The 115,343-nt window shown below is 36.3% G+C and carries 108 protein-coding genes, 20 tRNA genes, 2 rRNA genes, 2 riboswitches and 3 other annotated features (1 of these 135 running past the window's edge); of the genes, 105 read left to right on the forward strand and 25 right to left on the reverse strand.

The window, feature by feature from the left end; genetic code table 11:
* The 29 genes from TEPIDINF_RS00005 to TEPIDINF_RS00145 form a co-directional block, all read left to right on the forward strand.
* Nucleotides 1-1,535, forward strand: a 23S ribosomal RNA gene (locus TEPIDINF_RS00005); the annotation flags it as partial.
* A 136-nt stretch (nucleotides 1,536-1,671) separates the two neighbouring features.
* Nucleotides 1,672-1,788: ribosomal RNA gene (gene rrf, locus TEPIDINF_RS00010) — 5S ribosomal RNA — on the forward strand.
* A gap of 7 nt (nucleotides 1,789-1,795) precedes the next feature.
* A tRNA-Asn gene (locus tag TEPIDINF_RS00015) sits at nucleotides 1,796-1,871 on the forward strand.
* A 2-nt stretch (nucleotides 1,872-1,873) separates the two neighbouring features.
* A tRNA-Ser gene (locus TEPIDINF_RS00020) sits at nucleotides 1,874-1,966 on the forward strand.
* A 93-nt stretch (nucleotides 1,967-2,059) separates the two neighbouring features.
* A tRNA-Val gene (locus tag TEPIDINF_RS00025) sits at nucleotides 2,060-2,135 on the forward strand.
* A 16-nt stretch (nucleotides 2,136-2,151) separates the two neighbouring features.
* Nucleotides 2,152-2,228, forward strand: a tRNA-Asp gene (locus TEPIDINF_RS00030).
* A gap of 60 nt (nucleotides 2,229-2,288) precedes the next feature.
* Nucleotides 2,289-2,364, forward strand: a tRNA-Phe gene (locus TEPIDINF_RS00035).
* Between the two features lie 8 nt (nucleotides 2,365-2,372).
* A tRNA-Thr gene (locus tag TEPIDINF_RS00040) sits at nucleotides 2,373-2,448 on the forward strand.
* A 48-nt stretch (nucleotides 2,449-2,496) separates the two neighbouring features.
* Nucleotides 2,497-2,580 (forward strand) — tRNA-Tyr (locus TEPIDINF_RS00045).
* A 6-nt stretch (nucleotides 2,581-2,586) separates the two neighbouring features.
* Nucleotides 2,587-2,660, forward strand: a tRNA-Trp gene (locus tag TEPIDINF_RS00050).
* An 11-nt stretch (nucleotides 2,661-2,671) separates the two neighbouring features.
* Nucleotides 2,672-2,747, forward strand: a tRNA-His gene (locus TEPIDINF_RS00055).
* A 5-nt stretch (nucleotides 2,748-2,752) separates the two neighbouring features.
* Nucleotides 2,753-2,827, forward strand: a tRNA-Gln gene (locus TEPIDINF_RS00060).
* An 18-nt stretch (nucleotides 2,828-2,845) separates the two neighbouring features.
* Nucleotides 2,846-2,920 (forward strand) — tRNA-Gly (locus TEPIDINF_RS00065).
* 76 nt (nucleotides 2,921-2,996) lie between these two features.
* Nucleotides 2,997-3,070, forward strand: a tRNA-Cys gene (locus tag TEPIDINF_RS00070).
* Between the two features lie 19 nt (nucleotides 3,071-3,089).
* Nucleotides 3,090-3,178: transfer RNA gene (locus TEPIDINF_RS00075), tRNA-Leu, on the forward strand.
* 63 nt (nucleotides 3,179-3,241) lie between these two features.
* Nucleotides 3,242-3,318, forward strand: a tRNA-Arg gene (locus tag TEPIDINF_RS00080).
* Nucleotides 3,319-3,330: 12 nt separating this feature from the next.
* A tRNA-Leu gene (locus TEPIDINF_RS00085) sits at nucleotides 3,331-3,416 on the forward strand.
* A gap of 225 nt (nucleotides 3,417-3,641) precedes the next feature.
* Nucleotides 3,642-3,727, forward strand: a riboswitch (cyclic di-GMP riboswitch).
* Between the two features lie 77 nt (nucleotides 3,728-3,804).
* Nucleotides 3,805-4,194, forward strand: a complete 390-nt coding sequence (locus TEPIDINF_RS00090; RefSeq protein ID WP_421691108.1) for a hypothetical protein — start codon at nucleotides 3,805-3,807, stop codon at nucleotides 4,192-4,194.
* Between the two features lie 24 nt (nucleotides 4,195-4,218).
* The gene (locus TEPIDINF_RS00095) at nucleotides 4,219-4,488 is read left to right on the forward strand and encodes an HU family DNA-binding protein (RefSeq protein ID WP_068722552.1); all 270 of its coding nucleotides are present in this window, start codon (nucleotides 4,219-4,221) and stop codon (nucleotides 4,486-4,488) included.
* Between the two features lie 620 nt (nucleotides 4,489-5,108).
* Complete coding sequence (locus TEPIDINF_RS00100) at nucleotides 5,109-5,690, forward strand: ribonuclease H family protein (protein WP_069799798.1); 582 nt, start codon at nucleotides 5,109-5,111, stop codon at nucleotides 5,688-5,690.
* Nucleotides 5,691-5,794: 104 nt separating this feature from the next.
* The gene (gene queG, locus TEPIDINF_RS00105; protein WP_069799800.1) at nucleotides 5,795-6,952 is read left to right on the forward strand and encodes a tRNA epoxyqueuosine(34) reductase QueG; all 1,158 of its coding nucleotides are present in this window, start codon (nucleotides 5,795-5,797) and stop codon (nucleotides 6,950-6,952) included.
* A gap of 44 nt (nucleotides 6,953-6,996) precedes the next feature.
* On the forward strand, nucleotides 6,997-7,530 hold the full coding sequence (locus tag TEPIDINF_RS00110; RefSeq protein WP_068722561.1) for a methylated-DNA--[protein]-cysteine S-methyltransferase: 534 nt from the start codon (nucleotides 6,997-6,999) through the stop codon (nucleotides 7,528-7,530).
* Nucleotides 7,531-7,617: 87 nt separating this feature from the next.
* A complete protein-coding gene (locus tag TEPIDINF_RS00115) occupies nucleotides 7,618-8,124 on the forward strand; it encodes an amidase domain-containing protein (RefSeq protein WP_068722563.1) in 507 nt (168 codons plus the stop codon).
* 140 nt (nucleotides 8,125-8,264) lie between these two features.
* Nucleotides 8,265-8,729 (forward strand): tRNA (uridine(34)/cytosine(34)/5-carboxymethylaminomethyluridine(34)-2'-O)-methyltransferase TrmL, encoded by a 465-nt coding sequence (gene trmL, locus TEPIDINF_RS00120; protein WP_068722565.1) that lies wholly within the window; start codon nucleotides 8,265-8,267, stop codon nucleotides 8,727-8,729.
* Between the two features lie 39 nt (nucleotides 8,730-8,768).
* Nucleotides 8,769-9,491: an HAD family hydrolase gene (locus TEPIDINF_RS00125; RefSeq protein ID WP_068722567.1), complete on the forward strand. Its 723-nt coding sequence runs from the start codon at nucleotides 8,769-8,771 to the stop codon at nucleotides 9,489-9,491.
* Nucleotides 9,492-9,618: 127 nt separating this feature from the next.
* The gene (locus TEPIDINF_RS00130; RefSeq protein WP_068722569.1) at nucleotides 9,619-10,107 is read left to right on the forward strand and encodes a metallophosphoesterase; all 489 of its coding nucleotides are present in this window, start codon (nucleotides 9,619-9,621) and stop codon (nucleotides 10,105-10,107) included.
* 219 nt (nucleotides 10,108-10,326) lie between these two features.
* Nucleotides 10,327-12,222 (forward strand): PrkA family serine protein kinase, encoded by a 1,896-nt coding sequence (locus tag TEPIDINF_RS00135; protein ID WP_068722572.1) that lies wholly within the window; start codon nucleotides 10,327-10,329, stop codon nucleotides 12,220-12,222.
* A gap of 16 nt (nucleotides 12,223-12,238) precedes the next feature.
* Nucleotides 12,239-13,390 (forward strand): sporulation protein YhbH, encoded by a 1,152-nt coding sequence (yhbH, locus tag TEPIDINF_RS00140; protein ID WP_421691109.1) that lies wholly within the window; start codon nucleotides 12,239-12,241, stop codon nucleotides 13,388-13,390.
* Between the two features lie 14 nt (nucleotides 13,391-13,404).
* The gene (locus tag TEPIDINF_RS00145) at nucleotides 13,405-14,808 is read left to right on the forward strand and encodes a SpoVR family protein (protein ID WP_069797828.1); all 1,404 of its coding nucleotides are present in this window, start codon (nucleotides 13,405-13,407) and stop codon (nucleotides 14,806-14,808) included.
* 110 nt (nucleotides 14,809-14,918) lie between these two features.
* Here the strand turns inward: TEPIDINF_RS00145 and TEPIDINF_RS00150 are convergent, their stop codons facing one another.
* Nucleotides 14,919-15,062: a hypothetical protein gene (locus tag TEPIDINF_RS00150; RefSeq protein ID WP_421691110.1), complete on the reverse strand. Its 144-nt coding sequence runs from the start codon at nucleotides 15,060-15,062 to the stop codon at nucleotides 14,919-14,921.
* Nucleotides 15,063-15,234: 172 nt separating this feature from the next.
* Between TEPIDINF_RS00150 and TEPIDINF_RS00155 the strand changes: the two genes are divergently transcribed.
* Nucleotides 15,235-16,095 (forward strand): DegV family protein, encoded by an 861-nt coding sequence (locus TEPIDINF_RS00155; protein WP_068722579.1) that lies wholly within the window; start codon nucleotides 15,235-15,237, stop codon nucleotides 16,093-16,095.
* A 458-nt stretch (nucleotides 16,096-16,553) separates the two neighbouring features.
* Entirely contained in the window at nucleotides 16,554-17,051 is a 498-nt protein-coding gene (locus TEPIDINF_RS00160; RefSeq protein WP_068722581.1) for a DoxX family protein, read from the forward strand.
* A 78-nt stretch (nucleotides 17,052-17,129) separates the two neighbouring features.
* Here the strand turns inward: TEPIDINF_RS00160 and TEPIDINF_RS00165 are convergent, their stop codons facing one another.
* Entirely contained in the window at nucleotides 17,130-17,654 is a 525-nt protein-coding gene (locus TEPIDINF_RS00165; RefSeq protein WP_068727335.1) for a gamma carbonic anhydrase, read from the reverse strand.
* A gap of 102 nt (nucleotides 17,655-17,756) precedes the next feature.
* On the opposite strand from TEPIDINF_RS00165, the gene TEPIDINF_RS00170 reads away from it, so the two are divergent.
* Nucleotides 17,757-19,046, forward strand: coding sequence for a BaiN/RdsA family NAD(P)/FAD-dependent oxidoreductase (locus TEPIDINF_RS00170; RefSeq protein WP_421691111.1), 1,290 nt, complete (start codon nucleotides 17,757-17,759; stop codon nucleotides 19,044-19,046).
* Between the two features lie 49 nt (nucleotides 19,047-19,095).
* Here TEPIDINF_RS00170 and map read toward each other — a convergent pair whose 3' ends face one another.
* Nucleotides 19,096-19,848: a type I methionyl aminopeptidase gene (gene map, locus TEPIDINF_RS00175; RefSeq protein ID WP_255421879.1), complete on the reverse strand. Its 753-nt coding sequence runs from the start codon at nucleotides 19,846-19,848 to the stop codon at nucleotides 19,096-19,098.
* A 149-nt stretch (nucleotides 19,849-19,997) separates the two neighbouring features.
* Between map and TEPIDINF_RS00180 the strand changes: the two genes are divergently transcribed.
* Entirely contained in the window at nucleotides 19,998-21,104 is a 1,107-nt protein-coding gene (locus tag TEPIDINF_RS00180) for a GerAB/ArcD/ProY family transporter (protein WP_421691112.1), read from the forward strand.
* Here the strand turns inward: TEPIDINF_RS00180 and TEPIDINF_RS15215 are convergent.
* Nucleotides 21,042-21,278, reverse strand: a complete 237-nt coding sequence (locus TEPIDINF_RS15215) for a YczF family membrane protein (protein WP_153011971.1) — start codon at nucleotides 21,276-21,278, stop codon at nucleotides 21,042-21,044. The two genes, TEPIDINF_RS00180 and TEPIDINF_RS15215, sit on opposite strands and share 63 nt — an antisense overlap.
* A 255-nt stretch (nucleotides 21,279-21,533) precedes the next feature.
* Here TEPIDINF_RS15215 and TEPIDINF_RS00185 point away from each other — a divergent pair, with 255 nt between their 5' ends.
* The 4 genes from TEPIDINF_RS00185 to pflA all read left to right on the forward strand — a co-directional run bounded on the left by TEPIDINF_RS00185 (nucleotide 21,534) and on the right by pflA (nucleotide 29,049).
* Complete coding sequence (locus TEPIDINF_RS00185; RefSeq protein ID WP_068722587.1) at nucleotides 21,534-22,817, forward strand: glycoside hydrolase family 18 protein; 1,284 nt, start codon at nucleotides 21,534-21,536, stop codon at nucleotides 22,815-22,817.
* Nucleotides 22,818-23,398: 581 nt separating this feature from the next.
* Nucleotides 23,399-26,038 carry a bifunctional acetaldehyde-CoA/alcohol dehydrogenase gene (gene adhE / locus TEPIDINF_RS00190; protein ID WP_421691113.1) on the forward strand — a complete coding sequence of 880 codons (2,640 nt, stop codon included), beginning with the start codon at nucleotides 23,399-23,401 and terminating at the stop codon, nucleotides 26,036-26,038.
* A gap of 24 nt (nucleotides 26,039-26,062) precedes the next feature.
* Nucleotides 26,063-28,309, forward strand: a complete 2,247-nt coding sequence (gene pflB / locus TEPIDINF_RS00195; RefSeq protein WP_421691114.1) for a formate C-acetyltransferase — start codon at nucleotides 26,063-26,065, stop codon at nucleotides 28,307-28,309.
* 5 nt (nucleotides 28,310-28,314) lie between these two features.
* Nucleotides 28,315-29,049 (forward strand): pyruvate formate-lyase-activating protein, encoded by a 735-nt coding sequence (gene pflA / locus TEPIDINF_RS00200; RefSeq protein WP_421691115.1) that lies wholly within the window; start codon nucleotides 28,315-28,317, stop codon nucleotides 29,047-29,049.
* Nucleotides 29,050-29,133: 84 nt separating this feature from the next.
* Here pflA and TEPIDINF_RS00205 read toward each other — a convergent pair whose 3' ends face one another.
* The 9 genes from TEPIDINF_RS00205 to TEPIDINF_RS00245 all read right to left on the reverse strand — a co-directional run bounded on the left by TEPIDINF_RS00205 (nucleotide 29,134) and on the right by TEPIDINF_RS00245 (nucleotide 39,166).
* Nucleotides 29,134-30,222 (reverse strand): GerAB/ArcD/ProY family transporter, encoded by a 1,089-nt coding sequence (locus TEPIDINF_RS00205; protein WP_068722593.1) that lies wholly within the window; start codon nucleotides 30,220-30,222, stop codon nucleotides 29,134-29,136.
* Nucleotides 30,223-30,248: 26 nt separating this feature from the next.
* Nucleotides 30,249-30,479, reverse strand: a complete 231-nt coding sequence (locus tag TEPIDINF_RS00210) for a hypothetical protein (protein ID WP_421691116.1) — start codon at nucleotides 30,477-30,479, stop codon at nucleotides 30,249-30,251.
* Nucleotides 30,476-31,702 (reverse strand): Ger(x)C family spore germination protein, encoded by a 1,227-nt coding sequence (locus tag TEPIDINF_RS00215; RefSeq protein WP_421691117.1) that lies wholly within the window; start codon nucleotides 31,700-31,702, stop codon nucleotides 30,476-30,478. Before TEPIDINF_RS00215 ends, TEPIDINF_RS00210 begins: the two co-directional genes overlap by 4 nt.
* Complete coding sequence (locus TEPIDINF_RS00220) at nucleotides 31,699-33,306, reverse strand: spore germination protein (protein WP_068722601.1); 1,608 nt, start codon at nucleotides 33,304-33,306, stop codon at nucleotides 31,699-31,701. The genes TEPIDINF_RS00215 and TEPIDINF_RS00220 overlap by 4 nt, the downstream gene beginning before the upstream one ends.
* Nucleotides 33,307-33,454: 148 nt before the next feature.
* Entirely contained in the window at nucleotides 33,455-33,928 is a 474-nt protein-coding gene (locus TEPIDINF_RS00225; RefSeq protein WP_082732304.1) for a GNAT family N-acetyltransferase, read from the reverse strand.
* Nucleotides 33,925-35,229, reverse strand: a complete 1,305-nt coding sequence (locus tag TEPIDINF_RS00230; RefSeq protein WP_421691118.1) for a YheC/YheD family endospore coat-associated protein — start codon at nucleotides 35,227-35,229, stop codon at nucleotides 33,925-33,927. Before TEPIDINF_RS00230 ends, TEPIDINF_RS00225 begins: the two co-directional genes overlap by 4 nt.
* An 85-nt stretch (nucleotides 35,230-35,314) precedes the next feature.
* Nucleotides 35,315-36,697 (reverse strand): YheC/YheD family endospore coat-associated protein, encoded by a 1,383-nt coding sequence (locus TEPIDINF_RS00235; RefSeq protein WP_421691119.1) that lies wholly within the window; start codon nucleotides 36,695-36,697, stop codon nucleotides 35,315-35,317.
* Nucleotides 36,672-37,769, reverse strand: a complete 1,098-nt coding sequence (locus TEPIDINF_RS00240) for a YheC/YheD family endospore coat-associated protein (protein ID WP_421691120.1) — start codon at nucleotides 37,767-37,769, stop codon at nucleotides 36,672-36,674. Before TEPIDINF_RS00240 ends, TEPIDINF_RS00235 begins: the two co-directional genes overlap by 26 nt.
* Nucleotides 37,766-39,166 carry a YheC/YheD family endospore coat-associated protein gene (locus tag TEPIDINF_RS00245; RefSeq protein WP_421691121.1) on the reverse strand — a complete coding sequence of 467 codons (1,401 nt, stop codon included), beginning with the start codon at nucleotides 39,164-39,166 and terminating at the stop codon, nucleotides 37,766-37,768. The genes TEPIDINF_RS00240 and TEPIDINF_RS00245 overlap by 4 nt, the downstream gene beginning before the upstream one ends.
* Before the next feature lie 112 nt (nucleotides 39,167-39,278).
* On the opposite strand from TEPIDINF_RS00245, the gene TEPIDINF_RS00250 reads away from it, so the two are divergent.
* The 5 genes from TEPIDINF_RS00250 to TEPIDINF_RS00270 all read left to right on the forward strand — a co-directional run bounded on the left by TEPIDINF_RS00250 (nucleotide 39,279) and on the right by TEPIDINF_RS00270 (nucleotide 43,240).
* Entirely contained in the window at nucleotides 39,279-40,382 is a 1,104-nt protein-coding gene (locus tag TEPIDINF_RS00250; protein ID WP_421691122.1) for a DUF445 domain-containing protein, read from the forward strand.
* Between the two features lie 61 nt (nucleotides 40,383-40,443).
* On the forward strand, nucleotides 40,444-40,788 hold the full coding sequence (locus TEPIDINF_RS00255; RefSeq protein WP_421691123.1) for a YlbF family regulator: 345 nt from the start codon (nucleotides 40,444-40,446) through the stop codon (nucleotides 40,786-40,788).
* 14 nt (nucleotides 40,789-40,802) lie between these two features.
* Nucleotides 40,803-41,489 (forward strand): metal-dependent hydrolase, encoded by a 687-nt coding sequence (locus TEPIDINF_RS00260; protein ID WP_421691124.1) that lies wholly within the window; start codon nucleotides 40,803-40,805, stop codon nucleotides 41,487-41,489.
* Between the two features lie 48 nt (nucleotides 41,490-41,537).
* A complete protein-coding gene (locus TEPIDINF_RS00265; RefSeq protein WP_421691125.1) occupies nucleotides 41,538-41,816 on the forward strand; it encodes a hypothetical protein in 279 nt (92 codons plus the stop codon).
* A gap of 110 nt (nucleotides 41,817-41,926) precedes the next feature.
* Nucleotides 41,927-43,240 (forward strand): DRTGG domain-containing protein, encoded by a 1,314-nt coding sequence (locus TEPIDINF_RS00270; RefSeq protein ID WP_068722617.1) that lies wholly within the window; start codon nucleotides 41,927-41,929, stop codon nucleotides 43,238-43,240.
* 63 nt (nucleotides 43,241-43,303) lie between these two features.
* On the opposite strand, the gene TEPIDINF_RS00275 is transcribed toward TEPIDINF_RS00270, so the two are convergent.
* The 3 genes from TEPIDINF_RS00275 to TEPIDINF_RS00285 form a co-directional block, all read right to left on the reverse strand.
* The gene (locus TEPIDINF_RS00275) at nucleotides 43,304-43,492 is read right to left on the reverse strand and encodes a YtzJ family protein (RefSeq protein WP_421691126.1); all 189 of its coding nucleotides are present in this window, start codon (nucleotides 43,490-43,492) and stop codon (nucleotides 43,304-43,306) included.
* Nucleotides 43,493-43,642: 150 nt separating this feature from the next.
* Nucleotides 43,643-44,125 carry a sporulation membrane protein YtrI gene (locus TEPIDINF_RS00280; RefSeq protein ID WP_069797770.1) on the reverse strand — a complete coding sequence of 161 codons (483 nt, stop codon included), beginning with the start codon at nucleotides 44,123-44,125 and terminating at the stop codon, nucleotides 43,643-43,645.
* On the reverse strand, nucleotides 44,122-44,454 hold the full coding sequence (locus TEPIDINF_RS00285) for a YtrH family sporulation protein (protein WP_068722625.1): 333 nt from the start codon (nucleotides 44,452-44,454) through the stop codon (nucleotides 44,122-44,124). Before TEPIDINF_RS00285 ends, TEPIDINF_RS00280 begins: the two co-directional genes overlap by 4 nt.
* 187 nt (nucleotides 44,455-44,641) lie before the next feature.
* Between TEPIDINF_RS00285 and TEPIDINF_RS00290 the strand changes: the two genes are divergently transcribed.
* The 21 genes from TEPIDINF_RS00290 to TEPIDINF_RS00390 all read left to right on the forward strand — a co-directional run bounded on the left by TEPIDINF_RS00290 (nucleotide 44,642) and on the right by TEPIDINF_RS00390 (nucleotide 68,297).
* Nucleotides 44,642-48,061 (forward strand): DNA polymerase III subunit alpha, encoded by a 3,420-nt coding sequence (locus TEPIDINF_RS00290; RefSeq protein WP_421691127.1) that lies wholly within the window; start codon nucleotides 44,642-44,644, stop codon nucleotides 48,059-48,061.
* Between the two features lie 123 nt (nucleotides 48,062-48,184).
* Nucleotides 48,185-49,417 (forward strand): NADP-dependent malic enzyme, encoded by a 1,233-nt coding sequence (gene ystJ / locus TEPIDINF_RS00295; protein ID WP_321164130.1) that lies wholly within the window; start codon nucleotides 48,185-48,187, stop codon nucleotides 49,415-49,417.
* A gap of 48 nt (nucleotides 49,418-49,465) precedes the next feature.
* Nucleotides 49,466-50,143, forward strand: coding sequence for a FadR/GntR family transcriptional regulator (locus TEPIDINF_RS00300; RefSeq protein ID WP_068722627.1), 678 nt, complete (start codon nucleotides 49,466-49,468; stop codon nucleotides 50,141-50,143).
* Between the two features lie 88 nt (nucleotides 50,144-50,231).
* Nucleotides 50,232-50,414 carry a glutamate decarboxylase gene (locus tag TEPIDINF_RS00305; protein ID WP_068722629.1) on the forward strand — a complete coding sequence of 61 codons (183 nt, stop codon included), beginning with the start codon at nucleotides 50,232-50,234 and terminating at the stop codon, nucleotides 50,412-50,414.
* A 24-nt stretch (nucleotides 50,415-50,438) separates the two neighbouring features.
* On the forward strand, nucleotides 50,439-51,305 hold the full coding sequence (gene accD, locus TEPIDINF_RS00310; RefSeq protein WP_421691128.1) for an acetyl-CoA carboxylase, carboxyltransferase subunit beta: 867 nt from the start codon (nucleotides 50,439-50,441) through the stop codon (nucleotides 51,303-51,305).
* A complete protein-coding gene (locus TEPIDINF_RS00315) occupies nucleotides 51,295-52,254 on the forward strand; it encodes an acetyl-CoA carboxylase carboxyltransferase subunit alpha (protein ID WP_068722633.1) in 960 nt (319 codons plus the stop codon). Before accD ends, TEPIDINF_RS00315 begins: the two co-directional genes overlap by 11 nt.
* A 164-nt stretch (nucleotides 52,255-52,418) precedes the next feature.
* On the forward strand, nucleotides 52,419-53,378 hold the full coding sequence (pfkA, locus tag TEPIDINF_RS00320) for a 6-phosphofructokinase (RefSeq protein WP_068722635.1): 960 nt from the start codon (nucleotides 52,419-52,421) through the stop codon (nucleotides 53,376-53,378).
* A 48-nt stretch (nucleotides 53,379-53,426) separates the two neighbouring features.
* A complete protein-coding gene (gene pyk / locus TEPIDINF_RS00325) occupies nucleotides 53,427-55,178 on the forward strand; it encodes a pyruvate kinase (protein WP_068722636.1) in 1,752 nt (583 codons plus the stop codon).
* A gap of 91 nt (nucleotides 55,179-55,269) precedes the next feature.
* Nucleotides 55,270-55,689 carry an acyl-CoA thioesterase gene (locus tag TEPIDINF_RS00330; RefSeq protein WP_268807431.1) on the forward strand — a complete coding sequence of 140 codons (420 nt, stop codon included), beginning with the start codon at nucleotides 55,270-55,272 and terminating at the stop codon, nucleotides 55,687-55,689.
* 12 nt (nucleotides 55,690-55,701) lie between these two features.
* Complete coding sequence (locus TEPIDINF_RS00335) at nucleotides 55,702-56,103, forward strand: FxsA family protein (RefSeq protein WP_421691129.1); 402 nt, start codon at nucleotides 55,702-55,704, stop codon at nucleotides 56,101-56,103.
* A complete protein-coding gene (locus TEPIDINF_RS00340; RefSeq protein ID WP_068722639.1) occupies nucleotides 56,084-56,563 on the forward strand; it encodes a DUF441 domain-containing protein in 480 nt (159 codons plus the stop codon). Before TEPIDINF_RS00335 ends, TEPIDINF_RS00340 begins: the two co-directional genes overlap by 20 nt.
* A gap of 430 nt (nucleotides 56,564-56,993) precedes the next feature.
* The gene (locus TEPIDINF_RS00345) at nucleotides 56,994-58,331 is read left to right on the forward strand and encodes a citrate (Si)-synthase (RefSeq protein WP_068722640.1); all 1,338 of its coding nucleotides are present in this window, start codon (nucleotides 56,994-56,996) and stop codon (nucleotides 58,329-58,331) included.
* 218 nt (nucleotides 58,332-58,549) lie between these two features.
* Complete coding sequence (gene icd, locus TEPIDINF_RS00350; protein WP_153011973.1) at nucleotides 58,550-59,845, forward strand: NADP-dependent isocitrate dehydrogenase; 1,296 nt, start codon at nucleotides 58,550-58,552, stop codon at nucleotides 59,843-59,845.
* 25 nt (nucleotides 59,846-59,870) lie between these two features.
* Nucleotides 59,871-60,809: a malate dehydrogenase gene (gene mdh / locus TEPIDINF_RS00355; RefSeq protein WP_068722641.1), complete on the forward strand. Its 939-nt coding sequence runs from the start codon at nucleotides 59,871-59,873 to the stop codon at nucleotides 60,807-60,809.
* Nucleotides 60,810-60,992: 183 nt separating this feature from the next.
* Nucleotides 60,993-61,835, forward strand: coding sequence for a fumarate hydratase (locus TEPIDINF_RS00360; RefSeq protein ID WP_153011974.1), 843 nt, complete (start codon nucleotides 60,993-60,995; stop codon nucleotides 61,833-61,835).
* Nucleotides 61,836-61,852: 17 nt separating this feature from the next.
* Nucleotides 61,853-62,410: a Fe-S-containing hydro-lyase gene (locus TEPIDINF_RS00365; protein ID WP_068722643.1), complete on the forward strand. Its 558-nt coding sequence runs from the start codon at nucleotides 61,853-61,855 to the stop codon at nucleotides 62,408-62,410.
* 276 nt (nucleotides 62,411-62,686) lie between these two features.
* A complete protein-coding gene (locus TEPIDINF_RS00370; RefSeq protein WP_421691130.1) occupies nucleotides 62,687-64,330 on the forward strand; it encodes a peptide ABC transporter substrate-binding protein in 1,644 nt (547 codons plus the stop codon).
* A 107-nt stretch (nucleotides 64,331-64,437) separates the two neighbouring features.
* Entirely contained in the window at nucleotides 64,438-65,367 is a 930-nt protein-coding gene (locus tag TEPIDINF_RS00375) for an ABC transporter permease (protein WP_421691131.1), read from the forward strand.
* Between the two features lie 2 nt (nucleotides 65,368-65,369).
* Nucleotides 65,370-66,290 carry an ABC transporter permease gene (locus TEPIDINF_RS00380; protein ID WP_068722647.1) on the forward strand — a complete coding sequence of 307 codons (921 nt, stop codon included), beginning with the start codon at nucleotides 65,370-65,372 and terminating at the stop codon, nucleotides 66,288-66,290.
* Nucleotides 66,291-66,304: 14 nt separating this feature from the next.
* On the forward strand, nucleotides 66,305-67,333 hold the full coding sequence (locus tag TEPIDINF_RS00385; RefSeq protein ID WP_421691132.1) for an ABC transporter ATP-binding protein: 1,029 nt from the start codon (nucleotides 66,305-66,307) through the stop codon (nucleotides 67,331-67,333).
* The gene (locus TEPIDINF_RS00390) at nucleotides 67,320-68,297 is read left to right on the forward strand and encodes an ABC transporter ATP-binding protein (RefSeq protein ID WP_068722650.1); all 978 of its coding nucleotides are present in this window, start codon (nucleotides 67,320-67,322) and stop codon (nucleotides 68,295-68,297) included. Before TEPIDINF_RS00385 ends, TEPIDINF_RS00390 begins: the two co-directional genes overlap by 14 nt.
* A 147-nt stretch (nucleotides 68,298-68,444) precedes the next feature.
* Here the strand turns inward: TEPIDINF_RS00390 and TEPIDINF_RS00395 are convergent, their stop codons facing one another.
* Nucleotides 68,445-68,846: a DUF3899 domain-containing protein gene (locus TEPIDINF_RS00395; RefSeq protein WP_421691133.1), complete on the reverse strand. Its 402-nt coding sequence runs from the start codon at nucleotides 68,844-68,846 to the stop codon at nucleotides 68,445-68,447.
* Nucleotides 68,847-69,004: 158 nt separating this feature from the next.
* Here TEPIDINF_RS00395 and TEPIDINF_RS00400 point away from each other — a divergent pair, with 158 nt between their 5' ends.
* The 9 genes from TEPIDINF_RS00400 to TEPIDINF_RS00440 all read left to right on the forward strand — a co-directional run bounded on the left by TEPIDINF_RS00400 (nucleotide 69,005) and on the right by TEPIDINF_RS00440 (nucleotide 79,327).
* A complete protein-coding gene (locus TEPIDINF_RS00400; protein WP_421691134.1) occupies nucleotides 69,005-69,724 on the forward strand; it encodes a response regulator in 720 nt (239 codons plus the stop codon).
* A complete protein-coding gene (pnpS, locus tag TEPIDINF_RS00405; RefSeq protein ID WP_421691135.1) occupies nucleotides 69,711-71,504 on the forward strand; it encodes a two-component system histidine kinase PnpS in 1,794 nt (597 codons plus the stop codon). The genes TEPIDINF_RS00400 and pnpS overlap by 14 nt, the downstream gene beginning before the upstream one ends.
* 93 nt (nucleotides 71,505-71,597) lie before the next feature.
* Nucleotides 71,598-72,437 (forward strand): prohibitin family protein, encoded by an 840-nt coding sequence (locus TEPIDINF_RS00410; RefSeq protein WP_069797738.1) that lies wholly within the window; start codon nucleotides 71,598-71,600, stop codon nucleotides 72,435-72,437.
* Nucleotides 72,438-72,624: 187 nt separating this feature from the next.
* Nucleotides 72,625-75,276, forward strand: a complete 2,652-nt coding sequence (gene polA / locus TEPIDINF_RS00415) for a DNA polymerase I (RefSeq protein WP_421691136.1) — start codon at nucleotides 72,625-72,627, stop codon at nucleotides 75,274-75,276.
* A gap of 19 nt (nucleotides 75,277-75,295) precedes the next feature.
* Nucleotides 75,296-76,132, forward strand: a complete 837-nt coding sequence (mutM, locus tag TEPIDINF_RS00420; RefSeq protein ID WP_421691137.1) for a DNA-formamidopyrimidine glycosylase — start codon at nucleotides 75,296-75,298, stop codon at nucleotides 76,130-76,132.
* 87 nt (nucleotides 76,133-76,219) lie between these two features.
* On the forward strand, nucleotides 76,220-76,867 hold the full coding sequence (ytaF, locus tag TEPIDINF_RS00425; protein ID WP_421692120.1) for a sporulation membrane protein YtaF: 648 nt from the start codon (nucleotides 76,220-76,222) through the stop codon (nucleotides 76,865-76,867).
* Between the two features lie 12 nt (nucleotides 76,868-76,879).
* On the forward strand, nucleotides 76,880-77,476 hold the full coding sequence (coaE, locus tag TEPIDINF_RS00430) for a dephospho-CoA kinase (protein ID WP_068722666.1): 597 nt from the start codon (nucleotides 76,880-76,882) through the stop codon (nucleotides 77,474-77,476).
* Complete coding sequence (locus TEPIDINF_RS00435) at nucleotides 77,443-78,060, forward strand: lytic transglycosylase domain-containing protein (RefSeq protein ID WP_421691138.1); 618 nt, start codon at nucleotides 77,443-77,445, stop codon at nucleotides 78,058-78,060. The genes coaE and TEPIDINF_RS00435 overlap by 34 nt, the downstream gene beginning before the upstream one ends.
* Nucleotides 78,061-78,289: 229 nt before the next feature.
* Nucleotides 78,290-79,327, forward strand: coding sequence for a glyceraldehyde-3-phosphate dehydrogenase (locus TEPIDINF_RS00440; RefSeq protein WP_068722668.1), 1,038 nt, complete (start codon nucleotides 78,290-78,292; stop codon nucleotides 79,325-79,327).
* A 99-nt stretch (nucleotides 79,328-79,426) separates the two neighbouring features.
* Here the strand turns inward: TEPIDINF_RS00440 and TEPIDINF_RS00445 are convergent, their stop codons facing one another.
* Nucleotides 79,427-79,657: an alpha/beta-type small acid-soluble spore protein gene (locus TEPIDINF_RS00445; RefSeq protein ID WP_068722670.1), complete on the reverse strand. Its 231-nt coding sequence runs from the start codon at nucleotides 79,655-79,657 to the stop codon at nucleotides 79,427-79,429.
* A 297-nt stretch (nucleotides 79,658-79,954) separates the two neighbouring features.
* Between TEPIDINF_RS00445 and speD the strand changes: the two genes are divergently transcribed.
* From speD to nrdR, 3 genes are all read left to right on the forward strand, one after another.
* Nucleotides 79,955-80,344, forward strand: a complete 390-nt coding sequence (gene speD, locus TEPIDINF_RS00450; protein ID WP_068722672.1) for an adenosylmethionine decarboxylase — start codon at nucleotides 79,955-79,957, stop codon at nucleotides 80,342-80,344.
* Between the two features lie 109 nt (nucleotides 80,345-80,453).
* A riboswitch (Lysine riboswitch) is annotated at nucleotides 80,454-80,630 on the forward strand.
* A gap of 133 nt (nucleotides 80,631-80,763) precedes the next feature.
* Nucleotides 80,764-82,470, forward strand: coding sequence for a Na+/H+ antiporter NhaC family protein (locus TEPIDINF_RS00455; protein ID WP_421691139.1), 1,707 nt, complete (start codon nucleotides 80,764-80,766; stop codon nucleotides 82,468-82,470).
* Between the two features lie 173 nt (nucleotides 82,471-82,643).
* Nucleotides 82,644-83,099 (forward strand): transcriptional regulator NrdR, encoded by a 456-nt coding sequence (gene nrdR, locus TEPIDINF_RS00460; protein WP_069799178.1) that lies wholly within the window; start codon nucleotides 82,644-82,646, stop codon nucleotides 83,097-83,099.
* Nucleotides 83,100-83,142: 43 nt separating this feature from the next.
* On the opposite strand, the gene TEPIDINF_RS00465 is transcribed toward nrdR, so the two are convergent.
* A complete protein-coding gene (locus tag TEPIDINF_RS00465) occupies nucleotides 83,143-83,436 on the reverse strand; it encodes an IscA/HesB family protein (protein WP_399168555.1) in 294 nt (97 codons plus the stop codon).
* 160 nt (nucleotides 83,437-83,596) lie between these two features.
* On the opposite strand from TEPIDINF_RS00465, the gene TEPIDINF_RS00470 reads away from it, so the two are divergent.
* The 3 genes from TEPIDINF_RS00470 to TEPIDINF_RS00480 all read left to right on the forward strand — a co-directional run bounded on the left by TEPIDINF_RS00470 (nucleotide 83,597) and on the right by TEPIDINF_RS00480 (nucleotide 86,133).
* Nucleotides 83,597-85,033 (forward strand): DnaD domain protein, encoded by a 1,437-nt coding sequence (locus TEPIDINF_RS00470; protein ID WP_068722678.1) that lies wholly within the window; start codon nucleotides 83,597-83,599, stop codon nucleotides 85,031-85,033.
* Between the two features lie 19 nt (nucleotides 85,034-85,052).
* Nucleotides 85,053-85,976, forward strand: a complete 924-nt coding sequence (dnaI, locus tag TEPIDINF_RS00475; RefSeq protein WP_068722680.1) for a primosomal protein DnaI — start codon at nucleotides 85,053-85,055, stop codon at nucleotides 85,974-85,976.
* An 81-nt stretch (nucleotides 85,977-86,057) separates the two neighbouring features.
* A tRNA-Ala gene (locus tag TEPIDINF_RS00480) sits at nucleotides 86,058-86,133 on the forward strand.
* Here the strand turns inward: TEPIDINF_RS00480 and TEPIDINF_RS00485 are convergent.
* The gene (locus TEPIDINF_RS00485; RefSeq protein WP_421691140.1) at nucleotides 86,121-86,417 is read right to left on the reverse strand and encodes a hypothetical protein; all 297 of its coding nucleotides are present in this window, start codon (nucleotides 86,415-86,417) and stop codon (nucleotides 86,121-86,123) included. The two genes, TEPIDINF_RS00480 and TEPIDINF_RS00485, sit on opposite strands and share 13 nt — an antisense overlap.
* Nucleotides 86,418-86,990: 573 nt before the next feature.
* Here TEPIDINF_RS00485 and TEPIDINF_RS00490 point away from each other — a divergent pair.
* Together TEPIDINF_RS00490 and TEPIDINF_RS00495 are read left to right on the forward strand one after the other, a co-directional pair.
* Nucleotides 86,991-87,329 carry a YmaF family protein gene (locus TEPIDINF_RS00490; RefSeq protein WP_068722769.1) on the forward strand — a complete coding sequence of 113 codons (339 nt, stop codon included), beginning with the start codon at nucleotides 86,991-86,993 and terminating at the stop codon, nucleotides 87,327-87,329.
* 50 nt (nucleotides 87,330-87,379) lie between these two features.
* A tRNA-Pro gene (locus TEPIDINF_RS00495) sits at nucleotides 87,380-87,456 on the forward strand.
* A gap of 81 nt (nucleotides 87,457-87,537) precedes the next feature.
* Here the strand turns inward: TEPIDINF_RS00495 and TEPIDINF_RS00500 are convergent.
* Both TEPIDINF_RS00500 and TEPIDINF_RS00505 read right to left on the reverse strand, forming a co-directional pair.
* A complete protein-coding gene (locus tag TEPIDINF_RS00500) occupies nucleotides 87,538-87,954 on the reverse strand; it encodes a DUF1641 domain-containing protein (RefSeq protein WP_068722771.1) in 417 nt (138 codons plus the stop codon).
* A 21-nt stretch (nucleotides 87,955-87,975) separates the two neighbouring features.
* Nucleotides 87,976-89,115, reverse strand: a complete 1,140-nt coding sequence (locus TEPIDINF_RS00505) for an NAD(P)/FAD-dependent oxidoreductase (protein WP_068722773.1) — start codon at nucleotides 89,113-89,115, stop codon at nucleotides 87,976-87,978.
* A gap of 286 nt (nucleotides 89,116-89,401) precedes the next feature.
* Here TEPIDINF_RS00505 and TEPIDINF_RS00510 point away from each other — a divergent pair, with 286 nt between their 5' ends.
* The 15 genes from TEPIDINF_RS00510 (at nucleotide 89,402) to TEPIDINF_RS00580 (ending at nucleotide 101,646) form a co-directional block, all read left to right on the forward strand.
* The gene (locus TEPIDINF_RS00510; RefSeq protein WP_421691141.1) at nucleotides 89,402-89,671 is read left to right on the forward strand and encodes a hypothetical protein; all 270 of its coding nucleotides are present in this window, start codon (nucleotides 89,402-89,404) and stop codon (nucleotides 89,669-89,671) included.
* Nucleotides 89,672-89,714: 43 nt separating this feature from the next.
* A tRNA-Phe gene (locus TEPIDINF_RS00515) sits at nucleotides 89,715-89,790 on the forward strand.
* Between the two features lie 46 nt (nucleotides 89,791-89,836).
* Nucleotides 89,837-89,911 (forward strand) — tRNA-Gly (locus tag TEPIDINF_RS00520).
* A 78-nt stretch (nucleotides 89,912-89,989) separates the two neighbouring features.
* Nucleotides 89,990-90,078: transfer RNA gene (locus tag TEPIDINF_RS00525), tRNA-Leu, on the forward strand.
* Nucleotides 90,079-90,530: 452 nt separating this feature from the next.
* Entirely contained in the window at nucleotides 90,531-91,622 is a 1,092-nt protein-coding gene (pstS, locus tag TEPIDINF_RS00530; RefSeq protein WP_084818690.1) for a phosphate ABC transporter substrate-binding protein PstS, read from the forward strand.
* Between the two features lie 72 nt (nucleotides 91,623-91,694).
* Nucleotides 91,695-92,627 carry a phosphate ABC transporter permease subunit PstC gene (gene pstC / locus TEPIDINF_RS00535; RefSeq protein WP_069797498.1) on the forward strand — a complete coding sequence of 311 codons (933 nt, stop codon included), beginning with the start codon at nucleotides 91,695-91,697 and terminating at the stop codon, nucleotides 92,625-92,627.
* Nucleotides 92,624-93,460 carry a phosphate ABC transporter permease PstA gene (gene pstA / locus TEPIDINF_RS00540; protein WP_069797496.1) on the forward strand — a complete coding sequence of 279 codons (837 nt, stop codon included), beginning with the start codon at nucleotides 92,624-92,626 and terminating at the stop codon, nucleotides 93,458-93,460. Before pstC ends, pstA begins: the two co-directional genes overlap by 4 nt.
* 116 nt (nucleotides 93,461-93,576) lie before the next feature.
* Nucleotides 93,577-94,329, forward strand: a complete 753-nt coding sequence (pstB, locus tag TEPIDINF_RS00545) for a phosphate ABC transporter ATP-binding protein PstB (protein ID WP_068727360.1) — start codon at nucleotides 93,577-93,579, stop codon at nucleotides 94,327-94,329.
* Nucleotides 94,330-94,348: 19 nt separating this feature from the next.
* Entirely contained in the window at nucleotides 94,349-95,005 is a 657-nt protein-coding gene (gene phoU, locus TEPIDINF_RS00550; protein ID WP_082732314.1) for a phosphate signaling complex protein PhoU, read from the forward strand.
* 70 nt (nucleotides 95,006-95,075) lie between these two features.
* Nucleotides 95,076-95,309, forward strand: a binding site (T-box leader).
* 71 nt (nucleotides 95,310-95,380) lie between these two features.
* Nucleotides 95,381-97,297, forward strand: coding sequence for a threonine--tRNA ligase (gene thrS / locus TEPIDINF_RS00555; RefSeq protein ID WP_421691142.1), 1,917 nt, complete (start codon nucleotides 95,381-95,383; stop codon nucleotides 97,295-97,297).
* Between the two features lie 70 nt (nucleotides 97,298-97,367).
* Nucleotides 97,368-97,480: a sequence feature (ribosomal protein L20 leader region), on the forward strand.
* 49 nt (nucleotides 97,481-97,529) lie between these two features.
* The gene (gene infC, locus TEPIDINF_RS00560) at nucleotides 97,530-98,021 is read left to right on the forward strand and encodes a translation initiation factor IF-3 (protein ID WP_068727364.1); all 492 of its coding nucleotides are present in this window, start codon (nucleotides 97,530-97,532) and stop codon (nucleotides 98,019-98,021) included.
* Between the two features lie 28 nt (nucleotides 98,022-98,049).
* Nucleotides 98,050-98,247, forward strand: a complete 198-nt coding sequence (gene rpmI / locus TEPIDINF_RS00565) for a 50S ribosomal protein L35 (protein ID WP_068722782.1) — start codon at nucleotides 98,050-98,052, stop codon at nucleotides 98,245-98,247.
* Between the two features lie 36 nt (nucleotides 98,248-98,283).
* Nucleotides 98,284-98,643, forward strand: a complete 360-nt coding sequence (gene rplT / locus TEPIDINF_RS00570) for a 50S ribosomal protein L20 (protein WP_421691143.1) — start codon at nucleotides 98,284-98,286, stop codon at nucleotides 98,641-98,643.
* A 74-nt stretch (nucleotides 98,644-98,717) separates the two neighbouring features.
* Entirely contained in the window at nucleotides 98,718-100,427 is a 1,710-nt protein-coding gene (locus tag TEPIDINF_RS00575) for a B12-binding domain-containing radical SAM protein (protein WP_421691144.1), read from the forward strand.
* A gap of 52 nt (nucleotides 100,428-100,479) precedes the next feature.
* Nucleotides 100,480-101,646, forward strand: a complete 1,167-nt coding sequence (locus tag TEPIDINF_RS00580) for a Na+/H+ antiporter NhaA (RefSeq protein WP_421691145.1) — start codon at nucleotides 100,480-100,482, stop codon at nucleotides 101,644-101,646.
* A gap of 110 nt (nucleotides 101,647-101,756) precedes the next feature.
* On the opposite strand, the gene TEPIDINF_RS00585 is transcribed toward TEPIDINF_RS00580, so the two are convergent.
* Nucleotides 101,757-103,090 (reverse strand): IS3 family transposase gene (locus tag TEPIDINF_RS00585; protein ID WP_421691146.1). Its coding sequence is split into 2 segments (ribosomal slippage): nucleotides 101,757-102,703 and nucleotides 102,703-103,090, totalling 1,335 coding nucleotides; the frame shifts between segments, so codons are not numbered across the junction.
* Between the two features lie 276 nt (nucleotides 103,091-103,366).
* Between TEPIDINF_RS00585 and TEPIDINF_RS00590 the strand changes: the two genes are divergently transcribed.
* Nucleotides 103,367-104,557, forward strand: a complete 1,191-nt coding sequence (locus TEPIDINF_RS00590) for a Na+/H+ antiporter NhaA (protein ID WP_068722791.1) — start codon at nucleotides 103,367-103,369, stop codon at nucleotides 104,555-104,557.
* Nucleotides 104,558-104,619: 62 nt separating this feature from the next.
* The gene (locus TEPIDINF_RS00595; protein WP_068722794.1) at nucleotides 104,620-105,693 is read left to right on the forward strand and encodes a M42 family metallopeptidase; all 1,074 of its coding nucleotides are present in this window, start codon (nucleotides 104,620-104,622) and stop codon (nucleotides 105,691-105,693) included.
* Between the two features lie 147 nt (nucleotides 105,694-105,840).
* Here the strand turns inward: TEPIDINF_RS00595 and sspI are convergent, their stop codons facing one another.
* Nucleotides 105,841-106,044: a small acid-soluble spore protein SspI gene (gene sspI / locus TEPIDINF_RS00600; protein ID WP_068722796.1), complete on the reverse strand. Its 204-nt coding sequence runs from the start codon at nucleotides 106,042-106,044 to the stop codon at nucleotides 105,841-105,843.
* Between the two features lie 152 nt (nucleotides 106,045-106,196).
* On the opposite strand from sspI, the gene TEPIDINF_RS00605 reads away from it, so the two are divergent.
* The 8 genes from TEPIDINF_RS00605 to TEPIDINF_RS00640 all read left to right on the forward strand — a co-directional run bounded on the left by TEPIDINF_RS00605 (nucleotide 106,197) and on the right by TEPIDINF_RS00640 (nucleotide 113,668).
* Nucleotides 106,197-106,862: a potassium channel family protein gene (locus tag TEPIDINF_RS00605; RefSeq protein ID WP_068722801.1), complete on the forward strand. Its 666-nt coding sequence runs from the start codon at nucleotides 106,197-106,199 to the stop codon at nucleotides 106,860-106,862.
* Between the two features lie 7 nt (nucleotides 106,863-106,869).
* Nucleotides 106,870-107,673: a TrmH family RNA methyltransferase gene (locus tag TEPIDINF_RS00610; protein ID WP_068727367.1), complete on the forward strand. Its 804-nt coding sequence runs from the start codon at nucleotides 106,870-106,872 to the stop codon at nucleotides 107,671-107,673.
* Between the two features lie 57 nt (nucleotides 107,674-107,730).
* Nucleotides 107,731-107,959: a binding site (T-box leader), on the forward strand.
* A gap of 64 nt (nucleotides 107,960-108,023) precedes the next feature.
* Complete coding sequence (gene pheS / locus TEPIDINF_RS00615) at nucleotides 108,024-109,058, forward strand: phenylalanine--tRNA ligase subunit alpha (RefSeq protein ID WP_068722803.1); 1,035 nt, start codon at nucleotides 108,024-108,026, stop codon at nucleotides 109,056-109,058.
* 15 nt (nucleotides 109,059-109,073) lie between these two features.
* Nucleotides 109,074-111,491: a phenylalanine--tRNA ligase subunit beta gene (gene pheT / locus TEPIDINF_RS00620; protein WP_068722805.1), complete on the forward strand. Its 2,418-nt coding sequence runs from the start codon at nucleotides 109,074-109,076 to the stop codon at nucleotides 111,489-111,491.
* Between the two features lie 198 nt (nucleotides 111,492-111,689).
* Entirely contained in the window at nucleotides 111,690-111,947 is a 258-nt protein-coding gene (gene zapA, locus TEPIDINF_RS00625) for a cell division protein ZapA (protein WP_068722807.1), read from the forward strand.
* Between the two features lie 8 nt (nucleotides 111,948-111,955).
* Nucleotides 111,956-112,507 (forward strand): CvpA family protein, encoded by a 552-nt coding sequence (locus tag TEPIDINF_RS00630; RefSeq protein WP_068722809.1) that lies wholly within the window; start codon nucleotides 111,956-111,958, stop codon nucleotides 112,505-112,507.
* Between the two features lie 146 nt (nucleotides 112,508-112,653).
* The gene (locus TEPIDINF_RS00635) at nucleotides 112,654-113,334 is read left to right on the forward strand and encodes a potassium channel family protein (protein ID WP_068722810.1); all 681 of its coding nucleotides are present in this window, start codon (nucleotides 112,654-112,656) and stop codon (nucleotides 113,332-113,334) included.
* Nucleotides 113,335-113,398: 64 nt separating this feature from the next.
* Complete coding sequence (locus TEPIDINF_RS00640) at nucleotides 113,399-113,668, forward strand: metal-sensing transcriptional repressor (RefSeq protein ID WP_068722811.1); 270 nt, start codon at nucleotides 113,399-113,401, stop codon at nucleotides 113,666-113,668.
* A gap of 239 nt (nucleotides 113,669-113,907) precedes the next feature.
* Here the strand turns inward: TEPIDINF_RS00640 and TEPIDINF_RS00645 are convergent, their stop codons facing one another.
* A protein-coding gene (locus TEPIDINF_RS00645; RefSeq protein WP_068722812.1) for an ABC transporter ATP-binding protein crosses the window boundary here: on the reverse strand, nucleotides 113,908-115,343 show its 3' portion. 355 nt of this gene lie beyond the right edge of the window; the window shows 1,436 of its 1,791 coding nt (coding positions 356-1,791); the start codon falls outside the window, past its right edge — the gene reads right to left on this strand; it ends in the stop codon at nucleotides 113,908-113,910.

The raw sequence follows: 115,343 nt of genomic DNA on the forward strand, positions 1-115,343 counted from the left end.
AAAGGCGTAGGCGATGGACAACAGGTTGAAATTCCTGTACTACCTTTCCTCCGTTTGAACGATGGGGGGACGCAGAAGGATAGGGGAAGCGTGCTATTGGAAATGCACGTCCAAGCGGTGAGGCTGAGTCTATAGGCAAATCCGTAGACTCAAGGCTAGGCCGTGATGGCGAGGGAAAAATAAAGTACCGAAGTCCCTGATTTCATACTGCCAAGAAAAGCCTCTAGTGAGGAGGAAGGTACCCGTACCGTAAACCGACACAGGTGGGTGAGGAGAGAATCCTAAGGCGCTCGGGAGAACTCTCGTTAAGGAACTCGGCAAAATGACCCCGTAACTTCGGGAGAAGGGGTGCCTCGATAGGGTGAAAGCCCGAGGAGGCCGCAGTGAATAGGCCCAAGCGACTGTTTAGCAAAAACACAGGTCTCTGCAAAGCCGCAAGGCGAAGTATAGGGGCTGACGCCTGCCCGGTGCTGGAAGGTTAAGGGGAGAGGTTAGTGACATTAAGTGACGAAGCTTTGAACCGAAGCCCCAGTAAACGGCGGCCGTAACTATAACGGTCCTAAGGTAGCGAAATTCCTTGTCAGGTAAGTTCTGACCCGCACGAATGGCGTAACGATTTGGGCACTGTCTCAACGAGAGACCCGGTGAAATTGTAATACCTGTGAAGATGCAGGTTACCCGCGACAAGACGGAAAGACCCCATGGAGCTTTACTGTAGCCTGATATTGGATTTTGGTACGATTTGTACAGGATAGGTGGGAGCCATAGAAGCCGGACCGCCAGGTTCGGTGGAGGCAACGGTGGGATACCACCCTGATCGTATTGAAATTCTAACCTACATCCCTAAACGGGATGAGGGACCGTGTCAGGTGGGCAGTTTGACTGGGGCGGTCGCCTCCTAAAGAGTAACGGAGGCGCCCAAAGGTTCCCTCAGAATGGTTGGAAATCATTCGCAGAGTGTAAAGGCAGAAGGGAGCTTGACTGCGAGACATACAAGTCGAGCAGGGACGAAAGTCGGGCTTAGTGATCCGGTGGTTCCGCATGGAAGGGCCATCGCTCAACGGATAAAAGCTACCCTGGGGATAACAGGCTTATCTCCCCCAAGAGTCCACATCGACGGGGAGGTTTGGCACCTCGATGTCGGCTCATCGCATCCTGGGGCTGAAGTAGGTCCCAAGGGTTGGGCTGTTCGCCCATTAAAGCGGTACGCGAGCTGGGTTCAGAACGTCGTGAGACAGTTCGGTCCCTATCTGTCGCGGGCGTAGGAAATTTGAGAGGAGCTGTCCTTAGTACGAGAGGACCGGGATGGACACACCGCTGGTGTACCAGTTGTGCCGCCAGGCGCATCGCTGGGTAGCTAAGTGTGGAAGGGATAAGCGCTGAAAGCATCTAAGCGTGAAGCCCCCCTCAAGATGAGATTTCCCATGGAGTTAGTCCAGTAAGACCCCTTAAAGATGATAAGGTTGATAGGTCCGGTGTGGAAGTACCGTAAGGTATGGAGCTGACGGATACTAATCGGTCGAGGGCTTAACCTAATTACTTTTCTTGCTGCTAGTTTTGAAGGTACAAAGATTCCTTCAAAATCTTAATATAAAGTAGGCATGTTTAAAGAAGTTCGACTAAAATCCGTCACGTCCATGTGACAACGTCGAACGACTTGCATCCTGCAAGCCTGGTGATGACGGCGGAGGGGATACACTCGTTCCCATCCCGAACACGACCGTTAAGCCCTCCAGCGCCGATGGTACTTGGACCGAAGGGTCCTGGAAGAGTAGGACGTTGCCAGGCATAATGTTCCTCGTTAGCTCAGTTGGTAGAGCACTCGGCTGTTAACCGAGTTGTCGCAGGTTCGAGTCCTGCACGAGGAGCCAGTGGAGAGGTGTCCGAGATGGCCGAAGGAGCACGATTGGAAATCGTGTAGGCGTTAAAAAGCGTCTCGTGGGTTCGAATCCCACCCTCTCCGCCACTTTAGATGTGAGAAGTTAGATATAGTGCTGTTTCGTATTATAATTATTTTTTAATCTAACCTCCAACGAATTAATCTCTAAATTTCTAGTATGGACGATTAGCTCAGCTGGGAGAGCACCTGCCTTACAAGCAGGGGGTCGGCGGTTCGATCCCGTCATCGTCCACCATTTCTTTAAGTATTTTGGAGCTGTGGTGTAGAGGCCTAACATGCCTGCCTGTCACGCAGGAGACCGCGGGTTCGAATCCCGTCAGCTCCGCCATATTTTTCGACATTGACATTGCAACTTGTTTCATGATACTATAATTTTTGTCATGAATTAGGTTCGGTAGCTCAGTCGGTAGAGCAGAGGACTGAAAATCCTCGTGTCGGCGGTTCGATTCCGTCCCGAACCACCACTTGTTTTGCCGGTGTAGCTCAATTGGTAGAGCAACTGACTTGTAATCAGTAGGTTGGGGGTTCAAGTCCTCTCGCCGGCACCATCTATATTGAGTGTGACTACGTTGAAGTGAATATAATTTTTTATATTTGGAGGGGTACCAAAGTGGCCAAATGGGGCGGACTGTAAATCCGTTGCGGAAGCTTCGTAGGTTCGAATCCTACCCCCTCCACCATCCTAAAGGGGTGTAGTTTAACGGTAGAACAGCGGTCTCCAAAACCGTTAGTGTGGGTTCGATTCCTGCCACCCCTGCCATTGTATTTGTGGCGGCCATGGCGAAGTGGTTAACGCACCGGATTGTGGCTCCGGCATCCGTGGGTTCGATTCCCACTGGTCGCCCCATTTAATGGGCTGTAGCCAAGCGGTAAGGCAACGGACTTTGACTCCGTCATTCGCAGGTTCGAATCCTGCCAGCCCAGCCATTTTTTATTATTGGATTGGCGGACGTGGCTCAGTGGTAGAGCATCGCCTTGCCAAGGCGAGGGTCGCGAGTTCGAATCTCGTCGTCCGCTCCATATTAATTCTGAGTAAGACAACGAGTTAACTTCATTGATTGAAGTAAATTGTTGTGTCTGTAGGGTGCTGCATTTTGGCGGCATAGCCAAGTGGTAAGGCAGAGGTCTGCAAAACCTTTACCACCGGTTCGAATCCGGTTGCCGCCTCCATAAATAATAAATTAAATATGCCGGGGTGGCGGAATTGGCAGACGCACAGGACTTAAAATCCTGCGGTAGGTGACTATCGTACCGGTTCAAGTCCGGTCCTCGGCACCACATTAATTTTCTAATACGACTTCAAATAATCATCCTTGTTGGATAAATATTGAATATATATTTGTGCCCTTAGCTCAGCTGGATAGAGTGTCTGACTACGAATCAGAAGGTCGGGAGTTCGAATCTCTCAGGGCACGCCATTGATACAATATGCCGGTGTGGCGGAATTGGCAGACGCGCGCGACTCAAAATCGCGTTCCCTAAAGGAGTGGGGGTTCGAGTCCCTTCACCGGCACCATATCAAAAAGGATTGTTGTACTCTTAGAGTGAGCCATACATAATTAATAAACTTCAAGCCAATGCTTTGGGTAATTCAGAGTATTGGCTTTTTTGTTTTAACGGGTATAGTATATATTTCAACGCCTCCACCGATTTGTAAATAATATACTCGAAAAAGGGAGACCGATTAAAAATTTTAGCGAGATTAGAAGGAATTTGGTAATAAATGTCGAATTGAAAGGAAAAAAGATAATGGCACACCTATTGAAAAATAGGGCCGCAAAGCTAAAGGGGCTAAGGTGTTTTACACTATGCCAGCCAGTTGCCGAAATTTGAAGAATGATCCTCTATTTCGGGGGATTTTTTTGTTTAAAATGTTTTTAAGTAAAGTAGGGGGGTTGTTAAGGTTGGAACATCCCATTATCGCTTATCCTTCAGAGAATAGAATTGAATGGAGTTATCGAAGAGAAGACAGTGTAATGATACTCCTAGAACTTATTGAGAAGAATTTACTTTTACTTCAGGGGAAACCTTTTGTTTTTTTAGTTGACATTCGCTTGATTCGATATATTTTACCTGATGATAAAAAGATCATTTTTCAATTGATTCATCAAATAAAAAGTCATGGATTGGTTGGGTTAGCTTACCTTGTAGATTTTCGCAACTATATACGAATGCAAACCTTAATTTCCTTAAACCAACTTCCATTTAAGGAGGTGGTTTTTAAACGCGAGGATGAGGCAAGAAAGTACTTAAATGATCTTATTACAGACAGTTTAAAAAAATGTATTTTATAATTTAAAAAAGCGGAGGTAAATCAAATGAACAAAACAGAGTTAGTTCAAAAAATTGCTAAGAACACAGGAATCAAAGTGAAAGATGTAGATGCAGTCTATAAGGAACTTGTTGAGGCAATTAGTGAATCATTATCAAAAGGTGAAAAAGTTCAACTTATTGGTTTTGGAACATTCGAAACCCGTAAGCGTAGTGCTCGCAAAGGAAGGAATCCTCAAACTGGCAAAACGATTCAAATAAAAGAAAGAAACGTGCCAGCTTTTAAACCAGGCAAAGCATTAAAAGAGCGTGTATAAAAATAGATAGGGGTTTTCCCCTATCTATTTTTTAAGGCAAAAAAAAGACCCTATTTTTCAAATGAAAAACAGGGCAATAACTCCCAACCAATTCATTGTTTAAATTGGTCTGTTCTTATTTTACAAATTAACAGCGATTTAATCAATGGTTAAATTATGTTTGCTATAGTAACTATAGGAAAGAAATTGGTGATTAAATGAAAACATTAAAGAGAAATAATTAAAATGAAGAAGTTATTAATTTTTTGTGAATTTTTTATTATGAAAAGGTTGCCCTAGGACAAAAGACATGGTATATTATATTTTGTCGTTACAAATGTAGAACTTTGTCGACTTAATCAAGTTACATAAGTATCGCTAGGACTAACGCGGTTTTTCGTTCCTTAAGGACGAAGGGTCGCGTTTTTTTTAAAAAGATAAAAAAATATAACTTTCTTTTCATTATTTTAATGGGGCCCCACAAAAGTACTCGGATTACGCTTCGAAGGTAGTCTTCACTTTTGTGGGCTAATTTACACATTTGGATTTTATCGTTTAAGAGGATTTTTGTAGAACTAAAGCGAAAAAAGAGGGAAACTTAAAAAATAAAGTTAGAAATATGACGTATATAGGAGGAAAAAATGAACATCGAAAAATACGAGGTTTATACAGATGGTGCATGTGCGAACAATCAAGCAGCTGGTGGCCAACCAGGAGGATGGGGAGCTGTTTTTTTGGATGGTAGACAGTTTTCTGGCGGAGAAATCTCTACAACAAATAACCGGATGGAATTAACTGCTGCCATTGAGGCGTTAAAAAATACCCCAAAAGGGAGTAAAGTCAAAATATACTCCGATTCAGCCTATCTAATCAATGCCTTTCAACAAAATTGGTTAAAATCTTGGATAAAAAAAGGCTGGATCACTTCACAAGGAAAACCTGTAGAAAACCAGGATCTATGGAAACGACTTTTACCATTGGTAGAAGAGAGGGTAGTTGAATGGGAAAAAGTAAAGGGACATTCAGGGAATAAGTGGAATGAAATGGCCGATCAGATTGCGGTTGCAGCTATTCCATCCTCCAAAAGTCCTAAATCTGAAAAAATAGATAAAAAGAAGACAATTACGCTTTCCTATCAAAATTACGAACTCTTGGTTGATACTATCCAAAAATTAGCAGATAAAGATGAAAGGTTTCAATATCTATATCAAGAGATCAAATGAAAAATAACCAAGATTTACAGACTTTAATCCAATATGCTGCTTAGGTTATAATAAAAGCCGATCTTATTCAGATTAATTCTAATATATAGAATTGAGTGGTTGTAATGAATGAGAAACTAAAACAAAAAGTGATAGATTATGCACAGCAAATTGGAATAGATAAGATAGGATTTACTTCTGCAGAACCATTTAGGGAACTAGAAAAAATACTACATCGTCATCGTGAATTAGGGTATGAATCAGGTTTTGAAGAAAAAGACATTGATAAGCGTGTAAATCCAAAATTTACACTAAAAAATGCAAAATCAATCATTGCCATTGCTATTGCATATCCTTCTAAGATCCCACAGCCACCAAAGGGAGTAGAAGGGGAATATAGAGGCTTTGTAGCCCGTTCAGCATGGGGAATTGATTACCATCTAATTCTTCAAGAGAAACTAAACCAATTAGGAATATATCTCAAACAAATGGTGCCTGACGCAGAATATGTGGCTATGACAGATACAGGAGTACTGTCTGATCATGCTGTAGCTGAACGAGCAGGAATTGGTTGGATCGGAAAAAACTCTTTGCTCATAACCCCTGAATTCGGATCATATGTCTATCTTGGGGAAATGATAACAAATATTTCTTTTCCTGAAGATCATCCTATGGAAAATCAATGTGGAGACTGTACAAGATGTTTAGATGCATGTCCTACTCAAGCTATTGTTCAGGCTGGCCAAGTAAATGCAAAAAGATGTTTATCCTATATCACACAGAGAAAAGATATGTTAGAAGAAGAACTAATGGAAAAGTTAGGGAATCGATTATATGGATGCGATACATGCCAAATTGTCTGTCCTAAAAATAAAGGGATAAACTTTGGCCACCAAGAAAAGACCTTACCTAATCCTGAATTGGCGAAACCCTTGTTGAAGCCTTTATTAACAATCTCTAATAAAGAATTTAAAGAAACTTGGAGACAGACGGCAGCTGCTTGGAGGGGAAAGAAACCGATTCAAAGAAATGTGATAATTGCCTTAGCTCATTTTAAAGATAAAACAGCATTACCTCTATTAAAGGATCTTTTAATCAATGATGAAAGGCCAGTGATCCGCCAAACCTCAGCGTGGTCTTTAGGGAAAATAGGGGGAAAAGAAGTAGAAGAAATATTGCTTCAAGCGAAAATTAAAGAAAAAGATGACAAAGTACTGCAAGAAATCATAAGATCATTAAATAAGCTTGCAAATGAAGGTATACTAAGTTCGCTAAAAACATAATAAATCGGTATGATAAGGAGAAACAACCTCTTGGAGGGGATAGGATGAAAGAATCATCTAAGATGGTTTATTATAAAGAGATGGATTCACCGATTGGACCTCTAACCATTGCTGCAACAACAAATGGTGTTTGCTGGATTGAATTTGGTATGATTGAGGATAGTTTGTTTTTGCTAAAAAGATGGGTTAAACAATGGATAGGTACAGATCAAATCGTAGAAGCAAAAAATGAGTTAAATACCGTTATCCAACAATTAATAGAATACTTTAGCGGGCAAAGAACGGAATTTAATATTGCTATTGAATTATATGGTACACCCTTCCAGAAAAAAGTTTGGGAAACTTTATTAACGATTCCTTATGGAGAAGTAAGAACCTATAAAGATATTGCAATTCAAATGAATGCCCCAAAAGCGGTTAGAGCAATTGGTGGTGCAAACCACAATAACCCGATTCCTATTATTGTACCTTGTCACCGTGTAATCGGGTCAAACGGTAATTTAGTAGGCTATGGTGGGGGAATAGAGATTAAGCAATATCTGCTTCAGTTAGAAGGTTATCTACCCAAAGATAAATAACTGAAATAAAAGAAAGGAGAGTATCCTTTCTTTTTTGTTCTATTTACATCTTGAACACCATAGAGATGGGCATAGGAGGTGGTAAAAGTGGGGGTTTATAACCGTAAAAAGGCCGCTGAATATGCTGACCGATGGTGGAATAGTTATAATCCTAGATTTCGAACTTTTGAAGTAGACTGTACCAACTATGTTTCCCAGTGTCTTTGGGCAGGAGGAGCGCCTATGACAGGTTTAGGACAAAAGGGAAAAGGATGGTGGTATCAAGGAAATGGGAATAAGTCTGACCGTTGGAGCTATAGCTGGGCTGTTGCTCACAGCTTGCGATGGTACCTACAGACTAGTAGAACAGGGTTAAGAGCGATTGAAGTTAAATCCCCAGAGCAACTAACGATTGGTGATGTCATTTGTTATGATTTTGATGGAGATGGTAAGTGGCAACATAATACCATTGTTACAGCCATAGATCCTATTGGAATGCCATTAGTAAATGCCCATACTGTAAATTCAATCAAACGAAATTGGGCATACAAAGATTCTTATGCTTGGACAGAAAAGACTCAATATAAATATTTTCATATTGTAGATCAATTTTAATTTTTAGTTCAGAGAAAGGCTTGTCTTAGAATAGATGAGCCTATTCTTTTTAAAAGAATATCTTCACTTTTGTGAGCATGATCTTGTTGTAGTATAATGTAAGGTATTGATGGGATAGACTGATTTAGAGGTGAGGAGAATTGGCACTAAATATCGTATTACATGAACCCGAAATTCCAGCCAATACAGGAAATATTGTACGTACTTGTGCTGCTACTGGTACTAGATTACATCTAATTAAACCCCTAGGTTTTTCAACGGATGATAAAATGCTAAAGAGGGCTGGTTTAGATTATTGGCATTTTGTTGATATTAAATACTACGATTCGATTCAAGAGTTATATGATACATACCCTCAAGGACGTTTTTTTTATGCTACAACAAAAACAGAGCGTTTTTATACCGATGTCCAATACCAGGATGAAGACTTTTTGGTTTTTGGAAAGGAAACCGCAGGAATACCTATGGATATTTTGAAAAAAAATTGGGATATGACGATCACCATTCCAATGGGAGAACTGATTCGTTCACTAAATTTGTCTAATTCAGCGGCCATCATTGTTTATGAAGCGCTTAGGCAACTCAATTTTCCTTATTTAAAATAATCTAATAACCAATCAATAAAGAAAATAGTGGAGGTTCATATGGCAAAAGCATTATTATTTGATTTAGATGGCACTTTATTACCGATGAATACCGATCAATTTATAGAACAATATATGAGAGCATTAGCACCAAACGTTGCTTCTTTTCTAGATCCAAAAGCCTTTATAAAAATAATCTGGGAATCAACGAATGATATGATAAAAAATACAGATCATAATCTTACTAATGAGCAAGTATTTATTGACTCTTTTGTAAAAAGGACAGGGATCCAGCAATCAGATATTTGGCCAACATTCGTTCGCTTTTATGAAGAAGAATTTCCTTTGTTAAAAATACATACCAACCCCTCTCCCCTATCAAAAGAAATTGTTGAAATCGCTAAAGAACAAGGAAGAAAAGTAGTGATTGCCACCAATCCTGTTTTCCCAAAAGCAGCTATTTATGAACGTTTAAAATGGCTGGATTTATTAGATTTTCCTTTTGATTTAGTTACGGTGTATGAAGAATCTCATTTCTGTAAACCCCAGCCAAAATACTATTTAGAGATTTTAGAGAAAATTGGAGTGGAACCACAAGAAGCGATGATGATTGGTAATGATATGCAAGAAGATATGATTGCTAGCAAACTAGGGATGCCAACATTTTTAGTAACAGATTATTTAATTGATCGTGGGACCTTAACTTATGAAGTCCATCAAAAAGGATCACTTGAAGAGTTAAAAGAAGATATAAAAGCTAAAAAAGGAGTTTTTGCACTTTAAAGTAAAGCATAGATACATGGACAACGGAGCGCGTTAGAATATACAAACTTATTCTATGTTATAATACTGTAAAATATCTATCTTTTTATGATAGTGGTTTGAATAAAAGCGAAAAGGGGAAGTCGAGATGAAAATAACCGTGATTTCTGATACCCATCTGCCTAGAAAATCTACTTCATTGCCAGATTTTCTTTATGAAGCAATCGAAAAGAGTGACATGGTTATTCATGCCGGGGATTTTACCTCTATAGATATCCTTTATGATTTACAAGCGTTATCTTCTCGTCTTGAAGCAGTTGCAGGAAATAATGATGGTCCGGAAATCTTATTTCGATTAGGAAAAAAGAAAATCATTGACATAGGTAAATATAAAATTGGACTCATTCATGGCGATGGTGTATATGGAACCACCTTACAACGGGCAAAACAAGCATTTGCTAATGAAAAGGCTGATATTGTTATCTTTGGACATAGTCACCAAGCGTTTAAAGAATGGGAAAATGGTGTACTGTATTTTAATCCTGGTTCACCTACAGATAAAAGAAGAAGTCCAAAGTATTCATATGGTGAAATCATTTTAGATGATAAGATTCAAGCCAAGATTCACTACTTTTAAAGAATCCAGATGTATAAATATAAATACATCTGGATTTTTTTTATAGTTTGAGGAGGAAACAAAGCATATCAATAAGCATACATTAAAATTAAACAAGGTTAGCTATGGAAATCCATCATGTTATTTTTTGTTTAGAATATAGTAGTAGAAAAAACAAAATAATTCCCATCTTATGTTTTAGGTTTATTACATTTTGTGTGATGAGGAGAGGAGGCTACTATGGATATATTAAAGCAAATAGCCGATTATCGTGCGAAGGAAAAAGAGTTGGCTTGGGAAGGCACTTTTGTAGATTATTTGCAAATTGTAAAAGAACGTCCTCATGTAGCTCAGACAGCTCATTCTCGAGTTTATCAGATGATTGCAAACAAAGGAAAGAAAATAGTTGATGGTAATAAACAATATGAATTTTTTAGTACAGAACTATTTGGATTAGATAAAGCGATTGAACGATTAGTCGAAGAATATTTGCACTCAGCTGCTAAACGTTTGGATGTGAGAAAAAGAATTTTACTTTTGATGGGACCAGTAAGTGGTGGAAAATCGACAATTGTTACAATGTTAAAACGAGGACTAGAAAAATATACAAGAACAGATGAAGGAGCATTATATGGTATCAAAGGATGTCCCATGCATGAAGATCCTTTGCATTTAATACCAAACGATTTAAGGCCTGAATTTGAAAAAGAATTTGCGATTAAAATTGAAGGGAATTTATGTCCGTTATGTCAACTACAACTTGAAAATGAATATCAAGGAAAAATAGAAAATGTCAAAGTAGAAAGAATCCTATTCTCTGAAGATAAGCGGATAGGAATCGGAACCTTTTCTCCATCTGACCCCAAATCTCAGGATATTGCTGATCTAACGGGTAGCATTGATTTCTCTACGATTGCTGAATATGGATCAGAATCAGACCCAAGAGCTTACCGATTTGATGGTGAATTAAACAAAGCAAATCGCGGTTTAATGGAATTTCAAGAAATGCTAAAGTCTGATGAAAAATTCTTATGGCATTTATTATCTCTTACTCAAGAAGGAAACTTTAAGGCAGGGCGTTTTGCCTTAATTAGTGCAGACGAATTGATCGTGGCCCATACGAATGAGGCAGAATATAAATCCTTTATCAGCAATAAGAAAAATGAAGCTTTGCAATCCAGAATTATCGTAATGCCCATCCCCTATAATTTAAAAGTCACTGAAGAAGAGAAAATATATAAGAAACTAATCTTACAAAGTGAAATCAATGATGTTCATATCGCTCCACATGCTTTAAATACAGCTGCCATATTCTCCATATTAACTCGTCTTAAAGAATCTAAGAAACAAGGAATGGATATTTTAAAGAAACTACGTTTGTACGATGGTCAGGATGTAGAAGGGTTTAATGAGGCGGATCTAGAGGAATTACACAATGAGTATCCTGATGAAGGTATGTCAGGAATCGATCCAAGATACGTGATCAATCGTATTTCTAGTGCTTTAATAAAAGAAGGAGTAAAATGTATCAATGCTCTAGATTTATTAAGGGCATTGAAAGATGGATTGGATCAACATCCTTCTATCACTCGAGAAGAAAGAGAAAAATATTTAAATTATATTTCTATTGCTAGAAAAGAATATGATGAAGCAGCAAAAACTGAAGTACAAAAAGCATTTGTTTACTCTTTTGAAGAATCAGCAAAAACCTTAATGGAAAATTATCTAGATAATGTAGAGGCCTATGTGAATAACTCCAAAATAAAAGATCCAATCACCAATGAGGAACTACCACCTGATGAGCGATTGATGCGATCCATTGAAGAGCAAATTGGGATCTCTGAAAATGCCAAAAAATCCTTTAGAGAAGAGATTTTGATTAGGATTTCTGCTTATGCACGCAAAGGAAAAAGATTTGATTATAAAAGTCATGACCGTTTAAGAGAAGCAATTCAGAAAAAATTATTTGCTGATCTTAAAGATGTTGTAAAGATCACAACTTCAACAAAAACGCCAAACGAAAATCAGTTAAAAAAAATAAACGAAGTGAGTAAAAGCCTAATTGAAAAATATGGGTATTGCCCTGTATGTTCCAATGAATTATTGAAGTATGTGGGTAGCCTCCTAAATCGCTAAAAAAGGAGGGAAACAAATGACAGACCCCCTTTTCATCGTGTCTAAGGAAGATTGGTCACTACACCGCAAAGGTTATGAGGATCAGATGAGGCATAAAGAAAAAGTTCGTGAAGCAATAAAGAAGAACCTTCCTGATCTAGTTAGTGAAGAAAATATTATCTTATCCAATGGGAAAGAAATTGTAAAAATACCCATTCGCTCACTAGACGAATACCGCTTTCGTTATAATTACCATAAACAAAAATTAGGTGGGCAAGGAAAAGGAGATTCTAAAGTCGGTGATGTTTTAGGAAGAGATGCAACTCCAGAACCAGGGAAAGGTCAGGGAGCAGGTGACCAACCAGGTCAAGATATTTATGAGGCAGAAATTACAGTGGAAGAGATTGAAGAAATGTTATTCAAAGACCTTGAACTACCTCATTTAAAGCGAAAGCCAAATCAAGAGATAATCGTAGAGGAAATTCGCTTTAATGATGTACGCAAAAAAGGCCTAATGGGGAATATCGATAAAAGAAGAACGATTCTTGAAAACTTAAAACGAAATAGTTTAAAAGGAGAAGCGAAAATCCATCAAATTTCAAACGATGACTTGCGCTTTAAAACATGGGAAGAAATTATCATCCCCCATTCAAAGGCAGTGGTGATTGCCATGATGGACACAAGTGGTTCAATGGGGATGTTTGAAAAATATATTGCTAGAACCTTTTTCTTTTGGATGGTGCGTTTTCTAAGAACAAAATATGAACATGTTGAAATTGTATTTGTTGCTCATCATACTGAAGCAAAAGAAGTGACAGAAGAGGAATTTTTTACACGGGGTGAAAGTGGAGGAACGATTTGCTCATCTGCTTATCGCAAGGCGATTGAAATTATCGACAAACGATATCCACTTGATCGTTACAATATCTATCCTTTTCATTTTTCCGATGGAGATAATTTAACTTCAGATAATGAAAGAAGCGTTTATTATGTGAAAGAACTGATGAAACGTTCAAATATGTTTGGGTATGGGGAAGTAAATCAGTATAATCGCCATTCTACTCTAATGAACGTTTACAAGAATATAAAAGATGAGAAATTCATCTACGCGGTGATTCGGGAAAAATCTGAGGTTTATCAGGCTTTGAGAACATTTTTTACTAAAAAAGAGCCTCAGGCCGCAGAATAGGAGGTCTGAGTGTGATGATCGATATGAACGAATTAGAAAAGGCAATTGCTGAGATTACGGAAATTGCCAAAGGATTTGGACTTGATCCATTTCCAATGCGCTATGAAATTTGTCCACCGGAGATTATCTATACCTTTGGCGCTTATGGAATGCCAACCCGTTTTTCTCACTGGTCATTTGGTAAAGCCTTTCATCGAATGAAGCTTCAATATGATCTAGGACTAAGCAAAATCTATGAGTTGGTAATCAACAATAATCCAAGTTATGCCTTTTTATTAGAAGGAAATACGTTCACTCAAAATAAGCTGATTGTGGCTCATGTTTTGGCCCATTCGGACTTTTTCAAAAACAATATTCGTTTTATGAACACACCAAGGGATATGGTAGAGAGCATGGCTAGAACAGCAGACAGGATACGCCATTATGAAAAAGAATATGGCAGACAAGAAGTTGAGGAATTTATCGATTCCGTATTGGCCATTCAGGAGCATATAGATCCAAGTTTGTTTAAAAAGAAGGATCGGGAAAGAAAGATTGATGAGAAACCTAAACCGAAAAAAACAAGTGAGTATGATGATTTATGGAAAATCGATAAAACCAATGAAACAGCATTAGTGAAAACCGATGAAGAGCAGAAGTTTCCTCCTTTCCCGGAAAAGGATATTGTTCTCTTTTGTGAAGAATATAGTCGAGTTTTAAAAGATTGGCAGCGAGATATTATGACCATGCTCCGTGAAGAAATGCTATATTTTTGGCCGCAGATTGAAACAAAGATCATGAACGAAGGGTGGGCTTCGTATTGGCATATGCGAATCCTACGTGAACTTGATTTAAATGAAGAAGAAACCATTGAATTTGCTAAGTTAAACGCTGGCGTTGTACAGCCTTCAAGAACATCAATCAATCCCTATTATCTTGGCGTCAAAATCTTTGAAGATATTGAAAAACGGTGGGATCATCCTACAAAAGAGGAACAAGAGCAATTAGGAAGAAAGCCAGGAGAAGGAAGAAAGAAAATCTTTGAAGTAAGGGAAATAGATGCAGATATCTCCTTTTTACGAAATTACCTTACGAAAAAACTTGTGAACGATCTAGATCTATATTTATATCAAAAACGTGGGAATGAATGGGTAATTGTCGAAAAGGATTGGGAGAAAGTTCGTGACCAACTGGTTCAGACCAAAGTAAATGGTGGATTCCCATACATTGTTGTGGAAAATGGAGATTATCTTAAAAATGGGGAGCTTTATTTGAAACACCATTACGAGGGAATAGAACTAGATATCCTGTATTTAGAAAAGACTTTGCCCCATGTTTACAAATTATGGGGACGAACGGTTCACTTGGAAACATTCGTTGAAAACAGACCTGTGTTATTTTCCTATGATGGAAAGAAGACATTTAGGAAGTTTTTATAATGGTAAAAAGGGCAAACTCAAAAGTTAACATTACTTTTGAGTTTGCCCTTTTGTATTCTAAATTAAAAATCAATAAAAACAGGGCCGAAAATGAAAATTCAGCTCTGTTTTTATTTTTTTATTATCAAAAACAATTTCTTAATCATTAAATATTCAATTCTTAAAGTTGCTGCTCTTTTTTTCTTCCCGTAAACCTCCTTTACATGTTCTATATATGCCAATCCCCAATTTGTATTTGTGTTATCCTTGGCCATAGGCTCTCCTTTTAATTTAGGATTTGGACAGGTCTAACAAACCTAATTATAAGGAGTTTTTTTAACGATTCTCAATTCTCTATCCAATCAATTGTATAAACTTACCATTAATGATATAGTTCTATTTAAAAATATGAGTAATAAAAAATTACTCTAAAGGAGTAAGATCGTGATGAATATCAAGATTATTACAGATAGTGCTGCAGATTTATCTAAAAATGTGATAGAGCAATATAATATTGATGTTATACCATTACAAGTATTCTTAAATGATCAACAATTTGAAGATGGGGTTACGATTCAACCAAATGAGTTATTTCAGGGTATGAGGGAAGGAAACGTATATAAGACGTCACAGCCTTTATTAACACGTTTTAAAGATGTTTTTGAAAAATATGCAAAAGAAAAAACTAGCTGTATATATATTGCTTTTTCATCAGGTCTATCTGGTACCTATCAATCTTCTGTCATGATTAAAAATGAGGTGCTCGAAGAATACCCTGATTTTGATTGTGAGATTTTCGATACAAAATGTGCTTCAGTTGGTCTTGGCCTTGTCGTTTTAAAAGCTGCTCAACTGGCTGCTGATGGGAAAAGTAAAGCTGAAATTTTGGAAGCCATCGATTTTTATGCGAAACATATGGAACATGTATTCACGGTTGATAATTTAGAATACCTTTATCGTGGTGGAAGAGTTAGCCGAACAGCAGCGATTATTGGAGGATTATTAAACATAAAACCAGTTCTTAATGTTGAGGATGGAAAGCTGGTACCAATTGAAAAAATACGTGGTAGGAAAAGGGTTTTTAAACGAATGATTGAACTGATGGAAGAGAGGGGTAACAACCTTCGAGAGCAAACCATTGGGATTTGTCATGGGGATGATGAAGAGGGTGCAGAAACACTAAAAATAATGATTAGAGAGAAGTTTGGAACAGATAAATTTTATGTAAATATCATTGGAGCTGTCATTGGAGCTCATGCGGGTCCAGGGACCCTTTCTGTTTTTTTTCTGAATAAAGAGGCAAAATAATACTTAAACGAAATTTAGTTTTTCTTTTGATGAATATTATGACCCAGAAAATCTTAGTGAAAAAGGATATACTCTTTTTTTAAAGATTAAAAAAGTATAACTTTCTTCCATTTGTCATTTTCTCCGTAATCTTTATTCATAGAAGGGCACGGATGACGGAGCGCGATGGAATATACAAACCTTTCTTATTTTGTGAAATATATCACAAACAGGTATTTTACCTTCAAAGAAGAGTTATTTTTTCATTGGGAAAAACATTATTACTATTTTAATTAAATAAAGAACCCCTCACAATTTCATCACAAAATGTGGCTATTTTGTGAATATTTAATCAAACTTATGGTAGAATTGTGATGATAGGTTTATAATCAGAATTGAAAAGAAGTTATTCTAAATTAGAATGACTTCGAAAGTAATAGGACTTATATTTTAAAAAAATTTATAGGAGGGGAAAGAAAATGATTAAATTTTTAAAGGAAAATGTGTATGCTTCTTATGTTTTAACTCTTGTTCGTCTTTATCTAGGGTATGAATGGATTCAAGCAGGGTGGCATAAGCTTACAAGTGCAGAACCATTCAATGCACAAGGATTTTTAATGGGAGCTGTAAAAAAGGCAACAGGTGATCATCCAGTAGTTCAAAGTTGGTGGGCAAATTTCTTAGACGCATTTGCTATTCCAAACGTAGGATTATTCAACTTCTTAGTCCCTTACGGTGAATTTTTAGTAGGTTTAGGACTTATCCTTGGAGCATTAACGACAGCGGCAGCATTCTTTGGTATCTTAATGAATTATGCATTTATGTTTAGTGGTTCTACAAGCACAAACGTACAAATGTCTTTACTCACTATTTTCATTTTGGTTGCAGGATTTAACGCAGGTAAAATTGGCTTAGATCGTTGGATTATTCCTTACATTAAAAAAGCAGTTAAAAAAGATGCAACATTAGAAGCGTAAAAAACATTCATAAATTTCACTTCCATAAAATAACCCTCCTGTTTTTAGGAGGGTTATTTGCGTGATCTTAATGAACAACTATCCTTTCAATCGTGGTGAAATTGATTTGTAATATTGTCCCTTTTCTACATATTCTCTTCGAATTCGTTCCATCTCTTTTATTTCTTCTTCCGTTAATGGTCTTATGATATTAACTGGATGTCCGAAGGCTAAGGTGTATGGAGGAATTTTTTTTCTAGGTGGAACGAGACTTCCAGCACCAATCATTGCACCTTCACCAATGTCAGCCCCATCTAAAATAATGGATCCCATACCAATAAGGGCACCCTTTCTAATCGTTGCACTGTGGAGAAGAACACGGTGTCCTATTGTTACATTATCTTCAATGATGAGCGGCGTATTAGGGCTTTGATGAAGAACAGAGTGATCTTGGATATTAACACGATTACCGATGATCGTAGGTGCTACATCTCCTCGGATCACTGTATGAAACCAAATACTAGATTCTTCACCGATCGTTACATCTCCGGTAACGACTACGGAATCTGCAATAAATGCGCTAGTTGCAATTAATGGACTTTTTCCTTTATAGTTGTATAGTATCATTGATTTATCACACCTTTTGAAATCATTATTCTTGGTTCAACGAAAGTCGATAGAAGTTTTTTTACAATAAGTGTAGCAAAAAATGATAAAGATATACAAATGAAAGTTGGTGAGGCTTGGATGTACGATTGTATTGTGATCGGTGGTGGACCTTCAGGATTAATGGCTTCAATTGCAGCTGCTGAAAAGGGGGCCAAGGTTCTTCTTCTCGATAAGGGAAACAAGTTAGGTCGTAAATTAGGCATATCTGGTGGTGGCCGCTGTAATGTAACTAATCGGATGCCTGTGAATGAGCTTATTCAACATATTCCGGGTAATGGGCGATTTCTACATAGTGCATTTTCAATGTTTAACAATGAAGATATTATTATCTTTTTTGAGAAACTGGGAATAACGCTGAAAGAAGAGGATCATGGGCGAATGTTTCCTGCTACTGATAAGGCTCAAACCGTGGTCAATGCTTTAGTCAATAGGGTAAAAGAGCTAGGGGTAGAGATTCGCACAAATGCTTCAGTTAAGACTGTTCATTATCATGATGGCCGTACAACTGGAATTGAATTAAAAAATAGGGAAGTGATTCTAGCAAAAACAGTGATTATAGCAGTAGGTGGGAAATCTGTCCCCCAAACGGGTTCGACCGGTGATGGGTATGCATGGGTAGAAAAAGCTGGGCACACCATTACAGAGCTGTATCCGACAGAAGTACCAATTACCTCAAGCGAATCATTTATCCAAGAAAAAGTATTACAAGGCTTATCTTTACGAAATGTGGGCCTTTCTGTTTTAAATGAGAAGGGAAAGATTATCGTAACACATCAATTGGATATGATTTTTACCCATTTTGGAATTAGTGGGCCTGCAGCATTACGTTGTAGTCAATTTGTTGTAAAAGAATTGAAAAAGTCAAACGATCGTACTGTTACCATGATGATTGATCTTTTTCCTGATAAAAATGAAGAAGACGTCGTACAAGAGATCACATCAGTTCTGGAAAAGGAGCCAAAAAAGGCAATCAAAAACGCTCTGAAAGGCTATATTCCAGAACGTTATTTGTTATTTTTACTAGGCCATATAGGTATTGAATCTGATATGATTTATGCTTATTTAGCAAAGGAAAAAATAAGATGGTTAGCTAAGACAATCAAAGGTTTTACCTTCAAAGTAAATGGTACTCTCTCGATTGAACAAGCCTTTGTTACCGGTGGTGGAGTATCCATCAAAGAGGTGGATCCAAAACGAATGGCCTCAAAAAAAATGAAAGGTCTTTATTTCTGTGGAGAGATTTTGGATGTACATGGGTATACAGGAGGATTCAACATTACAGCAGCTTTTGTAACAGGTCATGTGGCTGGAAAAAGTGCGGCAGAAGAAGCGATTCAGCAACCATAGTTGAACGGTATTCTGTATATGTTTGCTTAAGCTCAAGTTGCTTGTAACACTAAATTTCCGCTTGTTCAGTTAAGATAAGTGGTCCTTTTTTTGTGATGGCAATGGTATGTTCATACTGTGCAGATAAACTTCCATCTACTGTTTTAGCCGTCCATCCGTTAAGCTCCATTCTTGTTTGGTAAGAACCGATATTTATCATAGGCTCAATTGTAATGACCATTCCTTCTTTTAATCTAGTCCCTTTCCCAGGGGTTCCAAAATGAGGGACATAGGGAGTTTCGTGAATCGTTGGACCTAAACCATGCCCGGTAAAATCTCTAACCACTGAAAATCCCTTCGATTCTACAAAACTTTGAATCTCGTAACCAATATCTCCTAAGCGATTTCCAATCACTGCTTTTTGTATTCCTCGGTATAAAGCTTCTTTTGTCACTTCTAATAATTCCTTAGCTTCTTTGGAGATTTTCCCAACCGGGTAAGACCATGCCGAATCAGCAAGATACCCATTAAAATTAACCACCATATCAATAGTAACAATATCTCCCTCTTTTAATGGGTTTGCATTAGGAAAACCATGACAAATTTCATCATTCACAGATGCACAAGTAGCAAAGGGATAACCTCGATATCCTTTTTGTTCTGGTGTAGCCCCATGTTTTTTTAAATAATCCTCAACAAATAGGTCAATCTCTAAAGTAGTGATTCCTGGTTTGATCATTTTAGCAATTTCTTTATGACAAGAAGCTAATAGTTCCCCTGCTTTTTTCATCATACTGATTTCTTTTTCACTTTTGGTGTTCACAGATAAACCTCCATTTCTAATTTTAAGGTCATATCACTATTTTATGCAGTATCTACTTCTTTCTACATCATTTTTTGACTTTGTGAATGAATAAAAAGGCTAATGTCAAAACTAAAAAAATGGAGATTAAACATAAAGGAGTACAAGCAGTGAATATTAATCCTTATCAATTATTTACATTGATCGTCTTTTTTGAATCGAGTACCGCTATTGCTGTTGGTACCGGTTCTGGTGCGAAGCAGGCAGCTTGGATAGCCATTCTGATAGGAATGTTTGCTGGTATACCATTATTTTTACTTTACCATTATCTATATCAAAAATTTCCTGAAAAACCTTTGATTAGTTATTCGCAAATGATTCTAGGTAAATATTTAGGCTGGCTCATTGGAATCATATACGTTCTATATTTTATTTATATTGCTTCAAGAGACTTAAGGGATTTTGGTAGCTTAGTTGGGGTTACCTTACTAGGTAATACCCCTTTATTGATTGTAAATATGTTTATGATTGTATCTGTAGCTTATGCGATAGGAAAGGGAATAGAAGAATTAGGAAGACTAGCTGAATTTTTCTTTATTCCAACCATTATTCTTTCAACAGTCTTTATCACTGCGTTTCTTTATTTCTCTAAAGTGATTGAATGGAATCGATTATTGCCATTTTTAGGAGATGGGTGGAAATCGGTTCTCACAACAGCATTTCCCTTAACATTTACCTTTCCCTTTGGAGAAATGATCGTATTTACGATGATCCTGCCTAATCTCAGCCAAAAGAAAATGGCATTAAAAACAGGATTGGCAGGAATGGTTTTTAGTGGCCTTCTGATAAGCAGTGTACTTGTTCTAGAAATTATGGTTCTTGGAACCTATGAAATTCAAAACTCTCTATTTCCACTCATCCAAACTGTTGGATTAATACATATTGATTTTTTAACTCGCTTAGATGCGATTGCGGTTATCATATTATTATTCGGCGTTTTTTTTAAAGTTTCGGTTTTTTATTATGCAGCTCTTCTTGGAACAGCAGATTTGTTTAAAATAAAAAACAAGAATCAACTGCTTATTCCAATTGGTTTTATCATTCTTCTTTCTTCAATCCTAATAGCAAGTAATATTTCGGAACACCTAGAAGAAGGTCTAAAAATTGTTCCCTATTATCTTCATCTTCCTCTTCAAGTAGGGATTCCTTTTCTTCTATTCGTTGTGACTTTGATTCGAAATCGTTTGAAAACGAAACATCGAATGAAGAATGGTTAATAAAAACAGGATAATTAGAACAATTAATTCACTTAGATTCATGTGTAAAATAGCCTCGACCATTTGATTGGTAGCCTTTTTCAGTGGTATTCCCATTAATATATCCATCAAGATATCGATGCTTAAAGATGAAATAAGCAAGAGCAAAAAGATTCCTAAACCTTTCACTTTCATTTTTTTCCTCTTTTCTATGTGATGGTTTTATTTTTCCCTTTATTGATGGAAATATTAAAACAAGCCATTTTTGTTGCATTTTTCGTTTAGCAATTAGGTAGATGAGTGACATTTCAGATGGTAAAAAATTTCTCCCCAAAAGTAATAGGAATTTGTTACGAAGTAAGACGTTACTTTTGTGGGTTTTGCTAACACCTTTTAGGCGAATGCAGAATACGATGAGGAGAGGGAATAAAAAAGAAGGAGGGAAAAAGATTGCAGATCCATGTTGTTCGTAGAGGTCAAACATTATTTGGAATTGCTCAAGCATTTAATACGACTGCTCAAGCGATTACTGTGGCCAATGAAATACCCGATCCTAACCGATTAGTCGTAGGGCAAGCATTGGTTATTCCAATTGTTGGAAGATACCATTGGGTTCAACCTGGCGAATCTTTGTATAGTATTGGACGACGTTATAATATTAGTCCTAGTGAGCTGGCAAGAGTTAATCGGATATCACTAACAACAATACTTCCTATTGGTTTTAGGTTATATATTCCCCCAAGACCAAAACCTACGATTGAAGTCAATGCTTACCTTGAACCAAGGGAACGAATTACACCTGCCCAAAGACAAGAAGTAAGAAGGGTAGGGAGGTACTTAACTTATTTAGCACCATTTAGTTTTAGGGCAAATCGAGACGGTTCATTGACTCCGCCTCCACTCGATGATATTCCTAACATTGCCCGCTCTTTAGGGATTACGAATATGTTAGTTGTTACAAATCAAGAAGCAGGACAATTTAGCAAGGAGCTAGCACATATTTTATTTACGAATGAGAGCATATCTAATCGTTTCCTTAGTAATATTATCAATACTGCTAATCGTTTAGGTTTCAGGGATATCCATTTCGATTTTGAATTTATTGATCCGAACGATCGAGAGGCATACAACCAGTTTTTAAGAAGAGCTCAAAGCAGACTAAAACCAGCTGGCTTTTTATTATCTACGGCGTTAGCCCCAAAAACAAGTGCGGCACAAATAGGTGCTTGGTATACTGCACACGATTATAGAGCTCATGGTCAAATCGTTGATTTTTCCGTTCCCATGACGTATGAATGGGGATATACTTATAGTACACCACAGGCAGTTAGCCCTATTGGACCAGTTCGTCAAGTGATCCAATATGCTTTAACAGAAATGCCTGCCAAAAAGATTATGTTAGGGCAGAACTTATATGGTTATGATTGGCGAGCCCCCTTTAGGTATGGTGGAGAAGCAGCAAGAGCATTAAGCCCTCAGCAAGCGATTGAATTGGCTAAGAGGGAAAATGTAGCGATACAATATGATACCCGTGCCCAAGCCCCATTTTTTAAATATGTTGATGATCAAGGACGAGAACATGAAGTATGGTTTGAGGATGCAAGGAGTATTCAAGCTAAATTTGACTTAATCAAACAATTAGGGCTAAGAGGAATTAGTTATTGGAAATTGGGACTTTCCTTCCCGCAAAATTGGCTGCTTCTAGAGGATAATTTCAATATCACCAAAAGATAATCATTACCTTATTTCTTCAGTGAATCCTGAAGCTATAAAAACTTTCTTCCATTTGTCATTTAAGGGTTTGTATATTCCATAAGCTGCGACATAGCGTGACTAGCAGCTTTAGCTGTGTAGCACGACTTGTACACTTTGTGTGCCTTCAGAAGTGCCCTTCTCTCCGTAATCTTTATTCATAGAAGGGCACGGATGACGGAGCGCGATGGAATATACAAACCTTTTCTTATACTATTATGGGCTATATATTGAACAAATGGTGAACAAACATGATCCATCAAAAATAAAAAGAAAACGAGTGTAAACGGTTTAAATAGAAGATAAATTGCTCTAATTTCGTTAAATCAACTTTGTGTATAGAGTTAATACATATTAAGATAAAAACAACAATAACATGTGAAATATTTCACAATAAAACAGAATAATTAAACCTATATAAATTTGAAGGCGCCATTTATAGTTGATAAGTTGTTGTTATAAGTAGGTTTATTTAATATTTTAGAAACAAATGAACATTTTAATTCTTTTGCTTGTTACAATTTATTGTGTATTTATTCACATTAAAAATGGAGGAGAGCATAATGGAAAAAGTGCTTGAGAAAGCAAATCATCAAAATGAAAAGATGCAAGATGAAGGGAAAGAGATGGTTCAGACTACAATTGATGAATTAGTAAAAAACGCTAAAATTGCTTTACAAGAAATGATGAAATTGAATCAAGAACAAATTGATGAGATTGTAAAGCAAATGGCTTTAGCTGGATTAGATCAACATATGCCACTTGCTAAAATGGCAGTTGAGGAAACTAGAAGAGGAATTTATGAAGATAAGATCATTAAAAATCTGTTCGCTACAGAATACATCTACCACAGTATCAAGTATGACAAGACGGTAGGGATCATCGAAGAAAATGAACTAGAAGGCTACTTTAAAGTAGCAGAACCAGTGGGTGTTATCGCAGGGGTTACACCGGTAACCAATCCAACATCTACAACGATGTTTAAAGCAATTATCTCTTTGAAAACAAGAAATCCAATTATCTTTGCTTTTCATCCCTCTGCACAGAAATGTAGCGTAGCAGCTGCAACAGTTGTTCGGGATGCAGCAGTAAAAGCTGGTGCTCCAAAAGATTGTATTCAATGGATCGAAACGCCTTCGATTGAAGCAACACAATTATTAATGAATCATCCAGGCGTTGCGCTTGTATTAGCAACAGGTGGTTCAGGGATGGTCAAATCTGCTTATAGTACAGGAAAACCTGCATTAGGTGTGGGACCAGGTAATGTACCCTGTTATATAGAAAAAACAGCCAATATTAAACAAGCGGTAACCGATTTAATTCTTTCCAAGACCTTTGATAATGGAATGATTTGTGCTTCTGAACAAGCAGTTATTGTAGATCAGGAAATAGCAAAAACGGTTAAACAATATATGATGGAAAATCATTGCTACTTCTTAAACAAAGAAGAAATAAAAAAACTTGAGAAACTTGTAATCAATCCAACCACTTGTGCAGTAAATGCATCGATTGTTGGTCAATCACCTATAAACATTGCAGAGCAAGCAGGCATTCAAGTACCAAAAGAAACCAAGATGTTAGTTGTTCCGCTAGAGGGAGTAGGAGAAGAATACCCCCTTTCTCGAGAAAAGCTTAGCCCAATTCTTGCTTACTATGAAGTAAAAAATGTGGATGAAGGAATTAAGCGAGCTGAAGAAATGGTCTTGTTTGGCGGGATGGGTCACTCTGCTGTGATTCATAGTCAAAATGATGAAGTGATTCAAGCATTTGCTAGTCGAATTAAAACAGGCCGACTCATTGTTAACGCACCATCAACTCATGGAGCGATTGGGGATATCTATAATGTCAATATTCCATCCTTAACCTTAGGGTGTGGCACTTATGGATCGAATTCAACAACAGATAATGTATCCTCTGTCAATTTAATTAATGTTAAAAAGGTAGCTAGGAGAAAAGTAAATATGCAATGGTTCAAAATTCCATCCAAAATCTACTTTGAAAGTGGTTCTGTTCAATATCTAGTAAAAATGCCTGAGATTTCTCGAGCATTAATCGTAACTGACCCCATGATGGTGAAATTAGGTTATGTGGATCGGGTCTTATATTATCTAAGAAAACGACAAAATTACGTGCATAGCGAAATCTTCTCTGAAGTAGAGCCAGATCCATCTGTAGAAACCGTCTTAAAAGGAGCCGAATTGATGCGTCAATTCCAACCAGACGTGATTATTGCTCTAGGTGGTGGCTCAGCAATGGACGCAGCAAAAGGCATGTGGCTATTCTATGAATATCCTGGAGAAAAATTCGAGCATATGAAACAAAAGTTTATGGATATTCGAAAAAGAGTTTATAAGTTCCCTAAACTTGGTGAAAAAGCAAAATTGGTTGCTATTCCAACAACATCAGGTACAGGTTCAGAAGTAACTAGTTTTGCGGTGATCTCAGATAAGAAAAATAATATTAAATACCCACTTGCAGATTATGAATTAACACCAGATGTTGCGATTATTGATCCAGATTTTGTGATGACAGTACCAAAGAGTGTAACAGCCGATACTGGTATGGACGTACTCACTCATGCGATTGAAGCATATGTCTCGGTGATGGCGAATGATTATACGGATGCACTTGCAATGAAAGCAATCCAATTAGTCTTTGAATATTTACCAAAAGCCTACCACAATCCCAATGATAAAGTGGCCAGAGAAAAAATGCATAATGCTTCTTGTATCGCGGGTATGGCGTTTGCTAACGCATTCCTTGGTATCAATCATAGCTTAGCTCACAAATTAGGTGGAGAATTCCATATTGCGCATGGTAAGGCAAATTCAATTCTTCTTCCCTATGTGATTCGCTATAACGCAACAAAGCCAACTAAATTTGTCTCATTTCCTAAATACGATCACTTTATTGCCAATGAAAGATATGCTAAAATTGCTAGAATGCTAGGATTAAAAGCGAGAACAACAGAAGAAGGAGTGCAAAGTTTAATTGAAGCCATTATTCAGTTAGCAAAAGAATTAAATATGCCACTCACCATTAAAGAAGCAGGAATCGATGAGAAAACATTCGAAGCGAAAGTGGAAGAGTTAGCAGAAAAAGCGTTTGAAGATCAATGTACAACAGCAAATCCAAGATATCCACTTGTAAGTGAACTAGCAACGATTTACCGAGAGGCTTTTCAAGGAAAAGGAATTGTATAAGATTTTAAAAGGGGCTGAATACTAATGATCAGTGAAAAAGTAATTCCAGCTTGGGCTGGATTTAAAGCAGGTAAATGGATGGAAGAGGTGAATGTTAGAGACTTTATTCAATTGAACTATACACCATATGATGGGGATGGAAGTTTTCTAGCAGGGCCATCTGATCGTACTAAGAAACTATTAGACAAAGTATTTATTTTAATCGAACAAGAAAGAAAGAATGGGGGAGTACTAGATGTTGATACGGCAACCCCATCTACGATTACCTCCCATGGTCCAGGATTTATCGATAAAGATTTAGAAGTGATTATAGGATTACAAACTGACGAAGCTTTTAAACGTTCTATTCATCCAACGGGCGGTATTCGCATGATTGAGGCTGCTTGTGAAGCCTATGGCTATGAAATGGATGAAAAGGTTCAGGAGATTTTTACGAAGTATCGTAAAACCCATAACCAAGGGGTATTTGATGCATATACAGAAGAAATGAAAAAGGCAAGAAAAACTGGGATTATTACCGGTTTACCAGATGCTTACGGTAGAGGCAGAATTATTGGGGATTATCGTCGTGTGGCATTATATGGAGTCGATTTCTTAATCGAACAGAAAAAACAAGAAAAAGCGGCAACAGAAGATGACTTTATGTCTGAAGATACGATTCGTCTTCGCGAAGAATTAACGGAGCAAATTAGTGCATTAAAAGAATTAAAGGAAATGGCATTATCTTATGGTTATGACATTTCAAAACCTGCAACCAATGCAAAAGAAGCAATACAATGGCTTTATTTTGGTTACTTAGCGGCTATTAAAGAGCAAAACGGGGCAGCTATGAGTATTGGCAGAATTTCAACCTTCTTAGATATTTATCTTGAAAGAGATCTTCAAAATGGGTTGATCACTGAAGAAGAAGCTCAGGAAATGATTGACCAACTTGTTATTAAGCTTCGTATCGTTAAATTTTTCCGTACTCCAGAGTATAATGAACTCTTTAGTGGTGATCCAACTTGGGTAACGGAATCCATCGGTGGAATCGGTGAGGACGGTAGACATTTAGTTACCAAGAACTCTTATCGTATTCTTCATACCTTATATAATTTGGGACCTGCACCAGAACCCAATTTAACGGTATTATGGTCCACTCAGTTACCAGAAAACTTTAAAAAATTCTGTGCTCAAGTCTCGATTGATACTAGTTCCATCCAATATGAAAACGACGATATCATGCGACCAGAATATGGTGATGATTATGGGATTGCTTGCTGTGTATCTGCCATGAGGATAGGAAAGCAAATGCAATTCTTTGGTGCAAGGGCAAATCTTGCAAAGGCATTACTCTATGCGATCAATGGTGGAATCGACGAAAAGAGTGGCGAGAGAGTTGGGCCTTATTTTGAGCCAATTGTCGACGAAGTACTTGATTTTGATACTGTGATGGAACGTTATGACAAAGTATTAGATTGGCTAGCTAATCTTTATATGAAGACTTTAAATGTAATCCACTACATGCATGATAAATATTCTTATGAACGGATTGAGATGGCATTACATGACCGTGATATCTTAAGAACGATGGCATGTGGAATCGCCGGGCTTTCCGTTGTTGCAGACTCTTTATCTGCGATTAAATATGCAAAAGTAAAACCTGTACGTAATGAAAACGGCTTAACGATTTCATATCAAATTGAAGGAGATTATCCTAAATTTGGAAATGACGATGAACGTGTTGACAGCATAGCTTCAGAGCTAGTGGAAAGGTTCATGAATAAATTACGTCAAAATAAAACTTATCGTAACGCATTACCAACCATGTCGATTTTAACCATTACATCCAATGTCGTCTATGGTAAGAAAACAGGGGATACGCCTGATGGAAGAAAAGCAGGAGAACCTTTTGCACCAGGAGCAAATCCAATGCATGGCAGAGATATAAAAGGTGCTGTAGCTTCTTTCAACTCGGTATCCAAGCTACCTTACGAACATTCTCAAGATGGAATTTCTTATACTTTCTCGATCGTGCCAAAAGCACTGGGAAAAGAAGAAGAAAGTCGTAATTCCAATTTAGTTGCGCTCTTAGACGGTTATGCTTATCAAAGAGGGCACCATGTGAATGTAAACGTCTTTGACCGAGAATTATTACTAGATGCAATGGATCATCCAGAAAAATATCCACAATTAACGATTCGTGTATCTGGATATGCGGTCAACTTTACCAAATTAACTAGAGAACAACAATTAGATGTCATTCATCGAACATTTCACGAAAGTATGTGATAGCAATGAAAGGGTATATTCATTCTGTAGAAACCTGTGGGACTGTTGATGGTCCTGGTATCAGATTTGTCGTTTTTATGCAGGGCTGTCCTCTTCGCTGTCAATATTGCCATAATCCTGATACATGGCAGTTGAAAGATGGAAAAGAAACCGAAGTAGAAGAGTTAATGAAAGACATTAGAAAATACATCCCCTATATGAAATTTTCTAATGGAGGGGTTACCATCTCTGGTGGAGAGGCCACCATGCAAAAAGATTTTGTTATCGAATTGCTGAAGCGTTGTAAAGAAGAGGGAATTCATACAGCAATTGATACATCAGGGTTTGTTTGCTTGGAAGATGCCAAAGAAATCCTCGCTTATACCGATTTAGTTTTACTAGATATCAAACATATCTCAGCGGAAAAGCATCTGCAGATTACAGGGGTTTCTAATGAATGGACTCTACAATTAGCAAAGTATTTACATGAGCAAAAAATCCCCTTTTGGATTCGTCATGTGCTTGTACCTGGAATCACCGATAGAATCCAAGATCTTCAAGCTTTAAGAGCATTTATCAATACAATCTCATCCGTAGAAAAGGTAGAAGTATTGCCATATCATACAATGGGAAAATACAAATGGGAAAAACTTGGTTTACCAGAACCATTGCCTGGTGTGAAACCACCAACAGAGGAACAAGTAAAAAGAGCAGAACAAATCCTCGTTCCTCAAGTCACAAATCAATTGGTTGTATCGTAAACAAAAAAACGAAGCATTAGTTGAGGAAACCTGATTTAAACTGGCTTCCTCTTTTTTTCCTTCTTTATCTATTATCTTTTTTTATCATCGTTTCTGTTTAAAATAGCTGATTGCTAACAAGATGGATGGGATTACAAAACCAAACATTAGGGCATAAGGTGTCCATGTCGTTGTAGCAAATTCAAAGGTTTCAACAATATTTTTATTTAGAATGACAGATAAAGCAACCACGATAAAGACTAATGGCATGGCAATAGGACGATAATCAGATAAATGGAACACCTGAGCGATTACTAATATTCCCGCATAAAAGCTGATTGTCATTTTTATAAAGATCGTTAACATATAGGATAAAGCAATAACTGCTTCCACTCTTGTTAAAAATCTTCCAACATCAATCAATCGAGCCATATTAAATGTAGCAAAAAGGGACATTTCGGTTGGGCGAACATTTAAAACAAGGATCGTTCCTAATACCACAAAAAATAAAGATAAGCCACCTACGACTACTCCGCTGATAAAAACAGATTTGATTCGTTTTCGTTGATTCACAAATGGGAGAATCATTAAAAATGCAATCGTTTCTGCAAAGGGAAAACCAAGGGTAGGAACGGTCCCCCTTAATACAGGTTTAAAACCCTCTGCAAAGATGGGATACACATTTTTAAATTTCATTTCAGGAATCAGTAAAAAGAGGGTGATCCAAAATCCTCCTGATGTAAAAAGAGAAAAAAATTCATTGGAACGCCCTATTCCTTCAATTCCTTGATTTATGACCATATAGAGTAATACTCCCGCCATTATGCTGAAGAGAATCATTGGTGTCTCAGGGAAAATAGCTGTTGTGACAAAATCAGTTGCATTCCGCATGACAAGTGCAGAAAGATGGAGAAAGAACCAAGCATAAAGCAAACCAATACCTTTCCCCAACATTGTTCCAAGAAGCGTCTCTGTAATTCCAACTAGGGTTTGATTTGGGAATTGTTCAGCTAAAGAAACCATAATATAAGTTAAACCAATTGCCAAAAGTGTTCCTAAGAACATCGAGATCCAACCATCTTGCTTTGATTTAGCAACGATGGTTGAAGGTATGATCAGCAAAGCACTACCAATGGTAAAATTAACCTCTAATAACCATAGTTGAAACCGATTGATCACTCCATTTTCTAACATAAGTGGTTCCTCCATATAGAAGTAAGTTAGCTTAATAGCTTATCTATCCAATGTTTGATTGGTTGAAAAATTAGTCTTAAGCCATTGGTTGGATTGGGAATGTAGAGATCTAACATTTTACCAATCGATAGATAAGCTGCAATCGCCATTAACCCTAGATATACATAGGCATCCCTCTTTTGTTTTTTCACCAAGAGATTCTTCACTTGTCGGTAAGAGATGATGATGATCAAAAAACCTAATCCTACAACCATCATTTATTTCCTTTCATTTCGATTTGGAATGATTTATTTTTCATTCCTATTTCTCCTATTGTTGTATTCACTTTAACATGAACTGTTAAATCGACAAATTCCTTTTCCCAGTCTTTTTTCAAGGTTTTCCATTCTTTTGAATGCTGGCGTTCAAAGGCTTCACCAAAACCAAAAATATCAACTTTATAGCTCTTTTGCACCTTTTTCAGAACATGCTCTATGTTCTTTTTGACTGTAGCATTGGTAGCCTTCTCTAAGTCTTTAATCACCGATTGTTTCGTTAAATCAATGGGGCCTAGGACAGATCCAACATTGGCATCGATTTTTATTTCTAAGTTAACCTCAGGCTTGCCATGAATCAATGTTGTTTTTATTTTTGTTTTAGAATTTATGATTTCAATCGAATGGTCTTCTCCTTGATAGGGGACAACGATGACAGTCTTATCAATTTCATCGGTTACCCAAAGAACTGCTCTTGCTTCCTCGCTATTTAGATAACCAATCACCTTATCTTGTTTAAAGACAGCAAATCCTTCAGTCTTGATCACTGATTCCTGTTTTGATGCTTGTGTTGCTTCTAAGGTATCCTTTTTTGGATTGATCGGGTTCGAGACAAAGATATAGGGAACAATTGCACTCCTTGTTGGACTTGTCAACATATTGATCAATTCTCTTAACTCCACTTGACGAGTAAAACTACCAGACTTTTGGGTGCTTTCCAGATGCTTTTTAATTGCAATCCCATTAACAGAGTCGATCGGAAATTGGGTAGATAAGACACTTTCTACCTTGCAATTTTTTGTAATTAAAATTGGAATGTCTTCACGAATTTCCGGGTCGCGATATAATAAGTCAAGGAAATCTCTGACACCGCTTTTTTTTGCTAAATTTTCATCGATCACCCATGCTTGGAGATGGGCGAAGTATAATCTCCTAGACATTTCCTTTGTCGCCTTGCGAATTGCCTCAAACTGCGTTCTTCCAGAAGTTTTTAGTGTGATAAACGGAGTCATTGAGCTACTTACCCCTTGCTTTCCTGAGATAGATGAAGGGTTTACAATTTGGTAGACCAAGGTGATTTCCCCTTTTTTGGGGCCAGGATCAATACCAGCAGCTGTCACAATCGCGATTTCATTGAGCTCTCGCCGATTCCAACAGCCAGTCGTCAATAAAGTGAATATAATCATCATGAGAAGAATCATTATTTTCTTTCTCTTTCTCTTCATGATTGATCTTCCTTCCTATTAATACGTTGATGACCTTTAGGTGGTTTAGGCATCTCCGTATCTTCCCTCACTTCATTTGCTTGGCTAAATAAGCGAGGGCGAGTTAACATCATAAACCATGGTACTCGTGCAAAAATATCTTTTTGATCGCTAAGATTAAATGGGGCAATACCATTTAAATAGGGGATACCAAAGGAACGAAGGCCAACTAAATGAATGACAATCACCATTAAACCAAATAAAATGCCAAATAAACCAAAGCTTGCACTTAAAACAAGTAAGACAAAGCGAATGAGCCGTGCAGCGATGGCGATATCTACGACGGGTGTAGTAAAACCAGCAATTGCTGTCATTGAAACAATAATGACCATGGCTGCTGAGACAATACCTGCTTCTACTGCTGCTGTACCTAATACAAGTGCACCAACAATCGAGACCGCTTGTCCCACTGCTCTTGGCATTCTAACTCCAGCTTCCCGTAATATTTCAAAAGTTAATTCCATTAACACGGCCTCAATAAAAGCTGGAAATGGAATTCCTTCCCGTTGGGCAGCAAGGCTGACTAGCAAGGTTGTAGGTAATAGCTCTTGGTGAAAGGTAGTGATCGCAACATAAAGGGAAGGTAAAGTCATTGAAATTAAAAAAGTTATAATCCGTAAGAAACGTAAAAATGAAGCCATTCCTGAACGCATATAATAATCATCGGCAGATTGAAAAAGCATAGCTATGGTTACAGGGACAATTAAAACAAAAGGAGTTCCATCGACGAGGATGGCTATTTTTCCCTCCAATAATTGAGCTGCGACGATATCTGGCCGTTCTGTATTGTAAACTGTTGGGAACACAGACCATGGTGCATCTTGAATAAGTTCTTCAATATAGCCACTTTCTAAAACACCATCGATTTTAATTTTGATAAGTCGTCTTCTTACTTCTTCAACGATTTCAGGGTTTGCATTTCCTTGAATATACATGATGGCAATACTTGTTTCCGTTATGGTTCCAAGACGCATTTGTTCCAGCCTTAACTTAGAACTAGGTATCTTTCTACGGATTAAAGCCGTATTGGTGCGGATATTTTCTGTAAAACCCTCTCGTGGCCCCCGTAAAACCACTTGGTTATCAGGCTCTGTGACCCCCCGATTTTCCCATCCTTTGGTGCTGGCAATCAGCGTCTTATTTTCTCGATCGATTAATATTGCTGTTGAACCCCTAAGAATTTCATTGATGATTTGCGTTTTGTCTTGTGCTATTTTCACATCGCCAATATTTAAGAGGTGTTCTTTTATAAAATTTATAGGAGATAAGGAGATTTGGTCACTTGGATATTGGGTGAATAGGGTTTTTAAAAAGTCATTGATATCGCCGTTACTAACAAGACCGTCTGTATAAATAAGGGCAGCAGAAACCTCTTTTTCTTTTCCTAAAATAAAACGACGAACGATAATATCAGGACTATTCCCTAAATCTGTCGTAATCTCCTGAATGGCTTTTTCAAGATGACTAGGGATAGGTTGAATACTAGATTGAGTTTGAGTATTTGCATCAGGCTTTGAAGTCTTGGGATTTCTGTGTAATTTTTTGATCCATCTCCAGATTGACATCCGACCACTTCCTAAAAATGCTTATTAGTTATAGTGTGGTAAGAATCATGGTAAATTATGCATCGTTTAAAAACTATTATTTGACTGCATGCTGTGTGATTAGATAGATAGAAAGAAAATGAAACAAAAATAAGGAGCAAAATTCTCCTCATTTTTGTTCTTGAGCCCATTCGCTTGCATCCCAGTTTCCAATGCCTAAGACAAAGGTTGGTTTTCCGGTTGGACCCTTTGTTAGGTCAAATGCCTTCATCCCAGCGGCAAAGCATAGTTTCAAGCTTGGTACATTATCATTGGCCACTTTAACATAATATCGGTCAATATCTTCTAACGCTTCTGTTACTAATTGATAGGCTACCCCTCTATTTCGAACTTCAGGGTGAACCACAATGATTGCCTGATCTAGGCCAAAACGAGCAATGGCCAATACACCTACTATTTTTTTTCCCTCTAAGATGACGTGAATCAGATCGCCATTGCTTTGGTTAAGCTTTTGAAAAGGGGTTTTCTTTAACCACTCTATTGCTTTCCTCGTAATATGTCCATCCCCATATTTATTGATAAAACGGATTAAGGGTTGTTTGAAGCGTTCTGGTACAGAGGCATTGATCTTCATCTTTCTCATGATTTCACCTCTTTTGGAACAAATCCAGACAAATATCTAAAATATTGCAACAATCTGAGTAATGAGGTTTGACGAATATTAGGTTCATCAAATTCCATGGGTTTGGCATTTGCCTCAAAAAACCATATATCTCCGTTTTTATCGATGCCTAAATCCATCGACATTTCTCCTAATGAATGTCCTACCTTTTTTTCAATGTGTTGAGCAATTTTTGTCGTTAAAAGAGCAGTTTTATGTTTCCATTTCTCAGTTAATTCGTTGCCAAAGGTTTCGTGAAAAACAGTATCGACAGATTGAATATAACCACCTTGTGGTACATGAGTTGTAATACTTTGCTCTCCAGCAACGCGTATACCCATTCCTGTCATATGCCATTGACCTTTACCATTTTTTTGAACAAGTACCCGGATATCGTAAGGTCTTCCTTGGTATGTGCTTAAATGGATTCCTTGCTGAATAATATATTCTTTGTTATTTGCTAGTTTTTTTACCTTTTTCCATAAGTGATTAAATTCAACAAATTGCTGATGATAGGTAATTTGCTGGGCTTGATACGTTAGATTGAATAAGTTATCTTTTTTTTGAACTTTCATAAATCCAATTCCTGCTTTACCATGAATCGGTTTAAGATATAGCATTTGATACTTTTTTAATAGGTTTTGTAAACGAGTCCTTTCTAAAATCGCTGTATCTGGTAAAATCGGTGCAAGTTCATGTGATTCACCCATCCATTGATAAAGGGACCATTTGTTGAAAAAATGGGGATTAAAAAAGGGAATTCCTTCAGTTTCTAAAAATTGAATCGTTTGTTGAACGATAGGTAAACGTTCTTCTCTTCTTGTGGGAATACGATTATATACTACATCTGGTAGAGGCATTGAGACAGAATCCCATTTTTTTTGTTCAGGATAATAGAGGTGAGCTTTTACTGTTTTTGATCCTTGTTCTATTGATTCAGGAGTGAATACATAAACTAGCACTCCTGTTTTAATCCCTGTTTGGATGATGTCGATAAAATTCTTTCGATTTCCTCTGAAAGTTTTGAAGCCACTTGTAGTTAGAATACCAACGATTGGACCAATTTTATATTGAAGATTTTTTTTGATTACACGTACAGGGAATGCTCCTCTAAGATCGGAGACATTTTTTTTAGAACTGATAATGAAAGATTTACTTTGGTTATTATGGCCGATTGTGTAGGCCATTGACGAAATCTTAGCGGTTTGATTATAGTGAGGAAGGATTAATTTCCAAGGTTTGATAGATGAGACTCGAACCCAAGCATAATGTGATGAATTCATAAATTTATACCCCTCCCTGCTACTTTATTTTTTCATTCAAAAGAAATACATAGATAACGGAGCGCGTTGGAATATACAAACTTATCTAGAAACCAGATAAATAAATCGGATACTCAAGCAAAGATTTAATCGATTCCTCATTTGCCTGTTTTAAACTTGGATGCTTAAAAATAGAACGACCTGGTTTTGAATTGACTTCAAAAAGCCAAACATGATGATTTTTGTCTACACCTACATCTAATCCTAATTCACCAAGGGGTTGGTTTAGGTTTTGTTCTAAATGTTTAGCAATCTGGATACTTTTACTTTTTATTTCTTCAAGCACATAGGAAGTATCCTGTTTAAAGATTTCTTTTATAAATTCCGATGCATTGATCAGTTGGCCACCTGTTCGAATATGGGTAGTTACACTACCTTTTCCTGCAGCTTTTGCACCGATTGCAATCAATTTCCATCGATTCCTTTTATTTTTGTGTAATTGTACCCTAAAATCGACCGGCCTGTGTTGATATTCAACTAAAGTGATTCCTTGCTGAATAATATAACGGTTAAGTCTAATTGGCTGTTTGGTTAGAAAGGTAAAGAGGGCATTTATTTGTTTAAAATCAAATGATTGATTGAACTGTTTATTTCTAAATTGAAGCGTATACGCGTTGTTGGTTTTTGTTATTTTGTAGATTCCTTTGCCTAAACTTCCTCCAGCTGGTTTTAAATAAACGATCGGGTACTTCTTGAGCATATTTTTTAACAAAGGGAGTGAGGGATTGGCATGCGTTTCTGGAATCGAACTTTTTATAGTAGGATCGTTAGTTAAGATCTGATTAATCTCCCATTTATTAAAAAAATTATCGTTAAATAGTTTACCTCCTGATTGAAGATACTGTTTTTTAAATTGTTGCACGGATGGATGTTGTTCACTTCCACGGTTTAAAACCCGATTATATACAACGTCTGGTAAAGAAATGGTAGCATATTCCCATGTTTTATTTTGATTCGCTGTTGGAAATAGAAAAATTCCTTTAACCGTTTTATCTCGCCAATTGACGGTACCTGGTTGAAATACAAAGTAATAGGCTGGATAAGAACCCTCTTTTGTTAATAGGTCAAAAAAGAATTTACTAAAGGGATGTCGAAAGTGTTTCAGTGATTCCAGAAAATCCGCGCCTGAATAAGCAGAAGTTAAAATCCCAATAATTGGCCCAATTTGTAGACCACGGTGATCACGCTTGATCATGAGCTTTTTGTGATAGGGCAGTTTGATTTTCTTTTCGATTAAAGACGAAATGAGAAGTAAATCTTGATTTGATTGGTGTTGAAGAACACGAACCATGATAGGCTCTTTTAAGCCAAAATAAATAGGGATGGTTTGATTAGGTGTTAAATGAAGTTGTTGCAATAAAGATTTTGAAAGCCAGATCGTGTCTTTATGCTGATTTACTGTTTTAATGTGGATTAAAATGGGAACCACCTTCTTTAAATAGAAATTCCATATATTCAATCGGTTGAGTCATTGATTTTCTACTTAACTCAAGCTCGCCTAATAAAGAAAAAACTTGACGACCTGGTTTGGAGTTTGCCTCAATCACCCATACTTTACCTTGACGATTTATACCTAAATCCAGGCCTACTTCAAATAAATGACCATGATTAGATTCGATAAAAGGTGGAATGCTTTCAGACAGTGATGAAATAAGGTTTTGAATTTTATTCGCTTTTGCTACGCCAAACTCTTCAAGAAGCAGTTTATTTACTGGTTGAACTGTACCACCACCATGGAGATTAGAAGTAATATTGGTGGAGTCGCCTATTCTTGCTGCCATTCCTGTGATTTCCCATCTTCCAACATAGTTTTTTTGGACTAAGACTCTAATATCATAGGGCTGTTTTGATTTTGTAGTAAGGTCTAAATATTGCTGAATAATATACTTTTTTCCACTGATAAAATTTAATATCCATTGACTTAATTGGCTACGATTGAGAAATATTTGTTGAATTTTTTGATTGGCTTGATTACGTCCAACCATTTCATATTGATGATGTTTTTTTTGAACCCTGATGATTCCTTTACCATGACTACCACTTATGGGTTTGAGGATGATAGGGAAGTGGTCTAACCACGTAAATGATTGTTGAACTCCTTTAAAAATAGCTGTTTTAGGAAGGTGTTCCTTATAGATTGGATTCGCTGATAGAATTTGATAGAGTTGCCATTTCCCATGTAAAGCTTCACTAAGGAAGGTGATTTGTTTTTCCTTTTTCATTCGCTCAATATAAGGTCTATATTTGCTATAATCCGTAAAAATCCGGTCATAAACAAAATGGGGAATGGGGAACCAACCTTCCACCCATTTTTTTGAAGGTAGATTAAATTGAAATCCTCGTACTCGTTTATTTTTCCAATCGATTTGATCGGGATAAAAGACATAAACCAGTATATTACGTTGTTTTCCTATTAGTTGAAGGTTTTGATAAAAACCCTTTTCGAGGAATAGACGATTTTTTATTTTCCCCACCATAATACCTAATATTGGTTTATTCATTGGTTTCCACCTGACTTCAAGCGTTTTTTCCCTATTTTTGTTTTCAAATGATTTTTAAATCCGGAAACAAAAAGCACATATTTTAATAGTTGCATTACAGATGGCCTTGGTCCATTTAATTGAGATTCTTCCGTTTTTGAAGGTTTTGAATTAACTTCTAAAAGCCACACATTTCCGTTTGTGTCTAAGGCGAGATCAATTCCAAACTCAGCAAAATTTCCTGTGGATGATTCTTCAAGATGTTGTGCAATCGCTAATGCAAGGGTTCTAAATCTCTGCTTAGAGATTTTTTTGTCTTTCACAGAATCAGACAAACGGATCGTTTTCATTACACCACTTTGTGTGCCACCACGAGCCAAATTTGAGACAAAATGTTGATCACTGGCTATTCTAGCAACCATCGAGGTGATCGCCCATTTTCCATATTTGTTTTTTTGAGTGAGAATGCGGAAATCAATGGGTCTTTTTTCAATTTGAATCAGTGGTAAGCCTTGTTGAACCAAGTAAGGCTCTGTATTTAGTCTAGGTTGTAAGTGTTTAAACATTTGCCCGATAGAATGAAAAGTATGGGTAATCGAACCTTGGGAACGGGAATATTGGACGATAAACAAATGATTATTTTGCTTTTCGATTCTGATAATCCCCCGTCCTAATGCACCATTTGTTGGTTTTAAATAAAGGATAGGATATTTGACTAACATCTCTTTTATAGTTAAGATTCCTTTATAATATCTCGTTTCTGGCATCATTGAGTGGATGGGGGTTGGCTTTAATATTTCGTAGACTTGCCATTTATTCAAGAAATGTTCATTAAAGAAATGAAGATGGTATTGTTGTTTTAAGTTTGTAATCGATTCTTTTAAGGATTTCTCAATGTTTCGTGAGGATATTCTGTTGTAAACAACATTGGGAATAGGAAAAATATGTTTTAGCCAATGTTTGTCTTTAAGTACCCACCCTGTCACACTTTGTGTTTGTTTGTTGATATCTTTCATTGTAAAAACATAGGTTAATAATCCTTTGCTTTTTGATACCATGGAAATTTCCTCACAAAAGGTAGTTAATTTTCCAAAGGGTGCTTGTGGGTGTGAGGAGTCGATATGCTGAACGAGAATGCCAAGTATGGGTCCTAATTTAAGGCCTTCTGCTGTATCGTATCGAGCATGGATTTGTAAACCATTTGGTATTAATAATTTTGTAGCGATAGAAGAAGGGATTCTTAACAAATGACCGAAGTTTGAACTTACTCTTACCATCACCTCAGTTTTTTTGTTGCCAAAGGAAATAGAAAATGGTTTTTGAAGTGGAAGGTTTAATTGACTGATCAGTGTTGGATTCACATAGATGATATTGTTTTTGATTTCATGTTCCTCTACTTGAATGGCCAATACTGTCATGTTTTTCATCCCCTTCCTTAGGTTGTGCCAAAGCAAAATAAGCTACTTCATAATATGTTTAGGTGACTAACATGGTGTTAGGCTAAGGTCACATAGAAAGAGGGAATTATTTATGTTTTTCATTATGATATCTATAGGAATAGGCGCGTTGATTGGTGCTTTTACCAATGCATTAGCGATCAAAATGTTATTTCGACCATTCAAATCATGGAAGATTGGAAGCTGGCAAGTTCCTTTTACCCCTGGTTTGATTCCAAAAAGAAGAAGTGAGATTGCAGAACAACTGGGACATATGGTTGAGAACTATTTATTTACCGCAGAAGGGTTAAAACAATTTATTGAAAAATCGGGAATCAGGAACCAATTATTAGAGAAATTACAGCTAAACATACAGGGGTTGGTTCAACAGAATCAAACAGTCAAAGAGATGATGAATCCATTCTTATCTGAGGAATGGGAGGCAAAGATAAAAGGGATGATTCAACAAAAGGCTCTAGATTATTTATCTAGAGATGAGGTAAGGGCAAAATCCTTAGCCGACTTCTTATCTGAACCAGCTTTAATCAAAATTGAAGATCGTTTAGGACAGCTTTCCCAAATGTTTATTCAGGAAATTAAAGACTTTCTACACTCATTTAAGGGAAAAGTTTGGCTTGATTCGATTGTTAAACAATTATTTGAAGGCAAAAGAATGATTGGTTTTTTAGCTGGTATGCTGTTAGAAGGCGAACAAATTCAGCAAAAACTTTTATCCTATTTTGATCAAATACTTGAAAAGCCTGATACACAGCAAGTTTTTCAAACTTTTTTAGTTAATGAGTGGAATCAAATGAAAGAGAAACCGATTGGCGATTGGCTAGATGACTTCGACCCTATCTTACATACGCAATTGGAGGAGATCTTAGATAAAGGATTGGAGAAGGCTCAGAATCTCCCCTTCCAGCAAGTGATTGATCTATTAAATAAACATAACTTTTTAGAAAGAGCCTATCATTGGTTTTTTGAGCTTTTTCAAGAAAAAATGGACAAGATCTTTTCCTATTTATCGATTGCAGAGGTAGTGAAGACCGAAGTTAACGCTTTTTCTTTAGAAGAATTTGAAAAAATGATTTTGGAGATTACCAATCGAGAATTAAAGATGATTACTTATCTTGGAGGAGTATTAGGGGGATTTATCGGGCTTTTCCAAGGGGTTTTGTTTCTTTTCTTTAAATAAAAAAGGTTTTAAGATGGAAAACGATAAATATATATAAAAAGAAAAAAAGGAGGGAAGTATCATGTCAAATCCTTATGACAAGGCCTATGAACTAGCGAGAGTGATTGAAGAAAACGAAAATTATAAGACGGTGAAGGAATTAACAATAAAAGTGATGTCAAATCCGGATCAGATGAAGTTGATTGAAGAATTTCGCAGGAAACAGTTTGGCATGCAAGAAAAACAACTAAAAGGCTTATCCATTGAACAGCATGAGCTTGAAGAGACTAATCAATTATATGAAAACTTAAGTGAAAATCCAGAGATTAAGAAATTACTTGATGCAGAAGAAAGGCTAAGCATGTTATTTGTAGATATCAATCGAATTTTAACTGAACCATTAGAAAAAATTTATAAAAAATCATAGAAAGGGTGGAAAGAATGGAAATTCGTTATCATGGACATAGTTGTCTAGAATTAAGGGGACAAAAAGGCTCTCTAATCATTGATCCTTTTATTACGGGAAATACCCATGCAAAAGTTTCTGTAAGTGAAATTAAGGTAGATTATATTTATCTTACTCATGGGCATGGAGATCATATTGGCGATGCTGTACAAATAGCCAAAAATAATGATGCTACCATTATTGCCCCCTTTGAACTAGCCACTTACATGGGATGGCAAGGTGTGAAGGCCCATCCATTACACATTGGTGGAAGTTTTGCTTTTCCTTTTGGTCGTGTTAAGGCAACCCAAGCATTTCATGGCTCAGGATTTGTGAATGAAGCGAATCAACAAATCGTCTATCTCGGTATGCCAAGTGGTGTGGTTGTGGAGATGGATGGAAAAAAGATCTATCATGCAGGTGATACCGGGCTATTTGGTGATATGAAGTTATTAGAAAACGAACAACTTGATATTGCCTTTCTACCGATTGGAGATAATTTTACGATGGGGCCAGAGGATGCTCTGCTAGCAGCAGAATGGATTAAAGCGAAAAAGGTGGTACCAATTCATTTTAATACATTCCCAGTCATTCAACAGGATCCAGAGCAGTTCGTTGCTCGCCTAAAAGCCAAAGGGATGGATAGCGAAGTCATACCAATGAATCAGTGGATAAAGCTTTAGTTCTTTTTTACCATCTTTGGACATACATTGGATGTGGGAGGGATTAAAATGAAAATATTTAAAACGATTATTTATCTCATTCTCACATTAGCTGTTATTTTTTACGCGATTCCAAGGGTTCCCTTATTTGATTCGTCTAGTTTGGCAAAAGCCTTTAGTATCGTTTGGTTCTTCTTTTCATTACTCATTCTAGGTTCCCATTTAGACCATTTGCTAGGATTAGATGAGGAGAAAAGAATACGCTTAGCACACTTAGAAAAGGTTCGGCTTTGGAGAAAAGAACAACATCTCTTACAATCTTCTAAAAGGCATTACGAAAAAGCGTAATGCCTTTTGTCTTCATTGAATCCAAATCATTCTTTTTGTTATAATTGATTATAACAGAAATGATAGCTGATGTTAGAACAGCTATTTTTAAGAAAGTTTGGGTGAAAAAATTGACGACAAAACATGAACAGATTCTAAGATATATTGAAGAACTTCCAGTAGGGACAAAAATTTCTGTACGACAGATGGCAAAAGAACTAGAAGTTAGTGAAGGAACTGCCTATCGGGCAATTAAAGAGGCAGAAAATCAAGGATATGTAAGTACGATTGAACGGGTTGGGACAGTAAGGATCGAAATGAAACAAAAAGCAAATATAGAAAAGTTAACTTTTGCCGAAGTGGTTAATATTGTGGATGGCCAGATTTTAGGAGGTAGGGGAGGCTTACATAAAACCCTAAATAAGTTTGTGATTGGCGCGATGAAATTAGAGGATATGATGAAATATGTTGATCCTGGCAACCTATTGATTGTAGGTAACCGGGTTCAAGCACATAAACTCACATTAAAACAAGGAGCAGCTGTTCTTATTACTGGCGGATTTGATACAAGCGAAGAGGTTAAAGAGTTGGCAGATGAAATGGAATTACCGATTATTTCATCAAGCTATGATACCTTCACTGTCGCTTCTTTGATCAATCGCGCAATTTATGATCGTTTAATTAAAAAAGAGATTGTCATGGTGGAAGATATTATTCCTGAACAGGCTGAAGTGACTTACTTGAATGATGATCAGACGGTTGGTGATTGGCAACGTTTAGTTGAGAAAACCCATCATAGTCGTTTTCCTGTTGTAGATCATCAATTAAAATTAGTAGGAATTGTCACGCCAAAGGATATTGTGGGGAAGGAATCTTCAGTCCCCATTGATAAAGTGATGACCAAAAACCCAATCTCTGTTACAGCAAAAACCTCTGTTGCTTCAGCAGCCCATATGATGGTTTGGGAAGGTATCGAGTTGCTACCAGTCGTAGATACTTACCGTCGTCTGATTGGAGTGATTAGTCGTCAAGATGTGATTAAGGGTTTACAGTATATTCAAAAACAGCCGCAAATTGGAGAAAAGATTGATGACTTGGTGAATAAACAATTTGAGGAACGTAAAATAGAAGATGGCTCGATTATCTTTGTTGGAGAAGTAAATCCGCAAATGACAAACCAGTTGGGGGCATTATCAAGCGGACCCCTTATTAGCCTGATTACAGAAGCAGCTCATCGTGTGTTAAGGCACCATAAAAAAGGAGATCTTGTCCCTGAAAATTTAATGATCTATTTTGTAAAACCTGTGCAAATCGAAAGTGAGATCGAAATACGACCTAAAGTGATCGAAGTTAGCCGTAAATTTGGGAAGGTCGATGTAGAAGTCTATCATAAGAACCAATTGGTGAGTAAGGCCATGATTACTTCTCAAGTTTTAGAACGTTAACCATCAAGATAACCCGACATTTCATAGGAAGAGATGTCGGGTTATTAGGTAAATTCTTTTTTGCTATTCATCGGCTTTGACGGGAATAAACCAGCAACCTTTTTCTGTTTCATCAATATGAACAGAAATATTTTCTTCTTTTAACATTTTTTTAACTAATGAGATGACCTCTTGTGTTTCAGCAAACGCAGAGAAACCATTTTTAATTTCTGCTACCTTTCCCCTAGCAATCTCTTTGCGATTTATTACCATTTCTTTTCCCTCCTTTTTAATCATTAAAGAAAGTACTACTTTCTTTTCATTATCATAATGGGAACCCACAAAAGAAATCAGAATAACACTTATACCTATTTTACACAAGGTTAAACGTTTTTGCGACCTACAAAGTAAAATTTCACAGGATTATGAATCTTGTTCATGGGCAGATAGCCAGATCTCTGTCGTCGATTGAATATATATAATCTTTACCTTGACTAAAAAAGTTTTATCCTTTGTTTTGAATGATTTATTATTTAGCAGCTGGTAGATAAATTCAGGATTTTTTCCTACCTCTATTACATTCTTACCTACAAGAAAACGAATTTCAGCCGTTAATGTTTCCAACAAGGCGGTTTCGTCGAATGGATCTAACTTATTTTCAATATGGAAAGTAACGATTCTTATCAATTGGTTTTGTTTTCGTTCTTTTTTTTCTTGTTCTAAACTACTGATATATAATTTGTTATCATTCAATTCTTTTTGCAACTGAGCATTTTTAATATGAAGTTGGTCTAATTGGTTGCCATGTAAAAATAATGCAATGAACATACCAAAGTAAATTCCCATCATAAAAAATAACAAAGTGCGGATCAATGGTTTATGAAGGACCCAGGAAATATATCTCATGATGTAATATCCCCTTTTGCTAACAAAACGATGACTAATTTTCCTGAGTAGGCACCTGCTAAACCCATAATAATATAGATGATTTGTTTCATCATCGGTGATAAGTCCCCACCCAGTACACCTGTTTCAAGTATTTTAAATGAATCAAACGTTCCTCCAAGAGCAACAACTAGTGCCCAAATACGCAATTTATCTGACAAGTCTATCATGGTATGGATCGGAGGCTGTTTTGTAAATAATGCGCCTAATCCGCCAAAAAGAGAACCTCCAATCATGACGCCAAAGGCAACAAAATAATTCATAAAGAGATTTCTGATAAATTCTTGCATCTTAATCCCCTCTAACCTATAATCATTTTTTTTTACCGCGTTAGAATATACAAACCTTTTTATACTTAAACTTATGGAAAAAACCTTAAGAACATGAATGAAAAACGTAGTGTATAAAACATAGGCTACCTTGACGAAAAAGGTATAATAGGAATGATTAGAAGTTTTTTATGAAGGAGAAATTACGATGGTAGAAATGGTGGAATTCGTCCATCTTCATGTACATACAGAATACAGCTTATTAAATGGAGCTTGTCGAATTGAGCCGCTAGTAAATAAGGCAAAAGACTTAGGGATGACTTCTTTAGCCATTACCGATCATAGCGGTATGTATGGTGTGATTCCTTTTTATAAAGCATGTCAAACTGCTGGGATAAAACCAATTATCGGTGTAGAAATCTTAGTGAACGGCTTCCCGCTTGTACTTCTTGCTGAAAATAATCTAGGGTACCAGCATTTAATGAAACTTGTTTCTATTTCTCATCTAGAATCTTCATCTTTTCAACCCACGATCGATAAGAAAGCATTGCAACAGTATCATGAAGGAATCATCGCTTTAAGTGGTGGATTAACTAGTGAAATTAGTCAATATTTGGTTCAACAACAATATAAAAAAGCACTGGAAACCGCACTTGAATATCAAAAATTGTTGGGTACCGATCACTTCTACTTAGAAATACAGAATCATGGATTACCTGAACAAAAACAAGTGAATCCTTTATTCATTCAGTTAAGTGAAGAAACGGGTATCCCAATGGTTGCAACAAATAACGTACATTATATTGAGAAAGAAGATGCATTGATACAAGAAGTATTAGAAGCGATTGGAGCAGGTCATACATTAGATCAATCAGATCAGGCAAAACTTCCTACAAAGGAATTTTATTTAAAAGATCAAGAAAAGATGAACCAGCTATTTGCAACTGTAAAAGGTGCGGTTGAAAATACAGTTCATATTGCCAATCGATGTGATGTAACGATCGAATTTCATCAATTGGCTTTACCAAAATTCCCTTTACCATCTTCTATTCGTGCAGAAGAATATTTAAAAGCGTTGGCACAAAAAGGATTACAAAAAAGGTATAAGCAGATTACTGATCAGCTACAAAAACGATTAATGAAAGAATTAGCGGTCATTGAAAAAATGGGATTTGCCGATTATTTTTTAATCGTTTGGGATTATATGAAATTTGCCCATCAACAGGGAATTATGACAGGACCTGGGAGAGGATCAGCTGCAGGAAGCTTGGTTGCGTATGTCCTTGGGATCACAAATGTTGATCCGATAAAGTATGGATTATTATTTGAACGTTTTTTAAACCCTGAACGAGTAAGTATGCCAGATATAGATATTGATTTTAATTATGAGAGACGTGACGAGGTGATCCAATACGTTTCAAAAAAATATGGACATGACCGAGTTGCACAGATTATTACGTTTGGTACATTTGCTGCAAAAGCAGCGATTCGCGATGTGGGTAGGGTATTAAATATTCCTTATATCGAAGTGGATAAAGTGGCCAAATTAATTCCTTCCCAATTGGGGATTACGTTGGAGCAAGCATTGACAGAAGTTGATGAATTAAGAGAGCTTTATCAGAAAAATGAACGAATGAGGGAATTGATCCAGATTGCTATGAAAATTGAGGGAATGCCAAGGCACCATTCTACCCATGCAGCTGGAGTTGTCATTGCTGACCAAACATTAACGGTATATACCCCTTTACAAAAGGGGCAAGAGAAGGTTTCCTTAACCCAATATCCAATGGGAATCTTAGAACAACTAGGCATGTTAAAAATGGACTTTTTGGGATTGAAAAATCTCACGATTATCGAAAAAACATTGGCTTGGATCAAAAAATCAAGAAATAAACAAATTCAATTGCATCATTTAGATGATTCAGATCCATTAACCTATCAATTGTTGAGTCAGGGACATACAAAAGGGGTGTTTCAATTAGAATCACCTGGAGTAACTAAAGTGTTAAAAGAGCTAAAACCTAGCCATTTTGAAGATATTGTAGCGATTTTAGCTTTATACCGCCCTGGCCCAATGGAATCTATTCCAGACTATATTCAGGCAAAACATGGTAAAAAGACCGTTCAATACCCAGACCAAAGTTTAGAGCCGATTTTAAAAGATACCTATGGAATCATCGTCTATCAAGAACAGATCATGCAAATTGCATCGAAAATGGCTGGTTTTAGTCTAGGTGAAGCTGATTTGCTTCGAAGGGCTGTAAGTAAAAAGAAAAGGGAGATTTTATTAGAAGAAAGAAATCACTTTGTTCATGGTGCCATTCAAAACGGAATTGAAGAGAAAAAAGCAAATGAAGTATATGATTTGATCGTTCGCTTTGCAGACTATGGTTTTAATCGATCCCATGCAGTTGCTTATGGTGTGCTTGCTTTTCAAACCGCATATTTAAAGGCACACTATCCAGTAGAATTCATGACAGCCCTTCTCTCTGAATCGATGGGTAATCAAGATAAAATAGCAGAGTATACGGATGAATGCAGGAAAATGGGGATTGAAATTTTGCCTCCAGATCTTTTGCAAAGTGATGCTAGCTTTACTGTCCAGGATGGGAAAATTCGATTTGGTCTAGCAGCCATTAAAAATATTGGTATCCAAGTGATTGAATCGATCATTCTACTACGTCAAAAACATTCGACTTTTTCTTCACTTTTCGATTTTTGTATGAAGGCTGATTCTAAGGTGTGTAATAAAAAAACGTTAGAATCGCTTATTTTAAGCGGTGCATTAGATCGATTTGGGATTCATCGGGCAAAACTGATGGCTAATTTGGATGATTTGATCGAAAGGGTTCAAAAAAAGAAGAAATTACAGGAAGATTTGCAAATTCATTTGTTTGCAGATTTAGAAGTAGGTACAAAAGAAGAGGATTTTGATTGGTTTGAGGTTCCACCCTTTTTAGAACAGGAACAATTACAAAAGGAAAAAGCAGTTTTAGGCATTTACGTATCAGCACATCCTCTTAGTGCCTTTAAAGAGATTCTAAATGAATACACTACACATTCTTACGATATGCTGGTTCAGCTTAGCGAAGGAACCTCTGTTGTAATCGGAGGATTGTTAAATGATCTAAAGCTGATCTTGACAAAAAAGGGGCAACAAATGGCTTTTGGCCAAATAGAGGTTGATTCAAATCTGTTAGAATTAGTGATATTTCCTAAAGTTTATGCTACCTATCGGAACCAATTAGTAAAGGATGAGGGAATTCTTGTTCAAGGAAAAGTTCAACATCAAGAGCATCGAACAAAACTGATTGTAGAAAAAATTACTTTATTGTCCCAAGTAAAAGAAAAAAGAAACATAAAAAAACAGTCAAATCATAAACATAAAACAAGCCCTAGAATGGTGATTAAAATTAGTGAAGCTAATGAAAACAGTAAAACTCTAAACCAATTGAAACAAGTCTTAGCAGACAACTCTGGAACCATACCAGTCATCCTCTTTTATGAAAAAAATAAAAAAACACGACAGCTAGCGAAGGAATACTGGGTAGAGGGAAGACCATCATTATTCCAAACCATTGAAGAAATATTAGGTAAAAACTCTTTTGTTATGCAGGAAAAACTTTAATAAAATTGTGAAAAAATTAGAATTTAGTTTTATATCCTAATATCTTTTGATATAATGGTGGTGGTCAGACCACTTCCTAGTTTTTAGCAACCATCTAAATTATAATCGGGGAGATGAATATCTGTGTCTACATTGAAAGAAGAAGCATTAAAAATGCATCGCGAAAACCAAGGAAAACTTGAAGTGCATGGAAAAGTTGCTTTGGCAAATTCCCATGACTTAAGTTTGGCTTATTCGCCTGGGGTTGCTGAACCATGTATGGCTATTCATGATGACAAAGAAAAAGCTTACGATTACACCATGAAGGGGAATTTTGTTGCTGTTGTATCTGATGGAACAGCAGTATTAGGGCTTGGACATATTGGTCCTGAAGCTGCACTACCAGTAATGGAAGGCAAATCCGTATTGTTTAAAAACTTTGCAGGTGTTGATGCTTTTCCAATCTGTCTTAACACGACAGATGTGGATAAAATTGTAGAAACAGTTAAATTATTAGAACCTACTTTTGGTGGTGTAAACTTAGAGGATATTGCTGCTCCAAATTGTTTTATCATTGAAGAAAGACTAAAAAAGGAATTAAACATTCCTGTTTTTCATGACGATCAGCATGGAACAGCAATTGTAACTTTGGCTGGACTCATCAATGCTCTTAAATTGGTTAACAAAAAAATGGAAGAAATAAAAGTCGTTGCAAATGGAGCAGGGGCTGCAGGTATTGCCATTATCAAATTATTAATGAGTATGGGTGTAAAGAACGTGATTATGTGCGATACCAAAGGAATTATTTATGAAGGTCGCCCTAATGGGATGAATCCTGTGAAAGAACAAATCGCAAAAATTACAAATCATGAGAAAATCCAAGGTTCATTAGTAGATGCGCTTAAGGGGGCAGATGTTTTTATTGGGGTATCTGTCGCAGGTGCAGTTACTCAGGATATGGTAAGATCCATGAATCAAGATGCAATCATTTTCGCTATGGCAAACCCAGTTCCAGAAATTTTCCCAAATGAGGCAAAAGAAGCAGGGGCAAGAATTGTAGGAACTGGTCGATCTGATTTACCAAACCAAGTGAATAATGTATCCGCTTTCCCGGGTATTTTTAGAGGGGCGCTAGATGTTCGAGCTAAAGAGATTAACGAGGAAATGAAGATTGCAGCCGCTTATGCAATTGCTAACTTGATTGAAGAAAATGAACTTCATGACGATTATGTGATTCCAGATGCTTTCGATCCTCGCGTAGCACCAAAAGTTGCAGCTGCTGTTGCTAAAGCAGCGATGGACTCAGGAGTTGCTAGAATCACTGTGGATCCTCAAGAAATTGAAGAAAAAACAAAAAGATTAGCTGTAATTAAATAGTTGTAGGATAAGTTGATGAGATGGTTTTGAGATAGGAGAGGTGGCTTAATGCTCGATGATACTAAAGAGCTTAAATTATATCAGGAAGTTTTACTAAGGATCAACCAAATCATTGAAGCAGACAATCTATCTACAGGAGACCGGTTACCTTCTGAAAGAGAACTTGCTGAGCGATTAGGTGTGGGAAGATCTTCTGTAAGGGAAGCGTTGAGAGCATTAGAGTTATTAGGTTTAATTACTACCCGTCGTGGTGAAGGAACGTTTATCGAAGATTATACTGCCCACCACTTAGTAGAAATTCTAGCTTTTTATATCCTTAGAAATGAAAAATCAAAAAAAGATCTTTTAGAGATAAGAAAAATCATTGAGCTTGATGCCGTACGATTAGCGGCTGAGCGGATGGATGAGAGTAAGATTAGGCAAATAGAAATGGTGATTGAGGAATCCGTCAAAAAACTTGAGTCTGGTATTCTCCCTTTAGAGGAAGACTATTTTTTCCATGAATCAATTGCATTGGCTAGTCGTAATTATCTTCTTTATCGAATTTGGAAACCTGTCTTTGATTATGGGAAAACGATATTGAAAGAATCGTTAGGGCGAAATGGAAGACCTGAAGTATCCATACAAGAGCATCAAAATATTTTAAAAGCATTAAAGGCACGTAATGTAGAAGAAGCAGTAATACAAATGAGATTGCATTTGGAGAAAAGTGAATTTTTTGCTTAAAATATGACATTTTTGAGGCTATTCTTTGAAATCTTGATAAATATCGCTATAATGAAAGTATTGTTAAGGTTTTTGAGGAGGATACTTCATGTGGACTGTCATTTATATTGCACCTAATGAAAAGATAGCTGAAAAAATTCGAGATCAATTAACTACTGAAGGATTTTTAGTCAAAATTAGACAAAGTCATGTTTTGAAACAGTATGAGATCCTAGTACCAGAAGGAGAATTAGATGAAATAAGAGAGGTATTGGCGACGATTCTTCCTTAAAACCATCCTATGTGAGGTGTTGGTGTGTTAAAGGATTTTTTTTATAAACGAAGAAAATATGCAACGATCCCTTCTGAGAAGGCTAGAAAAGATATTCCAGAAGGAATGATTGTCAAATGTGACAAATGTGGCAAAATTACTTTTGCGAAAGAAATACAAAAAAATCTTCATGTATGCCCTCATTGTGATCATCATATGTCTGTTTCTTCTCCTGAACGCCTTATGATGACGCTGGACCAAGGAAACTTTTTTGAATATGATACGGATTTGATCTCTTCTGATCCTCTTCATTTTGAAGGCTATATCGATAAGTTAAAAAAGGATATGGATAAGACGAATTTAAATGAAGCCGTTGTGACTGGTGAAGGAACGATTGGTGGTTTTCCTGTGGTCGTTGGTGTAATGGATTCACGCTTTCGTATGGGAAGTATGGGTTCTGTTGTTGGTGAAAAAATTGCAAGGGCAATTGAGAAAGCAATTGTAAAAAAATATCCCTTTATTTTATTTTCTGCATCCGGTGGAGCAAGAATGCAAGAAGGTATTTTAAGCCTAATGCAGATGGCGAAAACAAGTGCCGCATTAGCAAAATTGCACCAAGAGGGTATTCTATTTATCTCTGTATTAACGAATCCTACGACAGGTGGGGTGTCTGCTAGTTTTGCATCCTTAGGTGATATCAATATTGCAGAACCTAACGCATTGATTGGTTTTGCTGGCCGGAGAATTATTGAACAAACGATCCGCCAAAAACTACCTGATGATTTTCAAACAGCAGAATTTTTATTAAAGCATGGTCAATTAGATATGATTGTTCATCGAAAAGATATGAAACAAACATTAGCGAAACTTTTGGATTTACATATGGTAAGGGGGGAAGCTAATGGCTTTTGAGCTACCTTTTGAAAAACCCCTCATAGAACTACGTAAAAAAATCGAAGAGTTAAAACAATTTACATCTAAAGAAGGTATCGACTTTTCAAAAGAAATTGAAGAGCTAGAAAAGAAAGCAAGAAATCTTGAACAAGAAATTTATGGACAACTTACTCCATGGCAAAAGACGCAAATTGCTAGACATGGACAAAGGCCTACTACATTAGACTATATTGAGCATATTTTTACTGACTTCATTGAGTTCCATGGAGACAGAGTTTTTGGCGACGATCCAGCGATTGTTGGTGGAATCGCAAAATTAAATGGGAAACCGGTTACTGTTATTGGTCACCAGAAAGGAAAAGATACGAAGGATAATATTCTACGTAATTTTGGTATGCCTCATCCGGAAGGCTACCGAAAAGCTCTACGGCTAATGCAGCAGGCTGATAAGTTTCATCGACCTATCATTTGCTTTATTGATACACCTGGTGCATATCCTGGAATTGGTGCTGAGGAAAGGGGGCAAAGTGAGGCCATTGCTAGAAACTTAAGAGATATGGCTTTATTTAAAGTACCGATGATTTGTATCGTAACAGGCGAAGGTGGAAGTGGTGGAGCTCTTGCTTTAGGGGTGGGTAACCATTTATATATGTTAGAAAACGCGATTTATTCTGTCATCTCTCCAGAGGGAGCAGCAGCTTTATTATGGAAAGATGCGACTCAAGCTTCAAAAGCAGCCAATACAATGGGAATTACTGCTCACCATGCCTTTGAGTTTGGAATTTCAGATGGTGTGATTAAAGAGCCTCTAGGCGGGGCACATAAAGACATTAAATTTCAATCGAAGGAAATTAAGAGGTATATTGAAGAATCGCTTGCAACCTTATCTTCGCTAAGTCCAACTCAGTTGGTAGAACAACGTTATCAAAAATTTAGAAAAATCGGTCAATACTCCTCATTGATCTAAATGAAAAGAAAGTCTATAAAAGTCTATAAAAAGTTTGATTTCATGGTATAATAATGTTGATCAAGGTACCCTAAAAAAGGGTACACTCTTTTTTGTCCACTATGGACTTAAAATGTCCCTTATGGACATTTTATGGTATAAAAGTATACAAAGAGGTGAGAAGCATGAAGCGAATTGCAGTACTAACAAGTGGTGGAGATGCACCTGGTATGAATGCAGCGGTTAGAGCCGTTGTTCGAAAAGGTTTTTATCATGAGTTAGAGGTTTTTGGTATTTATCATGGATATAGTGGTCTAATAAACGGGGAAATAGAGAAATTGGATTTAGGCTCTGTAGGTGATATTATTCATCGAGGGGGAACGATCCTTTATACAGCGAGAAGTGATGAATTTAGGACACCAGAAGGCCAAGCAAAGGCAGTAGAACAATTACAAAAGCATGGAATTGAAGGCCTTGTCGTTATTGGTGGAGATGGTTCTTTCCGTGGAGCACAAAAGTTAATTCAACATGGCATTGCTGCCATTGGCGTACCTGGTACGATTGATAATGATATTCCTGGTACAGATTTTACTATCGGTTTTGACACAGCAGTCAACACAGTGATTGATGCGATTGATAAAATAAGGGATACGGCAACATCGCACGAACGTACATATATAATTGAAGTGATGGGTCGCAATGCAGGGGATATTGCCTTGTGGTCAGGTTTAGCAGATGGTGCAGAAAGTATCATTATTCCCGAAGCCTACTACAACATGGATGAAATCATTGAACGCTTAGAACGTGGCCATAAACGGGGTAAAAAGCATAGTATTATTATTGTAGCTGAAGGCGTAGGTAGTGCGGTTGAGTTTGGTAACAAAATTAAAGAACGAACAGGTTTTGAAACGAGAGTAACCGTATTGGGTCATATTCAAAGGGGTGGATCTCCAACAGCTTTTGACCGTGTATTAGCTAGTCGTTTAGGCGCTGAAGCAGTTGAATTGTTATTAAAAGGTCAATCCGGTAGAATGGTTGGTATTCGCTACAATCAAATCATTTCTTTGGACATAGATGAAGCTTTAATGCAAAAACATCAAGTTGACTTAGCGTTGTACCAATTAGCTAGTATTTTAGCTATTTAGAAAAGATAAGAAGAGTTATTAATGTTGTAGAAGGGTGGAAAAAAGAGAATGAGAAAAACAAAAATCGTTTGTACGATTGGCCCTGCGAGTGAAAAGGTAGAAGTATTAAAAAAACTCATTCATGAAGGAATGAACGTAGCTAGACTTAACTTTTCTCATGGGGATCATCAAGAACATTTAGCAAGGATTCATAACATCAGGCAAGCTGCAAAGGAAACAGGAAAAACAGTTGCCATTCTCTTAGATACGAAAGGTCCTGAAATTCGCACAGGTGTGATAGGTGCACCTGAAGTTGAATTAAAACAAGATGGGACGATAATTTTAACCACGGATGAAATCATTGGCGATGAAAATAAAATTTCGATTACATATGCAGGTCTTCCAAATGATGTACAACCTGGTTCTAAAATCTTAATTGATGATGGATTAATTGGGCTAGAGGTTATAAAGATTGAAGGCAATGAAATTCATTGTAGAATTTTAAATGGTGGTATTCTCAAAAGCAAAAAAGGTGTAAATGTACCGGGAGTAAAAATCAATTTGCCTGGTATCACAGAAAAGGATGCAAAGGATATCCTATTTGGAATCGAGAATGACCTTGATTTTATAGCTGCTTCTTTTGTGAGAAAAGCGAGTGATGTACTTGAAATTCGCAAGATTTTAGAGGAACACAATGCAGACATTTTGATTATCTCCAAGATTGAAAATCACGAAGGTGTTGAAAATATTGATGAAATCTTACAAGTTTCCGATGGGATCATGGTGGCTAGAGGGGATTTAGGTGTTGAAATCCCAGCTGAAGAGGTACCTCTTGTTCAGAAGATGATTATTGAAAAGTGTAATAAAGCTGGTAAACCAGTCATCACCGCTACCCAAATGTTAGATTCCATGCAAAGAAATCCACGTCCAACCCGTGCTGAAGCAAGTGATGTGGCAAATGCAATTTTTGATGGTACTGATGCCATTATGTTATCAGGTGAAACTGCTGCAGGGAAGTATCCTGTAGAATCAGTTGCAACGATGGCAAGAATCGCAGTGAGAACAGAAGAGGCTCTTAATTACAAAGAAATTTATAATAAGAGAAGCTCATTACAGCAAACTACTGTAACCGATGCCATTAGTCAGGCAGTAGCTAATACTGCTATTGATCTAGAGGTAAATGCAATTTTAACGCCGACTGAAAGTGGACAAACTGCAAGGCTTGTTTCTAAATATCGTCCAAAGGCTCCGATTATTGCGATCACACCAAATCCGAAAGTGATGAAGAAATTAAGTGTTAGTTGGGGAGTATATCCCATCTTAGGGCAACAAATTAGAACAACGGATGAGATGATCACACATGCTGTTGACGAGGCTCTAAATGCGGGAGCTATTAATCAAGGGGACTTGGTCATTATTACAGCAGGTGTTCCAGTAGGCAAAACAGGTACGACAAATTTAATCAAAGTACATTTAGTTGGTGATATCGCAGTAAGAGGACAAGGAATTGGAAATCGAGTCGTAACCGGGAAAGTAATAAAAGGGAAAACAGTTGAGGAAATAGCGAGTAAAATGGAAGATGGAGCAATCCTTGTTACTTACTCCACAGATAAGGACATGGTAAGTTCTTTTGAAAGAGCAGCAGCTGTAATTACTGAAGAAGGTGGACTAACCTCACATGCAGCGGTGGTAGGGATTAACTTAGGAATTCCTGTGATTGTCGGTGCTGAACAAGCTTATGAAAAATTTGAGGATGGTATGATCGTTACAGTTGACCCAGAACGAGGCTATGTCTATGCGGGACAAATTCCAATGATGTAATAAATAGATAAGATGATACATCAAGAGACCGTTATTAAGACGGTCTCTTTCTCTAGAATTTTATTGTTAAAGAAGTAAGGGGGAAATAACAGTGGAATGGACAGAGACACCGATTCGTGTTCGCTATCAAGAGACTGATCAAATGGGTGTTGTGTATCACGCTAATTATTTTGTTTGGTTTGAAGTGGCGAGAACGGAAATGATCAAAAAATTTGGGATCAGTTACAAAAAACTAGAAGAAAAAGGCTTACTATTACCAGTTTTTGATGTATCCTGCAAGTATAAGGTTGCGGCAAAATATGATGATGATTTGTTGATTCAAGCCCGATTAAAAGCATATAGTAGTTTAAGAATGACCTTTGAGTACCAGGTGATACGTGTTACTGATGAAAGATTACTAGCGATAGGTGAAACAAGTCATGTCTGGATAGACAAGAACTTTAAACCTGTTCGATTAGAAAAAGTAGCACCAGAAATTCATCAAACATTAATCAGTTTAGTTAATCGTTAAGGGGGAGAATTTGTGTTCAGAACCATTGTATTTTTAATGATTGTGATTCCTGCCTTGGAGATTTGGGGGCTTATCAAAGCTGCTCAATTTATCGGTGGGGTGCAAACGTTTTTGGCTGTCATTTTAACTGGGGTTATTGGAGCCTTTTTAGCCAAAAAGGAAGGATTAAAAACATGGAATAAAGCTCAGATTGAGCTTAGAAATGGACAACTACCAGGAGATGCGATCTTAGATGGGATTAGTATTTTTGCAGGAGGACTTTTATTACTCACGCCAGGTTTTTTTACAGACACAATCGGTTTTTTTATGATTTTTCCCGTTACAAGGAAACTGATAAAGGGGTATCTAAAAAGATGGTTAGAACGAAAAATTCAAACAGGACGATGGTATTTTTATGATCCAAATTCCAAATGAAATCATTTTTCTAATTTTATTGTTAGGAATTGGTCTACTAAGTAAGAATCAATCGATTGTGATAGCCGTGGCCATTCTTCTGGTTATTCGCTTAAGCCATTTGGGAGACCGCATTTTTCCGCTGTTGGACAAGCATGGAATGAATATCGGCATTATAATGATCACGATTGCTGTATTAGTCCCTATTGCTAAAGGAAAAATCCAACTGCAAGATTTAATCGAATCCTTTAAGTCAAGCTATGGTATCATTGCGATTATATCTGGAATGATCGTCGCTTTGTTTGCAGCAAATGGCATTCAATTATTAGAAAAAACACCGCAAATCACAATAGCCTTAGTATTAGGCACGATTTTTGCCGTGGTTTTCCTTAAAGGAATTCCCGTTGGCCCTTTGATTGGTGCTGGGATTGCAGTGACATTGATTAAAATCTTTGAATGGTTAAAATACTTTTTCGACTAAGAGAAGAGGGAATGAATCTATGTAAGCATGATTTATTCCTTTTTTTTGTTCAATTTTAAACAAATTAGGCAAAGGCATAAAAAATGAAAAAAGAAGTAAGTGTTAAACAAGATTTCTAAAAAGATTATACTACTTCGTAATCCAGAAATTCTCCATCTTCAAAAAGCCTTGGTAATTCTATTTTTGCACAAAGTTTAATATAATAGAGGATATAAATGTCAATATATACAAAAGAATATAATTTTTAAGAAAAATTAGAATAGTAGTTCACAAAATTGCAATAATATATTACAATATATTCAAGATATTATTATTTAACTAAAATTCTGAAAATATAGAGATCATATTTTGGTTCGTTGATTTGAGGATATGTATCTTTCATATCTTCTAATTATAAAAATGAAAAAAGGGGAGAGGGTGAGGTGTTTATATGTCTACTTTAAAGAACGTACTCGCCAAAAAAATTGAGGAGCACAGAAAAAGAACGACAAAGCTCTTAGTTGAAAGTGGCGATGTCAAAATTAGCGATGTGACGATCGCACAAGCAATTGGTGGGATGAGAGGAGTCAAAGGTCTAGTTACTGACATCTCTTATTTGGATCCATTTGAAGGGATTCGCTTCAGAGGGTATACAATACAAGAAGTTATGGAAGGTCTTCCAAAACCTGAAGGCAAAGATTACCCTTATGTAGAAGGATTCTTTTATTTACTTTTAACAGGTGATATCCCCACAAAAGAACAAGCTGAAGAAGTAGTAGAGGATATGAAACATAGAGCAAAAGTACCAGAGTATGTGTTTGATATTCTTAGGGCGATGCCGAGAGATTCACATCCCATGGTAATGTTTTCGGCAGCAATTGTATCGATGCAAAGAGAGTCAGAGTTTGCTAAAGCCTATAACGAGGGAAAATTTAATAAATATAATAGTTGGGAATACATGTATGAAGATGCATTAAACCTGATGGCAAGATTACCACAAGTTGGAGCTTTTATTTATAGGCTAAAATACAAAGGTGATACACAAATTGATCCAGATCCAACTCTTGATCTTGGTGGAAACTTTGCTCATATGATGGGATTAGAACCTCCTTATGATGAAGTAGCTAGAATGTACTTTATTCTTCATTCAGATCATGAAAGCGGCAACGTATCTGCTCATACCACTCACTTAGTCGCATCAGCTTTATCTGATGCTTATTATTCGCTATCTGCTGGCATCAATGGATTAGCTGGTCCTCTTCATGGCCTTGCAAACCAAGAGGTGCTTGCATGGATTCAACAATTTATGGAAAAATTAGGTGGTCAAGTTCCTACAACAGAACAATTGAAAAAAATTGTATGGGATACGCTTAATAGTGGCCATGTTATACCTGGATATGGTCATGCAGTTCTTCGTAAAACTGATCCAAGATATACTTCTCAAAGAGAATATTGCTTAAAGCATTTACCAGACTATCCTCTATTCCAACTTGTCAGTAAGCTTTATGAAGTTGTTCCTGATATTCTAAAAGAGCAAGGCAAAGCAAAAAATCCATGGCCAAACGTAGATGCTCAATCTGGTGTTATCCAGTGGTATTATGGTCTTACCGAATATGATTTTTATACAGTTCTATTCGGAATTGGTAGAGCACTAGGTGTTCTTGCTAATATTACATGGGATAGAGCGCTTGGTTACCCAATTGAAAGACCAAAATCTGTAACAACTGATATGTTGGAAGAATACGCAAAACAGGCACAAGAAGCAAAGAGTAACGAACATAGAGCCTAGATGATTTTGTTGTTTATAATAAGAAAACTGGAAGCGTTTGCATCATAATTTATTTGTAAAGGAATATAAAAAAAATTAACAAAATTTTAAAAATGGATTGACGTTCTAGTTTTTAATGTGCAGAATAGGAATTAATTGGGGTGTTTAAGTTTTCTTAAACCCCCTTGATTCATTCATATTAGACAAAAAACAATGGGAGAAATGGGAGGTAACAGACGATGTCAATTTTTGAAAAGTTTGACATGCCAACAAGAGGGGAAAAGATTACCATTGAAAATGGAAAATTAAATGTACCAGACAATCCAATCATTCCATTTATCGAGGGGGACGGGACAGGGCCAGATATTTGGGCAGCTTCTGTTCGAGTGCTAGATGCAGCAGTTGAAAAGGCATATGGCGGCAAAAGAAAAATTGAATGGTTTGAAGTTTACACTGGAGAAAAATCTTTTGAAAAATGGGGAGAATGGCTTCCAAAAGATACTTTAACAGCGATGAAAGAGTATTTGGTAGGAATAAAGGGTCCATTAACTACACCGATTGGTGGTGGAATTCGTTCCTTAAACGTTGCATTACGCCAAGAATTAGATTTATATGCTTGCGTTCGCCCTGTTCGTTATTTCCAAGGGGTTCCTTCTCCGATTAAGCATCCAGAATGGACAGACATGGTGATTTTCCGTGAAAATGCGGAGGATATTTATGCAGGTATTGAATGGCAAGAGGGAACAGAAGAAGTTCAAAAAATTGTCCGCTTTCTAATCGATGAAATGGGCGTAAAGAAAATTCGCTTCCCTGAAACCTCGGGTATTGGAATTAAGCCTGTATCCAAAGAAGGTACATACCGTTTAGTTCGTTCAGCTATTGACTATGCCTTAGAAAATAATCGTAAGAGTGTAACGTTGGTTCATAAAGGAAATATTATGAAATTTACTGAAGGGGCTTTCAAAAACTGGGGTTACGAAGTAGCTGAAAAGGAATATGGTGATAAAGTATTTACTTGGGCACAGTATGATCGCATTGCGGCTGAACAAGGTACAGAAGCTGCAAATAAAGCACAAGAAGAAGCATTAGCATCAGGCAAACTATTGATTAAAGATGTGATTGCAGATGCATTCTTACAACAAATCTTAACTAGACCAAAAGAATATGATATCATTGCTACCTTGAACTTAAATGGTGATTATATTTCTGATGCTTTAGCCGCACAAGTGGGTGGAATTGGTATTGCACCTGGAGCCAATATTAACTATACAACAGGTGTTGCATTGTTCGAGGCTACTCATGGTACAGCACCAAAATATGCGGGATTAGATAAAGTGAACCCATCATCTGTTATTCTATCTGGAGAAATGATGTTACGTTATATGGGATGGACAGAAGCTGCAAACCTCATTATTTCTGCTATGGAGAAGACCATTTCCAATAAAACAGTAACTTATGATTTTGCTCGTTTAATGGAAGGTGCAACGGAATTGAAATGCTCCGAATTTGGAACAGAATTAATTAAAAATATGTAATTCCAAAAAAATGGAGGGAATCACAATGGCAATGAAACGGAATAAAATTTCTGTGATTGGTGCTGGTTTTACTGGAGCTACAACTGCCTTGTTTTTAGCTCAAAAAGAATTAGGAGATGTTGTACTAGTTGATATTCCTCAACTAGAAAACCCAACAAAAGGGAAAGCCTTAGATATGTTAGAAGCTACTCCAGTTTTAGGGGTGGATGTAAATATTGTCGGTACAAGCAACTATGAAGATATTACTGGCTCTGATCTTGTGATTATTACTGCGGGAATCGCTCGTAAACCTGGAATGAGCCGTGATGATCTTGTTAATACAAATGCGGGTATTATAAAATCCGTTGCAGAACAAGTAGCAAAATATGCACCTAATTCCTATATTATCGTCTTATCCAATCCTGTAGATGCAATGACCTATGTTGCTTATAAGACAACAGGTTTCCCTAAAGAGCGCGTGATAGGTCAATCGGGTGTACTTGATACTGCTCGTTTCCGTACCTTTGTCGCCCAAGCTCTTAATGTTTCTGTTGAAGATGTAAATGGGTTTGTATTAGGTGGCCATGGAGACTCGATGGTTCCTCTTGTTAGATATTCATTTGCTGGTGGCATTCCGTTAGAAACATTATTATCAAAAGACCAATTAGATGCGATCGTTGAACGGACACGTAAAGGTGGTGGCGAGATCGTCAATCTATTAGGAAATGGTAGTGCTTATTATGCACCAGCTGCTTCACTTGTTCAAATGGCTGAAGCCATTCTAAAAGATAAAAAACGAATCATTCCAACCATCGTTTATTTAGAAGGTGAGTATGGATACAATGATATTTATCTTGGTGTGCCAACATTGATTGGTGGAAATGGTATTGAAAAAGTATACGAATTAGAATTAACAGAAGAAGAAAAGGCTGCACTTAATAAATCTGCAGAAGCCGTTGAAGCAGTTATCAAGTTAGTTCGATAAAAAAATAGATTACGCTTCAAGAGATAAACCCCGGGATTCCCGGGGTTTATAACCGTATAAGAAGGTATAAGCTTATTAAAGTAATAAAGTAAAGTTTAACAAAAAAATTGAGTGAATATTAAAAAAGCTATGATAAAATAAAGTTAGACAGTGAAGAATTCAAAAAGGTTGGAGGGGAGATCTGTGAGGGAGATTCACGTAGATAGCATTATTGATGCAGTAGCAGAAATGGTTCAAACAGCTAACTTTGACTTAGGTGAAGATGTTGAAAACGCTTTCAAACAAGCGTTAAAAACAGAAGAATCTCAAACAGGTAAAGATGTTTTAAACCAATTATTAGAGAATGTCAGCATTGCAAGAAACGAAAGGGTGCCAATCTGTCAAGACACTGGATTTGCTGTGTTTATTGTTGAGTTAGGCCAGGATGCACATATTGTTGGTGGAAACTTAAATGATGCGATTAATGAAGGCGTACGTCGTGGGTATAAGGATGGTTACCTCCGCAAGTCAATCGTAGGCCATCCACTTGAGAGAAAGAATACTGGAGATAATACACCTGCCGTTATCCATATCGAAATAGTAGATGGAGATCAAGTGAAGATACATATGGCTGCAAAAGGTGGCGGTAGTGAAAATATGTCGTTTGTCAAAATGATGAAGCCTTCGGATGGGGTTGAAGGGGTAAAAGATTTTATCGTTGAATGCGTGAAGACAGCTGGACCCAATCCATGTCCTCCAATTGTGGTTGGTGTGGGAATTGGTGGTACATTTGAAAAAGCTGCATATTTAGCTAAAAAGTCTTTATTTAGAGAATTAGGAAAACGAAGTCACCTAGAAGATATTGCACAGTTAGAAGAAGAATTACTAGGTAGAATCAATAAATTAGGTATCGGGCCTCAAGGTTTAGGTGGTCGAACCACTGCTTTAGATGTTCATATAGAAATCTATCCTGCACATATTGCTTCTCTTCCAGTAGCAGTAAATATCAATTGCCACGCTGGAAGACATAAAGAAGTAGTATTGTAAGGAAAGGAGTGACGAGGATGGCAACCGTTCATATAACAACACCTGTTTCTGCGGAGGAAATTTCAAAATTACAAGCTGGAGATCAAGTATTCATTTCTGGAGTGATCTATACAGCTAGAGATGCTGCTCATAAAAGATTAGTAGAATTGGTGGCAGATGGAAAAGATTTGCCGTTTGACATCAAGGATCAATTTATCTATTTTGTAGGACCAACACCTGCAAAGCCTGGAAAAGTCATTGGATCAGCTGGGCCAACGACAAGCTATCGAATGGATAAATATTCTCCTATATTACTAGAGTTAGGACTTCGTGGAATGATTGGAAAAGGGAGTCGAAGTCAGGATGTGAAAGACTCTATGGTGAAAAATAAAGCAGTATATCTTGCAGCTGTTGGTGGAGCAGCCGCATTAATTGCCAAAACGATCAAAAAAGCAGAAGTAATTGCTTATGATGATTTAGGACCAGAAGCGATTAGAAGATTAGAAGTAGAAAATTTCCCAGCAATCGTTGTAAATGATGTGCATGGCAATGATCTTTATATTCAAGGAGCAGAACAATATAAAATCGTAGATTAACCGTGTATTTTCATTTGTTTAACATTTATTTAACATTATTTTAATATAGTTTTAAACAAGCGAAAAATTCCACTTGTCAATTAGCCGATATTCAGTATAATTATTGATATAGTTTAAATAATATTTTCTAATTACACTATATATATAAAATATTCAGAAAATAAAGTATTCAGTGATTAGAAAAAAAGATGACGTGGTATCTATTTCTACTATTTTTTAAGTAAGGTTGAATTTCAACCTTTACTATAAAAAAACATAACATAAGGGGGTCTTTTAATGAAGAAAACTAGCAAATGGCTAGTGCTAATGATTGCAATCATTATGGTTGCAAGTGTTGTACTTGCTGGTTGTGGTGGTGGAACCAGCACAGATGGCGAGAAAAAAGATCAAACTGCAGGAGAACAGCCTGCGAAAGAACAAGTTTTAAGGCTTAATGCAAAGACTGAACCACCAAGTTTAGACCCAGCTACTACGACTGACTCAACCTCTGGAGACATCTTACGCGAATTGATGGAAGGTTTAGTCCGTCTAGATGAAAATAGCCAGGTAAAACAAGGTTCTGGTATGGCTGAAAGCTGGGAAATTAGTGAAGATGGCTTAAAATATACTTTCCATCTAAAAGATGCTAAGTGGTCTAATGGTGACCCTGTTACTGCACATGACTTTGAATTTGCATGGAAACGTGTATTAAATCCTGAAACAGCATCTGACTATGCTTACCAATTATATTACTTAAAAAATGGTGAAGCTTATAATGCAGGTAAAGCAAAAGCTGAAGACGTAGGGGTTAAAGCACTTGATGACAAAACTTTAGAAGTAACGTTAGAAGCTCCTACACCTTTCTTCTTACAATTAACTGCTTTCTACACTTTATTTCCTGTAAACCAAAAAGTAGTAGAAGCTAATAAAGATTGGGCTGCTGAAGCTGCAACATATGTTAGTAATGGTCCTTTCAAATTAACAAAATGGGAACATGATTCCGAAGTAGTGATTGAAAAGAACGAAAACTACTGGAATAAAGACAAAGTGAATTTATCCAAAATTTCTTGGGTTATGATCAATGATGATAACACTGAGTATCAATTATTTCAAAACAATGAGTTAGATATCGCACAACCACCAACTGAATTAACCAAAGAGTTAATCGACAAAGGTGAAGCAACAAGTAAACCAGTCTTAGGTAACTACATGTTTGTCTTCAATGTTGAAAAAGAACCATTTACTAACAAGTATGTTCGTCAAGCCTTTGCTGCTGCGATCGACCGTGAATCATTGATTAACAATGTAACTCAAGGTGGCCAAATACCTGCATATGCTTTTGTACCACCGGGGGCATCTCCTGATATGGGAGTAGATTTCCGTGAGAAAAATGGAGACTTCGTTAAAAAGCCTGCTGAAGCAAAAGCATTATTAGAAAAAGGAATGCAAGAGTTAGGGTTAAAAACATTCCCTAAAGTAACATTATCTTATAACACAAATGATGGTAATAAGAAAATTGCTGAAGCAGTTCAAGCAATGTGGAAACAAAATCTTGGTGTTGATGTAGAATTAACAAACCAAGAATGGAAAGTTTACTTAAAAACTTTAAGTGCTGGAGACTACCAAATCGGACGTTATGGATGGTTAGCTGACTACATGGATCCAATGACATTTATGGATATGTGGGTAACTGATGGCGGAAATAACGATACAAACTGGAGTAATGCTAGATACGATGAATTGATCAAACAAGCAAAATCAACTGGCGATCAACAAGTTCGTTTAGCTGCATTCCAAGAAGCTGAACAAATCTTAATGGATGAAATGCCTATCATTCCAGTTTATTTCTATACTCGTGTGTTCATGCAACATGACAATGTCAAAAATGTTGTTCGTCATGCTGATGGAAGTTCCGACTTTACATGGGTAACGATTGAGTAGTAAAATAGTATAGTTAATGTTTGAAAACAGGTTAGGGTTAGAGAGGTATGCCTATGGGTATGCTTCTCTACTTCTTTGTCTGTGCCATTTTTATGGAGGTGTTAGACTTGCTAAGATTCATACTTCAAAGATTAGGGATGTTAATCATCACCCTTTGGGTTATTGTGACATTAACCTTTTTTTTAATGCATGCAATCCCTGGGGATCCATTTACACAAGAGAAGAAATTACCGCCGCAAACGATTGAAAACTTAAAGAAGCATTATGGGTTGGATAAATCACTGCCTGTACAATATTTAGATTACTTGGGAAACGTTGCAAAATTAGAACTAGGTCCATCTTTTTCATCTAAGACATTGACGGTTAATGATATTATCAATAATAATTTTCCTGTTTCTGCACAATTAGGGTTACAATCTTTAATCATTGCTTTAGGTATAGGACTTACATTAGGAATAATCGCGTCATTAAAGCATAATTCAGGACTAGATTATACAGCGATGGTTATTGCTGTATTAGGCGTATCTGTTCCTAATATCGTCTTGGCTCCAATTTTGATTGACATATTTGCAGTGAAACTTGGGTGGTTTCCAATCGCAAGATGGGGAACTTTTGCACATACTATTTTACCTTCAACAGCACTAGGTATGCACTCAATGGCAGTTATCGCTCGATTGATGCGTTCCAATATGTTGGAAGTTTTAGGACAAGACTATATTCGTACAGCGAAATCGAAGGGACTTAATTCTTTCCAAGTGATTTGGAAGCATACCATTCGTAATGCCATTATGCCTGTTATTACGATTTTAGGTCCATTAACTGCTACACTTTTAACGGGTACTTTTGTTGTTGAACAAATTTTCGGTATCCCTGGATTAGGTAAATATTTCGTAACTAGTGTGACAAATCGTGATTACCCAGTTATTTTAGGTACAACTATTTTCTATAGTGCAGTTTTAATTTCTGCGAATTTTCTAGTTGATCTAGCCTATGGATTTATTGATCCAAGAATCAAAATTGGAGCTAAGGGGGAATAAGCATGCCAGAAATCACAAATCAAAGCTTTCAACGTATCAGTCATGACCGTGACCAGGCTGAAAAAATTGTTCGTCCTAGCTTAAACTTCTGGCAGGATGCATGGAGACGTTTGAAGAAAAATAAGCTTGCTATGTTAGGTTTATGGATAATCGTTTTTTTGGCAATTATGGCTCTTATAGGTCCGCATTTAACACCTTATGATTATAGAACTCAAGATTTAACTATTACCAATCATCCAATGAGTGCTGAACATTGGTTTGGGACAGATGATCTTGGCCGTGATGTGTTTGCGCGACTTTGGTCAGGAGCACGAATTTCATTATTCATTGGTTTAACTGCAGCATTAGCCGATCTGCTTATTGGTGTCATCTATGGTGGAATTTCTGGTTATGCAGGTGGCAAAGTTGACCAGTTTATGATGAGGGTTGTTGATGTATTATATGGGCTTCCATATTTACTTGTTGTTATTCTTTTAATGGTCGTCATGGATCGTGGTTTGGGAACGATTATTCTTGCATTAATTGCAACTGGATGGATTGGTATGGCGCGTTTGGTCCGTGGCCAAATCCTACAAATAAAAGAAATGGAATTTATATTAGCAGCTAGAACATTAGGTGCGAATACAACCAGATTATTATTTAAACACTTAATTCCAAATACATTAGGGCCAATTATTGTTAGCATGACTTTAACTGTTCCTGGTGCAATTTTCTCAGAAGCATTCTTAAGTTTTATTGGTTTAGGTGTACCCGCGCCTTTAGCAAGTTGGGGTACAATGGTAAATGAAGGAATTGTTACAATTCTTTCTGGCCATTGGTGGAGATTGGCATTCCCTGCCTTTATGATTTCATTAACGATGTTTGCCTTTAACGTATTTGGCGATGGTTTGCGAGATGCGTTAGATCCTAGATTAAGAAAATAAGGGAGGAGAGAATCATGGCAGAAAAAGTGTTACAAGTCAAAGATCTAGAAGTCTCCTTCTTGACATATGCTGGAGAAGTAAAAGCCGTTCGTGGCTTATCATTTGATGTTGAAAAGGGAGAAGCTGTCGCAATCGTAGGAGAATCTGGTAGTGGAAAAAGTGTTACCTCTCAATCGATTATGAAGCTGATTCCAACACCACCTGGTGTATATAAAAACGGAGAAATCATTTTTGAAGGTAAGGATTTGATTAAATTATCCAATAAAGAAATGGAAGAAATCCGTGGTTCTTCAATTGGTATGATTTTCCAAGACCCAATGACATCATTAAATCCAACAATGACAGTAGGTAGACAAATTTCTGAGGGCTTAATTAAGCATCATGGAATGAATAAAGCAGAAGCTTTAAAACGATCTGTTGAGATGTTAGAACTTGTAGGAATTCCTAACCCTGAACTACGTGTTAAACAATACCCACATGAATTTAGTGGTGGGATGAGACAAAGGGTTATGATTGCTATTGCCTTGGCATGTAGTCCAAAACTGTTGATTGCAGACGAACCAACGACTGCTTTGGATGTTACAATTCAAGCGCAAATTCTTGATTTGATGAAAGATTTGCAAAGTAAATTAGATACTTCGATTATTATTATTACTCACGATTTAGGCGTTGTAGCTGATATTGCACAAAAAGTAATTGTTATGTATGCGGGTCAAGTTGTGGAACAAGGATATTTAGATGATATCTTCTATAACCCACAACATCCATATACCTGGGGATTATTAAAATCCGTACCACGCTTAGATTCTAAAGGTCATCGTTTAGATTCAATCGAAGGAACGCCACCAGATTTATTAGCCCCGCCAAGTGGATGTCCGTTCCATCCAAGATGTCCTTTTGCAATGGAGATTTGTACAAAGGAATTCCCTGAAGCGTCGATCATTGGCCCAGGTCATAAGGTTCATTGTTGGCTACAACATCCGCAAGCATCTAAAGAGGGTACACCATTAGCGGTAGGAGGTGCGAATCATGAGTCAAAATAAACAAAGTGGCAATAGTGAAACGATTTTAGAGGTAAAAAATTTACAAAAGCACTTTAAAGTTGGAAATGGTGTTGTAAAAGCGCTAGATGGTGTTACTTTTAGCATGAAAAAAGGGGAAACCCTAGGACTTGTTGGTGAATCAGGATGTGGAAAGTCAACAACAGGAAGAACCATTATCCGTTTGTATGAACCTACAGGTGGCGAAGTTATTTTTAAGGGGAAAAAGGTTAATAACCTTAGAGGACATGATTTAAAGCAATTTAACAGGGAGATGCAAATGATCTTCCAAGATCCTTATGCATCTTTAAACCCTCGAATGACTGTTGCAGATATCATTGGTGAAGGAATTGATATTCACAATTTAGCATCAGGAAAAGAAAGGTTAGAACGAATTTATCATTTATTGGAAACTGTTGGTTTAAATCGTGAACATGCTAACCGTTTTCCACACGAATTTAGTGGGGGTCAACGTCAAAGAATTGGGATTGCTAGAGCCTTAGCAGTAGAACCTGACTTTATCATTGCTGATGAACCAATTTCAGCTTTAGACGTTTCAATTCAAGCACAAGTTGTTAACCTACTACAAGATTTACAAAAAGAAAGAGGTTTAACTTATTTGTTTATCGCCCATGATCTTTCCATGGTAAAACATATAAGTGACCGAATTGGTGTCATGTATTTAGGTAATCTAGTCGAATTAGCAGAAAGTATTGAATTATATAATAAGCCTCTTCATCCTTATACAGAGGCATTATTATCTGCTATTCCAATACCTGATCCTAAAATCGAGCGAACAAGAGAACGCATCATCTTGGAAGGGGATGTTCCAAGTCCATTAAATCCGCCAAGTGGTTGTCGTTTTAGAACACGTTGTCCAAAGGCAATGCCAGAATGTGCAATTGAAACACCTGTTTTAAAAGAGGTTCAACCAGGACATTTTGTTGCTTGCCATTTATATAAATAAGATCTGAAAAGAACCCTGTTGATCCATTTTTAGGATACAATAGGGTTCTTTTAAATACTAAAGAAGGTTTAACTTTCTTTCAAATTCGTGTGATCCCACAAAAGTAATTGGAGTTCGCTTCAGAGGAAAGTCGTTAATTTTGTAGGTTTAGTTATATACCAATAAATAAAGAAAAAAATAGGATTGAATAATGAGAAATAGTGAAATGAATAAAGGTATAAAGATAAATAACTCTCTTTTTGCATTTTTTCTTAAAAGATCATCTTTACTTTCACCATTAGCGTTTATTTCATAACGCCAATGTGATCGATCGACAGAGGGATCCGATTTAAAAAATAACTGTTTCCATCCTTTTGCAAACAGATCAAAAAAACCAGAAAAAATAACAACTGCAACTCCACTTATCATCAAAAGAAATAGACCAATCATAAAAGAGATATTGATATAATTGGTAAGAAATTTACCTTCAGTTATGATCGATATCATACCCGATAGGATAGAAAAAGTGATAGCCAAAATAATGCGAATAAACCATTTTCTTTTTGCCACGTACAAATCATTCCTTCAATTAGTTCATTGCATAATGAAAAATCATCACTAAATATCATATCAAATATGGAAGGGATACACAATTTACTTAATGTATGTTTTAATTAAACTAGGCATGTTAGGTTGGTTAATTTATTTAGGAAAGGACTGGCATTTTCATGCAAAAGAGAATATTGGTGGTTGATGATGAACCTTCAATTGTCACCTTAGTTAAATTTAATTTGGAAAAATCGGGGTATTCTGTAGAAGTAGCGTCTGATGGTGGACAGGCGGTAGAGCTTTGTATGAAAGTCCCATACGATTTAATGATCTTAGATATTATGTTACCTGGCCTAGATGGGATAGAGGTTTTGAAGGAACTTAGGAAAAATCAAATGGAAATTCCAGTTATTTTATTAACTGCAAAAGATGAAGAGTTTGATAAGGTTCTTGGTTTAGAATTAGGAGCAGATGATTATATGACAAAACCTTTTAGTACTAGAGAATTAATAGCACGAGTAAAAGCGGTATTAAGAAGGTATCAATCAGGTTTATCTGAAAAAGTACAAGATGAAGAGTTAAAAAACATTCAAATTGGTGATTTACAAATTGAAGAAGAAAAGTTCGAGGCAAGGTTAAAAGGAGAATTATTAGAACTAACACCAAAGGAATTTGAATTATTACTTTATTTGGTAAGGCATCAAGGAAAAGTTTTAACAAGAGACCAATTGCTAAATGCGGTCTGGAATTATGATTTTGTAGGAGATTCAAGAATTGTTGATGTTCATGTGAGCCACTTACGAGAAAAAATAGAAGAAGATACGAGACAACCAAAGTATATTAAAACCATTCGTGGCATCGGCTATAAATTTGGTGATCCTAGCAATGAAAAAAATTAGAAATCGTTTAACATTAACATTTACACTTTTAATCGGGATCTCCTTACTTAGTTTAGGTTTTTTCCTTACCAATTTGATTGATAAGATCTACCTTAATGCATTAGGAGATCGTTTAGTCAAAGAAGCTAATCTTACGAAAGATATGATTTCCTGGGAAATCGGTTCAAAAGAGGGTTTAGTGTTATTTCAACAACTAGCTAACAATACATCAAAAGAATTAAATACGAGAATTACTTTTATTGATAAAAATGGCTTGGTACTAGCTGATTCGAAATATGACAAAAATAAAATGGATAATCATGCTAATCGTCCAGAAGTACAGACATCGTTAAATGGAAAGATTGGAAAATCAATTCGTTATAGTCATACACTAGGAATGGAGATGTTGTACACTTCCGTCCCAATCATGAAAAATAATCAAATTATAGGTGTTGTTCGTTTATCTCTACCTGTGAATGAGATTAAGGCATCACTAGAAAGTTTTTGGTATAGTTTGGTCATTGGCTTATTTATTGTCTTTTTGATTACTATTCTTATTAGTTATCGAATTTCTAATAAAATTACAAAACCAATTGAAGATATGACAGAAATCGCAAAAAGAATAACCAATAAAGACTATTCTGCAAGGATTCATTTAAACAGTAATGATGAAATTGGGCAATTAGGAATCGCCATTAACTTGATGGCAGACAGTTTAAACAATCAGATTATGACCATTCATGAAAATGAGAAAAAAATAACAACAGTATTAAACAATATGGCAAATGGGGTTTTATTAGTCGATAAATCAGGGAAGATAATTCTTGCTAATCCAGCAATTGAATGGTTATTGGGAGAACAAATTGAACAAATCATAGGTAAATATCATATAGAAGCTGGACAAAATTACGCTTTAAGTGAATTGATAGAAAGGTCCTTAAATACCGGAGAATCTATTCACGCAGAAATTAGTATCCAATATCCAATCAAAAAATATCTAGATTGTCATTTAGCTCCGATCTATGATGCAAAAGGACAGATTAATGGGGTTGTCTCTGTCCTCCATGATATTACAAAACTAAAACACTTAGAGAATATGAGAACGGAATTTATTGCTAATGTCTCACATGAATTAAGAACACCGATTACTGCGGTGAAAGGTTTTGCAGAAACTTTACTAGATGGTGCATTGAAAGATGAGGAAACAAGTAGAGCTTTTCTGCAAATCATCTATAACGAAAGTGAACGCCTTCATCGTTTAATAAGTGATTTATTAGATTTATCTAAAATTGAGTTAAACCAAAACTTATTAAACTATTCTACGGTAGATTTGAGAGAGCTTATTCATAGCACCATTGAGACGTTCAAACCACAAGCTGTAAAAAAACAATTAAATATTGTTGAAGAGCTTGATGATATCCATGCTGAAGTAGACGGAGATCGAATAAGACAGGTTATTATCAATCTTTTGACAAATGCAATGGCATATACACCTGCGAATGGATCTATAAAGGTGACGCTCAAAGCTTTCAAGCCCGAACAAATAAAAATAACGGTTGAAGATACAGGAATAGGTATTCCGAAAAAAAGTTTATCTAGAATTTTTGAGCGATTTTATCGAGTGGATAAAGCTAGATCAAGAGAATCTGGAGGAACAGGTTTAGGATTAGCAATTGTAAAACATATTGTTGAATCCCATGAAGGTTATATTCAGGTGGAAAGTGAAGTTCAAAAAGGAACGAAGTTTGCTATTATTCTGCCTAAATATAAAAAGGAAAAGATCGATGGAAATGGGATTTAACAAATGAAACCTTTCTTATTTTAAATCGTAGTAAATAATGAATATATAACGATCTAGAAAAGATTAGTTTGATGAAACGAGAGGAGTAAGGAAATGGATAACGAAAAAGTGATTGATATGAAACCAAAAATGAATTTGAAAACAGGACGTACCATTTCAATGTTTGTTATACTTGGGCTCATTGTCTTGTTAGCTTTAAATTCATTTGTTATTGTTGAGGCAGGAAATAGGGGAATTGTTTTACAACTAGGCGCTGTTAAACCTATCGTATTAAATGAAGGACTTCATTTTAAGATTCCATTTATTCAAGAAGTGATTCCAGCAGAGGTTCGTGTACAAAAAGCTCAATCTGAACAAACTGCTGCATCCAAGGATTTACAGGTCGTTACTACTGTAGTTGCTGTTAACTTTCATCTTAATCCAGAAGAAGTGAATAAACTTTATCAAAACGTAGGTTTAGCCTATAAGGAAAGGATTGTAGACCCTGCAATTGGAGAAGCGCTTAAAGCTGTTACAGCTCAATATACAGCTGAAGAGTTAATTTCAAAAAGGCCTGAGGTAAGTACGAAAGTAAAAGAACAATTAGCGAAGAAGTTAGCAAATTATAATATGGTACTTGATGAAATCAATATTACTGAATTTAAGTTTAGCAATGAATTTAATAATGCGATCGAACAAAAACAGGTTGCTGAACAACAAGCATTAAAAGCAAAATTAGATTTGCAAAGAATTGAAATTGAGGCAAAACAAAAGATTGAGCAAGCAAAAGCAGAAGCAGAATCATTAAGATTACAAAAACAAGAGGTAACTCCAGAGCTTGTTGAATTAAGAAAAATCGAAGCACAAATGGAAGCCATTAAGAAATGGGATGGTAAGCTTCCAAATGTTACAGGTGGGGCAACACCTTTTATTGATGTAAATGGAATTAAATAAGATCAAATATCAATGATTATAAAATTACAGTCCCCTTTTTGGAGGGCTGTTTTTTATTGGGACACCAAAAAAGTTATTGGAATACGCTTCAAAGGAGATCGACACTTTTGTGTGCTATCTTGTATTGCTTGAAGAGGATATCCTTACAGTGTTATGATAGATTGTGAATATGAGACGAGGTGAAAAGATGGGGAAGTTGGTTTTAATCGATGGAAACAGTATTGCGAATCGAGCATTTTATGCTTTACCACTGCTTAGTAATAGACAAGGTATTTACACAAATGCGGTTTATGGATTTACACAAATCTTATTAAAAATCTTAGACGAGATTAAACCAGAATATATTCTTGTGGCTTTTGATGCTGGAAAAGTTACGTTTAGACATGCGGATTTTAAAGAATATAAAGGAAAAAGGCTGCAAACCCCTTCTGAATTGTCTGGGCAATTTCCAATGTTACGTGAACTACTAGAAGCATTCCAAATTCCATATTTTGAACTTAATGGTTATGAAGCTGATGATATTATTGGAACTTTAACCAAAACAGCAGAAATAGAAAATTTGGATACGATTGTTGTAACTGGGGACAAAGATATGCTTCAGTTGGCTTCTGATCATGTTTCCATTTATCTTACTCGTAAAGGAATTACAGAGGTAGAAGCTTATGGGCCAAACGAGATCAAAGATAAATATCAACTCACTCCAAAACAAATTATCGATCTAAAAGGATTAATGGGAGATACCTCTGATAATATTCCTGGAGTACCTGGAATTGGTGAAAAAACAGCATTAAAATTACTTCATCAATATGGTAGTGTTGAAGAAGTTCTAGCACATATTGATGAAATTTCCGGTAAAAAGATAAAAGAAAATTTATCAATCTATCGTGAACAGGCAATATTAAGTAAGCAATTGGCTACTATTTTTAGAGATGTACCGTTGCAATTTTCAATCGAACAGCTAACTTATCATCGTTTTGATCAGGAAAAAGTATATGAGTTGTTTTCAAAGTGGGAGTTTCATTCACTTATTGAACGATTAGAAATAGATAAAGGAGAAAATATACACCAAGATCAAATCTTGCAACTGAAGATTAATTCTTTTACAGATGAAAGTAAACAAATCTGGAATACCATCTTCAATCAAGGTGACCAACCACTTGCACTTCATGTGGAAACAAATGGGGAAAATTCTACGGATAAGATTTTGGGGATCTCTTTGTCAAATGATACTGAACAATTGTTTCTGTCTATTGAAAATGTTATGGATTGGCCTGAGTTTCAAAATTGGCTTAAAAATCCGGATGCTGCAAAATGGGTGTATGATGCCAAGCGAACAGAAATGGTCTTTTTCTGGAATCATATTCAAATAGAAGGGATACAATTTGACCTATTATTAGGTTCCTATTTGTTAAACCCTTCTGATGGAGCTGTCTTTCTATCTGACATCGCCAAGCAATACAATTACATGGGTCTACAATCAGACGAAGGATTTTATGGAAAAGGGGCAAAAAGAGAGATACCTGAGCAGAATCTATTAATGGAACATATCAGTCGAAAAGCTCATGTGATCTATCACTTAAAGCCATTTATCGAGAACAAATTAATAGAAAATCAATTATCTGAGTTATTGTATGCTGTTGAGCTTCCATTATCAAGGGTATTAGCAAAAATGGAGAAAATTGGAGTGAAAGTAGACGAAGAGCGCCTAAAACTAATGGGAGTAGAAATTGAGCAGACATTAAAGAAGTTGACAGAGGAAATTTATGAGTTAGCTGGAGTGGAGTTTAACATCAATTCACCAAAACAATTAGGTGAAATATTATTTGATAAGCTGCAGTTACCGATCATGAAGAAAACCAAAACAGGTTATTCCACTAGTGCTGATGTTCTTGAAAAATTGGAGCCATACCATCCAATCATTGGACAGATTTTACATTATCGTCAGTTAGGGAAATTATATTCAACCTATATTGAAGGACTTTTAAAGGTGATTCACCCTAAAACAAAAAGGATTCACACAACCTTTAATCAAGCGATTACAGCTACGGGTCGTTTAAGCAGTACAGAACCAAATTTACAAAACATTCCGATCCGTTTGGAAGAAGGAAGAAAAATTAGACAGGCATTTATTCCTTCTGAACCTGATTGGCTGATCCTTGCAGCAGATTACTCACAAATTGAATTAAGGGTACTCGCCCATATCTCAAATGATGAAAAATTAATAGAAGCATTTCAAAAAGATATGGATATCCATACAAAGACGGCGATAGATGTATTTAGGGTCAATGAGGATGAAGTCACTTCATTGATGAGAAGACAAGCAAAAGCTGTTAATTTCGGCATCGTTTATGGAATTAGTGACTATGGTCTATCCCAAAACCTTAATATTTCCCGAAAAGAAGCTGGAGAATTTATTGATCGATATTTTGCGGTTTTCCATGGCGTCAAGCAATATATGAAGGATATTGTTGAAAGGGCAAAAAAAGAGGGTTATGTAAGTACCTTATTACATCGTCGTAGATATTTACCAGATATCAATAGTTCTAATTTTAACTTGAGAAGTTTTGCAGAAAGAACAGCTATGAATACCCCAATTCAAGGAACAGCAGCTGATATTATCAAATTAGCGATGATTCAGGTGGCAGAACAAATGGAACAAAAGCATTTAAGAAGTCGTTTATTACTACAAGTTCATGATGAATTGATCTTTGAAGTCCATCCTGATGAGATAGATGAAATGAAGGTTTTAGTCAAAGATACCATGGAACATGCTTTAGACTTAAACGTTCCTTTGAAAGTTGATATGAATATTGGAAAAACGTGGTACGAAGCGAAATAAGATTGAAAGAGGATTCTTTATGCCAGAATTACCTGAAGTTGAAACAGTGAGAAGATCATTGGAAATGTTAATTATAGGAAAAACGATAAAAGAAGTAAATGTCTTTTATCCTAAAATCATTAGAACACCTGGTGATATCGGAGAATTTAAATGGATATTACAAGGACAAACGATTGAAGGTATCGGAAGAAAGGGAAAATATCTTCTATTCTATATGAATAGTGTAACGATGATTTCTCATTTACGCATGGAAGGAAAATATATTTATCATGAAGAAAAAATGAAGGAATTTGATAAGCACACACATGTTGTTTTTACCTTTACTGATGGAAGTATCCTTCAATATCGTGATGTCAGAAAGTTTGGAACGATGGATGTTGTCTCAAAAGGTAAGGAAATAGAATTTGAATCTTTAAAAAAATTAGGTCAAGAACCGATTGATCCAAACTTTGATCCAAAGCTTTTTAAGCAACAACTGAAAACAAGATCTGCACCGATTAAACAAAGCTTATTAAATCAGGAAATTGTAAGTGGTCTTGGTAACATCTATGTGGATGATAGTTTAGCACTAAGTAAGATCCATCCTTTAAGAACGGGTAATTCCCTTACAGATGAGGAAATTGATCAACTTATCCTAGCTATGAAACAGGTTTTGTTAAAAGCGATTGAAAAAGGTGGGTCGACGATTAGAACTTATGAAAGCTTTTATGGTAGAGGTTCAATGCAAGATCATTTAATTGTCTATGGTCGTACAGGTCAACCATGTTATCAATGTGGAACACTAATTGAAAAAATCAAGGTAGGTGGAAGAGGGACACATTTTTGTCCTAATTGCCAAAAGAATTTTAATAGCTAACATTGCACCCCTTTTGCGCCCACTCCATAAGATATTAAGGTAAGTTTTCAATGTAGAGCTTTTGGAGAGGGGAGAGCAATCGTGCATATGATTTCTCTAATCATTTTAAGTTTAGCTGTAAGTCTAGATAGTTTTGGTGTAGGTGTGACTTATGGTATAAGAAAAGTACGTATTCCTATATATTCTATTTTGATTATTGCATTGCTTTCAGCTTCTATGATTCTTTTATCTATGCAATTAGGGGTATGGATTAGCTATGTATTGTCACCTTATATGGCTAAATGGATTGGTTCTATCATATTAATATGTATAGGAGTTTGGGCTATCTTCCAAGTGACTCGACATAGCCATGAGGATGTTGAGTGCCCTACCCCTGTAAATGAATATCAAGAAAAAAAGATGATTTCGATCGAAATTAAAAAATTAGGCCTTGTCATTCAAATTTTAAAGATGCCAATGAAAGCAGATATCGACCGTTCAGGGGTTATTTCGACAATGGAGGCAGCTTTTTTAGGAATAGCTTTATCCTTAGATGCATTTGGTGCAGGATTAGGAGCAGCTTTAATTGGTTTCGAACCATTAAAGACAGCTACGATGATTGCAGGAATGAGTGGGCTTTTTATATTAGTAGGGATGAAGGTAGGATTATTGTTTTCTGATGTAGAATGGTTAAAAAGATTTACAATTCTACCTGGACTTATTTTGATCATGATGGGGATTATTAAAATCTTTTAATGGAGTGATTTGATGCTTATTGGGTTAACGGGAGGCATTGGTAGTGGGAAAAGTACAGTATCCAAATTATTTGCAAAGTACGGAATACCTGTAATTGATGTAGACCAGATTGCAAGGGAAATTGTAAAACCTGGTGAAGAAGCATGGCAAATGATTATTGATCATTTTGGCTCGGAAATCTTATTACCAGATCAAACGATTGACCGAAAAAAATTAGGGAAGATTATTTTTAATGATTCTCAAAAACGGGAAATACTTAATGAGATCACACATCCCATTATCTTTGCTTCTCTCGTTAAACGAGCAAAAGAGTTACAAACGAAATACGATCACGTCATCGTGGACATTCCATTATTATTTGAATCAAAAAGAGAGCGACTGTTTGATTTGATTGTTGTTGTTTATGTTGACCCAAAAATTCAGTTAAGTCGGCTCATGGAACGAGACCGGATCACCAAAGAAGAAGCATTATCAAAAATAAGAGCGCAACTGGACTTGAATTTGAAAAAAGAAATGGCAGATATCGTTATTGACAATAGTTTGGGCATATCCAACACAGAATTGCAGGTTGTTGAATGTATAAAAAAATGGTATGGAAAGTTGGATTAAAAAGAAGGATGGCAAATAAACCATTTACCAAAAAAACGGCTCTTATTTTTTTTCTTTTATTTTTAGTTTTTTTAAGTTTAAATTCAAAATGGCTTTGGCAACTCATGTATCCAATCAAATATAATGATATCATCTACAAATATTCTCGCCAATTTGACATTGATCCCTACTTAATTTTGTCTATCATACAAGTTGAAACTCGATTTGATGAAAAAAAAATTTCTAAAAAAGGTGCAATTGGATTGATGCAAATCATGCCTGAAACAGCAAAATGGATTATTGAAAAAGGCAATTTCCCACCACAATCACTTGATTATTTATCAAGGCCTGAGGTGAATATCGCATTGGGAAGTTGGTATTTAGCAAATATCCATCAACAATTTCAAGGCAACGAAATTTATACGATGGCTGCATATAATGCTGGGCCTGGTAATGTAAAAAAGTGGATTGAAGATGGGATATGGGATGGGAATGCTGGAACCATTGATCAAATTCCATTCGGAGAAACAAGGCATTACATACAAAGGGTTCTCCATTTTTATGAACGCTATCAATGGATTTATTCGTCTGAATTTGATATATAGTATTTTATAAATAAATTTGTATATTCCATCGTGCTCCGTTGTGAGGACTCCCAAAAGTCGCTGCTTATGGAATATACAAACTCCTTTTTATAAGAAGGCTCTTTATTGAGTCTTTTTTTTTTTTTTTTGAAACAGAACAATTTTAGTGCTATTTTTTTTAAATATGTTATACTTATTATAGTAAATAAGATAAATTAGTATGTTATAATGTGAAGGAGAGAGTAGAAATATGCCATTAAGATTAGCGATTAATGGATTTGGTCGTATTGGGCGTATGGTTTTTAGAAGGGCAATGGAAAATCCAGAGATTGAAATTGTTGCAATTAATGCAAGTTACCCTCCTGAAACTTTGGCTCATCTGTTAAAATACGATACAGTACATGGGAAAATAAATGCAAATATAAAGGTGAATGGACAAACGATTCTTGTAAATGATAAAGAAACTATGATCGTATCTGAACGTAATCCTGAATTCTTACCATGGAAAAATCTAAATATAGATGTGGTTATCGAATCTACCGGAAAATTTAGAGACAAGGAAAGTGCGAGTAAACATCTTTCTGCTGGGGCGAAGAAGGTGATTATCACTGCGCCGGCAAAAGGAGAAGACATTACGATTGTCATGGGAGTTAATCATGATCAATATGATCCTGAGCAACACCATATTGTTTCCAATGCTTCCTGTACTACTAATTGTTTAGCACCTATTGCAAAGGTTTTACATCAACATTTTAAAATTGAATCAGGAATGATGACTACAGTTCATTCCTATACCAATGATCAGCGAGTCCTTGATAATATGCATAAAGATTTAAGAAGAGCTAGAGCAGCGGGGCAATCGATTATTCCAACTTCAACTGGAGCTGCAAAAGCAGTGTCTCTTGTTCTTCCCGAATTAAAAGGAAAGTTGAATGGAGTCGCTCTCAGAGTACCCACTCCTGATGTATCAATCGTAGATCTTGTTGTTCAAGTTGAAAAAAAAGTGACAGTTGAAATGGTGAATGAGGTTCTGAAGAAAGCAAGCTTGCAGGAATTAAACGGCATCCTTCAATACTGTGAAGAACCCCTAGTATCTTCTGATTTTATAGGAAACGATCATTCATCGATTGTAGATAGCTTATCGACAATGGTCATTGGAGAAAATCAAATCAAAGTAATGGCTTGGTATGATAATGAATGGGCTTATTCATGTCGGGTAGTTGATTTGGCTAAATATCTTCATGATAAAGAAAAACAAAAACAAAAAAATAAAGTTTTAACCGCATAAATTTGAAATGCATAAGATACTATAACAGCACTGAGTTTATCAGTGCTGTTAATTTTTTTCTGAAGCATATCTCCAAATACTTCAGAGCATCTTATTTAATTATCTAGTTACAGTTTGTCCTGCAAGTTGTTGTTCAGCGATTTGAACTAAACGACGAGTAATGTTACCTCCGATTGCACCGTTATCACGGGAAGCGATGAATCCCATGTAACCGTCTTGAGGAATTTGAACTCCTAATTCATTAGCAATCTCAAATTTTAATTGGTCTAAAGCTTGACCTGCTTGAGGAACTACTAATTGATTGCTACTGCGCTCTTGCCCTGCTGCCATTGTTGTTCACCTCCTTATCGGTTGGTAATCGTATTGTATGTAGAATCAAATGTTTCAATACAGGTAAGTGATTCCAGTGTCAGCAGATGAAAATAAAAATAAAAATTCTCTTGCAAAAAGGGGATAAAACCAGTATACTGAAATTCGTGAAATTCAATTTACTTTTTAAATAACTAAGGAACCAGTATCTACTCAAAGGGTTAGGACCTCATCGGACTAACTTTCCCCCGTGGTAGATGACGTAGGTCCCGCATGCTTGAGAGGGCATGGAATTATTGTAAAAAGGGGGATGACGTTATGGATACTATGGGACGTCATGTAATTGCAGAATTATGGGGTTGTAATGTTGAAAAATTAAATGATTTAAAATTTATTGAAAAAACGATGGTTGATGCAGCACTTGAAGCTGGCGCAGAAATTCGTGAAGTTGCCTTTCATAAGTTTGCACCGATGGGGGTTAGTGGAGTTGTCATTATTTCAGAATCCCATCTAACGATTCACAGTTTTCCTGAGCATTCTTATGCAAGTATTGATGTATATACTTGTGGTGATCGAATTGACCCAAATGTTGCTGCAAATTACATTACGAAGCAACTTGAAGCAACAACTCGTGAATCTGTACAAGTTCCACGTGGTGTTGGGCCAGTCGTGATTGAACCAACAAAAATTGAAACGTATAGCAAATAAGCTATCCAAAAAGAAGGATCTGATCCTTCTTTTTTTACTGTTGACATAATAGCATTAACTTAGTAATATATAAAAGTCGAACAAAAATTATAATAAGCGAATATGAACTGGTAAGTATAGAGGTGCGGTTACTTAAGAGTAAGATTATCTTCAATAGGGCTTTGGGTAATCTGAAAGGAAGAACCGCCGAAGTGTATAACTTTAGCCCAAAGAGTTATATGCTGGTTCTGCGTAAAATATATGTAGAACTGTCACAAAATGTATTTTGTGGAGAGCTATCTGCCAACAAGTGTTTTTTTATGAATTACTTATTTATTTGGGCATAATAAACCTTGAGGCATATATAGCTTCAAGGTTTTTTGTTTATCATATGCTTTTGTTCGAACATATTTAAAATAGATAAAGGAGATGCAAAGAGAGTGAGAAACAAAATATCTGTGTTTTTATTTACTTTATTCATCATATTATCTCAACATTTGCCTGCTTTTGCAGAAGAAATCGATCAAGCCGCAGAACATGCAAAACAGTTTGGTTTTTGGACATTAATCCCGCCATTGATTGCAATCATATTAGCTTTTATTACAAAAAATGTTGTGTTGTCGCTATTTATCGGCGTCTTTTCAGGAGCATTTTTGTTACAACTTACATCGTATAATGTTTTAGGTGCCTTATTTCAGGGATTGCTTCAGGTTGTACAATATATTTTGACATCTTTAGCAGACCCTTGGAATGCTGGAATTATCCTTCAAGTTTTAGCAATTGGTGGGCTAATCGCCTTAGTTACAAAGATGGGTGGGGCAAGAGCGGTAGCTGAATCGTTAGCAAAAAAAGCAAAATCCCCAAGAAGTTCACAAGTGATTACTTGGCTTTTAGGCATACTGGTCTTTTTTGATGACTATGCGAATTCACTCATTGTTGGACCGATTATGCGTCCTGTTACAGATAAATTACGAGTGTCAAGAGAAAAGCTTTCATTTATTATTGATGCCACTGCAGCGCCAATAGCGGGTATTGCATTAGTTTCTACTTGGATTGGCTATGAAGTAGGGTTAATTAAAGATGCATATTCTTCAATTGGGCAAGATGTCAATGCTTATGGTGTCTTTATGGATACAATCCCTTTTCGATTTTATAATATTTTATTATTAGTCTTTGTTGTAGCTACGGCATTATTTATGAGAGAATTTGGCTCGATGTATCAGGCAGAACGTCGAGCAAGAACAACAGGAAAAGTATTAGCGGATACAGCAAAACCAATGGCAACTGATGATAAAGATGTTCAGCCAAAAGAGGGTATCCAATTAAATATATGGAATGCAATTATTCCCATCGGGCTTTTAATGATTCTATCCTTTGGTGGCTTTTACTACAATGGGTACATGGCGATCATGGGTGGAGAGGATGAGGCTGTAAAACAACTGATTCAATCTAGTCCATTATCCTTTGCAGCCATTCGTGAGACTTTTGGATCATCTGATGCAAGTGTAGTATTATTCCAGGCTGCTCTTTTTGCAAGTATTGTGGCCATGATCATGGGTATTAGTAAGAAGATCTTTACCGTTTCGGAAGCGATTGAAACATGGATTAACGGAATGAAGTCTCTTTTGATCACTGGGGTTATTTTACTATTAGCGTGGTCCTTAAGTAGTACAATGAAAGAATTAGGTACAGCAAAATATCTTGTTGGTCTATTATCTGATACCCTACCAGCATTTGCTTTACCAGCGATTATCTTTATTTTTGGAGCAATTATTTCATTTGCAACTGGTACTTCTTATGGTACGATGGGTATCTTAATGCCATTAACTATTCCATTGGCAGCTGCATTATCTTCAGACCCTAATTTTATTATCATGAGCGCAGGAGCAGTATTAACAGGTGCAATTTTTGGCGACCATGTTTCTCCTATCTCAGATACAACGATTCTATCTTCGATGGGAGCAGGTAGTGACCATTTAGATCATGTAAGAACCCAATTAGATTATGCGATTCCAATAGCTATTTTAACTATTTTCTTAGGTTATTTACCTGTCGGATTAGGACTATCAGTTTGGTTTACACTTCCAATCGGTATCCTTGGTGTTATCTTGTTAGTTCGCTTTGCAGGAAAACCAGTTGAAAATTAATATAGTCGACAAATTTCCTTACTCCCACTTTTAAAAGTGGGAGTAATCATTTTTACGGTGAAATATAGGAAGGATTTCCCCTTGACCTTTTAAAGAAATTAAGGGAAACTTATAATAACTTGTACAACCTTAAGCGCACATAGATGTGGGAGAAAAAATTGGGGTGAGAAATATTGAGATGTCCTTACTGCAATTATAATGGAACAAGAGTATTAGACTCTCGACCGATCAATGATGGAAAATCCATACGAAGAAGAAGAGAATGCGATTCATGTAATAGAAGGTTTAATACCTATGAAGAAGTAGAAGAAACACCCATTTTAGTCATTAAAAAAGATGGAAGTCGTGAAGAATTTAGTAGAGAAAAAGTGCTAAGAGGGCTTATTCGAGCATGTGAAAAAAGACCAGTGCCATTAGAAACGTTAGAAAATATGGTGGCAGATATTGAAAGAGAATTAAGAAATGATTTGAAATCAGAAGTTGACAGCAGAGTCATTGGTGAAATGGTGATGGAAAAACTATATCAGATTGATGAAATTTCCTATGTTCGTTTTGCCTCAGTCTATCGCCAGTTTAAAGATATTAATGTATTTATTCAAGAGATTTCTGAGTTACTGCGAAAAGGATGAAGAGAATCCCCTCCAATTCGGAGGGGATTTAAATAATGTGATATTATGAGCAAGTTGAACCAAAAGTAGATCTAACAGTAAAGCCACTTCCCCAGCGGGAATCACGAAAATCTACTTCAACATCGCCTATATTTTCAAGCTCTTTAGCATTGACGACCACTTTAAAGTTCTCATATTCGAAAACTTTATCTTCTTCATTTGGCTCATCCAGAGCCAATCCCAAGGATGGACCGCCTCAGCCAAAACCAGCAATATATACACGGATTGCTGCGCTACTTTGTTTCTCTTTCAGTAACTCTTCAAGCTTATCCTTTGCACTTGGTGTTACGGAAACCATATCATTACCTCCCCTTCTCAATGTTTAAGCATCTAGTTGTGAGTTAAATACCCATAAAGGTATTATATATGGATTGGTTTGGAGAAACAAGTGTTGTTTTTGTTAAGTTAGAGTGATGGTATAATAAAGATAAGCTTTTTATAAAAGGGGTTGATTTAGAATGTCTTACATCTTCAATGAAATTACACCACAGGATTCTTATATTATAAGATTACCTAATTCAATCGAAACTACCCAATTTTCTTACATGATTGAGTTATATCAACCCATTATTGGCACAGAGGCTCTAAGTTTATATTTAACCTTCATTTATCACCTTCCTTTAGGACAGGCAGGTGTTTCAATACCAAATCTGCATAGAGGTTTAATGACACAACTTCAGCTTTCCTTTCCAACGATTATTAAAGCGAGAAAAGTTTTGGAGGCTGTTGGTCTTTTAGAAACTATAAAGTATAAACACGTTGAAAAAAATGAACATATCTTTGAATATACCCTATTTCCACCATTACATCCTATCCAATTTTTTCAGAGTGACGTTTTAAGCCTATTGTTGTTAAATCGATTAGGGAAGTCAGCTTTTCAAACCTTAAAATCTAAGTTGACACCAAACTTAAATTGGAACCATGGGTACTACATATTTGCTGAGAAAATAACCAAGTCATTTGATGAAGTTTTTGATACTGTTTTAGCCTCTGAATTCAAGATAAAACCAGGTTCTGAAATAGAGCAATTGATTCAACCGCTCGAATATCAGGAAGAGAAAAAACAATCACCTAAACTAGATATTAAGAAAAAATATCTTGATATTGATTTTATAAAAGGAATGGGTAGTTCCATCTATCCCTTAGAAAAAATCATCGATTCAGATTTAGAAAAACTTTTACATGAATTAGCTTTCCTTTATCAATTATCTGAAACTGACATGATCAATCTATTAAAGGATCATACCATTTATGATTCAACTGGAAAAATTGATAAGCAGTCACTCAGAAAAAGGGTAAAAGAGCGAGTTCAATTTGCTGAAAAGGAAGTTGTCATTGTTCAAAAAGAACAGCTGGTTGATGAAAAAAAACAGAAATCAGCCCACAATCTTAGTAAAGCAGAGCAACATCAATGGGAATTAGAACATTTAACTCCTATAGAACTAATGAAACAATATCAAGGTGGTGGAAAGATAGCAGAAGCAGATTTAAACTTAATTGAAGGACTGTTAATTGATTATCAATTGCCATCAGGAGTAGTAAATGTATTAATAGAATATATTATGTTGACTAATGAATATAAACTTCCTAAGAATTTAACGGAAAAGATCGCGGGGCATTGGAAACGTCTAAAAATCAAAACCGTAAATGAAGCGCAAAATGTGGCCAAGAAGGAGCATCAATTGTATAAAGAATGGAAAGAGGTAAAAAAAGGTTCAAAGAATGCAGCCAAGAAAGCTTTTACTTCCACAAAGTCGGGAAAGAAAGAGAAGATACCAGATTATATTTTACAGCAAGAAGAAAAGTATCATCAGAAAGAGAATACAACTGACTCTATAGATAAAGAAAGTCAGGATGAAATCAATCAATTGTTAAGGAAATTAGGAGAAATTTAATGAGGGGAAAGATGATAAAATGGATCCTTTAAGTCAAATCATAGGTGAATTAATACCCAACTTAAGCGTTAATAAGCAAAAATGGGTTCGTTATTTTGAACAACATCCAGAATTACAGTCACTTTTTCAAACAAACGAACTCTCTAAAGAGATGATTCTTCCTTCATTAAATCAACTTTATCAATATATCGAGGATAAAAAGAATTGTTCCCTCTGCATTGGAATTGATAATTGTCCAAATTTATTAAAAGGGCATTATACGACTTTAAAATTTGAATATGGCCAAATTCAAAGTATATTAACAAAATGCCAAAAGTTACTTAACCAAGAAGAAGAGGAATATAAAAATCAATTATTTAAGAGCCAATATATTCCAAAGGAAGTTTTGAAGGCTTCTTTTAAAGAGATTGATCAAACGTTAGGACGTAAAGAAGCCCTTATGGGATTATTAAAATTTATTGACCTTTATCAATCTGGTCAAAAACGAAAAGGAATCTATTTATATGGTCCGCTCGGAGTTGGAAAAAGTCACATGTTGGCAGCGACTGCGAAGAAATTAGCAGAAAATAAAATTTCCACTTTAATGATCTATGTACCTGATTTTTTTAGAGAAATGAAAAGTTCTATCCAAGACCAAACCTTAAATGAAAAAATGAAGCTTTTACAAGAGGTTGAGGTTCTAATCTTAGACGATATTGGAGCAGAAACGATTTCTCAATGGGAAAGAGACGAAATACTAGGAGCCATCTTACAAGCTAGGGTAGTAAAAGGGTTGCCTATCTTATATTCCTCTAATTTAAATTATGATGATTTAGAAGAGCATCTGGCGTATTCAAATAAAGGTGGAGTGGAAAGCTTAAAGGCCAAAAGAATTATGGAAAGAATTCGGCATTATACAGTGCCTTACTTTGTCGATGGACCTAACAGAAGAATGTTGGAATGACCCCTTTGATGCGAATTTTTTAGGTTTGAAAGTGTTGAATGTAAATGAAGAGGATGCTATAATAATTTTTGTCTTAAGAATGGGGCATTAGCTCAGCTGGGAGAGCGCTACACTGGCAGTGTAGAGGTCAGGGGTTCGAGCCCCCTATGCTCCACCATCAATAAAACCAATAACAGAAAATTCGCTTTTAGATCTAAACCTTCGATAATTAAAAACTCGTTTATTCAGAACTTGGATGTCTGCATCACGCTGATCCAACTTGTTATTAATCGTCTGAAGCATTGCATGAACGTTTTCTGGATTGCTTTCTTCGATACGTTGAACAGTGGCCTTAATATCTGTAACATCTGATTGTAAATAAGATGCTTTTGTTTCAAGTGTATCAAATTGGGTGTTCATGTTGGATTTGATATCTTGTATCTCTGATTTCATATTTTTCATTTCATTCTCTATGCTATTTAATCTTTGATTATTCATTATCCAATTTTAAGCTCTCCTCAAATACTGTAATATTTTATTTTTAACAATTATAGCATATAAAGCAATAAAGAATAACAAAGTTTGAAACAAAACCTATTGTCTGTTTTAGTTATTGTAGTTATAAGGATGATTGCTGTTGTTCCTCAAAAAGAAAATGTCCGCCCCCTAATCATCATAAGGGCGGTTTTTTTACGTAACTCCTCTAATTCCTTCTTTTTTTCCTCCTCATTAACTTCAATTTGTAGATCATCATTCCAATCCAAACAGCGAAACTCTCAACAGCAACGTAATCTAACCAATTCGTAAAATCAATATCATTTAGTGTAGTCATGAATAATAGTAAAAATAAGATATCCGTACTATTTATTTTTTTTCATAAAAACCAGCTCTTTAATTTCTAGGTGTGTTATGCTCCACCATACTTAAATATTACAAAACATATACTCCTTAATAGGCTATAGTACAATCAAATGCTAGACATTTACATAGTATTTGTATTGTGAGATTTACACCTACAAAGGAGAGATGATAATAATGAAGAAAATAGGAAAAGATGATGCTTATCCAGGTCTTGTGCCAAACCATACCCATGGTTCTGTGGATTATACTTCAATCGAATTAGATCATGTTCATCAATGCCTAGATATTACTTCACCACCAATACTAACTAGTGATGGGGGACATATCCATTCTGTCGAAGGTTACGTTTTGTTTGAAAATGGTCATACACATTATTACGAAGCATACTCTAGTCCAGCCATTCCAGTGGGCAGTGGAAGGCATGTTCATTACTATGATTTCTATACAACAAAAAATGTCGGACACAAGCATCGTATTAGAGGTGTAGATCAACCGGCGCCTGGCGATCTTTAACCTTGACAAATTGTGTTTAACATTTTTAAAATATATAGTACACAATTGATCGGGATGTGGCTCAGCTTGGTAGAGCACCACGTTCGGGACGTGGGGGTCGCAGGTTCAAATCCTGTCATCCCGACCACTATGAGCTTTCATAAAAAAAGAAGAAGACCTACTTTAAATCATACTAAGTAAGGCCTTCTTTGTCGTTTATAGGTTAGAATTACTTAGATAAATTTTTTGTAACAGCAAGCATAAACTTTAATCCATTTTGAACACCTGGATCTTTCATTAGCTTTAACAATGAGCCAAAGCCAACTTTAGAGGTATCATGTTTTATATCTTCTTTTGCCTGTTCAACGGCATCTAGCACTTTATTAATCGTTTCCATGCCACCTAAATCAGCTAGTACTCTATCTCCAGTTTCTACTGCTGTCCCGGCGATATTAGCCATTTTAATTACTGCCCCTGTGTTAAATGCTCTTGTTGCACCGGAAATGAAGTGAGCTAAATCTAATAAATCTTTTAATACATTTTGCTCTTTCATGGTATTAATTGTTTGTACTAATTCTTTTAAGGTATTTAATTCTTGTTCAGTTAATTCTAACGTATTCTTACATTCTTCCATTGTCACACTCATTTTTTACACCCCTTTTCCTTTCTATAATAGTCCTCGAGCTGTCATCCAATACATTTCGTTAAATGCATGTTTAAACCAATGGATCATAGCAGATGGTGGAACTGGATTTGGAGGATTTTTATAATCCATATTAATGTAAGTTCCTTCTTCTAGACCTGCTTCGATAAAACAGAAAACTTTTCCATCATAGAAGTGAGTAGGTGTTTGACCATGAAGTTCTTGCTCAATATTTTTAGCAACATATTCAGACTCATAGTGAGCTGTAGAACCAGCTTTACTAATTTGGATTGCAGTTGCGTCTCCAACTACATAAATAGAAGGATCTACTTCAGATTTTAAAGTGTATTGATTAGTCGGAATAAAGCCCATTTCATTACCAAGTTTAGAATCGAAGATAACTTTTGCTCCGCGATGAGGTGGAATTGAAATTAACAGATCAAAGGATTCTTCTTTTCCGTCCTTGGAAGTAAGAACCTTTTTCTCTGGATCTACTTTTGCAGGCACGAATTGAGTAACATAACGGATATTACGTTTTTCAAGTTCAGGTTTTAACCATTTAGCAACCTTAACTGCCTGATGAACTTCCTCAAGCGGATAGGTATAAACGAGCTCAACCTTTTCTCGAATACCTTTCTTTTCAAAGAATTCATGTAACATTAAATACAATTCAATAGGTGCAACTGGGCATTTATGAGGTTGGCCAAGTGTAATAACGATCTTACCACCTTGGAAGTTTGTGATTTTTTCTCTTAGTTTAAGAGCACCCTCCATTGTATAGAAGTCATCACCAGCTTCAGGTAAGCCAGGAATTAAGTCGAAACGAGGAATTGCACCTGTACCGATGACTAAATAATCATAAGTGAAGTCACCTTTGTTTGTTTTGATTACTTTTTTATCTTTGTCGATCAATGTTGCATCAGCGATGACAAGGTTTACATTTGGATGTACTAAAGCCTTCTGTTTTTTTACATAATGCTCAGGATTTTGCAAACCAAAAGCAATGAAGAGATAACCTGGTTGATAGATATGATCCTCTTCTGCTGTAATCATGGTAAGTTTAACTTCACCATTTTTAATTTCGTGATTTAATCCTTTTGCCAAGTGGTTAGCAACCATGGTTCCACCGGTTCCACCACCAAGAATTACAATGTTTTTAGCCATTTTTTTTACCCTCCCTTAACTTTGGTTCTATAAAGAGAATTGCCTAGGCCAAACTTTGTTCAATATTGAACATGGAACAAAGATACCTTAGGCGGTATGTCTCTAACTCATATTTTATACAAGTCTCGATTATTTTTCCAATGATTTTTTTAATAAATACTAATAAGTAATCATTCTTTTCTGAGCGAGAGAAAAAAAATAAATAGATGGGTGATCACATAAGAAAAAATACATTATTTTCATATAATATATTAGCTATCTTTTTAGTTTTCTGAAGGGGGGAAGAATGATGATTGAAATGGGTATTATTATAGCTTTAGCCATGTCTTTAACCCCATTTCTAAGTGATTATATCCATATTCCTAAAAAGCTAAGAGCATGGACTACACTATTGCTTATCGTTTTGCTAAATATAGGGAATGCATTATTATTTGCAGACCATCAAATTATCGAATCAATCAGACAGGGAATAAATGATGGAGTCATTGCAGTGGGTTTATATTCTACAGGCAAGAATACGTTTGAATATATGAAGTCAAAAAAAAGATTAAATTGACATTTATTCGTTTTAATGGTATGATAATTGATGTCTCAAAAGAGGTTCGGTAGCTCAGTCGGTAGAGCAGAGGACTGAAAATCCTCGTGTCGGCGGTTCGATTCCGTCCCGAACCACCATTTTTTAAATGAAAAGTGGACAACTATTTAAAGTTAATGTTTATTTGCGGACGTGGCTCAGTGGTAGAGCATCGCCTTGCCAAGGCGAGGGTCGCGAGTTCGAATCTCGTCGTCCGCTCCATATATTTGAGCGCAGCTACGTCGATTTTACTTCTAGCAAGCGAATATAGTTGTGCCCTTTAGGGTACTCCATTAACGTGCCGGGGTGGCGGAATTGGCAGACGCACAGGACTTAAAATCCTGCGGTAGGTGACTACCGTACCGGTTCAAGTCCGGTCCTCGGCACCATTAATATACTCAGAGAGTGCACTATATTAATTTTCGAGTACGACGTTGAATGACATCATTATCAGATGAATTTCATATTGCAAATAAAATAGTAGCTTTTGATAGCTACTTTTTTATTTAACTTAATTTTACATTTGTTTAATAATTTATCAACAATGTGTCGTTAAAATAAACATTTGACATAGATTTGACCTCACATTATATATGAAAAAGGGATAGCGCTTGCTATCGCTCATTTTTTTCTGTCATCAATGTCTTCCTAATATTCTTTTCTTCTTAAAGCAGAGATAACTCATATGAGTATGGATGAATCATAATAAAAACGGAAAAAATAAAAAAACAGATCAAAATTTACAATTCCTTAACAATTCATTAACGCTAGCTTGATATGGACAAAGTATACTCAAACTTGTAAGGAAAACAAATCAAAAAATTCAAGGGGGCTTTTGAAAGTGAACTTTAAAAAATTAGGCTTACTCTTCCTAGCATTAGTGATTGTCTTTACTTTAGGAGCATGTGCTGCTCAAAATCAACCAAATCAACAAGGCGGAGAACAAACACAGCAAGGTGGAGATGCTGCGGGTAAAGATATACTATTAAACGGAGCTGGTTCCTCTTTCGTTAACCCATTATTACAAAGAATGATTCCAGATTATGCAAATGCTAAAGGTGTTAAAGTAAACTATCAATCAATTGGTAGTGGTGGCGGAATTCAGCAATTGATAAAGAAAACAGTAGATTTTGCTGCATCTGACGCGCCTATGAAAGAAGACGAGATCAATCAAGCAGGTGGAAATGTGCTTCACATTCCAGTAACATTGGGTGGGGTTGCCGTTACTTATAATTTAGAAGGTGTAGATAAATTAAAATTAACTCCACAAGTATTAGGAGAAATTTACACAGGAAAAATTACAAAATGGAATGATAAAAAAATCACCGATATTAATCCAGGTGTAAACTTACCAGATGAAGAGATTAAAGTAACACATCGTTCTGATGGATCAGGAACAACTTATATTTTTACTAGCTACCTAAATGCTGCAGTACCCGAAATTTGGGGTGATAACTTAGTTGGTAAATCAATCGAATGGCCAGTTGAAGGTATTGGTGCAAAAGGTAATGAGGGTGTAGCTGGACAAATTCAAAATGAGCCTGGTACGATTGGTTATGTTGAATTAGCCTACGTTATTGAAAATAAAATGACAGCAGTCGAGCTTCAAAATAAGGATGGCAATTTTGTGGCTCCAACGCTTGAAACAGTTTCTGCCGCAGCTGCTGGAGCAGTAGCAAATATGCCTGAAGATATGAAAATATCTTTAGTAAACCAACCTGGTGCAAATAGTTATCCAATCGTTGGAACAACATGGTTATTGGTTTATGAGAATTCCCCAATGGATAAGGAACGTACTCAACAAGTGGTCGACTTCTTAAAATATGCTGTTACTGAAGGACAAAAATTTGCTGAAGAGTTACAATATGCTCCATTACCAAAAGAAATTCAAGATTTAGATGTTAAACAATTAGACAAAGTTCAAGTGAAATAGTAAAATGACATACGGATGGCAAAAAACCCTAAATAACAGGGTTTTTTGCTGTGTATTTTAGCTTGGTAAGGGGTGTATCGCTTGAAAAAACATTACGGAGACAAAATCTTTAAGGGAATCGCTTATCTATTTGGTTTTTCAGTTATGTTTCTACTTTTCTTAATGATTTATGAAATGTATTCTGGATCGAAGTTATCGATTGCTGAGTTTGGGTGGGATTATATTTTTGACTCGAAATGGAATCCAGTTGAAGAACAATTTGGAGCTTGGCCTTTTATTTATGGGACAGTGGTTTCTTCACTTATTGCACTTCTCATTGCAACGCCGATTAGTGTTGGGATTGGCATCTATTTAGTAGAAATAGCACCTAAATGGGTTCGAAACTCGGTAGGATTTATGATTGAATTATTAGCAGCAATCCCTTCAATTGTGTATGGCTTGTGGGGAATGTTTATTTTAGCTCCATTTTTACGGAACTATATCGCACCTATTTTTATTAATACATTAGGAGAATTTATACCTTATTTTTCAGGTCCGGCGTATGGCGTGAGTTTATTTACAGCTGGTGTGATCTTAGCTATTATGATTATCCCTACAATTGCATCAATTTCAAAAGAAGTGATTGCAACTGTACCAAATACACAACGTGAAGCAGCTCTAGCTTTAGGAGCAACCAAATGGGAAATGATTCGAACAGCTGTTTTAACCTATGCAAGAACGGGAATATTAGGTGGTATGATTATTGGGTTAGGACGAGCAATTGGTGAAACGATGGCAGTAACGATGGTTATCGGGAATAGACCTTCTGTCCCAAAATCTATTTTTGATCCAGCCTATACGATGGCAAGTGTAATAGCCAATGAATTTACTGAAGCTTCATCAAATCTGTACTTATCTGCATTGATTGAAATTGGTTTGGTCTTGTTCGGGGTTACTTTACTTATTAATATTATTGCAAGATTATTGGTTTGGTCAGTTTCAAAAGGAACTCAAGAGGTGAAATGATGAAATCACTTAAGAACAGAAAGATAAAAAGTAAAATAATGGTTATTCTCACAATTATTGCAACAGTAACTGCCTTAATTCCACTGTTTAGTATTTTTGGATATGTTATTATGAAAGGTTTACCTGCATTAAATTTAAGTTTTTTCATTCATACGCCAACTCCCCCTGGAGTTGAAGGTGGTGGAATAGCAAATGCAATCATTGGAACGTTTACTTTAATTTTAATTGCTTCAATTATAGGTATTCCTGTTGGTCTCATGTCAGGGATCTTTTTATCTGAATATGGGAGAAATAGGTTGGGTAAGTCCATTAGTTTTCTTACTGATATTTTAATTGGTGTCCCTTCCATCGTTGTTGGTATTGTCGTCTACACTTTATTAGTCATTTCCATGGGTGGTTTTACAGCGATTGCTGGAGGAGTTGCATTAGCATTTATTATGATTCCTGCGGTTACACGTACAACAGAGGAAATGTTAAAATTAATCCCAAGTGATATTCGCGAAGCTGGATTAGCATTAGGGTTACCTAAATGGAGAGTTATTTTATTCATTGTTTTACCTTCTGCAATGAGGGGAATTGTAACTGGAATTATGTTAGCTGTTGCACGTGTATCTGGAGAAACAGCACCATTATTATTTACGGCGTTTGGAAATATTTATTTTAGCAGAACTTTACTAGAGCCTATGGCTTCTATCCCCGTTCAGGTCTTTAACTATGCGATCTCTCCATATGCAGACTGGAAAGCTCAAGCTTGGGCAGGGGCATTAGTGTTGATCCTTCTAATTTTAGTTCTTAATGTGTCTGCACGTTTTCTCACAAGAAGTAGAGCTTAATTTTTCTAGGGTTCTCGCAAAAGTAATCGGAATACGGTTCGAAGGAGGACGTCACTTTTGTGGGTTATCTTGTGAACTCATCTTACTTATCGTCATACATTAATGAGGTGGAATCTATGTCAATTCAAGTAAATAATTTGAACGCTTGGTATGGAGATTTTCATGCTATAAGAGATATAAATTTGGATATAAAAGATAAACAAGTTACAGCTTTAATTGGACCGTCTGGTTGTGGGAAATCTACATTTATTCGTACGATCAATCGCATGCATGAAGTGATTGAAGGTGCACGAGTTACTGGTGAAATCATCGTTGATGGCCAAAACATTTATGATACGAATATAGACCCAGTAAGCGTACGCCACCGAATTGGGATGGTTTTTCAGAAACCTAATCCATTCCCGACGATGTCGATTTACGATAATGTGATTGCTGGCTTACGTTTAAATGGAACGAAAGATAAAAAAATCTTAGATGAAAAAGTAGAGACTAGTTTAATTCAGGCTAATCTTTGGGACGAGGTCAAGGATCGTTTAAATAAAAATGCCATGGGGTTATCTGGTGGTCAACAACAACGTCTATGTATTGCTAGAACCTTAGCAGTAGAACCAGATGTAATATTGATGGATGAACCAACATCTGCACTTGACCCGATTTCTACATTAAGAGTTGAAGAATTGGTTCATTCTTTAAAGGATAAGTATACAATCATCATCGTCACTCATAATATGCAACAAGCGGCTCGTGTGTCTGATAAAACTGCCTTTTTCCTAAATGGTGAGTTGATTGAATATGATGATACTGTTAAAATCTTTTCAAACCCTAAAAACCAAAAGACAGAGGATTATATAACTGGTCGTTTTGGTTAATACAAGGAGATGATACACTGTGCAAAGAAAAAGCTTTGATCAAGAATTGAATACTTTGCAACAAAACTTGTTGCAAATGGGTAATCTTGTTGAAGAAGCCATTGAAAAATCCCTTGAATCGTTGTCTAATTTGGATAAAGATTTAGCAAGAAAAGTGGTAGAGGATGATGTCAAGGTAAATGAAATGGAAGATCAAATTGAAACACTTGCCGTTCAATTAGTGGCTACTCAACAACCAGTTGCTAAAGATTTAAGGAAAATTATAGCAGCTATTAAAATTGCAAGTAGTTTAGAAAGAATGGCTGATTTATCAAGAGATATTGCGAAGGTAACGATTCGAATTGAAGAAGACCACTTATTAAAACCCTTAGTTGATATCCCTCAAATGGCGCAAATGGTAAAACAAATGTTAACGAACGGATTAAAATCTTATATTGAGGAAAATGTTGAGTTAGCGTTTGGTTTAGCTGAAATTGATGATAAGGTTGATAAATTGTATAGTACGGTTTTACGTGATTTATTAGAGATTATGACCAAAAAACCTGAAACGCTAAGCCAAGCAATGTTACTCTCATTTGTAGCCAGATATATCGAACGAATTGGAGATCATGCTACAAATATCGGAGAGAGTGTCATTTACTTGGTAAAAGGGAACAAACCAGATTTAAATCTATAGTGAAACTTGACTTTTATCATAGCCATTCTTATAATACTAATTATTAAAAAACTTAGTTAAAAAAATAGTTAGATCGACGATGATGAGGACATGAATGATCAAGTACCAGTGTTTATAGAGAGAATCCTTGGCTGAGAGATTCTTAACTAGGGTTGATGATTTACCCCCTTTGAGTCATAATAGCGAAAAGAAAAGTAGCTATTATCGGTAGTCACCGTTATCTATATGAGCATTTATTTAGGAAGTAGGGATATTTCCTTCATAAATGAAATTTGGGTGGAACCACGGCACAATCGTCCCATAGAGGATGAATGTGCTTTTTTTATTGAAAAAAATTTTTTGCATCAAAATCACTAAAAAGGAGTGTTATGAAGGATGGATAAGATTAAGATTACGTTTCCGGATGGTTCTTTTAAAGAGTTTGACAAGGGTATAACTATCGAAGATATTGCTGCTTCCATAAGCCCAGGTCTAAAGAAAAAAGCCATAGCTGGTAAAGTAAATGGTAAATTGGTAGATCTATATTTACCCATTGAAGAAGATGCTACAGTAGAAGTTGTGACAATGGACAGTGAGGATGGACTTGAAGTCTATCGCCATAGCTCTGCTCATTTATTAGCACAAGCTGTGAATCGTTTGTATCCTGGGACAAAATTTGGTATTGGTCCAGTAATCGAAGACGGTTTTTACTACGATATGGATATTCCTGAACAGCTCTCAACAGATGATTTAGAAAAAATTGAAAGAGAAATGAAGAAAATCATTAAAGAAGACTTACCGATTCGTAGAAAGGTAGTATCACGTGAAGAGGCATTGGAAATTTTCAAAGGAATAAATGATGATTTGAAAGTGGAGATCATCAATGAGTTACCAGAGGATGCTGAAATCACGATTTATGAACAAGGTGAATTCTTTGACCTTTGCCGTGGCCCTCACTTACCATCAACAGGAAAAATTAAAGCGATTAAGTTATTAAGTATCGCTGGTGCTTATTGGAGAGGGGATTCTGATCGCCAAATGTTACAACGAATTTATGGAACCTCTTTCCCTAAAGAAAATCAATTAGAAGATTACTTACATTTCTTAGAAGAAGCAAAAAAACGTGATCATCGCAAACTAGGTCGGGAATTAGAGCTCTATATGTTCTCAGACGAGGCTCCTGGAATGCCATTCTACCTAGAAAATGGAATGATCATTCGTAACCAATTGGAGAATTTCTCAAGAAAACTTCAAGAAGAAGCTGGATATAGAGAGGTTCGTACTCCACTTGTGATGAATCAACGTCTCTGGGAGCAATCTGGACACTGGGAACATTATAAAGAAAATATGTATTTCACTGACGTCGATGATACCAAATTTGCACTAAAACCAATGAATTGCCCAGGTCATATGTTGATTTATAAAAATCAATTACATTCTTATCGCGATCTTCCATTACGTATTGCTGAATTCGGCCAAGTTCATCGCCATGAGTTATCAGGTGCATTAAATGGAATGATGCGTGTTCGTACCTTTACTCAGGATGATGCACATATTTTCGTAAGACCTGATCAGATTGAATCGGAAATTAAAGAAGTTATTAAGTTGATTGATAAAATCTACAGTGTATTTGGTTTTGATTATAAAGTTGAATTATCTACTAGACCTGAAGATTCAATGGGGTCAGATGAATTATGGGAACAAGCAGAGACAGCGTTAAAAAATGTGTTGGATCATTTGGGAATGGAATACACCATCAATGAAGGAGATGGCGCATTCTATGGTCCAAAAATTGATTTTCATATTCTTGACGCATTGAAGCGTAGCTGGCAATTGGCAACCATTCAGCTTGACTTCCAAATGCCTGAAAAATTTGATTTACACTATATCGGGGAAGACAATCAGCGTCATCGTCCAGTTGTCATTCATCGTGCGATTATGGGTTCTATTGACCGATTTATTGGGATCATTACTGAACATTATGCCGGTGCATTCCCTACTTGGTTAGCACCTGTTCAAGCAAAACTTCTGCCAATTGCTGAACCTCATCATGATTATGCAAAAGAAGTATTAAAAAGAATGCAAGAAGCAGGCATTCGTGTTCAATTAGATGATCGTAACGAAAAGATTGGTTATAAGATCCGTGAAGCACAACTACAAAAAGTGCCTTATATGCTTGTGATTGGTGATAAAGAGATGGAAAACGGTACTTTATCTGTTCGTAAGCGTGGAGAAGGGGATCTAGGTGCACAAGCGATTGACCAAGTAATCGCCCAATTGGTTGAACAAATCAATCAGAGAACAGCAAACTAAAATCTTTTTGTTGTGTTTGACAAAGAAGTAACAATTATGGTAATATAATTTAGTAAATTTTTATATAGTGGATATTAAGCAGAAGCGCCCGCTTCTCACCTGATCGACATGGGGTTGACAGGTTCATATGGTCGGTGAATCAATGATAGTGTGGGCGCGTGGCGTCTACACTTTTTTGCTTTTTTATCCATTGAATGTTTATTGGAGGTGGCAGGTTATTAGCAAAGAACATTTGATAAATGAGGAAATTCGTGCGCGTGAAGTTCGTGTAGTTGGACCAGATGGAGAACAAATTGGGATTCTTCCGCTTAAAGAAGCGCTTAAATTAGCTGAGGAAAAAAATCTAGATTTGGTAAATGTTGCTCCTACAGCAAAACCACCAGTTTGTCGTATTATGAATTATGGTAAGTTTAGATATGAGCAAAGCAAGAAAGAAAAAGAAGCTCGCAAAAATCAAAAAGTAATCAATGTCAAAGAAATTAGGCTTAGTCCGACTATTGAGGAAAATGATTTTCAAACGAAACTTCGTAGTGCAATTAAGTTCCTTAAAGCTGGCGATAAAGTGAAATGTAGTATACGTTTCCGTGGGCGTGAAATTGCTCACCAATCGATTGGTGAAAAAGTTTTAGATCGTCTAGCAAAAGAAGTAGAGGATATTTCAGTCATTGAACGCAAGCCTAAGTTAGAAGGCAAAAGTATGATCATGATTTTAGCGCCAAAATAATAGTCGTTATAGATAGGAGGAAATAGTCATGCCAAAAATGAAAACTCATCGTGGAGCTGCAAAACGTTTTAAGAAAACAGGTAGTGGAAAGCTTAAGCGTAGTCATGCTTATACAAGTCACCTTTTAGAAGCTAAAAGTCCAAAACGTGGACGTCAATTACGTAAAAGTGCGGTAGTAAGTAAAGGTGACCAAAAACGTATTGAGCAAATGTTAACTTATTTATAATCATCGAAAAGATTCGCAATCTAGGAGGGAATAGATATGGCAAGAGTAAAAGGCGGATATGTTAGTCGTCGTCGTCGTAAAAAAATCTTAAAACTTGCTAAAGGTTATTTTGGTTCAAAACACCGTTTATTTAAAACAGCAAAAGCACAAGTAATGAAATCATTATTATATGCTTATCGTGACCGTCGTCAGCGCAAACGTGACTTCCGCAAATTATGGATTGCACGTATCAATGCTGCTGCACGCATGAATGGTCTTTCATATAGTAAATTTATGCATGGCTTAAAAATAGCAGGTGTAGATATTAACCGTAAAATGCTAGCTGACTTAGCTGTAAATGATGCAAAAGCATTTGCAGACCTTGCAGAATTAGCTAAAGGAAAAATCAATGCCTAAATTTTTATAAAAACACCCTATATGGGTGTTTTTCATTATTCCATCACTTTTGTTGGTAATATTGGGGGTCCAATATGAAGGTCATTCTGTCGACATTAAATGCAAAATATATTCATTCTTCACTTGCATTACGTTATCTTAAGGCATATAGTCAACGTGAATTTCCTGACATAAAAATTCTTGAATACTCGATTAAAGAACCGATCTTACAAATGGTCAGTGAGATCTATCAAAAAGACCCTGACGTAGTAGGTTTCTCTTGTTATATTTGGAATATTGAAGAGACCATTCAGTTAATTCAACTATTAAAAAAAGTGAAGCCTGAAGTCAGGATTGTATTAGGTGGTCCTGAAGTTTCCTATGACCTTGATTATTGGTTTAAAAGAGTACCAGAAATTGATGTCATTGTGGTTGGAGAAGGAGAAGCCACTTTTTTGCATCTACTTCAAGCTTTTGAAATGAACAATTCTCTTGATCAAGTGCTAGGGATTGCCTATCGAGAAAAGGATACGTATCGCATAAATCCTTCGCAGCCTAAATTGGATTTGAATGAAATTCCTAGCCCATACAAAGATCTGGATGATCTTCAATCCCTAAAGGATCGAATTGTCTATTTTGAGGCAAGCAGAGGCTGTCCTTTTTCATGTGCTTATTGCTTATCTTCCATAGAAACAGGGGTTAGATATTTTGCATTAGAGAGGGTAAAGGAAGATCTTCTTCAATTGATCAAAAGCGGTGTCAAGCTGATTAAGTTTGTGGATCGAACCTTTAATATCAATAAGAAATATGCACTTGAAATCTTTCAATTTCTCATCGAAAACCATCAAGGGACTGTATTCCAATTTGAAATCACCGCTGATATTATGAAACAGGATGTTCTACAATACCTTATTGATTATGCACCTGATGGAATCTTTCGTTTCGAAATCGGTGTTCAATCAACCAATGAGTATACCAATTCCTTAGTTCATCGTCGGCAAAACTTTAAAAAGCTAAGTGAAACGGTACTCAAATTAAAAGAAAGCACCAAAATTGATAAACATTTAGACTTAATTGCAGGACTTCCAGAAGAAGATTATGCATCCTTTCGCAAAACCTTTAACGATGTATTTGAGTTAAGGCCAGAAGAATTACAACTAGGTTTTTTAAAAATGTTAAGAGGGACGGCTATCTGGAAGGAAGCCAAAAAATATGGTTATATTTATATGGATAAAGCACCCTATGAAATATTGGCAAATAACGTTCTTTCTTTTTCAGATGTCATTCGGATTAAAAGGGTAGAAGAGGTATTAGATAAATATTGGAATGCACAACGAACAAATCGAACCATTGAATATCTAGTTCGTTATGAGTTTGCATCAGCATTTGACTTCTTTCAGCAGTTTGGAGATTATTGGGAAAGCAAAGGATGGAACCGAATTGGCCATCAATTAGAAACCTTGTATAGCAGATTACATGATTTTTTAATTGAAACGGGTATTCAACATTTAGAGATTGCTCAAGGTTTGATGAAACTAGATTACTTTCTTCAATTTAATCATAAGCCAAGAAAAACATGGTGGGAATTTAGCCTATCCAAAAAAGAACAAACAGAAATATTAAAGGAATTCATGCGAGATTTAGATTTAAGTGAAAATGAGCTACATAAGCATGTCATGATTGAAGTGGTTCCTATTGATATCGAAGCTTTTTTAACAATAGGTGAAATAAAAGAACAAAATACTTTGCTAGCGGTCTATTATAACCCACCAATTAAGCCAAAGTATTTTACTAAAAGACGATAGTGTGATAAAATTTTGTTTTAGTGAGACTAAAATATAGGGGAGGAAAAACGACGTGCATAAGACAGTCAATCTTTTAAGGGAGTTCTCCATTCCCTTGATCTCCGGTGTTATTGTTGCTTTATTATGGGCAAATCTTTCGCCACACAGTTATGAAACCTTTGTAGAAGGCGAGTTTTTTAATGGGATTAGCTTTCATTTCTTTGTAAATGATATCTTTATGGTTTTCTTCTTTGCGATTGCAGCTGTAGAGATCGTTCAAAGCTTATCGCCTGGAGGGGATTTAAACCCGTTAAAGAAAGCGGTTAATCCGTTAATGGCTACATTGGGTGGAGTACTTGGGCCAGTAGCTGTTTATTTACTTCTTAATTCACTGATTGGCTCTCCAGAATATTTAAGAGGATGGGGGATTCCAACAGCTACGGATATCGCGCTAGCATGGCTAGTTGCTCGCTTTGTTTTTGGTGATAAACATCCAGCTGTTTCCTTTTTATTATTATTAGCAATTGCAGATGATGCCATCGGGTTAGTGATCATTGCAATTTTCTATCCTGATCCTGTGAATCCTGTAGAACCTATTTGGTTACTAGTAACATTTGCAGGTATGGCAATCTCTTTTATTTTAAGAAAAAAAGGAGTAACCAATTATTGGCCTTATCTTCTCTTAGGTGGCGTTCTTAGCTGGATAGGCTTACATAATGCTCATTTGCATCCTGCACTAGCATTAGTCGTGATTATTCCATTTTTACCAAATCCAAAAGAAGAACATGGGCATTTATTCGAAGATGATGAGACCTCTCATACTACCCTTACGAAATTTGAACATGAGTGGAAAATCTTCGTAGATTTCGGATTATTTATGTTTGGTTTATCCAATGCTGGTGTAGAGTTTTCTGAAATTGGGACAACGACTTGGTTAGTTTTTGTCGGATTACTTGTCGGAAAAACGGTGGGAATCTTTATTTTAGGTTCTATTGCCAAAATGTTAGGTTTCCCATTACCAACAGGTATGGGAATGAAAGAATTATTCCTTGCTGGTGTCGTTGCTGCGATGGGATTAACAGTCGCACTCTTTGTGGCAGGGGCTGCGTTTACTGATCCAGTGATCCAAGGAGCAGCAAAAATGGGAGCGCTCTTTAGTGCAAGTGCTGCAATTTTTGCCTTTATCCTTGGCAAACTACTAGGTATCAAAAAGATGAAAGAAACCAGTACGCAAAATTAAGTCTTAATGACCCACGTAAAACTATATTTTAAGCTAAATGAAATGAATGATGAAAGACTCTAAGGAAATTAATAAAGTGTACCCTTTGTAAAGGACATTTTAAAAAAACTCTAAGCAACTTGGAGAAGATGATGTCTGTATTGTGCAGGCGTCATCTTTTTTAAGTTCCACTGACCTCGATAATGATTGTAATAGATTATATAACTCTTTATCTCTCGTTTTACATCTTCTAACGTTTCACACGATTCAAAGTCCGTTTCATCTTTCAAATGCCCAAAGAACGATTCCTGCGGCGCATTATCCCAACAGTTCCCACGACGTGACATCGATTGACCTAATCCCATTCTCTTCACAAGTATTTGAAATTGGGGGCTGGTATAATGCACTCCTTGATCCGAGTGGATGAATGCACCCTCCGCTAGTTTTCCACCTTTCTTCTTTAATTTCTTTACCGTATTTAGGGCGATATCTAGTGTTATTTTGTCAGACACTTCATAGGATAGAATTTCATTAGTTTCGGCATCTTTTATAGTAGATAAATAGGCGCGTTTTCCTTTTCCATAACTTAAATAAGTGATGTCTGTTAATAATACTTTTCCAGCGATTCCTTGCTTAAATTCACGATTTAATAGGTTCGGTAATGTTCTATGCTCTTTTGTAGCCTTTGCCATTCTTCGATAAGGATTTGCTTTTCGAATCGGGCAAACGATGCCGTACTTTCTCATAATGCGACGAATTCGTTTTAGGTTATAGGTAATTTGAAACTGATTTTCTAACGTCATTTTAATTTGACGTGCGCCTTTCTTACGACGACGAAAATTGAACGCTTTTAAAATAACTTCTTTTACTTCTTCGTCTGCTTGATCATAAGCTTGTCTAGTAAGTTGTGCATCTGTCGAAAAATAACGATAATAACCTGATCGAGAGACCCCAACTAATTCACAAAGATAGCGTACCATCCGATTCAAGTTGTATTTTTCTATGACATACTGGATTAACTGAAATTTTTGTTCTGCTGTTAATTTCCCTTTTTCTTTACCAGCATCCTTTCTGCTAAATCGATCTTTTTTAATAATTCATTTTCTGCACGTAACAATGCATTTTGTGCCTCCAATCTCGCATATTTTTCTTCTATACTTAATTCACGTTTAAATGGACGCCCTGAATGGTTTTTACGCGAATCTTCAAGTCCTGCTATACCATTTTCTTTGTAAGCAGTACGCCATCGTTTTAAAGCAGATTTAGCACGTTCTATCCCAACAATTTCAATATCAAACCCTGCATCTTCAAAGATTTGACGTGAAAATTTCCCTTCCTCATATTCTTTAACTGCCTTTGCTTTAAATTCATCTGTATATGTAATTGCTTTTTTACTAACAGATTTTACATAAGGATGCTTTTTCAATATTTCCTGCTCTTGTTTTGTAAATAATATTTTCGACATTGTTTTCCGCTCCATCAACTTTTTACTTCAATTATAAATAAAAGTACCCTACAAGGGAGACTTTTTTTAAGTGTCCATCTTATAGGGTACATTTTATTTTATTCAACCTTGGAGTCTTTTTTTATTTCGTTACATATGATTTTTCCTTAGGAAATCGTAAATAATAACAATGTGTTTCATTGGAAAAACTTCTCTAGATTTTAATTGAAACCAATTTAGAAATCATTCGTAATATACTTTTAAGCATATGCACAATTAAAAAGGAGGAGATGAGGGATGTATAAAACAATTCAATTATTACGGGAATTCTCAATCCCACTTATCACGGGGGTTATCGCTGCATTAGCATGGGCCAATCTTTCCCCTGAAGGGTATCAGGCATTTGTACATTACAAAATTTTTGGCGATATTGACTTGCATTTTATTGCAAATGATATCATTATGGTGTTTTTCTTCGGTATTGCAGCTGTAGAGATCACACAAAGTGTTTTACCAGGTGGAGATTTAAATCCAATCAAAAAGGCGATTAATCCTTTATTTGCAACACTAGGTGGAGTTATAGGCCCAATTGTTGTTTTCTTTGTTCTTAATTCCATAATTGGTGACCCAGCTTATACAAATGGTTGGGGAATTCCAACTGCGACAGATATTGCATTAGCTTGGTTAATTGCAAGATTTATCTTTGGGGCAAAACATCCAGCCGTATCATTTTTGCTACTTTTGGCTATTGTAGACGATGCGATAGGCCTTGGAATTATAGCCATTTTTTATCCCGACCCAACTCACCCAGTTCAACCGATCTGGCTATTACTTACTGTTATTGGGATGGGAGTCGCTTTTATTTTAAGAAAGGTGAAGGTAAACAATTATTGGCCATATATGATTATTGGTGGGCTATTTAGTTGGTTTGGCCTATATAAAGCATCTATTCACCCAGCATTGGCATTGGTCTTTATTATCCCATTTCTACCCCATGCACCTAGGGAGAGAGACCATCTTTTTGAAGAAGATGTGGATGACCATACCCCTCTTGCTCAATTTGAGCATGAATGGAAAGCATTTGTCGATTTTGGTTTGTTCGTCTTTGGATTAACAAATGCAGGAGTTGAATTTTCTGGAATAGGTACAATTACCTGGATTATTTTCCTCTCCTTATTGTTGGGCAAAAGCTTAGGTATCTCATCTTTTGCCTTGCTAGGTGAAAAATTTGGATTTCCATTACCACAAGGAATGTCACATAAGGATGTTTTTTTAGTAGGTGTGATTGCTGGATTAGGTTTAACAGTGGCTTTATTTGTTGCAGGTGCTGCATTTACTGACCCAACCATTCAAGGAGCAGCAAAAATGGGTGCCGTCTTTAGTGCCTTTATTGCGCTTATTGCTTTTGTGTTGGCTAGGTTTTTTAAAGTAAATAAAGAACCAAATGTTACTTTAAATAAAAGGAACATTAGGTTGAAAATGTTTTAAAAGTTTTAATCATTCGCTATAATAAGATTGGATAGGAATTCCAATGAGAAAGGGGCGTTAAAATGGAAGATTTGACATTACAAATGTTTAAGGAATTAACTGAAGCACCAGGAGCACCTGGGAATGAAGCAGCTGCTAGAGAAGTGATGAGAAAGTATATCGAACCTTATGCTGATGAGGTTTATACTGATAACTTAGGGAGTTTAATTGCGAGAAAAGGAAATCACGGTCCTAAAATCTTAATTGCCGGACATTTAGACGAAGTCGCTTTTATGGTAACACGGATTACAGATGATGGATTTATCAAGTTTCAACCCCTTGGAGGTTGGTGGGAACAAGTCATGCTTGCTCAAAGGGTAACGATACATACGAGAAAAGGTGAAGTGATTGGTATCATTGGCTCTAAGCCACCACATATTTTACCACCTGAAGCTAGGAAGAAGCCAGTTGAGAAAAAAGATATGTTTATCGACATTGGAGCAAGCAGTAAGGAAGAAGCTGAAGAATTCGGTGTACGTCCTGGAGATTCAATTATACCGGTTTCTCCATTTACAGTAATGAAAAATCCAAAAATGATAATGGCAAAAGCATGGGATAATCGGATTGGTTGTGCGATTGCAGTAGAAGTGCTTAAACGATTAAAAGATGAACAACATCCTAATACTGTATATGGAGTAGGTACAGTACAGGAAGAAGTGGGTCTTCGTGGTGCACAAACTTCTGTGAATACCGTTCAACCAGATATTGCTTTTGCTATAGATGTAGGAATCGCTGGCGATACCCCAGGAGTTACAGATGATGAAGCAGTGAGTAAAATGGGAAAGGGTCCACAAATCTTATTATTTGATGCGTCTATGGTTCCTCATCGAGGCTTAAGGGATTTTGTCGTTGATATTGCTGAAGAAGAAAACATTCCTTTTCAATATGAAGCATTAGCAGGGGGAGGAACAGATGCAGGGCGTTTTCACTTGTATGGAAAGGGAGTCCCATCCACAGTAATAGGGATTGCTACTCGTTACATTCATAGTCATGCTGCGATTCTTCATCGAGATGATTTTGAACAAGCAGTCAATTTACTTGTGAAAGTCATTAAACGATTAGATGAAAAGACGGTAAAAGGAATCATGGCTAGATAAAAAGAAAGAATGAGTCTCCTCTGTTGGATGGCTCATTCTTTTCATTTATATATTCCATAAGCAGCGACTTTTGAGAGAGTATTTCTTACCTTATGTTTTATTCGAAGAAATGCACGGACAACGGAGCGCGTTGGAATATATAAACTATTATATATTTTTACTTAGTGCATCAATCATTTCGTTCTGTGATTGTGAATCACTGTGTTGCCAAATCACTTCAAATAAGACACCTAATCCAGGTAAGGTTTTTTCTTCATGATCTTTAATCGCTGTATTGATCATGTCTTTTAATTGTTCTTCATCTTTTCCTTTTATGTTTTGAATGATAGCTTGACGTAGGTCAATGTTCATCTCTTTAACCTCCTATATTTAATGGTAAGGAAATGGTCACTTTTATGGAATTTTTTTTAGTATACCCTATATTGATCAAACCATTAGTTTTTAGGAAAAGAGCTTGTAGATATGATATAATATAAAAAAATCATGGTGAAGGGAGTAGCCATATGAGCAAGCAATTTGCAGTGATTGGTTTGGGCAGGTTTGGATCAAGTGTAGCAAAAGAATTGTATGATCTTCATTATGAAGTGATGGCTATAGATATCAATGAAGAAAGGATTCAAGAAAACGTTAACGTGGTTACCCATTGTGTACAAGCTGACTCCACTGACGAAACCGCGTTAAAGGCACTTGGAATCCGCAATTTTGATGTGGTTGTTGTCGCGATCGGACAAAATATTCAGGCCAGTATTTTAACTACTATACTTTTAAAAGAACTAGGTGTAGAAACGATTGTGGTTAAAGCGCAAAATCAATTACATGCAAAAGTATTATATAAAATTGGAGCCTCAAAGGTCGTCTTTCCAGAACGAGATATGGGAGCAAGGGTAGCGCATAATCTGGTTACACCGAATATTTTAGATTACATCGAACTGTCTGATGAATATAGCATCGTTGAAATTATTGCGAGTGAAAAAATGAACCACAAAAGCTTGGTTGAATTAAATATCCGTGCACGATTTGGATGTAACGTCATGGCAATCAAGAATGACCATCGTATCAATGTAGCCCCTGATGCAAATGACATGATCAAAACAGGGGATATCTTAGTCGTTATTGGACATAATAAAGATTTAAGAAAGTTTGAAGATTTTGTCATGAATGGAAAGTGAGAAAAAAATGGAAGTCATTCAATCAACCAATAATCCTAGAATTAAGACATGGTATCAACTAAAGAGTAAAAAGGGAAGACAAGAACAAGGGTTATACATCATTGAAGGAATCAAACTTATTGAGGAAGCGATCGATGCAAAACAAGAAATTGAAGCCCTAATTTTTGATCAGGGAAAGGATCTTCCAGAATCATTAGCTCTTCATCTAGAGAAGTATGACTTGTCCATTCCTATTGTTTCCGTATCAACACCTGTGATTGAAAAATTATCAGATACTGAAACCCCCCAAGGGGTTTTGGCTATATTAAAAAAGAAAAATATCGAGATAGAGAAACTGCTTGAAAACCAATTTTCTTTTTACTTGCTGATCGATCAAATTCAGGATCCTGGAAATCTAGGAACAATTATTCGCAGTGCAGATGCAGCCGGGGTACAAGGCATTATTTTAGGAAATAGTACAGTCGAGCTATACAATTCAAAGGTAATCCGTTCTGCAATGGGATCGATTTTTCACCTGTCAATCGTACAAGATGAATTAGACCAAATTATTCCTAAGTTACAGAAAAACGGTGTTAAAGTGATTGGGACAAGCCCATATGCTAGCAAAACTTATTTTGAAGTTGATCTTACACAAAAAGTGGCTATAATAGTAGGAAATGAAGCAAAAGGGTTGTCTGATTCAAGAAAACAACAAGTAGATGAAATGATAAAAATCCCTTTAGTTGGGAAAGCAGAATCGCTAAATGTAGCAATGGCCACAACGCTTATTTTATACGAGAGAGTAAGGCAAATGGAAAAGGGTTGGGCTTGAAGTCTAGCTTATACATCAGTATAATGATACATAATAACCAAAGATATAATTTTATATTTGAATGCGAGGAAAGAGAAGAGTAGATAAATTCCCATCTTTTAGGGAGGAGATGTCATAGACTGGAAGCATCTCTAAGATGGTTTTATTGAAGTTCGCTCTGGAGCAGATCTCTGAAAAGGATCAGTAGGAGAATCCGTTTTGTCTACGTTAAGACACTAAAGTTGAACAATCAATCTTGTTTAATTGTTCATAAATTAGGGTGGTACCACGGTCTTTCGTCCCTTGCCAAGGATGAAAGGCCTCTTTTTTGTGGGCTATTTTTAAGTATATGATACAAGGGAGGAAATGTTATGAAGGAGCGATTAGAGCAATTGAAGCAAGAAGCTCTAACGGAAATTGATCAAGTAAATGACATCCAAGCTTTAACTGCAGTAAAAGTAAAATATTTAGGCAAAAAAGGGCCCATCACAGAAGTGCTACGAGGGATGGCAAATGTTTCAGCAGAAGAGCGCCCGCTCATTGGAAAGTTGGTTAATGAAATAAGGGAAGAAATTGAAAGGGGTCTAAATTTAAAAGAGACCGCAATAAAAAACAAGGCTTTAGAAGAAAAACTTGAGAAAGAAACTATTGATGTCACTTTACCTGGTAAACCAATAAGCCAAGGGAATAGGCATCCATTATCAAAAGTGATTGAGGAAATTGAAGATATTTTTATCGGTATGGGATTTGAGGTAGCTGAAGGTCCAGAAGTAGAATCAGATTACTATAACTTTGAAGCATTAAACTTACCAAAAGAGCATCCTGCTCGTGATATGCAAGATTCATTCTATATTACAGAAGAAATCTTGATGAGGACGCATACTTCTCCTGTTCAAGTGCGGACGATGCTAAACAAAAAAGGAAATGTTCCTGTAAAAATCATTTGTCCAGGAAAAGTTTACCGTAGAGATGACGATGATGCGACTCATTCCCATCAATTTATCCAGATTGAAGGACTTGTGGTTGATGAAAACATAACCATGACTGATTTAAAAGGGGTTCTTCTTAATTTTGCTAAGAAAATGTATGGCGATCATGCAAAAATTCGCTTACGTCCAAGCTTCTTTCCTTTCACAGAACCAAGTGCAGAGGTAGATGTATCCTGTATGATGTGTGGTGGAGATGGCTGCCGAACATGTAAAAATACTGGCTGGATTGAAATCCTTGGTTCAGGGATGGTTCATCCAAAAGTGTTAGAGATGGCTGGTTATGATCCAGAAAGGTATTCCGGATTTGCCTTTGGTATGGGTGTAGAAAGGATCGCTATGTTAAAATATGGTATTGATGACATTCGCCATTTTTACACCAACGATTTAAGATTTTTAGATCAGTTTAAACGGGTTTAAGGGAGGTTAGAAAAGATGAGAGTATCCTATCAATGGTTATCCCAATATGTTGACATTCAAGATATCGATCCATATGAATTAGCGGAAAAGTTAACTCGTAGTGGTGTAGCAGTTGATCTTGTAGAAAAAAGCAATCCTGCTTTAGAAAAAGTAGTAATCGGTTATGTAGTAGAACGAGAACAGCATCCAAATGCCGAGAAATTAAGTTTGTGTAAGGTAGACGTGGGTCAGGGTGAACCTTTACAAATTATTTGTGGTGCGGCAAATGTTGCACAGGGTCAAAAGGTACCTGTCGCATTAGTTGGTGCTACCTTACCAGGAGATATTAAAATTAAAAAGGCAAAATTGCGTGGAGTTGACTCTGAAGGGATGATTTGTTCCGCCAAAGAATTAGGAATGAATGAAAAATTATTATCTAAAGAAAAAACCGAAGGGATTCTAGTTCTTTCAGACGATGCCAAAATTGGTGAGCCGATTGAACCTTTGTTAGGGTTTAATGATTACATCCTAGAGTTGGACTTAACGCCAAACCGTTCAGATTGTTTAAACATGATTGGTGTTGCATATGAGGTAGCCGCTATTTTAGACAGGAATATAAAACTACCTGAAATAAATCTAGAGAATAACATTGACCAAAATCATCCTGTTCAAATTAAGATTGAGTCACCTGAAGCATGTCCTCATTATGCAGCCCGTCTAGTTAAAAATGTAAAAATTTCAGATTCTCCACAATGGATGCAAAATCGTCTGATTGCAGCAGGAATCAGGCCCATAAATAATGTGGTTGACATTACCAACTTTGTCATGTTGGAATACGGGCAGCCTTTACACGCCTTTGATTTTGAAAAATTGGATCAAGCAAAAGTTGTTGTTCGGATGGCAAAACCTAATGAAAAAATCGTCACCTTAGATGACCAAGAACGAGAATTAGACGAACAAATGCTTTTGATTACCGATGGAGTAAAACCTATTGCCATCGCAGGAGTAATGGGGGCTGCCAATAGTGAAGTTACAAAAAACACAACCCAAATTTTATTAGAATCAGCCTATTTTAAGGGCTTTTCCATCAGATCAACCTCTAAAAAGCTTGGGCTTCGTTCTGAAGCAAGTATGCGTTTTGAAAAAGGGGTTGACCCCAATCGAATCTATGCGGCATTAAATCGAGCAGCGGCATTATTAGTAGAGTATGCTGGGGGTAGCATTGAAGGTGGAATAACAGAAGAAAAGTTAGAACAACCAACAGAATTGATGATTCCATTAAAGCCAGATCGTATCAATCAAATTCTTGGTACTGAGTTAAATGTACAAGAAATGGTTGCTATTATGAAACGCTTAGGTTTTTCTGTAGAAGAAGAAACGAGTGGCCTAAGGGTAATCATTCCTACTAGAAGACCAGATGTTACGATTGAAGCGGATTTAATTGAAGAAATCGCAAGAATTTATGGGTATGATCATATCCCGACAACATTACCTATTGGCGAATATATCCAAGGTGGGCTAACCAAAAAACAAAAACTTCGTAGAATGATAAAAAATCTTCTGGAGGTTTCTGGTTTACAGGAAGTAATCAGTTATACTTTTATCGGGGAATCCCAACTTGATATATTACAAGGGTTGGCGAATCAGCCAAGACCTATTTCTTTAGCCATGCCAATGAGTGAAGAAAGGCAATTTTTGAGAACACAACTTCTCCCACAATTGTTAGAAATAGCTAAATACAATGTGAATCGTCGCAATCATAATATTCGTATATATGAAATAGGAGCCACTTTTATTTCCAATGAAATTCATTTAACTGAACTTCCTTCTGAGAGATGGACTGTTGCAGGTTTTATGATGGGTTCCTTACCCATACATTGGCAATCCAAAGAACACAACATAGATTTTTATGAAGTAAAAGGGGTTCTAGAACACTTATTTATTAGCTTAGGATTAAGAAATGTCGAATATCAAGCGGTTAGGGCAAAAGGCTTTCATCCTGGTCGAACAGCAGAGATCAAAATTGGGGAAAAAATCATCGGTTATATTGGTCAGATTCACCCAGAAGTTCAAACTCAATATGATTTAGATGAATGCTATGGTTTTGAATTAGATTTGAATACCATTCTGGAACTAGCAGATATAGAAATTGAATATCAGCCATTGCCAAAATATCCTGCAATTCAAAGGGATATAGCAGTGGTTGTTGATAAAAATGTAGAATCCAGCTCGTTAATGGATACTATTTATGAAAATGGTAGAGAGTTGTTAGAGGATCTTACCTTGTTTGATGTTTACATGAGTGAACAATTAGGGGAAGATAAAAAAAGCATCGCTTTTTCACTTATCTATCGTAGTCCAGAACGTACCTTAACAGATGAAGAAGTAGCAAAGAGACATGGACAAATTCTGGAACAACTGAAGGAAAAGTATCACGCAGAATTAAGAAAATAATTACAATCCTTTTCGAACATTGAAGCAAATCGACGATTTACTCAAAGAATAAGAGGTTGCCTAAACTTAAGGTGACCTCTTTTTTCCCTCATCGCTTATAAATCATGATATACTGGTCTATATTGAAGGAATTTTATACCTTTCTATAGAATGTATTACAACATCGAAGTATATAGAGGCAGCAAGGGGGTTCTATAAGTGAATGAAGAGCAAAAAAATCGTCTACCCGTCATGATTTATGGACAACAGTATAAAATTGTGGGAAAAGCGAGTTCAAATTATATGCGGATGGTTGCTGGATATGTTGACGAAAGAATGAAACAAATTGCGGATTCTAATCCTCGATTAGATACAACTAAAATTGCGGTGCTTACTGCGGTGAATATTGCTGATGAATATTTTAGGTTGAAACAAGAGTATGATGAATTGTTAAAGTTGATTGAAGAAGAAGAGTAGGTGAAAAGATGAATACAATGGATCTGATTATTGTGATCATCATCATTGTCTCCATTTTTCGAGGTTATCAGTTAGGATTAATTCGTCAGTTCATTCACTTTATAGGTTTTTTTCTTTCTCTTTATTTGGCCTATCGCTTTTCAGGTGAATTAGTACCTTTGATACAAAGTGTAGTGCCTATGCCAACATTTGAACAGTCTTCTTTGTATTTATTTTCGGAAACTTTTCAGCTTCCCACAATGTTTTATAATGCGATTGCATTCTTTCTTATCTTTTTTGGTACTAAGCTTATTTTGAATATTGGGGGTAGCATTCTACATCAGATTGCCAGTTTACCCGGTATTGCCATTGTAAATCGACTTTCTGGTGCATTATTAGGACTTGTCCAAATTCTTTTTATTCTGATTATATTGGTTCATATCCTCTCAGTCATGCCATGGGCGGAATTAAAAAATGTTTTAGAAGGATCCTATTTTGCTAAATATACGTTGCAAATGACACCTGTTATTACTGAGAAATTATATCATCTATGGAACACCTCTAATTCTTCATATCTTTAATCGTATAAGTTAATATACATTACAAATCATGCCAAATTAGGTATGATTTTTTTTATGAATTTCGTTGACATTTTCATAGAAAATAAGTAGAGTACTATATGTGTTTTCTTGTGTTTATAAGGGCATTATTTTAGGAGGAGAAAAAAGTGGCTACACAATTTGCAGTCATTGGTTTGGGACGTTTTGGTTCAAGTTTAGCTGGAACACTATATGAAATGGGCTATGAAGTACTAGGAATTGATTCAAAAGAGGAAAAAGTTCAAGAAATGGTCAATCGGGCTACACATGTATTACAAGTAGATTCTACAGATGAAGTTGCTTTAAAAACCATTGGGATTCGTAATTTTGATGTGGTCATTGTGGCGATTGGTGAAGATATCCAATCAAGCATTTTGACTACATTGATTCTTAAAGACTTAGGAGTGCCAAGAATTGTAGTAAAAGCCCAAAATGAGCTTCATGGAAAGGTGTTGGAAAAAATTGGTGCAGATAAAATTATCTACCCAGAACGAGACATGGGGATCCGTGTCGTTCACCAGCTTATTACTCCTAATATCCTTGATTATATAGAACTAGCACCAAACTATAACATTGTAGAGATTGCGATTGGACCAGATATCGTAGGAAAGACCCTACTTGAATTAGATATACGCGCTAAATTTGGCTTAAATGTGATGGCAATCAAATCTAATGAGCAGCTAAAAATTGCACCTCAAGCCAATGATCAATTTCAAGAAGGTGACATTTTAGTATTAGTTGGTCATATTGATGATATAAAACGGTTCGAAGAATATTCAAATGGTAAAAAGAAAAAATTAAAGATATAATAGAGACAAACAATATACCTGTTAAGGTATTTAATGTATAAGGATATGTGATGGAGGTGGTTCTATGAATTACTCCCCAGAGATTAAGAATCGCTTAAAGAGAGTAGAGGGACAGGTAAGAGGCGTCCTCCGAATGATGGAAGAAGGACAAGAATGCAATGATGTCATTCACCAATTGTCTGCGGTACGTAATGCTGTTGACCGTGTGATTGTTCACGTCATTGGCACAGATATGAGTAAATGTTTAATGGATGAAATGCAAAAAGAGGACGAACAACGTGATACGGATAAAATCATTAAAGACGCCATACAATTACTATTAAAAACAAGGTAGACGATCAGGGGAATAAAGCTGCTGTTGATGTATCAGAGGAGATGTTATCTTATTTTCGCGAAAAGTTGAAAGAAGAAAATGCAGACCAAACGAAGTTCAGTATTTATTGGTTTGTGATGTAAGATAAAAAGGTTTGTATATTCCAGCGCGCTCCGTCATCCATGCCTTTCTTTGATTAAAGAAACCCTTAAACAACTAAAGGAAGAAAGTGTACACTTTCTTGTCCTTAAAAAGAGGCGCTAGGCCTCTTTCTTTTGTGGGCTCTTTATTCCTTGTTGGAGCAAGAACATCTTATGATAGAGGCCACCTTTTGCAAGGAGTTCTTGATGAGTTCCTCTTTCCACGATTTCACCATGGTGTAAGACTAGGATCAAATCAGCATCTTGAATCGTAGAGAGCCGATGTGCGATAGCGATGGTCGTTCTTCCTTTTCTCATCTTTTCTAGCGCTGTTTGAATCGCTTCCTCTGTCTCCGTATCAATACTAGCCGTTGCCTCATCCAAAACCAATATTTTTGGCTTGATAGCCATTGTTCGAGCAAAGGAGATCAGCTGCCGTTGTCCAGATGAAAAAGTGGCTCCGCGTTCTACAACAGGTTCGTAATAGCGATTAGGAAGATTTTGAATAAAGAAATCTGCTTGAACATACTTAGCTGCTTCGATGATTTCCTCATCGCTAATTTCCTCATTATGCAACCGAATATTTTGTTTAATATCTCCGACAAAAAGAAAGGGATCTTGTAAGACTAGACCGATTTTTTTACGCAATTCCTCATTAGGGTAATGGGAAAGGGGGACACCATCAATTAGAATTTCCCCGTGCTCAATTGGATAAAAACGCATCAATAAATTGATAATCGAACTTTTACCACTGCCTGTATGTCCAACCAAAGCAACAGTCTCACCAGGTTTAGCAACAAAAGAGATATTTTTTAAGATATCTGTTTTTCCATCATAGGAGAAAGTGACATCTTTAAATTCAATATGACCTTCTTGAATCACTGATGAATCATCACCAATTTTGGCTGGAGCCATTCGTTCATCATCAAGTAGTCCAAATACTCTTTCAGCGGCAACGATCGCTTGTTGAAATTGACTTAGGCGAAACATCATCATATTGACGGGTTCAAAGAAACGATCTAAATAATTCAAATACGCATAAACGACACCAATTTCAATCGACGTGTGAATAGACTCGATCCCAAAAAAACTTAAGATTAAGCTTAAAGCTACGAGGTAAAGGAAATCTACAGCAGGTCTAACCATTAGAGAGTTGATTTTGATTTGCTTGATATTAAATGTCAAGTAGTCTTGGTTGGTCTTACCAAATTCACTACTTACCCTTCTTTCTTGACGCATCGCTTGAATGATATTCATCCCTTGAAGAGATTCGTTTAGTTTGGCATTTAGCTGGCTTAATTTTTTTCTCGCTTGGTGAAAAATCTTTGCACTTAATTTTCGATATCCATGCATCAGTAAAAGGATAAATGGCATGAGCAAGAGAAAAAGCAAGGCCATTTTCACATTAAGGAAGAACATTCCTACAATGATTCCCATCAGAAAGATCATATTTTGAACGAAAGTAGATAACACACTAATGTATAATTCTTTGATCGCTTCTGTATCATTAGTAATCCGAGAAACGATACTTCCTCCTGGAGTGTTATCGAAAAATG

This window comes from Tepidibacillus infernus, from assembly GCF_048898065.1.
GTDB lineage: Bacteria > Bacillota > Bacilli > Tepidibacillales > Tepidibacillaceae > Tepidibacillus_B > Tepidibacillus_B infernus.

Bases quoted from the DNA above. Each gene is read 5' to 3' on its own strand.
- TEPIDINF_RS00135 (WP_068722572.1), top strand. From the start codon at position 10,327: ATGGATATATTAAAGCAAATAGCCGATTATCGTGCGAAGGAAAAAGAG.
- TEPIDINF_RS00345 (WP_068722640.1), top strand. From the start codon at position 56,994: ATGTCTACTTTAAAGAACGTACTCGCCAAAAAAATTGAGGAGCACAGA.
- TEPIDINF_RS00385 (WP_421691132.1), top strand. From the start codon at position 66,305: ATGGCAGAAAAAGTGTTACAAGTCAAAGATCTAGAAGTCTCCTTCTTG.
- TEPIDINF_RS00435 (WP_421691138.1), top strand. From the start codon at position 77,443: ATGTATAAAAAAATGGTATGGAAAGTTGGATTAAAAAGAAGGATGGCA.
- TEPIDINF_RS00290 (WP_421691127.1), top strand. From the start codon at position 44,642: ATGGTAGAAATGGTGGAATTCGTCCATCTTCATGTACATACAGAATAC.
- TEPIDINF_RS00255 (WP_421691123.1), top strand. From the start codon at position 40,444: ATGTCAAATCCTTATGACAAGGCCTATGAACTAGCGAGAGTGATTGAA.
- TEPIDINF_RS00590 (WP_068722791.1), top strand. From the start codon at position 103,367: ATGTATAAAACAATTCAATTATTACGGGAATTCTCAATCCCACTTATC.
- TEPIDINF_RS00440 (WP_068722668.1), top strand. From the start codon at position 78,290: ATGCCATTAAGATTAGCGATTAATGGATTTGGTCGTATTGGGCGTATG.
- TEPIDINF_RS00125 (WP_068722567.1), top strand. From the start codon at position 8,769: ATGGCAAAAGCATTATTATTTGATTTAGATGGCACTTTATTACCGATG.
- TEPIDINF_RS00150 (WP_421691110.1), bottom strand. From the start codon at position 15,062: ATGGCCAAGGATAACACAAATACAAATTGGGGATTGGCATATATAGAA.
- yhbH (WP_421691109.1), top strand. From the start codon at position 12,239: ATGACAGACCCCCTTTTCATCGTGTCTAAGGAAGATTGGTCACTACAC.
- TEPIDINF_RS00305 (WP_068722629.1), top strand. From the start codon at position 50,232: ATGTGGACTGTCATTTATATTGCACCTAATGAAAAGATAGCTGAAAAA.
- TEPIDINF_RS00595 (WP_068722794.1), top strand. From the start codon at position 104,620: ATGGAAGATTTGACATTACAAATGTTTAAGGAATTAACTGAAGCACCA.
- TEPIDINF_RS00265 (WP_421691125.1), top strand. From the start codon at position 41,538: ATGAAAATATTTAAAACGATTATTTATCTCATTCTCACATTAGCTGTT.
- coaE (WP_068722666.1), top strand. From the start codon at position 76,880: ATGCTTATTGGGTTAACGGGAGGCATTGGTAGTGGGAAAAGTACAGTA.
- TEPIDINF_RS00285 (WP_068722625.1), bottom strand. From the start codon at position 44,454: ATGCAAGAATTTATCAGAAATCTCTTTATGAATTATTTTGTTGCCTTT.
- TEPIDINF_RS00145 (WP_069797828.1), top strand. From the start codon at position 13,405: ATGATCGATATGAACGAATTAGAAAAGGCAATTGCTGAGATTACGGAA.
- TEPIDINF_RS00230 (WP_421691118.1), bottom strand. From the start codon at position 35,229: ATGAATTCATCACATTATGCTTGGGTTCGAGTCTCATCTATCAAACCT.
- TEPIDINF_RS00500 (WP_068722771.1), bottom strand. From the start codon at position 87,954: ATGAGTGTGACAATGGAAGAATGTAAGAATACGTTAGAATTAACTGAA.
- TEPIDINF_RS00210 (WP_421691116.1), bottom strand. From the start codon at position 30,479: ATGATGGTTGTAGGATTAGGTTTTTTGATCATCATCATCTCTTACCGA.
- TEPIDINF_RS00300 (WP_068722627.1), top strand. From the start codon at position 49,466: ATGCTCGATGATACTAAAGAGCTTAAATTATATCAGGAAGTTTTACTA.
- TEPIDINF_RS00390 (WP_068722650.1), top strand. From the start codon at position 67,320: ATGAGTCAAAATAAACAAAGTGGCAATAGTGAAACGATTTTAGAGGTA.
- pfkA (WP_068722635.1), top strand. From the start codon at position 52,419: ATGAAGCGAATTGCAGTACTAACAAGTGGTGGAGATGCACCTGGTATG.
- TEPIDINF_RS00445 (WP_068722670.1), bottom strand. From the start codon at position 79,657: ATGGCAGCAGGGCAAGAGCGCAGTAGCAATCAATTAGTAGTTCCTCAA.
- rplT (WP_421691143.1), top strand. From the start codon at position 98,284: ATGGCAAGAGTAAAAGGCGGATATGTTAGTCGTCGTCGTCGTAAAAAA.
- TEPIDINF_RS15215 (WP_153011971.1), bottom strand. From the start codon at position 21,278: ATGAAAGTGAAAGGTTTAGGAATCTTTTTGCTCTTGCTTATTTCATCT.
- TEPIDINF_RS00640 (WP_068722811.1), top strand. From the start codon at position 113,399: ATGAATTACTCCCCAGAGATTAAGAATCGCTTAAAGAGAGTAGAGGGA.
- TEPIDINF_RS00365 (WP_068722643.1), top strand. From the start codon at position 61,853: ATGGCAACCGTTCATATAACAACACCTGTTTCTGCGGAGGAAATTTCA.
- pflA (WP_421691115.1), top strand. From the start codon at position 28,315: ATGAAAGGGTATATTCATTCTGTAGAAACCTGTGGGACTGTTGATGGT.
- mdh (WP_068722641.1), top strand. From the start codon at position 59,871: ATGGCAATGAAACGGAATAAAATTTCTGTGATTGGTGCTGGTTTTACT.
- TEPIDINF_RS00100 (WP_069799798.1), top strand. From the start codon at position 5,109: ATGAACATCGAAAAATACGAGGTTTATACAGATGGTGCATGTGCGAAC.
- pflB (WP_421691114.1), top strand. From the start codon at position 26,063: ATGATCAGTGAAAAAGTAATTCCAGCTTGGGCTGGATTTAAAGCAGGT.
- TEPIDINF_RS00260 (WP_421691124.1), top strand. From the start codon at position 40,803: ATGGAAATTCGTTATCATGGACATAGTTGTCTAGAATTAAGGGGACAA.
- dnaI (WP_068722680.1), top strand. From the start codon at position 85,053: ATGGATCCTTTAAGTCAAATCATAGGTGAATTAATACCCAACTTAAGC.
- pyk (WP_068722636.1), top strand. From the start codon at position 53,427: ATGAGAAAAACAAAAATCGTTTGTACGATTGGCCCTGCGAGTGAAAAG.
- TEPIDINF_RS00470 (WP_068722678.1), top strand. From the start codon at position 83,597: ATGTCTTACATCTTCAATGAAATTACACCACAGGATTCTTATATTATA.
- TEPIDINF_RS00250 (WP_421691122.1), top strand. From the start codon at position 39,279: ATGTTTTTCATTATGATATCTATAGGAATAGGCGCGTTGATTGGTGCT.
- TEPIDINF_RS00275 (WP_421691126.1), bottom strand. From the start codon at position 43,492: ATGGTAATAAATCGCAAAGAGATTGCTAGGGGAAAGGTAGCAGAAATT.
- TEPIDINF_RS00095 (WP_068722552.1), top strand. From the start codon at position 4,219: ATGAACAAAACAGAGTTAGTTCAAAAAATTGCTAAGAACACAGGAATC.
- TEPIDINF_RS00240 (WP_421691120.1), bottom strand. From the start codon at position 37,769: ATGAATAAACCAATATTAGGTATTATGGTGGGGAAAATAAAAAATCGT.
- TEPIDINF_RS00510 (WP_421691141.1), top strand. From the start codon at position 89,402: ATGATGATTGAAATGGGTATTATTATAGCTTTAGCCATGTCTTTAACC.
- pstA (WP_069797496.1), top strand. From the start codon at position 92,624: ATGATGAAATCACTTAAGAACAGAAAGATAAAAAGTAAAATAATGGTT.
- TEPIDINF_RS00160 (WP_068722581.1), top strand. From the start codon at position 16,554: ATGATTAAATTTTTAAAGGAAAATGTGTATGCTTCTTATGTTTTAACT.
- rpmI (WP_068722782.1), top strand. From the start codon at position 98,050: ATGCCAAAAATGAAAACTCATCGTGGAGCTGCAAAACGTTTTAAGAAA.
- TEPIDINF_RS00225 (WP_082732304.1), bottom strand. From the start codon at position 33,928: ATGAGAAAGATGAAGATCAATGCCTCTGTACCAGAACGCTTCAAACAA.
- pheS (WP_068722803.1), top strand. From the start codon at position 108,024: ATGAAGGAGCGATTAGAGCAATTGAAGCAAGAAGCTCTAACGGAAATT.
- adhE (WP_421691113.1), top strand. From the start codon at position 23,399: ATGGAAAAAGTGCTTGAGAAAGCAAATCATCAAAATGAAAAGATGCAA.
- thrS (WP_421691142.1), top strand. From the start codon at position 95,381: ATGGATAAGATTAAGATTACGTTTCCGGATGGTTCTTTTAAAGAGTTT.
- sspI (WP_068722796.1), bottom strand. From the start codon at position 106,044: ATGAACATTGACCTACGTCAAGCTATCATTCAAAACATAAAAGGAAAA.
- TEPIDINF_RS00490 (WP_068722769.1), top strand. From the start codon at position 86,991: ATGAAGAAAATAGGAAAAGATGATGCTTATCCAGGTCTTGTGCCAAAC.
- TEPIDINF_RS00130 (WP_068722569.1), top strand. From the start codon at position 9,619: ATGAAAATAACCGTGATTTCTGATACCCATCTGCCTAGAAAATCTACT.
- pnpS (WP_421691135.1), top strand. From the start codon at position 69,711: ATGAAAAAAATTAGAAATCGTTTAACATTAACATTTACACTTTTAATC.
- icd (WP_153011973.1), top strand. From the start codon at position 58,550: ATGTCAATTTTTGAAAAGTTTGACATGCCAACAAGAGGGGAAAAGATT.
- TEPIDINF_RS00315 (WP_068722633.1), top strand. From the start codon at position 51,295: ATGGCTTTTGAGCTACCTTTTGAAAAACCCCTCATAGAACTACGTAAA.
- TEPIDINF_RS00575 (WP_421691144.1), top strand. From the start codon at position 98,718: ATGAAGGTCATTCTGTCGACATTAAATGCAAAATATATTCATTCTTCA.
- ytaF (WP_421692120.1), top strand. From the start codon at position 76,220: ATGATTTCTCTAATCATTTTAAGTTTAGCTGTAAGTCTAGATAGTTTT.
- TEPIDINF_RS00280 (WP_069797770.1), bottom strand. From the start codon at position 44,125: ATGAGATATATTTCCTGGGTCCTTCATAAACCATTGATCCGCACTTTG.
- TEPIDINF_RS00610 (WP_068727367.1), top strand. From the start codon at position 106,870: ATGGAAGTCATTCAATCAACCAATAATCCTAGAATTAAGACATGGTAT.
- TEPIDINF_RS00340 (WP_068722639.1), top strand. From the start codon at position 56,084: ATGATCCAAATTCCAAATGAAATCATTTTTCTAATTTTATTGTTAGGA.
- TEPIDINF_RS00380 (WP_068722647.1), top strand. From the start codon at position 65,370: ATGCCAGAAATCACAAATCAAAGCTTTCAACGTATCAGTCATGACCGT.
- pheT (WP_068722805.1), top strand. From the start codon at position 109,074: ATGAGAGTATCCTATCAATGGTTATCCCAATATGTTGACATTCAAGAT.
- TEPIDINF_RS00400 (WP_421691134.1), top strand. From the start codon at position 69,005: ATGCAAAAGAGAATATTGGTGGTTGATGATGAACCTTCAATTGTCACC.
- TEPIDINF_RS00205 (WP_068722593.1), bottom strand. From the start codon at position 30,222: ATGTTAGAAAATGGAGTGATCAATCGGTTTCAACTATGGTTATTAGAG.
- TEPIDINF_RS00370 (WP_421691130.1), top strand. From the start codon at position 62,687: ATGAAGAAAACTAGCAAATGGCTAGTGCTAATGATTGCAATCATTATG.
- TEPIDINF_RS00215 (WP_421691117.1), bottom strand. From the start codon at position 31,702: ATGAAGAGAAAGAGAAAGAAAATAATGATTCTTCTCATGATGATTATA.
- TEPIDINF_RS00170 (WP_421691111.1), top strand. From the start codon at position 17,757: ATGAAAGTTGGTGAGGCTTGGATGTACGATTGTATTGTGATCGGTGGT.
- TEPIDINF_RS00245 (WP_421691121.1), bottom strand. From the start codon at position 39,166: ATGACAGTATTGGCCATTCAAGTAGAGGAACATGAAATCAAAAACAAT.
- mutM (WP_421691137.1), top strand. From the start codon at position 75,296: ATGCCAGAATTACCTGAAGTTGAAACAGTGAGAAGATCATTGGAAATG.
- TEPIDINF_RS00485 (WP_421691140.1), bottom strand. From the start codon at position 86,417: ATGAAAAATATGAAATCAGAGATACAAGATATCAAATCCAACATGAAC.
- queG (WP_069799800.1), top strand. From the start codon at position 5,795: ATGAATGAGAAACTAAAACAAAAAGTGATAGATTATGCACAGCAAATT.
- polA (WP_421691136.1), top strand. From the start codon at position 72,625: ATGGGGAAGTTGGTTTTAATCGATGGAAACAGTATTGCGAATCGAGCA.
- speD (WP_068722672.1), top strand. From the start codon at position 79,955: ATGGATACTATGGGACGTCATGTAATTGCAGAATTATGGGGTTGTAAT.
- TEPIDINF_RS00605 (WP_068722801.1), top strand. From the start codon at position 106,197: ATGAGCAAGCAATTTGCAGTGATTGGTTTGGGCAGGTTTGGATCAAGT.
- TEPIDINF_RS00505 (WP_068722773.1), bottom strand. From the start codon at position 89,115: ATGGCTAAAAACATTGTAATTCTTGGTGGTGGAACCGGTGGAACCATG.
- TEPIDINF_RS00110 (WP_068722561.1), top strand. From the start codon at position 6,997: ATGAAAGAATCATCTAAGATGGTTTATTATAAAGAGATGGATTCACCG.
- TEPIDINF_RS00220 (WP_068722601.1), bottom strand. From the start codon at position 33,306: ATGTCAATCTGGAGATGGATCAAAAAATTACACAGAAATCCCAAGACT.
- TEPIDINF_RS00410 (WP_069797738.1), top strand. From the start codon at position 71,598: ATGGATAACGAAAAAGTGATTGATATGAAACCAAAAATGAATTTGAAA.
- TEPIDINF_RS00155 (WP_068722579.1), top strand. From the start codon at position 15,235: ATGAATATCAAGATTATTACAGATAGTGCTGCAGATTTATCTAAAAAT.
- TEPIDINF_RS00630 (WP_068722809.1), top strand. From the start codon at position 111,956: ATGAATACAATGGATCTGATTATTGTGATCATCATCATTGTCTCCATT.
- pstB (WP_068727360.1), top strand. From the start codon at position 93,577: ATGTCAATTCAAGTAAATAATTTGAACGCTTGGTATGGAGATTTTCAT.